Origin of the sequence: Streptantibioticus ferralitis (assembly GCF_029223525.1) — a bacterium.
In the GTDB taxonomy this organism is placed as follows: domain Bacteria; phylum Actinomycetota; class Actinomycetes; order Streptomycetales; family Streptomycetaceae; genus Streptantibioticus_A; species Streptantibioticus_A ferralitis.
In genome coordinates, this window is record NZ_JARHTQ010000023.1 from 1 (window position 1) to 114,128 (window position 114,128).

Genomic DNA, 114,128 nt, shown 5'->3' on the forward strand with positions numbered 1-114,128 from the left:
GGGGGGAACACCACCCGGTCCATCGGCGGGTGGGTCTGGGGGGGGGGGGGGGGGGGTGGGGGGCGTGGGGCCGCGGGGGGGGGGTGGCGCGGGGGGGGGGCGGTTTGTCGGGGGGGATTGCCCCCACTCCGCCCACTCTTTTCTGTAAGGGCCCCGGGGGGGGTGGGGTGTGGGGGGGATGGCCCCCGGCGCCCCCGGGGGGGCGCGACGGCGAGTAGCCACACACAGTGGTGGACACCGGCGGTGTGCCGAACCGGCCGCAACCCGCCTGGGGCCCTGCCGGGCCCCAGGCCTGTCAGGGCGCGGGCGGGCGCCCGGCCTCCAGCATCTCCACCGCCCGTTCGACATCGAACGGCAGGACCGTCACCGCGACGTTCGGCAGGTCCTCGACCGCCTTGGCGATCGCGTCGCCGGTGCCGCGGTGCAGGATCTTGCCGATCACCGGCGCGTACGTACGCCGTGGCAGCAGCAGCGTCAGCGCGGTCTGGCCGTCGCTGGTGGTGCGGGCGGCCAACTCCACCACCGCGCGGCGCAGTCGCCGGTCCGGGCATTCGACGACTTCCAGCGGCACCGTGGTCCCCGCGGTGTCCTCCCAGTTGTCCATCAGCTGCCGGGCGTGCTTGTCGTCGACCATGAAGTGCACGGCCCGGACCTCGTCCGGGCGCAGCCGGTGCGCGTACCGCAGCGCCTTGAGCGTGGCCAGGTCGAGGCTGTCCACCAGTACGTAGACGATGTGCCGCCGCCAGGTGGGCCGGTCGGCGCCGGGCACCGGCATGGTCTCCATGGCCGCGGCCTCGGCGCGGTACTGCCGGTTGATGCGGATCAGCGCCCACACACCGAGCGGGAAGAGCACCACCACCAGCCAGGCGCCCTCGGTGAACTTGGTGATCGCGAAGATCACCACCACCAGTGCCGAGGCGATGGCCGCCGCGAGGTTGACCGCCAACTTCCAGGTGCGGCCTGACTCCTGGCGCCTGAGGTGGTAGGCGAACAGGCCGGACGCCGCCATGGTGAAGCCGGTGAACACACCGATCGCGTACAGCGCCACCAGCCGGTCGACGTTGCCACCGGTGACGATCAGCAGCGCCAGCGCCAGTGCGGTGAGCACCACGATCCCGTTGGAGAACGCCAGCCGGTGCCCGCGCCGCATGAACTGGCGGGGCAGGAAGCTGTCTTCGGCCACGAAGCTGGCCAGGAAGGGGAAGCCGGTGTACGGGGTGTTGGCGCCGGTGTAGAGGATCAGCGCGGTGGCCAACTGCACGTAGACCAGGCCGACGGTGCCGATCCAGCCGTTGCCGAACAGCAGATTTGCTTCCTGGGCGATGACGGTCGGGTTGCCGTCGGTGTAGGGAATCGCATGGGTGTAGTAGGCGAGCGTGGAGACCCCGAAGACCATGATGGCCAGCGCGATGCTCATCGCGACCAGCGTGCGGCGGGCGTTGACACCCTGCGGCTCCCTGAAGGCCGACACACCGTTGGAGATCGCCTCAAGACCGGTCAGCGAGGAACCGCCGTTGGCGAACGCCCGCAGCACGATGAACAACGTCGCGCCGTACAGCAGACCGTGGCCCGCGCTGCCGAGGTGCAGGGCGCCCGAGGCGTGCAGGTTGGCGTGCGGCAGGTGGCCGTACACCATGAACCGGATCAGTCCCACCACCAGCATGATGGCGACCGCGAACATGAACATGTAGGCGGGCGCGGCGAACGCCCGGCCCGCCTCCCGGATGCCGCGCAGGTTCCCGAACATCAGGATGAGGACCACGATCACGCTGATCGGCGTCTTGTAGTTGTCAAGGCCGGTGTAGCCCTTGCCGACGAGATGGGCCAGCGAGATGATCGCGTCGGTTCCGGCCGCGGTCTGCACGGCGACCGTGACGATGTAGTCGATCAGCAGGGCGACGGCGGCGATCTGCGCGACGTTCGGCCCGAAGTTCTCCCGGGCGACGACGTAGGAGCCGCCCGCCCGGGTGTAGACCGTGACGACATCGCGGTAGGAGAGGGTCAGCAACAGCAGGACGAAGATGATGACGCCGGTGAGCGGCATCAGCAGGGAGAACGCGGCGACTCCGATCACCGGGACCAGGATGCGCAGCATCTCCTCGGAACCGTAGGCGGTGGAGGACATGCAGTCCGAGGCGAGCACCCCGAGCGCGATCGGGTTGGAGAGCTTCTCCTCTGACAACTGCTCAGTGATCAGCGGCGGCCCGAGAAGTAGCCGTTTGATGCGATAGCTGACCTTGTCACGGGGTGCGGTGGTCTCGGTAGTGGTGGCCATAGACATAGACATACGGCTGCCCGGCCGCCGTGTCTTGTAGACGCGGCGACCGGGCACTCGTGCGGCGCGTGATCCCGGTCTCAGCCGACGACGGTCCAGGTGTCGTTGCCGGCGAGGAGCGCGGCGAGGTCGCCCTTGCCCTTCTGCTCCACGGCGGCGTCGAGCTGGTCGGCCATCGCGTTGTCGTAGACCGGGCGCTCCACGCTGCGCAGCACACCGATCGGGGTGTGGTGCAGGGTCTGCGGATCGGCCAGCCGGGACAGCGCGAAGGCGGTGGTCGGGGAGGCGGCGTGCGCGTCGTGGACCAGGACGTCGGCCTCGTTGGCCGCGGTGACCCCGACGACCTTCAGATCGCCGGTCGCCGGGTCACGCACCACGCCCTTGGCTCCGTCGACGCCGAAGCGGATGGGCTGGCCGTGCTCCAGGCGGATCAGGGTCTCCTGCGCGCTGTCCTTGTCCTTGAGGTCGTCGAAGGCTCCGTCGTTGAAGATGTTGCAGTTCTGGTAGATCTCCACCAGGGCGGTGCCGGGGTGGGCCGCGGCCTCCCGGAGCACCGAGGTGAGGTGCTTGCGGTCGGAGTCGATGGTGCGGGCGACGAAGGACGCCTCGGCGCCGAGCGCCAGCGACACCGGGTTGAAGGGGGCGTCCAGCGAGCCCATCGGCGTCGACTTGGTGATCTTGCCGACCTCGCTGGTGGGGGAGTACTGGCCCTTGGTGAGTCCGTAGATCCGGTTGTTGAACAGCAGGATCTTCAGGTTCACGTTGCGGCGCAGCGCGTGGATGAGGTGGTTGCCGCCGATGGACAGCGCGTCGCCGTCTCCGGTGACCACCCATACCGACAGGTCGCGGCGGGTGGTGGCCAGCCCGGTGGCGATGGCCGGGGCGCGGCCGTGGATGGAGTGCATCCCGTAGGTGTTCATGTAGTACGGGAAGCGGGAGGAGCAGCCGATGCCGGAGATGAACACGATGTTCTCCCGGGCCAGGCCGAGCTCGGGCAGGAAGCCCTGCACGGCGGCGAGGATCGCGTAGTCCCCGCAGCCGGGGCACCAGCGCACCTCCTGGTCGGACTTGAAGTCCTTCATCGACTGCTTGGCGTCGGCCTTCGGAATCAACGACAGTGCCTCAGCGGACATCGGCGGCCTCCTTCGTAAGGCCCTGTGCCACGGCCTCCTGGAGGCGGGCGGCGAGCTGTTCGGCCTTGAACGGAAGGCCGGTGACCTGCGTGTGGGAGGCGGCGTCGACCAGGTACCTGGCGCGCAGCAGCTGCGCGAGCTGGCCGAGGTTCATCTCCGGGACGATGACGTTGCGGTAGGCGGCCAGGACCTCGCCGAGGTTGGCGGGGAACGGGTTGAGATGGCGCAGATGGGCCTGGGCGATCTCGCCGCCGGCCTGCCGGGTGCGGCGCACGGCCGCGGTGATCGGGCCGTAGGTCGAGCCCCAGCCGATGACCAGGGTCCTGGCGGCGCCGGTCGGGTCGTCCACGGTGACGTCGGGTACCTCGATGCCGTCCACCTTCGCCTGGCGGGTGCGGACCATCAGATCGTGGTTGCCCGGGTCGTACGAGATGTTGCCGGTGCCGTCCTGTTTCTCGATGCCGCCGATGCGGTGCTCCAGGCCGGGGGTGCCGGGCAGCGCCCATGGCCGGGCCAGCGTCTGCGGATCGCGCAGGTACGGCCAGAAGTGCTCTTGGCCGTCCGCGTCCGTGTGGTTCCGTGTGGTGGCGAACTGCACGCGCAGATCGGGCAGTTCACCGGTGTCCGGGATGCGCCATGGCTCGGACCCGTTGGCCAGATAGCCGTCGGAGAGCAGGAAGACCGGGGTCCGGTAGGTGAGCGCGATCCGCGCGGCCTCCAGCGCGGCGTTGAAGCAGTCACCGGGAGTGGCGGGCGCGATGATCGGCACTGGGGCCTCGCCGTTGCGCCCGTACATGGCCTGCAGCAGGTCGGCCTGCTCGGTCTTGGTCGGCAGACCGGTGGACGGGCCGCCGCGCTGGATGTCGATGACCAGCAGCGGCAGCTCAAGGGAGACGGCAAGCCCGATGGTCTCGGACTTCAGCGCCACACCGGGGCCCGAGGTGGTGGTGACCGCCAGTGATCCGCCGAAGGCGGCGCCGAGGGCCGCGCCGATGCCCGCGATCTCGTCTTCCGCCTGGAAGGTGCGCACGCCGAAGTTCTTGTGCTTGGACAGCTCGTGCAGGATGTCGCTGGCCGGGGTGATCGGGTACGAGCCGAGGAACAGCGGCAGGTCCGCCTGGGCCGAGGCGGCGACCAGGCCGTAGGCCAGCGCCAGGTTGCCGGAGATGTTGCGGTACGTACCCGGCGGGAACGCGGCCTGGGCGGGCGCCACCTCGTAGGTGACCGCGAAGTCCTCGGTGGTTTCGCCGAAGTTCCAGCCCGCGCGGAACGCGGTGATGTTCGCCTCGGCCAGCTCCGGCTTTTTGGCGAATTTCGATCGCAGGAACGTCTCGGTTCCGGCCGTCGGCCGGTGGTACATCCACGACAGCAGCCCGAGGGCGAACATGTTCTTGCTGCGCTCGGCCTCCTTGCGGGAGAGCCCGAAGTCCTTCAGCGCCTCCACCGTCATGCTGGTCAGCGGCACCGGATGGACGTTGTAGGCCTCCAGCGCGCCGTCCTCCAGCGGAGAGGTGGCATAGCCGACCTTCGCCATCGCGCGCTTGGTGAACTCGTCGGTGTTGACGATGATCTCCGCGCCGCGCGGCAGGTCCCCGACGTTGGCCTTCAACGCCGCGGGGTTCATCGCGACCAGCACGTCGGGACGGTCGCCGGGGGTCAGGATGTCGTGGTCGGCGAAGTGCACCTGGAACGAGGAGACGCCGGGCAGGGTCCCGGCGGGCGCCCGGATCTCGGCCGGGAAGTTGGGCAGCGTGGACAGGTCGTTGCCGAATGAAGCGGTCTCGGAGGTAAACCGGTCTCCGGTCAGCTGCATGCCGTCTCCGGAGTCGCCCGCGAACCGGACGATCACCCGGTCCAGGCGCCTGATCTCCTTGCCTGGCTTGCGCTGCTCACCGAGCACAGGCGGCTCGGCCGGGCTACTGACCTGGCTGGTCACTGAACTGGACCTCCTTCGAGGCGGCGGCTCGCGGACGACGCATCACTGCCTTACCGCCGGTACCGCGGCCAATGGTACGTCGGTAAGGGTGACCTTCCTGGCGCATTTCGCATCCTGGACGCCATGTCAGTAGAACGCTGTCGCGCCATCCTTTAGTCCCGGTTTCCGGATCTCCATCGAATCGAAATCCGGCCATATCCGGTGGCTGTCGAGCCCGGTGCCCACAGTCCGTGTGACACCGTGTCAGGCCTCAGGAGTTCAGATAGGTGAGAACGGCCAGAACGCGACGGTGATCCCCGTCACTAGGTGCCAGTCCCAGCTTCAGGAAGATGTTGCTCACGTGCTTCTCCACGGCGCCGTCGGAGACCACCAGCTGCTTGGCGATCGCCGAGTTCGTCCGCCCTTCCGCCATCAGCCCCAGCACCTCGCGCTCGCGCGGCGTCAGCCCGGCCAGTACGTCCTGCTTGCGGCTGCGGCCCAGCAGCTGGGCGACCACCTCGGGGTCGAGCGCGGTGCCGCCCTCGGCCACCCGTACCACCGCGTCCACGAACTCGCGGACCTCGGCCACCCGGTCCTTGAGCAGGTAGCCCACCCCACGGCTCGATCCGGCCAGCAACTCGGTCGCGTACTGCTCCTCCACGTACTGCGACAGCACCAGCACGCCCACCGACGGATGGTCGCGGCGCAGCCGCACGGCCGCCCTGACCCCCTCGTCGGTGTGGGTGGGCGGCATCCGTACGTCCGCCACCACCACGTCCGGCAGGGCGCCCTCGTCCGCCAGCTCGCCGATCACCTTGATCAGCGCCTCCGCGTCACCGACGCCCGCGACCACATCGTGCCCCCGGTCGGTCAGCAGCCGGGTCAGGCCCTCCCGAAGCAGTACCGAATCCTCGGCGATGACCACCCGTACTCTGTCCACCACGACTCGCTTCCCCCACGTCCTGTGTTGCTGCCGGTCGGCCTTCGCCGTCCAGCATCCCAGGGTCCGCGGGGAAGCGCGTCCCCAAGGCGCCCCGGGCCTTGGGGAGTGGGCGGGCTCCTTCGCTGGTTGCGGTCCTTCGATATCGCCGGTCCGCGCCGCCGCGACGGCGAGTGGTCCGCCGGCGCGGTCCGGCGGCGTCGAACCAGCCGCAACCCGGGCGAAACACCGCCGGGAGGGCCTACGCGCGCCAGGGCAGCTCGGCGGTGATCCGGGTCGGGCCGCCGGCCGGGGAGTCGACCACCAGCAGGCCGTCGACCGCGTCCAACCGCTCGGCCAGGCCCGCCAGGCCGCTACCCGCCTCGGCGGAGGCGCCGCCGCGCCCGTCGTCGGACACCTGGAGCAGCATCCGGTCCTCGGTCTGCCAGATGTCGACGGTCGCCCGGCTCGCGCCGCTGTGCTTGCTGATGTTGGTGAGCAGTTCGGAGACGGTGAAGTAGGCGATGCCCTCGATCGCCGGCACCGGGCGGGCCGGAAGGTCCACCGCGACGGCAACCGGCACCGTGCAGCGGGCCGCCACCGCGGACAGCGCCGGGCCGAGGCCGCGGTCGGTGAGGATCGCCGGGTGGATGCCGCGGGCCAGGTCCCGTAGCTCCTGGAGCGCGGTCTTCACCTCGCCGTGCGCCTCGTCCACCATCTTGGCGGCGGCCTCCGGGTCCTCCGCCAGCTTCTCCTTGGCCAGGCCGAGGTCCATGGCGAGGGCGACCAGCCGGGCCTGGGCGCCGTCGTGCAGGTCGCGCTCGATGCGGCGCAGATCGGCGGCGGCGGTGTCGACGACCGTGCCGCGGTCCGTCTCCAGCTCATGGACCCGGGTGGCGAGCCGGGACGGGCCGAGCAGGCCGCCGACCATCAGCCGGTCGACGCCGGCCAGACCGCGGATGACCCACGGAGTGGCGAGGACGAGCAGCAGTCCGACGAGCACGGTGAGCGTGATCTTGAACGGCCCGTCGAGGTAGAGCGAGTAGTCGCCGTTGCTGAACACCTGCAGCCCGGGCCGGTGGACGTACGCCGGGAAGACCCACTGCCACAGCGGGTAGGTCAGCGCCGCCCAGCCGTACGTCCAGAGCACCACGGCGACCACGAAGGTGAACACGCCCCAGGGGAACAGCAGGAACGCGTACAGCACGTGCCGCCAGGAGGTGCCCGACCTGAACAGGCCGCCCACCCAGGCCATCAGCCCGCTGCCCCGCTGCCGGATCGGCTCGGGCTCCGCGACGTCCATCCGCAGCAGCGCCCGGGCCCGCCCCCGCTCGATGCGGCCGAGGCCGCGGCAGCCCGCCAGCATCGCGGCGAGCACCGGCACCCCGAGGAAGGTGATCAGCAGCCCGGCTCCGCAGGACAGCATCGTCACGGCGTAGACGAAGCCGATGATGCCCATCGGCAGGTTCAGTATCAGGTAGAGGAACTCGCGCCAGGTGCGGCCCGCCACCGGGGCACGCAGCGCGGCGGGCACCCGGTGGCGGGTGTCGTCGGGGTAGCGCGTTTCGGGATAGCCGGTCGCCATGGTCGTGTCCGTCCTAGTCACTGTCGTTCGGGGTGCTTCCAGCGTCGTGGAACGCGCGGCTCGCGCCCATGGTGCGGATCGGCGTGTTCGAGCGGGGGATATCCCTACCTTGGCGCCCGCGCTACCGCGCGGCCCTGGCGTCCTCGCGGTCCCGCCAGGGCAGTTCGGCCGTGATGGTCGTCGGGCCGCCGGCCGGGGAGTGGACCACCAGCAGGCCGTCGACCGCGCCCAGCCGCTCGGCCAGGCCCGCCAGGCCGCTGCCCGCCTCGGCGGAGGCGCCGCCCCGGCCGTCGTCCCGTACCTGGATCAGCAGCCGGTCGTCGGAGCGCCACACATCCACGGAACCGCTCCTTGCGCCGCTGTGCTTGCTGATGTTGGTGAGCAGTTCGGAGACGGTGAAGTACGCGATGCCTTCGATCGCGGCGGCGGGCCGGGCGGGGAGGTCCGCGCTGACCCGCACCGGGACCGTGCAGCGGGCCGCCACCGAGGACAGCGCCGCGTCCAGGCCGCGGTCGGTGAGCACCGCCGGGTGGATGCCGCGGGCCAGGTCACGCAGCTCCTGCAGGGCCAGCTTCACTTCTCCGTGCGCCTCGCCGACCATCTTCGCCGCCGCGTCCGGGTCCTCCAGCAGCTTCTCCTTGGCCAGGCCTAGGTCCATGGCGAGGGCGACCAGCCGGGCCTGGGCGCCGTCGTGCAGGTCGCGCTCGATGCGGCGCAGATCGGCGGCGGCGGTGTCCACCACCGTCCCGCGGTCCGACTCCAACTCCGCGATCCGCCGCTCCAGTTCGTCCGACGGCGACAGCAGCGCGCGGGCCATCGCCCGGTCGGCGTTGGCCAGACCGCGGGCGGCCCACGGCAGTACCGGCCAGCCGAGGAACAGCATCACGACCGTCAACGTGAACGTCAGCACGCCCCAGGGCAGCCTGATGAAGAAGTACAGCGCGTGCCGCCAGGCCACCGGGTCCTTGATCGTGGTCCACAGCCGGCCCAGGACGCCGGTCTCGCGGGCCCGCAGCCGCCGCGGCTCCTCGATCGACACCCCCAGCAGTCCGCGCACCCGCGCCCGCTCCATCCGGCCCAGCAGACGGCAGCCCAGCAGCCCGCCCGCGAGCAGCGGCAGACCGATGACCGTCACCGAAAGACCGAGGCCGAGGGTGAGCATGATCACTACGAAGGCGAAGGCGAGCAGGTCGACCGGCAGGTTCAGCAGGAGATGGGAGATCTCCTTCCACGTCGCCGCTCCGAACGCCAGCCGCGCCGGCGGCAACGACCGGGACTCGCCGTCCTCGGCGCTCTCGTGGGCCGTCTCGTTCCGGGCACGGGTGTTCATGATGTAAGACTGCCCGGCTCCGCGGGCAGCGCGCCATGGGGTGCGTAGGGGGGACAAGGTGGGGTTTTCCCTACCAGTGGGTGTACCAGTGAGGTACGTATCCGCGTCCCTCGTCGGCCCACCGACCGGGGCAGGCCATAGACTCGCGTGCGTAAAGACGTCTAGAGAATTTAAAGAAACGTCCCGGGCATCGTCCCAGACGCTGGACGGCGTGCTGGACGGAAAGCCGGGACGGAAAAGGAACGAGGGGCGGACGTGCCGGAGGCGACCGTGGCCACCGTGGCGAGCGCCGACGCCGTGGGCGGTGTCAGGGGCACGACTGACGTGCACCTGGCAGCGGGGTACTTCCACGCCTACACGGTCGTCGGCCTGGTAGCCGTCGTCGGCGTACTCTTCGTCGCCGTGGCCTTCGCGGCCGGACATCTGCTCCGGCCGGTGGTGCCGACGCGCGAGAAGATGCTGACGTACGAGTGCGGTGTCGACCCGGTCGGCGAGGGCTGGGCGCAGACCCAGATCCGCTACTACGTCTACTCCTTCCTGTACGTGATCTTCGCCGTGGACGCGATCTACCTGTTCCCGTGGGCGACGGTCTTCGCCGCGCCCGGGTTCGGCGGCACCACGCTGGTGGAGATGTTCATCTTCATCGGCTTCCTCGCCGTCGGCCTGCTGTACGCATGGAAGAAGGGCGTCCTGGAATGGACGTGACGCCGCAGCCCCAGCTGCTCCCCGAGCCGAGGCGGCTCGGCACCTTGGCGCGCCTGGCCCCGGAACCGATGAAGGTGGTCCTCAACTGGGGCCGCCGATACAGCCTGTGGGTCTTCAACTTCGGCCTGGCCTGCTGTGCGATCGAGTTCATCGCCGCGTCGATGGCCCGGCACGACTTCATCCGGCTCGGTGTCATCCCGTTCGCGCCGGGGCCCCGGCAGGCGGACCTGATGATCGTCTCCGGCACCGTGACGGACAAGATGGCCCCGGCGGTCAAGCGGCTCTACGAGCAGATGCCGGAGCCGAAGTACGTCATCTCCTTCGGCGCGTGCTCCAACTGCGGCGGCCCTTACTGGGACTCGTACTCCGTCACCAAGGGCGTCGACCAGATCATCCCGGTCGATGTCTACGTACCCGGCTGCCCGCCCCGCCCGGAAGCGCTGCTCCAGGGCATCCTCAAGCTGCAGGAGAAGATCGCCCGCGAGTCGCTCGGCGAGCGGTACGCGGACGGCTCCGGCGCGGCGGGCGGCAACGGTGCGGGACCGCATCCGTCGCCCGCCGCACTGACCAGCGCACTGGTGACCCCGCCGCCCGCGCCCGCGGCCGACGCGGGTCCGGCGGACGCCTCGGCGCCAGGGGAGGGCGGCAGATGACCGAGTTCGACCGGCTGCCGGAGGCCGCCGCCGAGATCTTCGGCGCGGAGGCGACGGCGGAGCAGGCGTACGACCTGCTCACCGTCGACGTCCCCGCCGCCGCGTGGATCTCCGCGCTGGAGACCGCCCGTGACCGGCTGGGCTGCGGCTACTTCGACTGGCTGAGCGCGGTCGACGAGCCCGGCATCGGCTTCCGCGTCTGTGCGCATGTGGCCGACCCCGGGCCGGGCAGCGTGCGGCACCTCGTGCTGCGCACCACCGTTCCGCACGATGCGCCCGAACTCCCCACCGCCACCGGCGTTTACGCCGGTGCGGCCTGGCACGAGCGGGAGACGCACGAGATGTTCGGCGTCGACTTCACCGGTCACCCGCACCTGGTTCCGCTGCTGCTCCCGGAGGGCTTCGAAGGACATCCGCTGCGCAAGGACTTCGTCCTGGCCGCGCGGGTCGCCAAGTCCTGGCCGGGCGCCAAGGAGCCGGGGGAATCCGATCACGGCGGGCCGAAGCGCCGCCAGATGCTGCCGCCGGGTGTGCCCGACCCCAACGAATGGGGCCCGCTCAAGGGACAACTGCCGCCCGCTCCGGCCCGCGCCGCCCGTACTCCGCGCGCCGCGGGTGCGGGTGCGGCGGCAGGCGAACGCCCGGTCCGGCGTGCCCGCAGCGTCACCGAGGGCTCCGCGAGCCAGCAGGCCGAAGCCGCGGCAACGCCCGCCCCGCGCCGTACCCGCAGCGTGAGCCAGGGCTCGGCCAGCCAGCGCGCCGCCGCGGAAGCGCGGCCGGAGGCCACCGAGCCCGGCGCCGAGCGCCCGGCCCCGCGCAGGCGCACCTCCGACGCCCCCTGGAACCAGCCCCGACAGACGGCACCCGCGGGTGAGGACGAAGCGGCGAAGCCGGATGCGGCCGAGCCGGAGGCGGCTCAGCAGCCGTCGGAGGCGGAGGCGGAGGCGGCTCAGGCGAAGCCGGATGCGGCTCAGGCGCGGCCGGAGCCGGATGCCGCTCAGCCGGAGCCGGGCGCGGCCGAAAACCCGGACACGGCCGACGACAAGGGGACCGAAGGAGGCGAGGCGCAGTGAACGGCACTCTTGATGTCATCCTGCGGCTGGTCGCCGTCCTGGTGGTCTTCCTGGTGCTGCCGCTGGTCGTCGGTCAGACCGAGCACAAGGTCATGGCCCATATGCAGGGCCGACTCGGCCCGATGTACGCCGGTGGCTTCCACGGCTGGGCGCAACTGGTAGCGGACGGTGTGAAGTTCGCGCAGAAGGAAGACGTGGTTCCGGAAGGCGCAGACCGGCGTATCTTCCAACTGGCACCGGTCGTCTCCCTGTTGCCGTACCTCCTGGTGATGATCGCCATCCCGGTCGGTCCGCACGGCTTCGTCGGGCAGTCCATAGACGCCGGGTTGTTCTTCGTGCTCGCCGTGATGGGCGTCGGTGTGCTCGGCTCGCTCATGGCGGGCTGGGCCTCGGCCAACAAGTTCTCCCTCCTGGGCGGTTTGCGTACCGCCGCCCAACTCATGGCGTACGAGCTGCCGATGCTGCTCGCCGGAGCCTCGGTCGCCATGGCCGCGGGGACCCTCTCGCTGCCCGGGATCGTCCAGGCGTTCCACTGGTGGTGGATCCCGTGGCAGATCGTGGGCGGGGTGGTGTTCTTCACCGCGGGCCTCGCGGAACTCCAGCGTCCGCCGTTCGACATGCCGGTCGCCGACTCCGAGATCATCTTCGGCGCGTACACCGAGTACACGGGGCTGCGCTTCGCGATGTTCCTGCTCGCCGAGTTCGCGGGCATCGTCGTGCTGTGCGCGCTGACCAGCGTGCTGTTCCTCGGCGGCTGGCACGGGCCGTGGTCCGGCAGCCTCGGCTGGCTGTGGACCCTGGTGAAGACCGGGCTGCTCGCCTTCGTCGTCATCTGGCTGCGGGTCACCTACCCGCGGCTGCGCGAGGACCAGTTGCAGAAGCTCGCCTGGACCGTGCTGATCCCGCTCGCCCTTGCCCAGATCGCGCTCACCGGCATCGTGAAGGTGGTGACCTCATGAGCGAGCGAAGCTGGGGGGCAGCCCCGGCCGAAGGCTGGGGGAGAACCATGGGAACGTGCGTCCTGGGCGGATGCCGCATCGAGCGAAGCGAGGTGCTCGCATGAGCCCTGTCCCCGGCCATGGCCTGGCCAAGGGGCTTGCCGTCACCCTCCGGACGATGACCCGTCGCTCGGTCACCCACCAGTACCCGGACGCGGCTCCGCACCTGCCGCCGCGCAGCCGTGGGGTCATCGCGCTGTTCGAGGAGAACTGCACGGTCTGCATGCTGTGCGCCCGCGAGTGCCCCGACTGGTGCATCTACATCGACTCCCACAAGGAGACGGTGCCGCCCGCCGCGCCCGGCGGACGTGAGCGCAGCCGCAACGTGCTGGACCGCTTCGCCATCGACTTCGCACTGTGCATGTACTGCGGTATCTGCATCGAGGTGTGTCCTTTCGACGCGCTGTTCTGGTCGCCGGAGTTCGAGTACGCCGAGACCGACATCCGGGAGCTGACCCACGAGCGGGACAAGCTCCGCGAGTGGATGTGGACGGTGCCGACTCCGCCCGCCCTCGACCCGGGTGCCGAGGAGCCGAAGGAGATCGCCGCCGCCCGTAAGACGGCGGAGAAGCTGGCCGCCGCCCAGGAGACGGCAGCGCAGCAGACGGAGACGCCGGAGGGCGGCGCATGACCCTCGCCGCAGGCCACCCCGGCTTCATGTCGCCGACCGGCGTCGAGATCGCCTTTGTGCTCGTCGGCATCGCCACGCTCGGCGCGGCCCTGGTCACCGTGACCACCAAGCAACTGGTGCACGCGGCGCTGTGGTTGGTGGTCGCGCTGGGCGGGTTTGCCGTCGAGTACCTCCTGCTGACCGCGGAGTTCATCGCCTGGGTGCAGGTGCTGATCTACGTCGGTTCCGTGGTGGTCCTCCTTCTGTTCGGGCTGATGCTCACCAAGGCCCCCATCGGCCGTTCCCCGGACGCCGATTCCGGCAACGGCTGGGTGGCGCTCGTCGTGGCCGTGGCCGCGGCGGCCACGCTGGTGTGGGTGGTCGTGGACGCGTTCCGCTCGACCTGGGTCGACCTGGGTGGCGCCGCCCAGGGGTCGGCCAAGGTGACCGGCGCGATCCTCTTCCGGCACTGGGTGCTGCCGTTCGAAGCGCTGTCCGTGCTGCTGCTCGCCGCACTGGTCGGCGCCATCGTGCTGTCCAAGCGCGGCGCTCCGGCCAGGCGCAGCCTGCTGTCCAAGAGCGAAGCGCTGCCCATGCGCGGTGTGCCGTCCGAGCGGAAGGCCAGGGAGAGCTGATGCACCTCGCCTACCCGGCGGTCCTCGCCGTCCTCCTCTTCTGCGTCGGCCTGTACGGAGTCCTCGCCCGGCGCAACGCGATCCTCGTCCTGATGTCCGTCGAGCTGATGCTCAACGCCGTCAACCTCAACCTCGTCGCCTTCGACGTCTGGCTCCGCGACACCCTGCACGCGGGCCAGGCGCTCACACTGTTCACCATCACCGTCGCCGCTGCCGAGATCGGCATCGGCCTGGCGATCGTGCTGCTCGTCTACCGCAACCGGGGCACCTCGGACGTGGACAAGCTCACCGATCTGGCCGACACCGGGACCCTCCCCGACTCTGGCTCGGCCAGCATCGCACCCGCCACTGACAATCCCGCCGACACCGCCGCTGAGCAGGCACTTCGCGCCAGGGAGCAGACCGCGTGACCCTGACGAACCTCGCCGTCCTCGTCCCCCTCCTGCCCTTCCTGGGCGCCGTCGCCGGCCTGCTGCTGGGGCGGCGCGCGCCCGGCTTCGTACGGCCGCTGGCGGTGCTGCCGACCTTCGCCGCGTTCGTGCTGGCCGTCCTCGTGGCCGCCCGCCAGGGCACCGGCGCGCCGACCGACGCGGGCACCCGGCTCACCCCGACCGGCTCGGTGCCCATCGACCTCGCCCTGCACCTCGACGGCTTCGCGGTCCTGATCGCCGTCCTCGTCGGGCTGGTCGCCACCTGCGTACAGCTCTACTCCACCGGCTACCTGCGCGACGACCCGCGCTACCCGTCGTACGCGGCGCTGGTCTCGCTGTTCACGGCGGCGATGCTGCTGGTCGTCTACTCGGGCGACCTGATGGTGCTGCTGGTCGGCTGGGAGGTCATGGGCATCTGCTCGTACTTCCTGGTCGGGCACTACTGGGAGACACCGCAGGCCCGGTCGGCGTCGATCAAGGCGTTCCTGGTCACCAAGCTCGGCGATGTACCGTTCCTGATCGGCATCTTCGCGCTGGCCGCGGACGCCGGAACCTTCCGGATCAACGGCATCCTGACCGCTGCCGCCAGCGGGGGGCTGCACCACCCCACGCTGATCGCGCTGCTGCTGCTGGGCGGCGTGGCGGGCAAGTCCGCGCAGTTCCCGCTGCACACCTGGCTGCCGGACGCCATGGCGGGCCCCACCCCGGTCTCCGCGCTCATCCACGCGGCCACCATGGTCGCGGCCGGTGTCTACTTCGTCGCCCGCCTGCTGCCGGTCTTCGCGCTCTCCGCCGCCGCGCTGGCAGTGCTGGCCGTGATGGCCGCGATCACCATGATCGGCTCGGCGCTCGCCGCGCTCGCCCAGGACGACATCAAGCGCGTCCTGGCGTACTCCACCATCGGCCAACTCGGCTATATGACCGGCGCGCTGGCCGTCGGCGACCGCAGCGCCGCCGTCTTCCACCTGCTCAGCCACGGTGCCTTCAAGGCCCTGCTGTTCCTCGGCGCGGGCGTGGTCATCCACGCCGCGGGCACCAACTCACTCGCCGCCATGTCCCGGATGGGCGATCTGCGCAGCCGGGTGCCGGACGCGATGTGGACGTTCACCATCGCGCTGGCAGCGCTGGCCGCGCTGCCGCCGTTCTCCGGGTTCTTCTCCAAGGAGTCCGTGCTCCGCGCGGCCGAACACGCCGCGGGCGGCCACCAGCCGCACGTACCGACGGCGGTCGGGTGGACCGTGCTCGCCGCGGGCCTGCTCACCGCGCTGCTCACCGCCGCGTACGCCACCCGGCTGTACCTGCTGGTGTTCCGCGGCAGCGGTGGGCAGGCCCCGGAGGCGCACCGGCAGCCCGTGGTGATGAACGCCGTGCTCTGGGTCCTGGCCATCCCCGCGCTCGCCCTCGGGGTGAGCGCGGGCGTGCTGCCGAAGTGGTTCGACGGCACGCCGCTCACCCCGACCCTGACCACGTCGATCGTCGGCGTCGGCCTGGCCCTGGTCGGCGTGGCCGTCACCAGCGCGGCATGGCGGGTCACCGCCGCGCGCCGGGTTCCGCTCGGCGCCGTGGTGACCGATGTGGAGGCCGAACCCGGCGCCACCGAGGCCGCCGCCATCGCCACCCACGAGCAGGCCTACGGTGACATCGCCGCCGCCCCCGACCCCGCCGACCCGGGCCGTCTGCTCCTCGGTCCGCTGCACCGGCACGCGGCGCACGGCTTCCACCTCGACGCCGTGTACTCGGCGCTGTTCGTCCGCCCTGTGCTCGCCGCGGCGAGCCTCGTACGCTTCCTCGACCGTGAGGTCGTCGAGACGTACGTACAGGGCGCCGGAGCCACCCCCCGGCTGCTGGGCGCGGTGGTCCGCCGCGTGCAGACCGGCAATGTGCAGACCTACCTCAGCGCACTGCTCGCCGGCGCCGTCGTCCTCGCCGTCCTCGTCGCCACCGGAGCCTGAGCCGTGAACGACACCGTCCTGCAGTACGCCCTCGCGGCACTGGTCGTCCTGCCCCTGCTGGGCGCGATCGGTGCCCTGCTGCCCGCGCCTCCCGGGCTCAAGGGCCGCGACCCCGACCAGGCCGTGCTCCGGCACGGCGTGACCGTCACCGGCGCGGTGCTGCTGCTGTCGATCGTCCTGGCCGCGGGCTTCGACTACCGGCACTCGGCCCGTATGCAGGGCACCACCGACCTCAGCTGGATCCCAGCGCTGCACATCCGTATCCACCTCGGGGTGGACGGCGTCTCGCTTCCGCTGATCGTCCTCACCGCGCTGCTCACCTTCCTGTGCGCCCTCCACGCGTACTTCAAGATGCCCGAGGGGCCGTCCCCCAAGGCCTTCGTCGCACTCCTCCTGGTCCTCGAAGCGGGCACAATCGGCACCTTCGCCGTGCTCGACCTGATGCTGTTCTTCCTGGCGTTCGAGATGGTGCTCATCCCGATGTACTTCCTCATCGCCCGATGGGGCGGTGAAGGCAGGGACCGCGCCGCCTTCCGGTTCATCCTCTACACGCTGCTCGGCTCCGTCGTCATGCTGCTCGGCCTGCTCCTGATCGGGCTCAAGGCGGGCACCTTCGACATGGTGGCACTCGCCACTGACAACGGCTCGAAGCTCAGCCACAGCACCCAGATCATCGCGGTGCTCGCCATCGGCATCGGCCTCGCCGTCAAGGCCCCGATGTGGCCGCTGCACACCTGGCTCCCGGACGCCCACACCGCCGCGCCCACCACCGGCTCGGTGCTGCTCGCCGGTGTGCTGCTGAAGATGGGCACCTACGGCCTGGTGCGGATCGTGCTGCCGATCGCCCCGCAGGGCGCGCACTTCTTCGCCCCGTATCTGGCCGCGTTCGCGGTCGTCGGCATCCTCTACGGTTCGCTGGCCTGCCTCGCGCTCGGCCGCCAGGGGAACAAGGGCGACCTCAAGCGTCTGATCGCCTACTCCTCCGTCGGCCACATGGGCTTCGTCCTGCTCGGCATCGCGACCCTCACGCCGACCGGAGTCAACGGCGCGCTGTTCGCCAACATCGCCCACGGTCTGATCACCGGCCTGCTGTTCTTCCTGGTCGGCGCGGTCAAGGACCGCTACGGCAGCACCGACCTCGACCGCCTGGCCGGGACGAGCGGCGCCGCGCTCTACGGCACCGCGCCGCGGCTGGGCGGCCTGCTCGCGTTCGGCGCGGTCGCCTCGCTCGGACTGCCGGGGCTGGCCGGATTCTGGGGCGAGATGCTGGCGATGTTCGGCGCCTTCCACCCGGCCGCGGGACTCAGCCGCCCGGCGTACCTCACGTTCATGGGGCTCGCCGCCTTCGGCACCCTGCTGACCGCCGCCTACCTGCTGGTCGTCGTGCGCCGGGTGTGCATGGGTGACCGGAGCGCGGAAGAGGTGCGGCTCGTCGACGTCCAGGGCTTCGAGTTCGCCGCGTGGAGTCCGCTGGTCGTGCTCACCGTTCTCGCGGGTCTGTGGCCCGCCGCACTTCTCGGCCTCACCGACCCGGCCGTACACACCCTCCTCGGAGGCCACTGATGACCGACCTCGCCGGAGGGCTGGTCCAGTCCATCGACTGGCTTGCTGTCGCCCCTCCCACGATTCTCGCGGTCGTCGCGCTGGCCGTACTCGTCGCCGACCTGTTCGTCGACGAGGCGCGCAGGCCCCTGCTCGGCTGGGCCGCCGTGGGCGGTCTCGTGCTCGCCGGTCTGTCCCTGCTGCCGTTGCTGAACGGCGCCCGGACCACCTTCTGCCTCACCACCGGTGCGCACAACTGCAGTTACGTGGCAGACCACTTCACGCTCGCCATCCAACTCCTGGTGATCGGCGGCGCACTTCTGACCGCGCTGCTCTCGCTGCACAACCAGGACCGGCTGCCGACCGGGGAGTTCTGGTTCCTGCTGCTCTCCTCGGCGGCGGGCGCCGCGCTGCTGCCCGCCTCCCGTGACCTGGCGACCCTGGTCGTGGCCCTCGAAGTCGTCTCGCTGCCGTCGTTCGCGCTGGTGGGACTGCGCCGCTCGGACCGCCTGTCCAGCGAGGCCGCGCTGAAGTTCTTCCTGTCGTCGGTCACCGCGACGGCCGTGATGCTGCTCGGCGTGAGCTTCGTCTACGCGGCCACCGGCACCCTGCACCTGGGTGCGCTGTCCGACGGGCTCACCCACGCTCCCGCACAACTGGTCACCCTGGCCAAGACCGGTGCGGTGCTCACTCTTGTCGGCTTCGCCTTCAAACTCGGTGTGGCGCCTTTTCACTTCTGGGTGCCGGACACCTACGCGGGAGCGCCGCTGCCGGTCGCGGCGTACCTGTCGGTGGTGGGGAAGGCCGCGGGCTTCTCCGGTCTGATCCTGGTGACGGTGATCGCCTTCAAGCCGTACGGGGACGTGTGGGGTCCGGCGCTGGCCGTGCTCGCCGCGCTCACCATGACCGTCGGGAACGTCGCCGCACTCCGGCAGCGCCCCGAACACCCGCGCAGCGCGGTGCGGCTGCTGGCCTGGTCCTCCATCGGCCAGGCGGGCTATCTGCTGGTCCCGCTGGCCGCGGCGGGCTACGTCGCCGATCCGCGCCACCAGATCGGTGCGACGGTCTCGTACGCGCTGATGTACACGGTGGTGAACCTCGGCGCGTTCGGCGTCGCCGCGCTGGTGCTGCGCTCCGACGCGCTGAACCGGATCACCGACTACCGCGGCCTGTACGCCAGGCGACCGCTCGCCGCCCTCGCGCTGGCGTTCTTCCTGCTGTGCCTGGCCGGTCTGCCGCCGGGGATCATCGGGCTGTTCGCGAAGGTCGTGGTCTTCTCCTCCGCGGTCGACGCCGGTCTCGGCTGGCTGGCGGTCATCATGGCGGTGAACGTGGTGATCGCGCTCTACTACTACCTGCGGTGGACGGCGCTGCTGTTCGTACGGCCCGAGCCGGTTCCCGGGGAGGCGGCGGCGGTGCGGACCCCGGCCTCCCTCACGGCCGCGATCGCCGCGGCGGCCGTGGTGGGCATCGCCCTGTCCGGCGCTCCCCAGCTTGTGCTGCGCTTCGCCTCGGGCTCGCTCTTCTGAGCGGTTCGCCTGCTGAGTGCTTCGGCTGCCCAGCGGCCTGTCTTCCCAGCGGCCTGTCTTCTGAGCGGTTCGCGCGGTTCACTCCCACGAGCGGCGCGGGCGGGCACTGGCGGGGAACCGGCGGCTCCCGCGTGGCGTTGACCAGTACGGGAGGGTCCACTGGAGGGTGGAAGGAGAGTTCCCCACCGCACGTCTTGGAGGGCTGACCGTGCACCGCCGGCACAACGGGCTGAAGACCGCCGTACTCCTCGGGGGACTGTCCGCGCTCATCATCATCGTGGGCAGCTTCTTCGGGCGAGGGGGCCTGATCATCGCGGTACTCGTCGCGCTGGGCACCAACGCGTACGCGTACTGGAACAGCGACAAGCTCGCCCTGCGCTCGATGCGGGCCCGCCCGGTCAGTGAGTTCGAGGCCCCTGCCCTGTACCGCATCGTCCGCGAGCTGTCGACGGCCGCGCGGCAGCCCATGCCCCGGCTCTACATCTCCCCGACCGAGGCCCCCAACGCCTTCGCCACCGGCCGCAATCCGCGCCACGCCGCCGTCTGCTGCACCGAGGGCATCCTGCGGATCCTGGACGAGCGCGAGCTGCGCGGCGTCATCGGACATGAGCTCAGCCATGTCTACAACCGCGACATCCTCATCTCGTCGGTCGCCGGTGCCCTCGCCTCGGTGGTGATGTTCCTGGTGAACTTCGCCTGGCTGATTCCGATCGGCCGTTCCGAGGACGACGAGGGACCCGGCATCATCGGCATGATCCTGATGCTGATCCTGGGTCCGCTCGCGGCCTCGCTGATCCAGCTCGCCGTCAGCCGCTCCCGTGAGTATGAGGCGGACGCGTCGGGCGCCCGCATCACCGGCGACCCGCTCGCCCTCGCCTCCGCGTTGCGCAAGCTGGAGATCGGTACGCAGCAGCTGCCGCTGCCGCCGGAACCGCGGCTGGAGACGACCAGCCACATGATGATCGCCAACCCGTTCCGTGCCGGGGACGCGTCCAAACTCTTCTCCACCCACCCGCCGATGGCGGAGCGCATCGCCCGCCTGGAGGAAATGGCCGGAGGCCGCCGATGAAGACCATCCTGAACGTCATCTGGCTGCTGCTGTGCGGCATCTGGATGGCCATCGGCTACGCGGTGGCGGGAATCGTGATGTTCGTCCTGATCATCACGATCCCCTGGGGCATCGCCGCGTTCCGCATCGCGGGATTCGCGCTGTGGCCCTTCGGCCGAACGACGGTGGTACGGCGTGACGCGGGCGTCGGCTCGTTCCTCGGCAACCTGGTGTGGCTGATCCTCGCCGGAATCTGGCTGGCCATCGGCCATATCGTCACCGGCATCGCGCTCTGCCTCACCATCATCGGAATCCCGCTGGGCATCGCCAACTTCAAACTGATCCCGATCTCCCTGACACCGCTCGGCCGGGAGATCGTGCCCACCGACCGCCCGTTCGCCGCGCGGTGAGGCCCCACCGCGAACGCGGTGAGGCCTCTTCGGGTTCGGATCAGCGGTCGTCGACTCAGCGGTCGTCGACTCAGCGGTCGTCGACTCAGCGGTCGTCGACTCAGCGGTAGTTGACGAACTGCAGCGCGAAGTCCAGGTCCTTGCCCTTGAGTAGCGCGATGACGGTCTGCAGGTCATCGCGGCTCTTGGAGCTGACGCGCAGTTCGTCGCCCTGGACCTGCGCCTTGACGCCCTTCGGGCCCTCATCGCGGATGATCTTCGCGACCTTCTTGGCGTTGTCCTGCGAGATCCCCTCCTCCAGGGAGGCGGTGATCTTGTACACCTTGCCGGAGGCCTGCGGCTCGCCCGCGTCCAGCGCCTTCAGCGAGATTCCGCGCTTGACCAGCTTGGACTGGAAGATGTCGAGGACCGCCTTGACCCGCTCCTCGCCGTTGGCGCGCATCTCGATCTTGTCGCCCGACCATGCGATCGAGGCGTCTACGCCCTTGAAGTCGTAGCGTTGCGAGATCTCCTTGGCGGCCTGGTTGAGGGCGTTGTCGACCTCCTGCCGCTCGACCTTCGAGACGATGTCGAAACTGGAGTCGGCCATGTTCAGTTGGCTCCTTGCGTCGGATGCTCGGGGGAGCGGACCGGGGACGAGCGGGCGCACACCACTGGTGCGGACCTCACGCCGCGAGCCCGGGCCGTACCCGCAAGCGTAGCCACCGCCACCCCCTGCGGCGCTGATCAACCAGGTGGCGGACCACCCCCCGTCATCAGGTATCGTTTACGTCGTTGCCACGGAGCTCAGCGAGAGCGGGCCCGAGCAGCACTTTTCCTGGCGGTGTGCCCGAGCGGCCAAAGGGAGCAGACTGTAAATCTGTCGGCTTACGCCTACGCAGGTTCGAACCCTGCCGCCGCCACATGGAAGAATCGGCCCCTGGCCTGCGGAAACGCGGGCTGGGGGCCGTTGCGTTGCTGATCCGTGGGTGACCGCTGGTGGCCATGATCATCCGTCCTGGCTGGCGCATTCCTGGCACGGTGAACTCCGAGCTTCCTGCCTCTCTCGATCTTGGCGAGGCAGGCGTGTGATGTGGGGAAGCCCCGGGTGCCGTCACGGGGGAGGCGGACGGCCCGGGCGGCTCTCGGACAGCCAGCCGAACGGCAGCGCCTTCGTCTAACTGGCCTGCATCCTTTCGAGGCCCGAAATCGCCCGGCGGGCGACAGCCCTCGCCCTAGACTCTGTGGCTTCCCGTTCCACCAGACCCGGCGAATGGATTGCTCCCGCATGGCTCAGGTCACTCGGCAAGGCGGCAGGGTCGCACGCATCAAGATCCCCACTGCTCCGAAGCTGCTGCCCTCTCTGCGGTCCGCTGAGACGCCGAGGGATGATCTTGAAGACGACGCGATCATTAAGGGAGTCAGGTACAGCGGTACCGTCTTCGCGGGGGTAGCCGCCGAAGCTGTCGAGATCGAGGGGTGCCAGTTCGATGGCACGCGCCTCACCGGCATCGAACTGCGAGGAAGCCAGATCAGCGACTCGGTATTCGACACCTGCGACTTCGCTCAGGCGAGCATGCACGATGTGTCCCTGATCCGGTGCAAGGTAAACGGCAGTCGCATCACCGGCTCTTCCTGGAAATCAGCGATGTTCCGCGACGTGCGCTTCCAGGCATGCCCCAGCGGCCCCGCAATGTACCGAGACTCGAAGCTGTACTCCGTCGTCTTCACCGACTGCAAGATGCATGGGGCGGACTTCCAGCGAGCCTCTATGCACAACGTGCGCTTCGAGAACTGCGACCTCACAGGGGCCCAATTCGCCAACGCCGACATGGGCGTCGTCCGATTCGATGGCTGCACGCTCATTGACGTGGGTGGAGCCGCGAGCCTCAGGGGCGCAACAGTGCAAGGCCCAGGGTCGATGGAGCTGGCCCTGAGCCTGGCACGTGAAGCGGGAATCCTGTTCGAGTAGTCAGCCGCGTCAGACGGCGACGGCTGGCTTGTAGCCCGCGTACTCCGGACTGGAGATCGTCTGGGCGAGGTGATCAAAGTCGATGCTCTCGGCGAAACAGCACAGCTCGTCCAAGAGCATCTGACCGTAGTCGGTGAAGAGCGGGAGCTGCTTCTTGAGGTCTGCGCAGGCGTCCCGCAGCGACTCGGCGTAGAGGTCCACCAGGGTCTTCACGCCTCGGAAGTGCTGCATGTACATCAGCGGAACCGTGACGATCGCGGCGTGGAATGCCTTGTCGAGCGGCCTCTTCTGGCCGATCTTGACGGCGGACAGTGCCCGGTACTCGTCCCTCTCCAGTTCGCGGGACGGCAGGGTGAACGTGCCGTACACCATATCGGCGACGAATAGGTTGAGGTGCATGGCCTCATGGACCAGGCACTCAGCGAGGTGGGGCACCTGCCAGTCCTCGCCGGGGCTCGTGACCACCAAGCCGGGGATCTGCGATGCGGAGCCGCCCCCGTCTGCTCCACTGTTGCGGAACACGATGTCGGTGACCAGTAGATCGACCATGCGGCGCAGGTCGGGGCTGAGGCTGTGGATGTGATCCAGGGCTTCGATGGCCTGCCGGTCCCAGCCCGTTCGCGTCGGCTCGTCAGAGTGACAGGCGCCCGCGAAGATGTGCTCGAAGATGCCCTTGTCCATGCAGTGCTTGGCCCACGCTCCGTCTTCGTACGAGATGGAAATCCCGTCTCCCTCAACCGGCATGGGGCGGAGCTTCGAGGCGGTCTCCCGGTAGGCCGTGCGCAGGCCGTCAGCATCCGGGTATGTGCCGGTCACTGCGCGGACCAGCCTCGCGGTGGTCTCGTAGGTGTGGCCGATGTTCATGAGGTGCACGAGGGATCGCTCCTTCGGTGACGTATCGGCGTGCGCCCGGAACGGAAGCCCGCTCCGGGCGCACTCAGGACATCAGCGCGTCATGCCGCTGGTCAGGCGGTCCAGCCGCCCATCATGCAGACGTTGTCGGCCTCCTGGGACCGCTGCACCCGTGCCTGGACGATGGTCGGCAGTCCTTGCGGGTCCTCCTGGACGGCCGCGACGAGGGTGCTGAGGACGTCGCGGGGCATGGCCGCCGTCGCGGCTGGCGGGTTCATCGTCGGGTTCATCGTGCTCCTCCTTGAGTGGATGAGACGTTCACTGCACTTGCGACCGGTCCCGGCCGATCGACCTGCCCTTCTTCACGGGGTTGGCAGCTTGGCCGGGACGGGGGCTTGGACCTGCCTCCGGGAGGGTGACCCTTCCGCACGGGGGGAGCCGCGATGAGATCCGCTCTGGGAGGCAGGGGACTAGGCACGGTCTTTAGCCGTGACGTACCGCCAGACCATGTGATCAAGTTCGGCAATGCACTGCGCGCAGCCGAACAGGGGCGCTGCCATGCCGGAGGAGTGGACTGGACCTAACCAGATGACCGGGATGCCGTTTCGTCGGCAGTACAACCAGCACATGCCAGTCACCCACTGGCGTCCGTCCCCAGGCTGGGTAGGCAGGGGGCGAGCAGTCGCGGGGTAATGCGTCGCCCCGTTGGTCATTCGTTCAGTCACGAGACGTTTGCGTGTCGTGAGCGGCGGCACCGCTTGCACTCGCAAAGCGGGTAGCTTATGGGGTTGGCTGCGACTTCGGCATCTAGGCACCCGTCCGTGGATACAAGGGCCTTGATCTTGCTTACCGTCCCCGCACGATTCACCGAGTAGACGCGCATCGACATGCGACCGTCGGACACGTCGGGGACCGCGGCACTCATGCCCGCTCCTGAAGCCACTCCGCGAGGCGGGTCACCAGGTCGGCTGGCGCGTTGCCCATACTGACCATCGCCTTGCCCAGGACGGGGTACGCACCCCTTACCGTGGGCAGGGTGAAGCCCGCATCCCGCAACGCGGCGTTGAGCTTGTCGGCCGCAACCTGACCGTGGCTCAGGCCCGTCTCCGTGTTGTCTGATGCCTTTCGCAACACTGGCCCTCCTTGGGGTGGTTCGCTGTCTGTAATCAGTCAACTGCGGAAGACCAAGATCAGTTAACACAGCACTTGCACAACTGAGGTCACTCAAAGCTTGGTTGACGGGTAGTGAGGCCCTTCCCATGGAAGAGTGATGTCATGGAGAGCACACCCGCCGCAGGCGAGAACATCGCCGTCCTGCGCAAGGCCCGGGGGATGGGCCAGGCCAAGCTTGCTCGGGAAGCAGGGATCTCGCTGTCCTACCTGAGCAAGATTGAGGTGGGGACCAGGCCCGCCACCCCACCGGTAGTAGCGGCCATCGCCAAGGCGCTGCACGTGACTACGGCCCGGATCTACGGACAGCCGTTCATGGGTCCGTCCGAGCAGGCCGACTTGCTCAACGAGCTGCGGAGCGCGGTGCGGCGTAACACTCTGCCTCGAGAGAACCAGCCTGCCCCGGATGCGCTGGCAGCCTCTCTTCGTAAGGCGGCCGAGCTGCGGGCAGAGACCCGGTACCTGGAGCTGCTGAGGGTGCTGCCGAAGCTCCTGGGCGAGGTCATCGCAGACGCCATGGCCTCTGATGGGGACGCAACCGCTTGGGGGCAGGTGGCGGACGTATACGGGTGCGCCTATGCCGTTGCTCACCGGCTTGGACAGCCTGATCTTGCGGACATGATCGTGTCCCGGCAAGTCTGGGCTGCACAACAGACCTGGAACCCGCAGGCCGAGGCTGCGGCAGCGTGGAACGAGGCCGGGACCTATCAGAGCGCAGGGCAGTACGAAGACGGCTTGGCGATCGTTGAGCGGGCCATCGTGAAGTTCGAGCAAGCGCCGACTGAGGGCCTAGCCAAGCTCGTCCCTCTGGGTTCTCTCCACCTCCGGGGCGTGGTCCTGGCCTCTCGGAACAAGGACGCGCGTGCCACCGAAGACCACCTCCGGCGTGCCCGGATCCTGGCGGACCAAATGACCAGAGACGTACTTCAGCACAACCTGACTTTCGGGGCCGGAAACACGGCCCTGTACGAGCTGGCGGCCCACGTCGAGCTGGGCAAGCCGGACAAAGCTGCCCAGATGTCCGCCCCTCTGATCACTGAAGCGCCAGCGGGACTCAAGCCGAACCGTATCGGTCGGCTTTACATCGACGTTGCCCGAGCCCGCCTGGCCGTCAAGGACTTGACCGGGGCCGAGGAGGCGCTGAAAGCGGCTTTCGCCGTAGCTCCACAGATGACAGAGATCCACCCGATGAGCCGGGAAGTGCTCAGGGTCCTATTCGTGCTCCACCAGAGGACCCGACCTGATCTCATGTGGATGGCCAAGCGTTCCGGACTGGTCTCCTAGGTACAGGCGGGCGGCTCCCGGGTACGTGTGAGGTAGATCGGGCTCGACCCGGGCCCGGCTCCCGGCCATTACGGTGGGACGGAGGCTCTTGGCTATGTCCAAACGCACACGTAAGCGGCACATGCGGCGCAAGCACAAGGCGAACCACCGTCATCACCCCGCGTGAGACGGTGACAGCCGCCGGGTGGCCCGAGGCCGGGGCCGGTCCCGGGGCCCTCGCCGTGGCGGAGGACGGCCGCATCGTCTGCAACGAGGCGGCGTCCGACGGCGGTTTCCGCGGTCGGCAGGAGCGCGGCGTCGGATTCGAGTGAGCCGGCCATCCTGCCGCCACCACACCGAAAACGGCCCTTGAGCCGTGGAAACGCAGGCCTGGGCCGTTCCGCTCGGCGGCAGGTCATCAGCACATCTGAAGGACACCTGCTGGGGGCGGTGTGGCGGCCGAGGACGGCGGAGCGCCATGGCGAAGCGGTACGAAGTGATCGCTGACGCCCTGCGCGATGAGATCCGCGCGGGGCGGCTCGGGCCGGGAGAACGCCTGCCCGCGAAGACGGCGCTGGCGGAGCGGTACCGGGTGAGTCCGCCGACGGTCCGGCAGGCACTCGGTGTGCTGCGGGCCGAGGGGCTGGTCGAGGAGCGGCACGGCCGAGGCGACTTCGTCCGTGCGCCGCGCCGGAAGGTGCTGCGCTCCAATGACCGGCACCAATGGGAGAAGGACCGGGCCCGTGCCCCGCGCGAGGAGCGCGAGGCAACCGGAGCGACGGAGTACGACACCGGGCTGACCGTCTCCGACCTGGTCTTCGGCGTGGAATACCGGGAGGCGAAGGCGGACGGGGAGCTCGCCGCCGCGCTGGGGGTGCCCACCGGGACCCGGGTGCTCAAGCGGATCTACCGCACCCGCTGCCGCGAGGAGCACGCGCCGTTCGGCGTCGCCCGCTCATACCTCGTGTACGACCTGGTGGCGGCCAACCCGGACCTGCTCGATGCGGCGAACGAGCCGTGGCCGGGCGGTACGCACAGCCAGCTGTGCACCGTCGGCATCGAGGTCGACCGTGTCGTCGAGCAGGTGACCGCGCGCCCGCCGACGGCCGAGGAGGCGGCGGAGCTCGGCCTCACGGCCGGCGTCTCGGTCATGGTGCTGCGAAAGCTGTCCATCGACACCATGGGCCGGGTGGTGGACGTGACCGAGGTGACGCTGCCCGGCGACCGTACGGAACTCGTCTTCACCACGGCCCTGGCCGGCTGGTGACCGTGACCAGGCAGAACTGCGTGATCGCGGGCGCGGGCGTGGTGCGCGCCCGCTCGTCGTACTGCCGCAACGGGCCTGCGACCCTTCCAATCTGACGGTTCGTCAGGTAAGTGATGGGGGCTCGATGGGACATCGTATTTGCCGGTTGGAGGGCGAACTCATGGAAGCAGCACCACGAATGCCAGCACCTCCCGAAGGGAAACCGCGGTTCATCGCGGCCTTCCACCGGCCGGCATCCGGATGGACGGTCGCCGCGGAGTCGACCACACGGGAACCGGTGGACCACGCGGTCGCCGCGATGATCCAGACCGTACGGGCGCGCGGCCAGGCTCCACACGTGGAGATCTGGGGCCCCTCCGAGGACGGCCGTGCCTGGCGGCAGCTGGAAACCATCCGTGCCCGGTCGGGGAGCTCCGCGCCGCGCGTCGCGCCCGCGCAGCCGCAGGCCCAGCGCAGCGCCCGTGAGGAACGGCTGCGGGACCGTCGGCACCAGGTGGTTACCGCCGCGCTGGCCGCGGCCGGTCTGACCGAGCTGGATCCCGCCGATGACTCGGCGATCATTCGGCTCGTCGACGCCCTCGACGAGGAGTCCGTACGGCGAATCGCGCACTGGCTTTCCGTCGCCAACCGGTAGGGGCGACAGGCAGCAGAGGACCGGTAGCGAAGGACGCTCACTGGCCGCATGGCGGCTCGTACTGCAGATTGGGCAGGTACTGGTGCCATACCTCCGGCGTCAGGACGCCCCCGGTGACCGAGCAGATGTGACTGGTCGCCTGGTCGATGTCCAGGTTCCACAGCCGCACGGTGTCGGCACCGCTCGACACCCCGAGCAGATTGCCCTTGGGGCTGAACGACAGGAAATGGCCGATCTTGGCGTTGGGGCTGATCGACTGGCCGATGGCCCCGGCCTCGGACGGATGCGAGACGTTCCAGAGCTGGACCGTGTCATCGTTGCCTCCGCTGGCCAGCGTGCGGCCGTCCGGACTGTACGTCAGCGACGCCACCGATTCGGTGCGGCCGGTGAGCGGGCTGCCCAGCGGGGTCGCCCGTTGCGGCTGGGTGACGTCCCACAGCCGGATGGTGTCGTCGGAACTGCCGCTGGCCAGCGTGTGGCCGTCCGGGCTGTACGCGAGCGTGTCGACCGAGCCCGTGTGACCGGTGAGCGGTGCGCCGAGCGGGGTGGCCCGTTGCGGCTGGGTGACGTTCCACAGCCGGATGGTGTCGTCGGAGCTGCCGCTGGCCAGGGTGCGGCCGTCCGGGCTGAAGACCAGGACGTCGATGTACCCCGTGTGACCGGTGAGCGGTGCGCCGAGTGGTGCCGGGTGGGCCGGGTCGGCGATGTTCCACAACTGGATCGTGCGGTCGTCGTGCCCGGTCGCCAGAACGCGCCCGTCGGGGCTGAAGGCCATCGCGTACGAGCCCGCGTAGCGGGTTTGCAGCGTGAGTGGCGGCCCGTAGGGGGCGGGGCGGGTCGGGTCGGTGACGTTCCACAGCCGGATCGTGTTGCTTCCGGTCCGTATCGCGAGCGTGCGGCCGTCGGGTGAGAACAGCAACGGCCACTCCCGCGGGCCGGGCACCCCGGCCGGGAACGGCCTGCCGAGCGGTGCGGGTACGGACGGCCGGGTCACGTCCCACAGCTGGACGGTGTTGTCCCTCGCGGTCGTCGCCAGAACGCGCCCGTCGGGGCGGAACGCGCCGAGCTCACCGAGCACGTCGGACGTCGGTATCGACCACAGCCGGACCTTGCTGTCACCGCTTCCGGTGGCGAGCGTGTGCCCGTCGGGGCGGAAGCCCACGGCATAGACCTCACCGCTGCTGCCCGCGAGCGGCTGGCCGACCTCTGCCGCGTCGGCCGGATGGCTGACGTTCCAAAGGCTGGCCGTGCTGTCCGCGCTCCCGGCGGCGAGCATCGCTCCGTCGGGGCTGAAGGCCACCGACCACACGGGACCGGTGTGGCCGATGAGCGGTGCGCCGATCGGCGTCGCGTGACTCGGGGTGGCCACGTTCCACAGCCGGATGGTGTCGTCCGCGCTGCCGCTGGCGAGGGTCTGGCCACTGGGGCTGAAGGCCACGGAGTGCACCGTGTGGGTGTGGCCGGCCAGTGGTTCGCCCAGCGGCTCCGGGTGAGCCGGGTCCGCGACGTTCCACAGCATGATCGTGTTGTCGTCACCACCCGCCGCGAGGGTTCGCCCGTCCGGGCTGAACGCAACGGAGCGGACGGCCGCGGTGTGCCCGGTCAGCGCGCCGAGCGACTGCGGTCGCCGTGGATCGCGGACGTCCCACAGGCGGACGGTGTGGTCTTCCTGGGCGGCCGCCAGGGTGTGGCCGTCCGGGCTGAACGCGACGAGGTAGATGGTGCCGCCGTGTGCGGTCAGCGGCGCCCCCGGTGACAGCGGGTGGCCGGGGTCCGTCACGTCCCACAGCCGGATGGTCCCGTCGTCCGAAGCGCTGGCCAGGGTGCGGCCGTTCGGGCTGAAGACCGAGGAGCTCACCCAACTGCTGTGCCCGGTGAGCGGCTTGCCCAGCGGTATGGGTCGGCCGGGGTCCGTCACGTCCCACAGCCGGACGGTCCGGTCGTAGCTGGCGGTGGCCAGGGTGCGTCCGTCGGGGCTGAACGAGGTGAGGTACACGGCGCCGGTGTGGCCGACGAGTGGCGTCGCCAGGGGCGCGCTCTCGGTTGATATCAGGCGGTTGTTGACGCTCTCGTCGTCGGGCCTCAGCCGGTGCGCCACCATGTCGAGTTGGGCCGACAGCGATGGATCCGTGTACTGCACACGATCGGCTTCGGCGACGACCTGCCCGAACACGGCCTCGTCCCGCTGCTGGCCCGCGATCACCGCCGACACGACGGCGAGCACCGCGAAGACCACCAGCGCTGACACCGCGGCCCGGGCGAGCCACACGGTCCGCCTGCGCAGTCGGGCGGAAGCGGCCAGGAACTCCGCCACCCCGCGGGTCAGGAAGGAGCCCCCGACGGATTCCGCCCAGTTGTGGGCCGCGTCCAGACGGCTGCCCCGGTACAGCAACGACGCGTCGCGGCCGGAGCCGTCCCAGGCCCTGCTGTCCTCTTCCAACTGCTGCCGCAGCAGATTGCCGTTGCGGTCCTCGTCGAGCCAGTCGCGCAGCCGCGGCCAGGCGTGCAGCAGCGCCTCATGGGTGATCTCCACCGATTCCGCGTCCAACGTGACCAACCGGGCGCGGACCAGAGCTTCGAGGGATTCGTCCGTCTTGCCGGGATCGCTTGACTCGGCGGCCAGTTGGCGCCGGGTGCCCCGCCGGCGGGTGGCCTGGGTGTCCTCGCCCAGCCGGACCAGCCTGAGCAGCAGCAGCCTCGCCGCGGTGCGTCCGGCCGGATCGAGCCCGGACCAGGCCCGCTCGGCGGTCGCCGCCACGGCTCCCTGGATCCCGCCGGCGGCGCGGTAACCGGACAGCGTCAGCCTGCCTGCCTTGCGCCGCTGCCAGGTGGCGAGCAGGGCGTGCGAGAGAAGCGGCAGCACCCCGGCGTCGTGCGCGCCTCGGGGCCCTTCGAACCGCACCCGTCCGTCAGCGCTCACCTCCCTGACGATCAGCTCGGCCAGCCCGGGCTCCAACTCCAGTCCGACGGCCTTGGCCGGGCCGGTCACCGCTTCCCGTAGCTCCGCGGTGGTCAGCGGCCCGAGCACCATGTGCCGGTGCTGCAACGCGTCGGCCAGCTCCGGATAGCCGAGACACCGTTCGTAGAAGTCGGCGCGTATCCCCAGGACGACCAGCACGGGGGCGATCTCGTCGGGATGTTCCGGCGAACACGCCGCATGGAGCAGTTGGATGAACGTCTGCCTGCTCGGCTCGTCACGGCAGAGAGTGAACGTTTCCTCGAACTGATCCACGATGAGGACCGGTCGGGACCCCGAAGACGTCTCGCGCCGCGCCCACGCCGTGACCGACTCCTTCACCCGGTGTGCGAACCGCGCGGTGTCCGGCTCCGCCGCCTGCGATTGCCGCAGGGTCGCCACGGCGTCGGCCAGGTCCGGGATCCGGCCGGTCAACTCCGCCACGGGGTCGCCGCCCGGCACCATCAGCAGCACCGGACCCGTCGCGTGACCCTCGTCGTTCAGCGCTCCGTTGTGCAACGCCGGGATCAGCCCGGCCTTCAGCAGGGAGGACTTTCCGGCTCCGGACGCGCCCACGAGCATCACCAGGCCGCCGGTTTCCCGGGACGCGCGCAACTGCGTCACGAAGGAGTCCGTGCTGCGTTCCCGGCCGAAGAACCACCTCGCGTCCTCCTCGCGGAACGAGGCGAGTCCCCGGTACGGGCAAACGCTCACGTCGGGCGGCAGTTGGGCGGGGGTGCGGTCTTCCTCGGCGGTGACCGTCGCGGCGCGGTCGCCGACCGGGTTGGCAACCGCCAGCTCCCACAGGCTCTGCCACTGGGCCAGGTCGTACAGGCCCGCGCTGACGGACGTGGGCCGCTCGCGCCGGGCCATCGGTATGAGGACCTGCAGCACGGCCGCCAGGGCGGCGAACTGGGCGGGCACGTTCCTGGCCCGCCGCCAGTCGCTGATCCGCTGGGCGGACACCTGGACGGGCCGCCCTCGTTCGTCGATCCGCTGAAGCCGGCCGACCGCCTCCGCCACCCGCTTCAACGGTGGGTTTCCGGCCTCCTTGTACAGCAGCGCGAGCTGTTCCGCGAAGGCCGTGCGTGGTTCCGAACCGGGACCAAAGCTTTCCACCCGTCACCTTCCGCGCTGCCGGACGTCCGGACCGGAAAACCGACTCTACTCCAGTGACCTGCGGCTATGCCGTCCGGCGGATGGCGAGGCCTCTGCGGCACGGGACTTTGCTGGCAGGATCACGGCGCAACGGCGTAACGGGGCGCGGCCGGGCCGAACGGCCCATGGCGCGCGGCGAGAACCCGACTACGTCGTTCGGCCCCGGTCCCCGCGAGGGGAGGGACCGGTGTCGAACGGCGTGTGACCGGTCGGGGAGATGTGGAGATGCCGCCCACTGCGATTCATGGGTTCCGCGGTGGGCGGCCCCGTGCGGGCGACGGCGCTCTGGCGGACTGGCAACCGGCGGAGTTGATCCGGCGTGGCACGGGAGCGGGTTCAGCCACGTACGGGTGAACGTGGTCGGTTCCTGATGTGCCGGCGGCGGGTGGCGGGGAGATCTCGACGGCAGAGACTCTGAGCACGGACACGGCCTTTCACCGGATGTGTGGCGTTATGCGCGCACCGGTCCTGGTCGGCGTCGTTGTCAGGCCCACCCCCCATCTGGAGGTCCTGAGTTGAAGAACCGTCGGATGCCCGTGCGGCGCGCAGCCCTGTTCGGCGCGGCCGCCACCGCCCTGATGGCCGCGACGCTCGCTCCGCAGCCCGCCAGCGCCTCACCCACCCGGGCCCCCAACCCCGTCTCCGCAGCCGAGGCCGCCCATCTGGCCTCGGCGCTCTCCGCGAAGCTGAAGGGCGCCGCCGCCGGTTCGTACTACGACGCCCAGACGAGGCGGCTCGTGGTCAACGTCCTCGACAACGGCTCCGCGAACACCGTGCGCGGCGCCGGTGCCGAACCGAAACTGGTACACAATTCTCAAGCCCGCCTGGACGCGGACCGCAAGGCGCTGAGCACCCGGGCCGCCATCCCCGGCACCGCGTGGGTCGAGGATCCGAGAGTCAACCAGCTGGTGGTGACCGCCGACCGCACGGTCTCGGACGAGAACCTGGTGAAGCTCACCGAGATCGCCAGATCACTCGGCGACGGGGTGACGGTGCGCAGAACCGCGGCGGAGTTCAGACCGCTGATCGCGGGTGGCGACGCCATCTGGGGCAGCTCCGCGCGCTGCTCGCTCGGGTTCAACGTCCTCAAGGGCGGCCAACCGTACTTCCTGACCGCCGGACACTGCGGCAACGCCGTCACCAGTTGGTCCGACGTCCAGGGCGGCGAGCAGATCGCGACCACCGCGGCAGCGACCTTCCCCGCCCACGACTACGCGTTGGTGCAGTACACCGCCAACGTGCCCCACCCCAGCGCGGTGGACCTCTACGGGGCCGGGACGCGGCCCATCACCGCGGCCGCCGACGCGATCACCGGAGAGGCGGTCCAGCGCAGCGGCTCCACCACCGGTGTGCACTCCGGCCATGTCACCGGCCTGAACGCCACGGTCAACTACTCGGAGGGCAGTGTCGACGGCATGATCCAGACCGACGTGTGCGCCGAGCCCGGTGACTCCGGCGGTCCGCTCTTCGACGGAGCCACCGCACTGGGCCTTACTTCGGGCGGCAGCGGCGACTGCTTCATGGGCGGCCAGACCTTCTTCCAGCCGGTGCCGCAGGCCCTTCAGGCCTACGGGGCGCAGATCGGCGGCTGACGCCGCGTGCGGGCCTGGTGAGCCACGGCTGCGGCCCGCCGGCCCGCGCGGCGCGATCGAAGGCGGCCGGGTGCGCCCGGCTACCCGCCGGCCGGTGTCCGGTGCGGTAGGCGAGCCGCCGGATCGGGTGGCGCGGTGCGCCAACCGCCGTCCGCACGCCGGTCCGCCGTGCGGCGGCGGTACCAACCGGTGAGTTCCTGGACGCCCGCGGCGCTGGTCACCGCCGCCAGCAGCAGGTAGAAGACGGCCAGTTTGTGCAGGTCGTCGAGGAAGTACCAGGTGGCCGCGGTAGCGCTGAACCAGAAGGCGACCACCGCGAAGGGGCCGCCGTCGCGGTTGCGGGCCGCGCTGACGAAGCAGACGGCGGCGGCCATCGCGAGCATCAGGGCGATGCTGACGTACGAACTGTCCCACCCGGTGTTCGCACGCCGTAGTTCGGAGTTGACCGAGACCGCCTCCGCCACCGGTCCCCAGGCGACGACGCAGGAGAGCCGGGGAGACACCGGCAGCGTGACCAGGCCCAACAGCCCGGCGAAGATGGCGACTTGACCGAAATGGTCGGTTTGCACAGCCGCGCCGCGGGCGCACAGGAAGGACAGCACACACCCCGCCAGCGCCAACGCCGCCGCGGTGGAGGGGCGTAGAGCCGCCCTGAGGCGGTGTCCGGCAGCGGCGGCCCGGGGTCGCACCTCGGCCGAGGCAGCCGGGACGGCCTCAGCGGCCGGGGGAGCCTGGACTGCCGAGGCGGCCGGGGCGTCCGAGGCGTCCAAGGCGTCCGAGGCGGCCGGGGCGGGCTGCGGCGGCGCGGCCGTTGCAGGTACGGGTGCCGCGGTGAGGGTGTCGGCCAGCGCGGCGCGCATGGCCGCCGCATCGGCGAAACGGTCCGCCGGGTCCTTGCACAGCGCGCGGGTGATCACCGCTTCCACCGCGGGAGGTATTTCGGCGCGCACCTGCGAAACGGGTACCGGCTCGGCGAACACATGCTGGTGCATCACGGCGAACGGCGAGTCCGCCCGGAACGGCGGTGCCCCGGTGAGCAGTTCGTACAGCAGGCACCCCATGGCGTACAGATCCGCCCGGTGATCGATCTCCGTCCCGCTGATCTGCTCGGGCGAGAGGTAGGCGGGTGTGCCGGGAGCGGCTCCACTGCCGGTGAGCCGGGTGGCGGCTTCGGTGAGCGCCTTGGCGATGCCGAAGTCGAGGACCTTCACCGCCGTCGGACCGGTGAGCATGATGTTCGACGGCTTGATGTCCCGGTGCACGATCCCGTGCTGATGGCTGTGCTGCAAGGCGTCCAGCACCTCGCACGCCAGGGTGATCGCCCGGGTGACCGGGAGCGGGCCGTCGCGCAGCGCCTCGGCCAGCGTGCTGCCCGCCACGTACTCCATGACCAGGAACGGCCGTGGGCCCTCCGCGTCCGGTTCCTCTCCGACGTCGTGGATGGTGGCCACCGCCGGATGGTTCAGCGCCGCCACCGCGTGCGCCTCGCGCTGGAACCGGGCGCGCGACTCGGCATGGTGCGCCAGCTCCGCGGACATCAGCTTGATGGCCACCGTGCGTCGCAGCCGGTGGTCCACCGCACGGTGGACCGAGCCCATGCCCCCGTGCCCCAGCCGCTCGACGAGCTCGTAGCGATCGCCGAGCATCGCGTCCCGCCCCACTTCGCCCCTCCTCGAACCGGCCGCTTTGCACGAAGCTTACGTTGCGCCTCGAACAGCACCCGCGGCTCGGGCACCGGTCCGGTGCGGACCGGACGCGATCGGGGCGGCGGCAGTCCGGTGGACGGTACGAAGACGGCACCGCCCCCGACCGGCGAAGCCGCGGTCGGGGGCGGTGGGTGGCCGCGGACGGCCGAGTCAACGGCGCGGGGTGCACTGGTAGAGCGTCTGCGCCGCGCCGGCCCCCTCCGCGCCGGGGCCGGGGAAGCCGGTGGTCGCGGACGCGGAGGACTGCGTGCCGCCGTAGGCCGAGGCCGGTACGGAGGTGCAGGCGGACTTGACCCAGTTGGTTATCCGGGTGGTGCTTGTCGCTGCGGCGTCGCCGTTGCCGAACATGGCGCCGATGCCCCGGCCGCCGCCCAGCAGCACGTACCGCAGCTTGCCGGAGTTCACCAGCTGCTGGAACTGGGTCGTGGTGGGGAACGGGACCTGCCCGGTGAAGCCGCCCAGCGGGAGTACGTCAACGCCCTTGGCGAGGATGTACGGCGACGCGTTGTTCCAGCTGGTGGTGGCGAACACGTACTGCGCCGAGCCCTGGTGCGCGGTCGTGTAGGCCAGCAACTTCTGCTGGTCCGAGGTCAGTTGGCCGTCTCCGAAGCCGCCCATGCCGCCGCCGCGCGTGCCGCCCTTGCCATGTGCGCCGCCCGCCGCGCCCCCGCCCGGCAGTTGACCCGTCCGGCCGGCCGTCAGCTTCGGCTGGCCGTGGCCGCCGCCGCGGTTCGTACCGGACGGACCGACCGCGCCCATACCGGAGCTGCCGTACGACGGGTTGAAGACCTGCATCGCCCAGGCACTCGGCGCGATCAGCACCGCGGCCAGCGACGCGGCCAGCCCCGCGAGGGCGAGCCGTCCGCCGGACCGGGCGCGGCCGGGGTGGGCCAGCGCCAGCACTACGACGGCGGCCACCCCGAGCACCCCCACCGCGGGCGCCAGCCAGGGCAGGAAGGTCGGGAACTGACTGGCGATGTACGCACCCCACGCGGCCGTCGCCGCGACCGCGCCGGGCAGCACCCACGCCCGACGGCCACCGGCGCGGTACGCGCGCCACAACAGGGTGATCCCGCCCCCGGCCAGCGCCGCGAGCGGCACCGCGATGACGCCCATGTAGTAGGTGTGGCCGCCGACACTGCCCGCGCTGAACACCAGGAAGTACGTGGTCAGCCAGGTGCCCCACAGGACGAACCCGATCCGGATCCTGTCCGTACGCGGCTTGCCCCGGCGCCACAGCAGGCCGCAGACGATGGCGATGGCGGCAAGCGGGTAGAGCCAGCCGGTCTGCGAGGCCAGCGACGAGCCGAACATCTTCGACCAGCCGTTCTGGTCGCCGCCGCCCCAGCCGCCGCCTGCGCGGGCCTGCTGGCTCCCGTGCCCGGCGGCCGACTGCTGCCCGGCGGCCTGCTGCGCGGAGCCGTAGGCACCGCCGTAGCCGCTCTGCGCGCCGTCCGTGCCGCCCTGGCGGTGGTGGGCTCCGGAGCCGTAGTGGCCCGCGCCCGCGTGCTTGCCGGTGTCCGTGTGCTGGCCGGTGCCGGATGCGCCCGGACCGGCCAGGCCGGGCGCGGTCGCACCGGACCCGCCGCCCGCGTTCTGGCCCGCGCCGGGGGCGTCGGACGCGGAGTGCTGGCCGCCGCCATGGCCTCCGCCGCCCTGTGTGGCGCTGATGCTTCCGGTGGCGGCGGCGCTGATGCCCAGCGACGAGAAGCGGTTCAGGAAGTTGTAGCCGACGACCATGCTGAACGCGGAGTTGTTCGTGGTGCCGTCCACGTAGGGCCGGTCCTTGGCCGGGGTGAGCGTGACGGCGAGCATCCAGGAGGCGGAGACGGCGGCCATCACCACCGCGGAGAGCCCGATGTGCGCCAGCCGCTTGCGCAGCGTGATCGGCGCCGAGATCAGATAGACCAGCGCGAGGGCGGGCAGCACCGCCCACGCCTCCAGCATCTTGGACTGGAAGCCGATGCCGACCCAGACCCCCGCCATCACCAGCGGGCGCAACCGGCCCGACTCCGCGGCGCGCTGGGTGGCCTCCGCCGCGAGCAGCACGCAGAGCGTGAACAGCGGGTCCTCCACCGCGGTACGGAACAGGCCCACCGCGACCGGCGTCAGCAGGAACGCCGCGCCGGCGATCAGCGCCGCGTTGACCCCCGCCCAGCGGCGGACCACCCGGTAAAGGACCAGGAGGCTCGCCACTCCCTCAATTACCTGAGGAAGAGTCAGCGCCCAGGGGTGAAATCCGAAGATGCGGGCCGAAATCGCTTGCGGCCACAGGAAGCCCGGCAATTTATCCAGTGTGATGGAATTCGCTGGGTCGAAGGAACCGTAGAAGAACGCCTTCCAGCTCTCGGTCATGCTGCGTGCGGCGTTCGCGTAGAACGTGTGGTACTGGCTGTGATCGATCCCCCACGCGTAGAGCACGGCGGCGAGCACGGTGATGACCAGCAGGGCCGGCCGCGCGTACGCGGGTTGGTCCACCGGCGATCTCCAGGGCGCGCGCCGGGCCGCGGCGGTGGGGACGGTCGGGTCGAGGACTGTTGTAGCCATGCGCCGCAGTCTTCGTCACCCGCGAGGGCCCCCCATACCAAAGCGGGCTCGTTCAAGGAACTTCTCATCAGCCCCAGGGCAAGCCTTTAACGGACCCGGTCCTTTCTTTAATCGGCGCGGTGCCGTTCATTACCCGCGCCGGGCGTTTGGGCGCGCCAAGGATATGCACAGCTCACACACAGGGAATTCATGGAACGGGTCAGCGTGCGGCCGCCGCCTTCACGGCCTCGTCGATCGGCACCGGGCCCTCTATCAGCTCCAGGGTCCGGCCCGCGGTGCCCGGTTCGTTGAGCAGGGCGGCCAGCACCGCCGCCACGTCGTCCCTCGGCACCGAGCCGTGTCCGGTCCGCTCGGCGAGCGTGACATGGCCGGTCCCCGGCTGGTCGGTGAGCGTTCCCGGGCGCAGCACCGTCCAGTCCAGGCCGGGCCGGGACCGTATGTCGTCGTCCGCGGCCGCCTTGGCCCGCAGGTACTCGGCGAAGACCGGGTCGGTGCCCGGTGGCGGCTCGCCGGTGGCGCCCATCGAGGAGACGATCAGGAAGCGGTGTACCCCGGCCCGCTCCGCCGCGTCGGCGAACAGCACGGCCGCCGCGCGGTCCACGGTCCGCTTGCGGGCCGCGCCGCTGCCCGGCCCGGCGCCCGCGGCGAAGACCGCGGCGTCGGCCCCGCGCAGATGGTTGGCCACCTCGTCGACCGTGGCCTTCTCCAGGTCGCAGACGATCGTATCGGCGCCGTTCGCGCGCAGGTCCTCGGCCTGGTCGGGATTGCGGATGATCCCGGCCGCGCTGTCCCCACGCGCGGCCAGCAGCCGCTCCAACCGCTGCGCGATCTTTCCGTGTCCACCCGCGATCACAATGCGCATACTGCCGACCGTACGCCGGGCCACTGACACTCGCCGCCGGAGCGGAAAACCGTACGCGGCGGCCCAGTTCAGGCCGGGGCGCCGCCGCTGCGCGACTGCCTGGGCAGGTCGAGCGCCGCGGTGGCCGCGCAGTCCGCGTACTCGCGAACGGCGCTGGTGCGCGAGACCACCCGGCCCCGGTGGATGACGATCCTGCTGTACCCGAGCGACAGCACCGCGTCGATCCGCTGCCCGCGCACCGCCAGCAACTCCGCCGGGAACCCCGCCTCCACCCGTACCTCGGGCAGCCCCAGTACCTCACGCGCCCGCCCGCTCACCGCGTCGTACCCCGCCTGCGCCGCGCACTCGCCGTACGAGGCGAGCAGGAACGCGGACTCCAGCGGATCGCCGCGGCCGACCGGATTGGCCGCGTCCCGCAACGCCCCGCTGCCCGCCGTGACCCGCACGCCCGCCGTACGCAACAGGTGCGCGACCCCCGGCGCGTAGCCGCCGGGCGCGCTGCCGCCGAGCGCCCCGCAACCGCCCTGCGGCAGGCAGGCCACCGCGACCCCGGCGGCGGCGAGCCGGGCCGCGGCCCGCTCGGCCGCCTCGCGGGGCAGTCCGGCGAGCCCGGTGCACGGTCCGATGGTCACCCCGGGCCGCAGCCCGCCCGCCATCGCCGCCAGTCGGGCCAGCCGGGCCGGATCGCCGCCCTCGGTGTGCAGATCGACCGGACAGCCGAACTCGGCGGCGACCCCGAGCACCGCCTCCACGTATCCGGTCGGATCCGGGTCCAGGTCCGGGCAGCCGCCGACCACGGCCGCGCCGGTCTTCACCGCGTCCCGCAGCACCGCGAGCCCGTCCGCGCCCGCCGCGCCGGTCAGCACCCGGGGCATCGCCACCGCGGTGAGCTCCACCAGGCCGCGCAGCGAGCGCCGGGCCGCCAGGACCGCCTCCAGGGCGCCCAGCCCGCGCAGATCGCCGATCCGTACATGGGTGCGCAGCGCGGTGGCGCCATGGCCGAGTTGCAGCAGCGCGGCCTCGGTGACCCGGCGCTGTACGTCCTCGAGTGCCTCGCTCGGCGGCCCCGGGCAGTCGGCGGTGAGGGCCGAGTCCAGATGTGCGTGCGGTTCGGCCGGGGCGGGGAGCAGCAGATAGCCGGCGAGGTCGACCCTGGCCCCGCCGGAGGTGTCGGGCGCGGCCAGGCTGCCCGCGGTACCGACGGCCTCGATCCGGCCGCCGCTCAGCCGTACGTCCACCACCCGCCCGTCGCCCAGCCGGGCGCCGCTCAGCAGCAGTGCGGGGGCGACGTCCACCGGAGCGTCGCCGAGGTCCGGCCTTCCCTGGTGCTGGGGTTGGTGTGGCTGCGACGGCACGCTTTCGGTCATCGCGCTCCTCGGTCCGGGGCGGCGGCGGGTCGGTACGCAAGATCACGCGGAGTAACTGCGCAAGATCGCGCAGCATGAGCCTATGGTCCGGGGCGCGACCGATCGCGCAGGAGAGGAATAGTCGTACCGGCGCTGTCGTACACATACGAGGTGCGTACGGGTACGGCGCTGGTGAGCGGGGTGCGGACGCCGTTCACCCGTGGGGCGTCCGTGTGCTCGCGGGACGTCGGTGACGGGGCGGGGACGGGCAGGCGGACGGCGGGTTGTGCGGGCTCGATACGGATTTCACGTATGGCGGCGGAGCGTGTAATGTCTTCCTCGCTCGCCCCAATAGCTCAGTCGGCAGAGCGTCTCCATGGTAAGGAGAAGGTCTACGGTTCGATTCCGTATTGGGGCTCTGATGTGATGGTTTTCCTCGCCTTCGGGCGAGGGGAACCGATCATCACAGCGGCGTAGCTCAGTCGGTAGAGCAAGCGGCTCATAATCGCTGTGTCACCGGTTCAAGTCCGGTCGCCGCTACTCCGTGTAGCCGATTGTGGGATCGGTCCTTCAATCGGCTACTCTTGCTGCGTTCATCCGTCTGTCCGTCAAGGAGCACTCACGTGGCTGCCACCGACGTCCGCCCGAAGATCACGCTGGCCTGCGTGGAGTGCAAGGAGCGGAACTACATCACCAAGAAGAACCGGCGTAACGACCCGGACCGTCTTGAGATGAAGAAGCACTGCCCGCGCTGCAACGCGCACACCGCGCACCGCGAGACGCGCTGATCAAGACACCACCGTAAGGCCGCCCCCATCCCAGGGGGGCGGCCTTACGGCGTTGGGCCGGTCCCGTATATTTCGCGCCGCCGGCCACGCCGGACCGCACACCGGAGCACTGGAGGTGCCGATGCCGCTCGACCCGTCCTTCGTCGGGCGTACGTACCCGCCCACCGAGTCCTACGAGGTGGGCCGGGAGAAGATCCGCGAGTTCGCCGACGCGGTGGGCGACGCCAACCCGGCGTACCACGACCCCGAGGCGGCCAAGGCGCTCGGGCACCCCGATGTGATCGCGCCGCCGACCTTCCCGTTCGCGCTCACTTACCGGGCCGCCGCCCAGGTGGTCAAGGACCCCGATCTCGGGTTGGACTTCAGCCGGGTCGTGCACGGCGACCAGAAGTTCGCCTACACCCGCCCGGTCCGGGCCGGCGACCGGCTCTCGGTGACCGTGACCATCGAAGCGATCAAGTCGATGGCGGGCAACGACTTCCTGACGGTGCGCGGCGAGGTGTACGCCGCGGACGGCGAGCACGTGGTGACGTCGCTGATGATGCTGGTCGTGCGGGCGGTCGAGGCGGAGTCCGATGCGGCGAAGGTGGGAGGCTGACGTGGTCGCGAGGGTGAACTACGACGAGGTCGAGGCCGGAACCGAACTGCCGCCGCTGACCATCCCGGTGACGCGCGGGACGCTGGTGCAGTACGCGGGCGCGTCCGGCGACTTCAACCCGATCCACTGGAACGAGAAGTTCGCCAAGGAGGTCGGGCTGCCGGACGTGATCGCGCACGGCATGTTCACCATGGCGTCGGCGGTCCGGGTGGTCACCGACTGGGTGGGCGACCCGGGTGCGCTGGTCGAGTACGGCGTGCGGTTCACCAAGCCGGTCGTGGTGCCGAACGATGACAAGGGCGCGCTGATCGAGGTCTCCGGCAAGGTCGCGGCCAAGCTGGACGACGCGGCGCGTACCGTGCGCGTCGATCTGACGGTGACCTCGGCGGGGCAGAAGGTGCTGGGGCAGTCGCGGGCCGTGGTGCGGCTCGCCTGAGCGGCGGGCCTGGTGCGGGGAGGGGCTGGGCCCTCCCCCGTGTCCGCTTGACGCGGTAGTTATTGATTACTAACTTAGTGGGTATGGTGGGCTCAGGAATCAGGATGTCGGCGCAGGAGCGGCGTGAGAGCGTCATCCGTGCTGCCGTCGTCGAGTTCGGGCGCACCGGCTACCACGGCACTTCGACCGAGGCGATCGCCCGCCGGGTGGGCGTCTCGCAGCCGTATCTGTTCCGTCTCTTCCCGGGAAAGCAGGCGCTGTTCCGGGCCGCGGCGGAGCGGTGCTTCGAGCGCATCGAGGCCGCCTTCGAGCGGGCGGCGGAGGGGCTCGAAGGGGAAGCCGTACTGGATGCGACGGGCAAGGTGTACGCCGAGCTCATCCGCGACCGCGATGTGCTGCTGCTGCAGATGCAGTTGTACGTGGTCGCGGCATCCGGCGAGGACCCGGAGCTGACCGCGTTCATCCAGCAGCGCTGGGTCGCGCTGTGGGACCTGGTCCGCGCCCGCGCCGGAGCGACCGGCGCGCAGATGGCGCACTGCTTCGGCCACGGCATGCTCATCAACACGCTCGTGTCGCTCGGCCTGCCCGCCGATCATCGCTGTTGGGACGGGCAGCTCGACGAGTGCAAGGTCGCTGCCGCTGAGCCCGTTGTGCGGGCCGGCTGACGGCGAACCGCGCCCTCCCTGCGGGGAGGGCTTTCTTGTAGGGCACAAACTTAGTGACCAATTACTAAACATCAGGGGGAACCCATGGAACAAACCGAACGCCCGACCAGAGCAACCGCCATCTGGGCGCTGATCGTCACCAGCGTCGCCGGATTCATGGCCGCGCTCGACAATCTCGTGGTCACCACGGCGCTGCCGTCCATCCGCAAGGATCTCGGCGGTGGGCTCAGCGACCTGGAGTGGACGGTGAGCGCCTACACGCTCACCTTCGCCGTGCTGCTGATGTTCGGCGCGGCGCTCGGCGACCGCTTCGGCCGCCGGCGAATGTTCGCCATCGGCCTCGGGGTGTTCACGGCCGCCTCCGCCGGGGCCGCGCTCGCGCCCGGCATGGCGGAGCTGATCGCGGCCCGGGCCGTGCAGGGCGTCGGCGCGGCGATGCTTCTGCCGCTCACCCTCACCCTGCTCTCGGCGGCCGTTCCGGCCGAGCGGCGCGGTACCGCCTTCGGCATCTGGGGCGCGGTCAACGGCCTCGCCGTGGCGACCGGCCCGCTGATCGGCGGCACCCTCACCGAGCACTTCTCCTGGCAGTGGATCTTCTGGCTGAATGTTCCGATCGGTCTGCTGTTGCTGCCGCTGGCCCTGCTGCGGCTGAACGAGAGCCGGGGGCCCAACCCGCGCCTCGACCTCCCCGGTACGGCGCTCGCCAGCGCGGGGCTGTTCGGCATCGTCTACGGGCTGGTGCGGAGTCAGCCTGACGGCTGGACCAGTGCGCCGGTTCTGACCGGTCTGATCGCCGGGCCGCTCGTGCTGGCCGCGTTCGTCTGGTACGAACTGCGGGCCGCGAACCCCATGCTGCCGATGCGGCTGTTCCGCAGCCGCGCTTTCAGCACCATCAACGTGGCGAGCCTGCTGATGTTCGTCGGGATGTTCGGATCGATCTTCCTGCTCAGCCAGTTCCTGCAGGGTGTGCAGGGGTACTCGCCGGTCGAGGCGGGCGTACGGATGCTGCCGTGGACCGGTATGCCGATGATCGTGGCGCCGCTTGCGGGGTTCGTCTCCGACCGGATCGGCGGACGGCCCGTCGTCGCCGTCGGACTGGCCCTGCAGGCCATCGGGTTGGCGCTGTTCGCGCTGGCCGCCGCCACGCATGTGTCGTACGCCACGTTGATACCGGCGCTTGTGGTGAGCGGTACGGGGATGGCGTTGTACTTCGCGCCGAGTTCCAACCTGGTGATGAGTAGTGTCCGGCCGGAGGAGCAGGGGATTGCCTCTGGGGCGAACAACGCGATGCGGGAGGTCGGCGGGTCGCTCGGGGTGGCGGTGCTGTCGTCGGTGTTCTCGGGGTGGGGTGGGTACGGGTCGGCGCAGGCGTTTGTGGACGGCCTGACGCCGGCGCTCTGGGTTGGGGCGGGGGCGGTTGCGGTGGCGGCGGTAGTCGTCGGGCTTCCGGCGCGCTTCGGGGGGCGTTCGGGGCGCTTGCCTTCCCGCCTGCCCGTTGCGGAGTTCGCTCGCGCTGGCGGTTCCGAGTAAGGCCTCGCCCCCGCTGCGGGCCGGTGGCCATCACGATTCGCAGGGGGTGCGATTCCTTTGGCCCTCTTCCCCCTCGGGTTCGTATCCCCACCCACTCAGCCGCAAGCGCAGTCGACGGCGGAAGGGGGCGGGCCGGGGTGTCCCCGCAGCGACCCCGCGACGCACCGCAACTGTGCAGTGATAGCCGGAGTGAGGAGACACCCCGGACCGCCCCCGCCCCCATGGCCGCCGCGCGCAACGGCAAGATGCGGGCACCGGCAATGGGGGGTGGGTGGGAAATCTCCGTGCCCGGAACCGCAACCGGGCCGGAGGCCGCCTCGCGCAGCGGCGAGATTGCGGGCACCGGCAATGGGGGGAAGGCCAGGAAGACCGACCCCCTAGTGTGGGGGGGTGCAGGAAACCCATGACGCCCCCCTGGCCCCCCTCACCACGTTCCGGCTCGGCGGCCCCGCCGCCCGCCTGGTGACGGCAACCACCGACGAAGAGGTCATCGAGACGGTCCGCGCAGCGGACGACTCCGGGACGCCGTTGCTGCTGATCGGCGGCGGCAGCAACCTCGTCATCGGCGACGGCGGCTTCGACGGCGTCGCCCTGCGCATCGCCACCCGGGGCCTGGCCCTGAGCGGCGTGGAGCTCGAACTCGCCGCGGGCGAGAACTGGTCCGACGCGGTGGCCCGCACCGTCGAGGCGGGCCTCGCCGGTGTCGAGTGTCTGACCGGGATCCCCGGCTCCGCGGGTGCCACGCCCATCCAGAACGTCGGCGCGTACGGCCAGGAGGTCTCCTCGACGATCACCGAGGTGATCGCGTATGACCGGACCGCTCGGGAGACCGTGACCCTGGCCAACGAGGACTGCGGCTTCGGCTACCGGTACAGCCGTTTCAAGGCCGACCCGCAGCGCTACGTCGTGCTGCGGGTGCGCTACCGGCTGGAGGACGCGGGCGGCCTGTCCGCGCCGATCCGGTACGCCGAGGTGGCCGGCGACCTCGGGGTCGCCCAGGGCGAGCGGGCCGCCGTGGAGGCGGCCCGCGACGTGGTGCTGAAGCTGCGCACGGGCAAGGGCATGGTGCTGGACCCGGAGGACCACGACACATGGTCGGCCGGGTCGTTCTTCACCAATCCGATCCTTGACCAGGCACAGTACGAGGAGTTCGTCGACCGGGTCCGCGCCCGCCTCGGTGACGGTGTGCAGGCGCCCGCCTACCGTGACGGCGACGGCAGAACGAAGACCTCGGCCGCCTGGCTGATCGACAAGGCCGGGTTCACCAAGGGATACGGCACCGGACCGGCCCGTATCTCCAGCAAGCACACGCTCGCGCTCACCAACCGCGGAACCGCCAGCACCGAGGACCTGATGGCGCTGGCTCGTGAGGTCAGGGACGGGGTGCACACCGCGTTCGGTGTGACGCTCGTCAATGAACCCGTTATGGTCGGCGTCCGTCTTTAGATGTCGGGCGGCTATCGGCAGCCCGCCGGAGAATGCCCCGGTAACCGTAAGCGGAACGCTCATGAGATTCTCATCGCAACGCCAGCAGGCGGGCAGATGGGGAGGACGAGACACGTGCGGAACGCGGGTACGGCCGCCAGCGCGGCCCAGGACGCGGCACATATCGGCCGGATCGGCCTCGGGCCGGTGCGGTGGCACCACATACTGTTGACGCTGTGGACGGCGTGTTGGTTCTTCGTGGCCAGCCGCCATGGCGGAGTTTCCTGGCACTACCTGAAGACCGGTGAGGAACTGCTCTTCGGCCAGATCGGCGGTGGCGGCCTCGCGCTGTACGCCAACCATCCGGATCTGCAGATCGGTCCGGTCAGCTTCCTGGTCGCCGGGCTGTTCTCACCGTTCCCGCCCGGAGTGGGCGAGAAGCTCGCCGAGGCCGCCATGTCCGGGCTCGGCCTGTGGATGCTGGTTCTCATAGGTCGCGCCGCCGCCGACCACTACCTGGGTACCGGAACCAACCACAAGCGCCTGCAGCAGCGCGTGCTGATCGCCGGGGCCGCGTTCATCCCGATGTGGGTCGAGGTCTCGGTGCGCTTCGCCCATCTCGACGACGTGATGGCGCTGTTCTTCACCACGCTCGCGGTGCGTGCCCTGGTGCGTGGCCAGGCCACCATGACGGGTGTCTTCCTCGCCCTCGCCTGTGACTCCAAGCCCTGGGCGGTGGCGTTCCTGCCGCTGCTGCTGGCGCTGCCGAAGAACGCCCGGCTGCGCTCGGCCCTCTGGACGGTCGGGCTGGTGGCGGTCGCCTGGCTGCCGTTCTACCTCGGCAACATGCACACGTTGGCCGCCGCGCACTTCACCATCCCCAACCAGCCCGCCTCGTCGCTGCGCTGGTTCGGCGCCAACGATCCGGTCACCCCGTGGTGGGACCGGCCCGCGCAGATGGCGCTGGGCCTCGGGCTGGGCGCGCTGGCGGTGCGCAGGGGGCGCTGGACCGCCGTGGTGCTGCTGGCGGCCGACGCGCGGATCGTGCTCGACCCGAGCGTGTACACGTACTACAACGCCTCGGTGCTGCTCGGCACGCTCATCTGGGACGCCATCGGCCAGCGCCGCCTGGTGCCGTGGGTGAGCTGGATCGCGCTGATCTCGCTGTACGGCAGCGTGCTGATCGTGCCGTCGGACTCCACACGGGGGCTGATCAGGCTCGCCTTCGCGGTCGGCTCGGCGGCGTACGTGCTGTTCTGGCCGATGCGCGGCCCCCGGAACCGGCGCGGCGCCAGAGTCCGGGAGGCCACCGTGCCGCAGCAGCGCGGCCCCGTCGACGACCCGTTGTACGCCAACCCGGCGGGCTAGGACGCCAGCCACTCCTTGATCCCGGCCAGCAGCCGTTCCTGTGTCTGCCGCGGCGCCCGCGAGCCGCGTACCGACTGGCTCGCCAGGTCTGCCAGTTCCTCGTCGGTGAAGCCGTGTACGTCGCGGGCGAGTTGGTACTGGGCGGCCAGCCGGGAGCCGAACAGCAGTGGGTCGTCCGCGCCCAGCGCCAGCGGCACTCCGGCCTCGTACAGCGTCCGCAGCGGTACGTCCTGCGGCTTCTCGTAGACGCCCAGGGCCACGTTGGACGAAGGGCACACCTCGCAGGTGACCTGCCGTTCGGCCAGTTTCGCCAGCAGCCGGGGATCCTCGGCCGCCCGCACACCGTGGCCGATCCGCTCGGCGCGCAGGTCGTCCAGGCAGTCCCGCACGCTGTGCGGCCCGGACAACTCGCCGCCGTGCGGCGCCGCCAGCAGCCCGCCGTCCCGTGCGATGGCGAAGGCGCGGTCGAAGTCCCTTGCCAGGCCGCGCCGTTCGTCGTTGGACAACCCGAAGCCCACCACTCCGCGGTCCGCGTACCGCACGGCGAGACGGGCCAGCGTGCGGGCGTCCAGCGGGTGCTTCGTACGGTTGGCGGCGACCAGTACCGCGATGCCCAGCCCGGTCTCGCGCGAGGCGGTCTCCACCGCGTCCAAGATGACCTCCAGCGCGGGGATCAGACCGCCGAGGCGGGGGGCGTACGAGGTGGGGTCGACCTGGATCTCCAGCCAACCGGAGCCGTCCCGTACGTCCTCTTCCGCGGTCTCGCGGACCAGCCGCTGGATGTCCTCGGGGCTGCGCAGCACCGACCGCGCGATGTCGTACAGCCGCTGGAAGCGGAACCAGCCGCGCTCGTCGGTGGCGTGCAGCCGGGGCGGCTCCGCCGAGGTCAGCGCCTCCGGGAGGTGGACTCCGTACTTGTCGGCGAGCTCCAGCAGGGTGCTCGGCCGCATCGAGCCGGTGAAGTGCAGGTGCAGGTGTGCTTTGGGGAGCTGTTTTACGTCGCGCGCCATCCCAAGATCCTGCCGTAACGGCTCCCCCCAGGGGAACGGTTTCAGCGATTTCGGGGGCTTCGCCCCTGCCCCCCTTGGGCTTCGCTCCTGACTCTCATGGGCTTGGCCTGGACCGCTTTGGCGGTTCGCCCCGGGGCCGTGACGTGCGAAACGGGCCCCCGGGTCTTCCCGGGGGCCCGCTCGTCGGGGGGGTCAGTCGCGGGCTTCGCCCAGCAGCTTCTGCATGCGGGAGACGCCCTCGGCCAGGTCCTCGTCGCCCAGGGCGTAGGACAGCCGCAGGTAGCCGGGGGTGCCGAAGGCCTCGCCGGGGACCACGGCGACCTCGGCCTCGTCCAGGATCAGCGCGGCCAGCTCCACCGAGGTCTGCGGGCGCTTGCCGCGGATCTCCTTGCCGAGCAGCGCCTTGACCGACGGGTACGCGTAGAAGGCGCCCTCCGGCTCGGGGCAGACGACGCCGTTGATCTCGTTGAGCATCCGCACCATGGTGCGGCGGCGGCGGTCGAACGCCTCGCGCATCATCGCGACCGCTTCCAGGTCGCCGGAGACCGCGGCCAGCGCCGCGACCTGTGCGACGTTGGACACGTTCGAGGTGGCGTGCGACTGCAGGTTGGTCGCCGCCTTGACGACGTCCTTCGGGCCGACGAGCCAGCCGACCCGCCAGCCGGTCATCGCGTAGGTCTTGGCGACACCGTTGACCACGATGCACTTGTCCCGCAGCTCGGGGACGACCACCGGGAGCGACGAGAACTGCGCGTCCCCGTACACCAGGTGCTCGTAGATCTCGTCGGTCAGGACCCACAGGCCCTTCTCCGCGGCCCAGCGGCCGATCTCCTCGACCTGCTCGCGGGGGTAGACCGCGCCGGTCGGGTTCGACGGCGAGACGAAGAGCAGCACCTTGGTGTTGGGCGTCAGGGCCGCTTCGAGCTGCTCGACGGAGACGCGGTAGCCGGTGGTCTCGTCGGCCACGACCTCCACCGGCACGCCACCGGCCAGCCGGATCGACTCGGGGTAGGTGGTCCAGTACGGCGCCGGGACGATCACCTCGTCGCCCGGGTCGAGGATCGCGGCGAAGGCCTCGTAGATCGCCTGCTTGCCGCCGTTGGTCACCAGCACCTGGGAGGCGTCGACCTCGTAGCCGGAGTCGCGCAGGGTCTTGGCGGCGATGGCCTGCTTGAGCTCGGGGAGCCCGCCGGCCGGGCTGTAGCGGTGGTACTTGGGGTCGTGGCAGGCCTTGGCCGCCGCCTCGACGATGTAGTCGGGCGTCGGAAAGTCCGGCTCGCCCGCGCCGAAGCCGATGACCGGGCGTCCGGCGGCCTTGAGCGCCTTCGCCTTGGCGTCCACGGCGAGGGTCGCGGACTCGGAGATCGCGCCGATGCGGGCCGAGACCCGTCGGTCGGTGGGAGACGTTTCGGGGGAGGTAGCTGCGGTCATGACTGCCATCGTCGCAGACCGGCCCACGGGGTGGCACGGTGGTTTCGGATGGCCTCGTCAACTCGAGTGCCACTGGTGCCGCCGGCGGCCGGAACGACCCGCTCGGCCTTGCTCGTTCGACGGCTGGGCCTTGAACACGTACACTCATGCCTCGTGGCCTTCGGCGACAGCCCCGGACTGCGCACTCTGTGCGGCGGTTCGGGTGCGGTACGTTGGGGGAACCAAAGGGTCGTAGCTCAATTGGTAGAGCACTGGTCTCCAAAACCAGCGGTTGGGGGTTCAAGTCCCTCCGGCCCTGCTACACGCATCACCACCAGGGTGCGTGCACACGTACGTACGTAATAACGCACCTGGCCGGGCCGGACGCGGCACCGGCCATGACCCGGATTCAGGTGAGGACGAGTGACGGAAGCCATTGGCTCCACCGCGACGCCTGAAAGTGGTCGCCCTGCGGACGCCACAGAAGGCGCTCTGGACTCGCAGACCAAGAAGAAGCGTGGCGGCAAGCGCGGCAAGAAGGGTCCCTTCGCGCGCATGGGCCTGTTCTACCGCCAGGTGATCGCCGAACTACGCAAGGTCGTCTGGCCCAATCGCAGTGACCTGATGTCGTACACCACCGTGGTGATCGTCTTCGTTGCTGTGATGATCGGCATCGTGACTGTGATTGACTGGGGATTTACCGAGCTCGTGAAGTACGTCTTCGGTTAACAACCCCCGCGGAGGGCGCCCGAGCGGGGCGCCCGTTCGCATGTTCAACCCCTTGAAGTCAGGAAGAAGCAGCCATCGTGTCTGACCCGAACCTGTACGACGCCGATGAGACCGCAGCGGCGGCGAAGGCCGACGTTGACGCTGCCGTTTCGGCCGAGGTCGAGGGCGACGACACCGAACGCGAGATCGTCGAGGCGGTCGACGAGACCGACGAGCTCGACGCCGAGGACGCGGAAGCCGGTGTGCCCGCCGAAGAGGCCGCGCTGCGCGAGGTAGCTGACGAGGAGCTCTCCGAAGCGGCGTCCGAGACCGCCGAGGAGCCGGTCGACCCGGTCGCCGCGTTCCGTGAGGAGCTCCGCAGCCAGCCCGGCGAGTGGTACGTGATCCACACCTACGCCGGCTACGAGAACCGCGTGAAGTCCAACCTGGAGCAGCGCGCAGTCTCGCTGAACGTTGAGGACTACATCTACCAGGCCGAGGTGCCGCAGGAAGAGGTCGTCCAGATCAAGAACGGCGACCGCCGTACCGTGAAGCAGAACAAGCTCCCCGGTTACGTGCTGGTCCGCATGGATCTGACCAACGAGTCCTGGGGCGTCGTCCGCAACACTCCCGGTGTCACCGGCTTCGTCGGCAACGCCTACGACCCGTACCCGCTGACCCTGGACGAGGTCGTCAAGATGCTCGCGCCGGAGGTCGAGGAGCAGGCGGCCGCGACCGCCGAGGGCGGCGAGGCCGTGCCGAGGAAGAAGGTCGAGGTCCAGGTGCTGGACTTCGAGGTCGGCGACTCGGTGACGGTGACCGACGGTCCGTTCGCGACCCTGCAGGCGACGATCAACGAGATCAACGCCGACTCGAAGAAGGTCAAGGGCCTGGTCGAGATCTTCGGGCGGGAGACCCCGGTCGAGCTGTCCTTCGACCAGATCCAGAAGAACTGAGGGAAGGTGTGCCGGGGGTTCGGCCCCCACACTCCTTGGGGCCCGGGGCTTAGCCCAGGGCCCCAATTTTCTGTTTTGCCGCGCTACCCGTTATCGTGGGTCGGTATGCCTGCCAGCAGGCAGAAATACTCTCGACTCAGGACCCGGAGAGAGCAATGCCTCCCAAGAAGAAGAAGGTCACGGGCCTTATCAAGCTCCAGATCCAGGCTGGTGCCGCCAACCCGGCTCCGCCGGTCGGCCCGGCGCTGGGTCAGCACGGCGTCAACATCATGGAGTTCTGCAAGGCCTACAACGCCGCGACCGAGTCGCAGCGTGGCATGGTCGTGCCGGTGGAGATCACGGTCTACGAGGACCGTTCCTTCACCTTCGTCACCAAGACCCCGCCGGCCGCCAAGCTGATCCTGAAGGCCGCGGGCGTGGAGAAGGGCTCCGGCGAGCCGCACAAGACCAAGGTCGCGAAGATCACCCGCGCCCAGGTCCGCGACATCGCCACCACCAAGATGCCCGACCTGAACGCCAACGACCTGGACGCCGCCGAGAAGATCATCGCCGGCACCGCCCGTTCGATGGGCGTGACGGTCGAGGGCTGACCTCGGTCTTCGTAGCACCACGTGGGAGGGCCACGCGCTGGCCCATGACCACGACTCCAAATCTTTCACGTAGGAGCAGCAGTGAAGCGCAGCAAGAACCTCCGCGCTGCGGACGCCAAGATCGACCGGGAGCGGCTGTACGCCCCGCTTGAGGCCGTCCGTCTCGCCAAGGAGACCTCCGCCACCAAGTTCGACTCGACCGTCGAGGTCGCCATGCGTCTGGGCGTTGACCCGCGCAAGGCCGACCAGATGGTCCGCGGCACCGTGAACCTTCCGCACGGCACCGGTAAGACCGCCCGGGTCCTGGTCTTCGCGACCGGTGACCGTGCTGCGGCCGCGGAAGCCGCTGGCGCCGACATCGTCGGCTCCGACGAACTGATCGACGAGGTCGCCAAGGGTCGCCTGGACTTCGACGCCGTCGTCGCCACTCCGGACCTGATGGGCAAGGTCGGCCGCCTGGGCCGGGTGCTCGGTCCGCGTGGTCTGATGCCGAACCCGAAGACCGGCACCGTGACGCCGGACGTGGCCAAGGCCGTGACCGACATCAAGGGCGGAAAGATCGAGTTCCGCGTCGACAAGCACTCGAACCTGCACTTCATCATCGGCAAGTCGTCGTTCGGTGAGCAGCAGCTGGTCGAGAACTACGCGGCGGCGCTGGAGGAGATCCTCCGTCTGAAGCCGTCGGCCGCCAAGGGTCGTTACATCAAGAAGGCCGCCATCAGCACCACGATGGGCCCCGGTGTTCCGGTCGACCCGAACCGCACCCGTAACCTCCTCGTCGAGGAGGACCCGGCCGCCGTCTGATCAACGGCTGGCCGTTCCGGGCCCCCGGTCTCCCGCTTCGCCGCGGGAGACCGGGGGCCCGGCCGCGTTGTCAGGTGCATGCGTTGGCGTTCTTCCCTCACATCGATCATGGGGGAGCACCGGCATGACGAACACCCGATTCCGTAGGGCCGCGGCGGCAGTTGCCGTCATCGCGGCGCTGGGAGCGGTCTCCGCGTGCGGCGGCGGCAAGTCCGCGAACGCGCAGCAGTCCGGCGCACCGTCGGGCGGCCGGCAGCCGGTGGTGGCCTCGGCCATCAGCGAACTGCTGAAGGTCAGGAGCAGCACCGACCAGGCGAAGTCCGCCAAGGTGGAAGAGGACGGCACCATGGGCGCCATGGGCGCGTCCCACGAGTCGGGGGCGCTGGACTGGTCGAACGGCCTCCAGGGCGATCTGACGGTCACCTCCTCCGGCAAGTCGCTGACCGGCGCCATGGGCATCTCCGAGTTCCGGTACACCAAGGACGCGATGTACTCGCACTTCGGTGACCAGATGGCGCAGAGCCTCGGCGGCAAGCACTGGATGAAGTACAGCTACGACCAGCTGGACAAGCAGGGCCCCGCCGGCAGGGCGATGCACCAGCAGATCCAGAACGGCAACCCCAACCAGTCGGTGCTGATGCTGATCGCCAGCGGCGACGTGAAGGTCGTCGGCAAGGAGAACGTGCGCGGGGTCGACGCCACGCACTACTCGGGCACCGTGGACGTCGCCAAGCTCACCGAGCAGCAGACCCCCGGGATGACCAAGGCCGACCAGGAGCAGATCAAGCAGCAGCTGAGCCAGGCCGGGATCACCACCGACAAGATCGACATCTGGGTCAACAGCGGCAACCTGATGGTGAAGAAGACCGAGCTGATGCACGCCGCCAAGGGCGACATCAACCAGACGTGCTACTACTCGGACTACGGGACCCCGGTGTCCGTCACCGCGCCCGCGGCCTCGGACACCGTCGACTCCGCCGCGATGGCGGGCGGGCTCCCGAAGCAGGCGTAGGACACGGCGGAGCGACGCGGGCGCCCTCGCCGGGATGCGCCGTACAGGCGATTTGCCTCCCGGCGAGGCGCTCGCGTAATCTCATGCGGAAGCCAGAGACCGCTGGTTGCTGCTGTGCCCATATCCGGGTGTGGCGGCCGAAGGATCCGCATGATGCGGACGGCCCGCGCAGGTGTGTTGAGGACAAGCTCCCGGATTCCGTCCGGTTGAGCTACGCCCCGTGCGCCTGCGCCGGGGCGTTTCGTACGTTCGCAGCCCCTTCCGTGCGGTCCGCAATTACCCGGAAGGAGGCCGAGGCTCATGGCGAGGCCCGACAAGTCCGCCGCGGTTACCGAGCTGACGGACAAGTTCCGCAGCTCGAACGCCGCTGTGGTCACGGCGTACACCGGTCTGAGCGTGGCGCAGCTCAAGCAGCTGCGTCGTTCTCTCGGGGAGAACGCCCAGTACCGCGTGGCGAAGAACACGCTGACCAAGATCGCGGCCAACGAGGCCGGGATCAACACGATCGACGACCTGTTCACCGGGTCGACGGCGATCACCTTCGTCACCGGCGACCCGGTGACGTCGGCGAAGGCGCTGCGCGACTTCGCCAAGGACAACCCCGCTCTCGTCATCAAGGGCGGTGTCCTTGAGGGCAAGGCGCTGTCCGCCGATGAGATCAAGAAGCTCGCGGACCTCGAGTCCCGCGAGGTGCTGCTCGCCAAGCTGGCCGGTGCGATGAAGGGCAAGCAGTCCCAGGCTGCCGCGCTCTTCCAGGCCCTGCCGTCGAAGTTCGTCCGCACCGCGGAGGCGCTTCGGGTCAAGGTCGAGCAGGGCGGTGCCGGTACGCCGGCTCCCGCCGCCGAGGACGCTCCGGCCGCCGAGTAATCGGTTCTCGGAACCCTCGCAGCGGGCCCGTACGCCCGCCGACATGTACATCCCGGCACCAGCCGAATTAGTGGAAGGACCGCCATCATGGCGAAGCTCAGCCAGGAAGACCTGCTCGCGCAGTTCGAGGAGATGACCCTCATCGAGCTCTCCGAGTTCGTGAAGGCGTTCGAGGAGAAGTTCGACGTCACCGCCGCCGCCCCGGCCGCGGTCGTCGCCGCCGGCGCCCCGGGTGCCCCGGCCGCCGAGGCCGTCGAGGAGAAGGACGAGTTCGACGTCATCCTCACCGGCGCCGGCGAGAAGAAGATCCAGGTCATCAAGGTCGTGCGTGAGCTGACCTCGCTCGGCCTGAAGGAGGCCAAGGACCTGGTCGACGGCACCCCGAAGCCGGTCCTGGAGAAGGCCAACAAGGAGGCCGCGGAGAAGGCTGCCGAGGCCCTCAAGGCCGCTGGCGCCTCCGTCGAGGTCAAGTAAGGCCCCGACACGGCCACAGCCGTGTGTGCCCCTTTCGAGGGGCTGATCAGCCGCAGGGCGGCCACCCTTTCGGGTGGCCGCCCTGCGGTGTTCCGGTCCACGGGCACCCGGTTCCGCGCCGTTGTCGGTGGACCCGGGTATGGTGATCTTCGCCGGTTCGCCGAGTCCCGCCGCGAGGGTCCGTCGTGAGGTCCGATGTGAGGATCTCCGAGGGGCGGGGGCCTTGACGAACCGGACGCAGCGCGCAATTCTCAGGACGCGTCGTGATGTCGGTCCGGGTGTCGAGGCATGGATCGCGGGCGATGCGGGAATGACTGAGGTCGAGCGAGCGCAGCACCCAGTAGGACCCAAGCAGGATCCAAGCGAGCGGGATCCAAAGGCGTAGAGCCCGGCCGAGGCCGGGCCTACCGGATGACGAGGGGGAGAAGATTCGGTCTCCGAATCTCTGCTCTGGACATCAGTGTGCCGAGTGGCTACACTGACCCTTTGCGCTGCCTGTTAGCTGCCGCCTGGCCCGTCACCAGCGGCAAGCCCACGTCTGAGCACCGAAAAATGGAGATGTCCACGACCAGGATGTCACCTGCGTGCCCAGGGGCGGACCGGTACGCGCGTAGTGAGTCCGAGCCCTCGGAAGGACCCCCTCTTGGCCGCCTCGCGCAACGCCTCGACTGCCAATACGAACAACGGCGCAAGCACCGCCCCGCTGCGCATCTCCTTCGCGAAGATCAAGGAGCCGCTTGAGGTTCCGAACCTTCTAGCGTTGCAAACCGAGAGCTTCGATTGGCTGCTCGGCAATGCCGCATGGAAGGCTCGTGTCGAGGCGGCTCTCGACAACGGGCAGGATGTGCCCACGAAGTCCGGTCTGGAAGAGATCTTCGAGGAGATCTCCCCGATCGAGGACTTCTCCGGGTCGATGTCGCTGACTTTCCGCGACCACCGTTTCGAGCCTCCGAAGAACTCGATCGACGAGTGCAAGGAGCGCGACTTCACGTACGCGGCTCCGCTCTTCGTCACCGCCGAGTTCACCAACAACGAGACCGGTGAGATCAAGTCCCAGACGGTCTTCATGGGCGACTTCCCGCTCATGACCAACAAGGGCACCTTCTGCATCAACGGCACCGAGCGTGTCGTGGTCTCCCAGCTGGTCCGCTCGCCCGGTGTGTACTTCGACAGCAGCATCGACAAGACCTCCGACAAGGACATCTTCTCCGCCAAGATCATCCCGTCCCGGGGTGCCTGGCTGGAGATGGAGATCGACAAGCGCGACATGGTCGGTGTCCGTATCGACCGCAAGCGCAAGCAGTCCGTGACCGTCCTGCTCAAGGCGCTCGGTTGGACCACCGAGCAGATCCTCGAGGAGTTCGGCGAGTACGAGTCGATGCGCGCCACCCTGGAGAAGGACCACACCCAGGGCCAGGACGACGCGCTGCTCGACATCTACCGCAAGCTGCGTCCGGGCGAGCCGCCGACGCGTGAGGCCGCCCAGACCCTGCTGGAGAACCTCTACTTCAACCCGAAGCGCTACGACCTGGCGAAGGTCGGCCGCTACAAGGTGAACAAGAAGCTCGGGGCCGACCAGCCGCTGGACGCCGGTGTGCTGACCACCGACGACGTCATCGCGACCATCAAGTACCTGGTCAAGCTGCACGCCGGGGAGACCGAGACGGTCACCGAGAGCGGCGGGACCGTGGTCGTCGAGGTCGACGACATCGACCACTTCGGCAACCGCCGCCTGCGCAACGTCGGCGAGCTCATCCAGAACCAGGTCCGTACCGGCCTGGCCCGTATGGAGCGCGTCGTCCGCGAGCGGATGACCACCCAGGACGTCGAGGCGATCACGCCGCAGACCCTGATCAACATCCGGCCGGTCGTCGCCTCCATCAAGGAGTTCTTCGGCACCAGCCAGCTGTCCCAGTTCATGGACCAGACCAACCCGCTGTCCGGTCTGACCCACAAGCGCCGCCTGTCGGCGCTGGGCCCGGGTGGTCTGTCCCGTGAGCGGGCCGGTCTGGACGTCCGTGACGTGCACCCGTCGCACTACGGCCGCATGTGCCCGATCGAGACGCCGGAAGGCCCGAACATCGGTCTGATCGGCTCGCTCGCCTCGTACGGCCGGGTCAACGCGTTCGGCTTCATCGAGACCCCGTACCGCAAGGTCGTCGACGGCTCGGTCACCGAAGAGGTGCACTACCTGACCGCCGACGAGGAGGACCGCTACCTCATCGCGCAGGCGAACGCCGCGCTGAGCGAGGAGGGCACCTTCACAGAGGGCCGTGTGCTGGTCCGCCGCCGTGGCGGCGAGGTCGACCTCGTCCCCGGCTCCGACGTGGACTACATGGACGTCTCGCCGCGCCAGATGGTGTCGGTCGCGACCGCCATGATCCCGTTCCTCGAGCACGACGACGCCAACCGCGCGCTCATGGGTTCGAACATGATGCGCCAGGCGGTGCCGCTGCTGAAGGCGGAGTCGCCGCTGGTCGGTACCGGTATCGAGTACCGCGCCGCGGTCGACGCCGGTGACGTGATCACCGCCGAGAAGGACGGTGTGGTCCAGGAGGTCTCCGCGGACTACGTCACCGTCGCCAACGACGACGGCACCTACACCACGTACCGGGTCGCCAAGTTCAGCCGCTCCAACCAGGGCACGTCCTTCAACCAGAAGGTCGTCGTGGACGAGGGCGCCCGGGTGATCGCGGGCCAGGTGCTCGCCGACGGTCCGTCCACCGACAAGGGTGAGATGGCGCTCGGCAAGAACCTGCTGGTCGCGTTCATGCCGTGGGAGGGCCACAACTACGAGGACGCGATCATCCTGTCGCAGCGCCTCGTACAGGACGACGTCCTCTCCTCGATCCACATCGAGGAGCACGAGGTCGACGCCCGTGACACCAAGCTCGGCCCCGAGGAGATCACCCGGGACATCCCGAACGTCTCCGAGGAGGTCCTGGCCGACCTCGACGAGCGCGGCATCATCCGCATCGGTGCCGAGGTCGTGGCCGGCGACATCCTGGTCGGCAAGGTCACCCCGAAGGGTGAGACCGAGCTGACCCCGGAGGAGCGCCTGCTGCGCGCGATCTTCGGTGAGAAGGCCCGTGAGGTCCGTGACACCTCGCTGAAGGTGCCGCACGGTGAGACCGGCAAGGTCATCGGCGTGCGCGTCTTCGACCGCGAGGAGGGCGACGAGCTGCCGCCGGGCGTGAACCAGCTGGTCCGCGTCTACGTGGCACAGAAGCGCAAGATCACCGACGGTGACAAGCTCGCCGGCCGACACGGCAACAAGGGCGTCATCTCGAAGATCCTGCCGGTCGAGGACATGCCGTTCCTGGAGGACGGCACGCCGGTCGACATCATCCTGAACCCGCTGGGTGTGCCGTCCCGAATGAACCCGGGACAGGTCCTGGAGATCCACCTGGGCTGGCTCGCGAAGCAGGGCTGGGACGTCTCCGGGATCGCCGAGGAGTGGGCGCGCCGCCTGCAGGTCATCGAGGCCGACAAGGTCGAGCCCGGCACCAACGTCGCGACCCCGGTCTTCGACGGTGCCCGTGAGGACGAGATCGCCGGTCTGTTCGAGTCGACGATCCCGAACCGCGACGGCGACCGGATGGTGCTGCCCTCGGGTAAGGCCCGGCTGTTCGACGGCCGCTCCGGCGAGCCGTTCCCGGCGCCGATCTCCGTCGGCTACATGTACATCCTGAAGCTGCACCACCTGGTGGACGACAAGCTGCACGCCCGGTCCACCGGTCCGTACTCGATGATCACCCAGCAGCCGCTGGGTGGTAAGGCCCAGTTCGGTGGCCAGCGCTTCGGTGAGATGGAGGTGTGGGCGCTGGAGGCTTACGGCGCCGCGTACGCCCTCCAGGAGCTGCTGACCATCAAGTCCGACGACGTCCTCGGCCGTGTGAAGGTCTACGAGGCCATCGTCAAGGGCGAGAACATTCCCGAGCCCGGCATTCCCGAGTCCTTCAAGGTCCTCATCAAGGAAATGCAGTCGCTCTGCCTGAACGTGGAGGTGCTGTCCAGCGACGGTATGTCCATCGAAATGCGTGACACGGACGAGGATGTCTTCCGCGCTGCGGAGGAACTCGGTATCGACCTGTCCCGGCGCGAGCCGAGCAGCGTCGAAGAGGTCTGACGGGTTGGCCGGGGGCCTCACCACAAGGCCCCCGGCTCTCCCCGGACCCGTTCAGACCATGTTTGACACTCGACCCCGAAAGAGGGATTGACGACCAGTGCTCGACGTCAACTTCTTCGACGAGCTGCGGATCGGCCTGGCCACCGCGGACGACATCCGTCAGTGGTCGCACGGCGAGGTAAAGAAGCCGGAGACCATTAACTACCGCACCCTGAAGCCCGAAAAGGACGGACTCTTCTGCGAGAAGATCTTCGGTCCGACCCGGGACTGGGAGTGCTACTGCGGCAAGTACAAGCGTGTCCGCTTCAAGGGCATCATCTGTGAGCGCTGCGGTGTCGAGGTGACTCGCGCCAAGGTGCGTCGTGAGCGGATGGGCCACATCGAGCTGGCCGCTCCCGTGACCCACATCTGGTACTTCAAGGGCGTTCCGTCGCGCCTTGGCTACCTGCTGGACCTTGCCCCCAAGGACCTTGAGAAGGTCATCTACTTCGCCGCCTACATGATCACGTGGGTGGACGAGGAGCGCCGCACCCGCGACCTGCCGTCGCTGGAGGCCCAGGTCTCCGTCGAGCGCCAGCAGGTCGAGCAGCGCCGTGACGCCGATGTCGAGGCCCGGCAGAAGAAGCTGGAGGCCGACCTCGGCGAGCTGGAGGCCGAGGGTGCCAAGGCCGACGTGCGCCGCAAGGTGCGCGAGGGCGCCGAGCGTGAGATGAAGCAGCTGCGCGACCGCGCGCAGCGCGAGATCGACCGTCTCGACGAGGTGTGGAGCCGCTTCAAGTCCCTCAAGGTCCAGGACCTGGAGGGCGACGAGCTGCTCTACCGCGAGCTGCGCGACCGCTTCGGCACCTACTTCATGGGCGGCATGGGCGCCGCGGCGCTGCAGAAGCGCCTGGAGTCCTTCGACCTGGAGGAGGAGGCCGAGAAGCTCCGCGAGATCATCCGGACCGGCAAGGGCCAGAAGAAGACCCGTGCGCTCAAGCGCCTCAAGGTCGTCTCGGCGTTCCTGCAGACCCGCAACAGCCCCAACGGCATGGTGCTGGACTGCGTCCCGGTGATCCCGCCGGACCTGCGCCCGATGGTGCAGCTGGACGGTGGCCGCTTCGCGACCTCCGACCTGAACGACCTGTACCGCCGTGTGATCAACCGGAACAACCGCCTCAAGCGTCTCCTTGACCTCGGTGCCCCCGAGATCATCGTGAACAACGAGAAGCGGATGCTGCAGGAGGCCGTCGACGCGCTGTTCGACAACGGCCGCCGCGGCCGTCCGGTCACCGGCCCGGGCAACCGCCCGCTGAAGTCCCTCAGCGACATGCTGAAGGGCAAGCAGGGTCGGTTCCGTCAGAACCTGCTCGGTAAGCGTGTCGACTACTCGGCCCGTTCGGTCATCGTCGTCGGCCCGCAGCTCAAGCTGCACCAGTGCGGTCTGCCCAAGGCCATGGCGCTGGAGCTCTTCAAGCCGTTCGTGATGAAGCGCCTGGTGGACCTCAACCACGCGCAGAACATCAAGTCGGCCAAGCGCATGGTCGAGCGCGGCCGCACGGTCGTGTACGACGTGCTGGAAGAGGTCATCGCCGAGCACCCGGTGCTGCTGAACCGTGCGCCGACCCTGCACCGCCTCGGTATCCAGGCATTCGAGCCGCAGCTGGTCGAGGGCAAGGCCATCCAGATCCACCCGCTCGTGTGCACCGCGTTCAACGCGGACTTCGACGGTGACCAGATGGCCGTGCACCTGCCGCTGTCCGCGGAGGCGCAGGCCGAGGCCCGCATCCTGATGCTGTCCTCGAACAACATCCTCAAGCCCGCCGACGGCCGTCCGGTGACGATGCCGACGCAGGACATGGTCCTGGGTCTGTTCTTCCTCACCACGGACTCCGAGGAGCGCGAGGTCAGGGGCGAGGGCCGGGCGTTCGGTTCGGTCGCCGAGGCCATCATGGCGCTCGACGCCCGCGAGCTGTCCCTGCAGGCCAAGGTGGACATCCGCTTCCCGGTCGGCACCGTCCCGCCGCGTGGCTGGACCCCGCCGCCCGCGGAGGAGGGTGAGCCCGAGTGGCAGCAGGGCGACCCGTTCCGGCTGCGCACCACCCTGGGCCGGGCACTGTTCAACGAGCTGCTGCCCGAGGACTACCCGTTCGTCGACTACTCGGTGGGCAAGAAGCAGCTCTCCGAGATCGTCAACGACCTGGCCGAGCGCTACCCGAAGGTCATCGTCGCGGCGACGCTCGACAACCTGAAGTCGGCCGGTTTCTACTGGGCGACCCGCTCCGGTGTCACCGTCGCGATCTCCGACGTCGTCGTCCCCGAGGCCAAGAAGACCATCCTCGAGGGCTACGAGGCGCAGGACGAGAAGGTCCAGAAGCAGTACGAGCGCGGCCTGATCACGAAGGAAGAGCGGTCCCAGGAGCTCATCGCGATCTGGACCAAGGCGACCAACGAGGTTGCCGAGGCCATGAACGAGAACTTCCCGAAGACCAACCCGATCTTCATGATGGTCGACTCGGGTGCTCGCGGAAACATGATGCAGATGCGTCAGATCGCGGGTATGCGTGGTCTGGTGTCCAACGCGAAGAACGAGACCATCCCGCGGCCCATCAAGGCGTCGTTCCGTGAGGGTCTCACCGTGCTGGAGTACTTCATCTCCACCCACGGTGCCCGTAAGGGTCTCGCGGACACCGCGCTGCGTACCGCCGACTCGGGTTACCTGACCCGTCGTCTGGTGGACGTCTCGCAGGACGTGATCATCCGCGAGGAGGACTGCGGCACCGAGCGCGGCCTCAAGCTGTCCATCGCCGAGCGCGGCGAGGACGGTGTGCTGCGCAAGGCGACCGGCGTCGAGACCAGCGTGTACGCGCGCAGCCTGGCCGAGGACATCGTGGTCGACGGAAAGGTGCTGGCCCCGGCCGGTACCGACCTCGGCGACGTGCTCATCGACCAGCTGATCCTGCACGGTGTCGAGACGGTCAAGACCCGCTCGATCCTCACCTGCGAGTCCGCCGTCGGCACCTGCGCGATGTGCTACGGCCGCTCGCTGGCCACCGGCAAGCTGGTGGACATCGGCGAGGCGGTCGGCATCATCGCCGCCCAGTCGATCGGTGAGCCCGGCACCCAGCTGACGATGCGTACCTTCCACACCGGTGGTGTGGCCGGTGACGACATCACCAAGGGTCTGCCGCGTGTGGTCGAGCTCTTCGAGGCCCGTACCCCGAAGGGTCTGGCCCCGATCAGCGAGGCCGAGGGCCGGGTCCGGATCGAGGAGACCGAGAAGACCCGCAAGATCGTCATCACCCCGGACGACGGCAGCGACGAGATCGCCTACGCGGTCTCGAAGCGTGGCCGCCTGCTGGTGGACGAGGGCGACCCCGTCACGGTCGGTCAGAAGCTGATGGCCGGTACCGAGAACCCGCACGACGTGCTGCGGATCCTCGGCCAGCGGGCCGTCCAGATCCACCTGCTGGGCGAGGTCCAGAAGGTCTTCACCTCGCAGGGTGTGTCGATCCACGACAAGCACATCGAGATCATCATCCGGCAGATGCTGCGCCGGGTGACGATCATCGAGTCGGGCGACGCGGAGCTGCTGCCCGGCGAGCTGGTCGAGCGCGGTCGCTTCGAGCAGGAGAACCGCCGTGTGGTCGCCGAGGGTGGTCACCCCGCCTCCGGCCGCCCGCAGCTGATGGGTATCACCAAGGCCTCGCTGGCCACCGAGTCCTGGCTGTCGGCCGCCTCCTTCCAGGAGACGACCCGGGTGCTCACCGACGCGGCGATCCACGCCAAGTCGGACTCCCTGCTGGGCCTCAAGGAGAACGTCATCCTCGGCAAGCTCATCCCGGCCGGTACGGGTCTGTCCCGCTACCGCAACATCCGGGTCGAGCCGACCGAGGAGGCCAAGGCCGCGATGTACTCGGCCGTCGGCTACGACGACATCGACTACTCGCCGTTCGGCACCGGCTCCGGCCAGGCCGTTCCGCTGGAGGACTACGACTACGGGCCGTACAACGCCTGACGTCGCCTCCCGGCGAGCGCACCGTAAGGGCGGCTGCCCCCTCTTCGGAGGGGGCAGCCGCCCTGCTTGTTGCCGTGGGTGCGAAGTGGCCGGCGCCGGGGTGACCGCGCTGCGGGCGCGGCGGGTTGCTCAGCCCTTGCGGCGCAGCCAGCGCCGACCGCGTTCGGGCCGGATCGGATCTCCGGCGGCGGTGGCGGTGCCGTTGGGGTGGATGATCAACGGCCAGACGGTGCCGTCGGGGTCGGTCGCGTTGGCGCGAACCGGACGGGCGAGGCCGAGCTTGCCGATATGGCCGGCCGCGGCGGCAACGGCTGCCGCGCGGGGGTCGGTCCCTGGCGCCTGTGGGACGGGCGCCTCGTTGATCAAGGCCGTCCCCTCCGCGGTGAGGGTGATGTTGATCAGGGGCCAGGCGGGCACGTTGTCGGGATCAACATCCTGCGGCGGTATCGGTTCCTCGCCGGATGTGTGGACCGGCTGCACACCGGCATGGGCGGTGTGCGGCGGTGCTTGTCCACCGGTCGGGGCCGGTGCGGCAGGGGGCTCTGCGGCGGCGTACGACGTCGGCTCGGGCGCCTGGTCGGCGGGAACCGATGGCGATGCCGGCACGGGGGGCTCTGAGCCTGGCGCGGACGCCGACTCCACCGGGTCGGAAGGGATGTCCGGAGCGTCACGTCGACTCAGTGGCCGCTCCCCTTGGAAGACTCCGCCCTCCGGCGTGATGATCATCGGCCAGCGCTGGCCGTCCGCTTCGCGCAGCACGGCGCTCACGACATGGCCGAGCTGTTGGGCGCGGGCGGCTGCAGCCTTGCAGACGGCTACCCGGGGGTCGGTGCCGTCGGGTACCTCGACGGGGGTGCCGTCGAGGTACGCCTGATGGTCCGCCGTGACGATCAGGGACAGGCGGGGGTGGCGAGGTACGTCCTCGAAGCGGGGTCTAGTCATGGTGGCGTCGCGGGCTCGGGTCAGGAGGAGACGTTGACCGCGGAGACAAGCCAAGGGGATTTGGCGCCGACGCGGCTCATGGTTACGAACACGGTCGCAGTCGTCGGACGTCCGGTCCAGCCGTCGCGACCGTGCGGGGTAACGATAATGCCCCACTGGCGACGCGCGAGAGTGGCTGAGTCGGCGGGTTGGTCGTCGTGCTCCGCGCGCGCGGTCACGGTGGTGTAGGCGCGGTGGCGGGCCCACTCGCTCCATTGCGTGCCGGGAGCGGCAAGGGGCGGGGTGGACTTGAGGGCGGAGAGGTAGTCAGCGGTGAGGAACGGGGCGGAGCGCAACTCGGCTTGGTACTGCGAGGAGTCGATGGTCGAGTCGACCGTCCACTGCACGGCGATCACGGCCTTGCTCACCGCGTCCGGGTCCTGGCCGTTCACGGTGGACGGCGCTGGGAGCGGGACCGGGGGGCTCCCCGCCTTACCGGAAGGCAGCGGCTGGGAGCTGGGCAGCGCCGTCGTGGGGCCGGGCGGCGTGGGCGCGGTGGCATGACCGCTGCTGCAGCCGACCGCGGCCATCAGCGCCGCCGTCGCAAAGGCCATCGCTGTCAAGCGTCGAAGGGCGGTGGTCACCCGAACCTCCTGACGGTCTGAACCATCCCGTTGTACTCGCTGAGCGGTGCGGTGCGCACGAAAGCTCCGGTGTGGGGCGCCTCTACGATCTGGCCGCCGCCGATGTAGAGCACGACGTGGGAGTAGTCGCCGGGCTGCTCCGTTTGGATAACGACCGCGTCGCCGGGCTGCATCTGGTCCCTGGGGATCTCGGTTCCCATGGTGGCCATGTCCTCGGAGGAGTGCGGCAGATCGATCTTTCCGCCTGACGCCTGGTACACGGCGTACAGCACGAGTCCGGAGCAGTCGAAGCCGCCTCCCGTCGGGCCGGAGGGCGCGCCGCCACCCCAGACGTAGGGGAGGCCGAGGTACTTCTCGGCTGCCGCGATCTCGGCCTGGCCGAATGCCGATCCGCCGCCGACGGGGCCCGAGCTGAGCGGTGCCTCGTACTTCTTCATCGCGGCTTCGATCGAGGTGACGTACCCCTGGGTCTCCGCGTAGGGCGGAACGCCGTTGTACTGGAGGACGGCACCGGGGCCCGCGTTGTAGCCGGCGAGGATGTTGGCCACCGCGTCCCCGGGCACGCCGGCGACCTGTTTGGCGATGGCGCAGTCGTAGCGGCCCATCGCCATGATGGCGTCGGCCGGGTTGAGCGGGGAGACGTTGTGCGTGCCGTCGTCGTCCCGGCCCCAGTTGGGCCAGGTGCCCGGCATGAACTGGGCGATGCCCTCAGCGCCGACGGGGCTGCGTGCGTTGGGGTTCCAGCCGCTCTCCTGCTCTATCTGAGCGGCTATCAGCGGCGCTGAGACGGCCGGGCATTCGGCTCCGGCGGCTTTGACCCACTGCAGGTAGGCCGTTGGCACGCTGCCGGCGGCCAGGCCGAGGCCTCCGGCGGTGGCCGAACTGCCTCCGCCGCCCGCCATCATGAACAGCATCAGCAGGGAGAAGATGAAGAAAAAGACGCCGCCGGCGGCGATGAATCCGCATCCCTTCACGCCGCCCACGGAGCACGCTCCGTTCTGGAGCGGGATATCCCAAACGGTTCAATCTGGGCGCAACGGTGACAGGTATCCAATTCCCTGTGCAGCCGGGTTGTCTCGCCGATTCTGGCCATCATCCCCCCAATTGACGTCGGATCATCTCGAGACCGTCCGCCGATGCTGGTCAATGCGTAGACGATAGCCGTAACGGCAAGGTTCAGGCCAAATACTTGGAACCGGTTGTCTGCGCCGTCCCTTACACTCACCACTGCATGAACGGGGGAGGAGTCGCAGTGCAGGAAACCAATCCGTGGGTGACCAAACCGCTACATACTGCGCAGCTTATTCAGGGACAGATGCCTCAGCCCGCCGACAGCCACATGGGGCCAACGCGGCAGCAGCCCGGTGCGGTTGAGTCACCGTCAACCGGTCTGCCCGCGTTTCCGCTGACGGCGCCCCAGCAGGGCCCGCCGGCTCCGTGGTGGTGGGTCGGCTGCCACGGAGGCGCCGGCGCCAGTATGCTCACGGCGGCTCTCGCGCACACCAACGCCGCTGACGCGCACGGTCGGTGGCCGGCGCCGCAACGGCCCGATCTGGCCCGCGCCGTGGTGGTCGCCCGCACTCACTACCACGGCCTGCAAATGGCCCAGCTGGCCGCACGCCAGTGGGCCTCCGGCGGTACGCCGGAAGGCGTCGAAGTCCTGGGACTGGTGCTCGTCACCGATGCGCCGGGCAAACTGCCGCGTCCGCTACGCGAGTTCGCGCACCTCGTCTCCGGCGGGTTCCCGCGGGTCTGGGAGATCCCCTGGTTCGAGGAGATCCGCTGCGGGGCTCCCCCCGCACCCCAACACCCGGCCTACCGCCGGATTGAAAAAGATCTGTCCCGTGTCGTCTCTGGAGGTATCCCCCATGCGTGACCTCGTCCTGGCCGCGGCGGTCCGCGGTGACAAGTTCCTGGCCGTCGTCAACCCCGGCCAGGGGTCCCAGCCGCCCGGCGGCGACAAGCTGACGACGGTGCTCGGATGGGTCGCGTGGATCGTCTGCGGTGTCTGCGTCGCCGGCGTCCTGATGGTCGCGGGCCGGATGGCCGTGATGCACAACCGCGGTGAGGGCGGCCAGCACATGGTCGGCATCGCCTATGTCCTGGGTGCGTGCGTGCTCGTCGGAGCAGCCTCGGCACTCGTCGGCGCTCTGGTCTGACCGGGCAGGAAGAGGAGGAGAACTCCGTGGGCATCAACGACCTTCCTACCGGAGACGACCAGCGCAGCCAGTTCCGTCGCCCGGGATTCCTCGCGGCGATCGCCTTCCTGGCCCTTGTGGTGGTTCTGGCCGTCGTCGTTGTCGTCTCGAGCGGCGGCGGCAAGAGCACCAAGCCGGTCGCCGGTCCTTCGAAGGCCGACGGGCAGCAGACGAGTGGTGGACAGTCGACGGCCACCAGCAGCCCGGGGTCCACGGGTAACGCGTGCGGTCTGACCGACACCAGCCAGACCGTGCCGTCGGCCACCCCGCCCAACATCAAGTGGGAGCTGTTCGCCGGCGCCGCCGTCCCCTCCGCTCCGGCCGCGGGGCCGGGCAAGGTCAACGGCTATGTCGCCAGTTGCTATGCCCACACGCCCTTGGGCGCGCTCCTCGCCGTCTCCCAGATCGGCCAGCGGCTGGGGGTCGCGAACAATGCGCAATCCGCCGAGATACTCAAGCAGCAGGCGGTTCCAGGGCCGGGGCTGGACCATGACCTCGGCGTTCTCTCATCGGGAGCCCAAGTAAACGACGGCACCCCGGAAGCGCAATTGGCGGGCTTTCAGTTCGCCAGCTACTCCGGCGACACCGCGGTTATCAACCTCGTGGACAAGGCGACCGACGGCTCGTACAGCACGGCGACCTTCACGGCCCGTTGGCTTGGCGGGGATTGGAAGATCCAGCTCCAGGACAACGGGGCCGACAGTTCAACGGTGGCACAGGTCAACGGTCTTTCCGGATACGCGGCGTGGAGCGGTGTCTCGTGACAGGCATATGGATGGGAGGGGGCGTCCGGCATGTGTAACTGGTTGTTGCATCCCTTCGGCTGCGCAACTCACGCGGTCAGCACGGGAATCATCAACGAGATCGCTTCGGCCGTCCAGACCGCCGAAGCGGACATGATCGGCGCCCTCGCATCGCTGTGGGTCCGGGCGCCAACGCCCACGCTGGGCTCGACGGCCACCGGCGAACCCACAGGAGCCGTGGCGTTCCTGTGGACCGACACGAGTTGGCTGGTGGGCGCGTTCGCGGTGCTGGGACTGCTGATAGCGGCCGGAAAACTGGCATGGCAACGAAGAGCCGAGCCGGCGAAGGCGGCCTTCAGGGGGTTGTTCAACCTCACGGTCGTCTGCGGTTGTTCAGTAGCAGTCATCGAACTCCTCTCGGAAGCCGGTGACTCCTACTCGACCTGGCTGCTGGACCAGTCCTTGCAAATGAGCGCCAACAAGGACTTCGGTTCGGCGATGAAGAACCTCACGATCTTCGCCACCGGCGGCATGTCCCAGATGCTCATCATCGTGATGGGCTTGATCGCCATTCTCTCGTGCATCGTTCAGCTGATGCTGATGCTGGTGCGCTTTGCGATGCTCGGATTGCTGACCGGGGTGCTGCCGGTGACGGCGTCCATTTCGAGCACGGAGGGCGGGCAGGCGACTTTCAAGAAGGCTTGCGGTTGGCTGCTGGCGTTCCTCCTCTACAAACCGGTCGCCGCGACGATCTACGCCTACGCGATCGTCAGCATGAAGGGGGCCGGCCTCACGGATGTGCTGTCCGGACTGGCGATGATCATCATGTCCGTGGTGGCGCTTCCGGCCCTGATGCGCTTCATCGTCCCGGCCGTCAGCGCGGTGAGCGGTGGCGGGGGCGGCGCGGGGGCTGCCATGGCCGGTGCGGGCATCGCGACCGGTGCCCGGATGCTCGGCGAAAGCGCCAAGAGCAGTGGCGCTGGCGGTGGTGGCGGTGGCGGTGGCGGTGGTGGCGGCGGGGACGACGACGGTCCCTCCGGCTCGAACCCCACCCCGACCACCGGAGGCAGCCAGGGCCAAGGCGGCGGCGGTGCTCCGATGGGCGCCGGGGGCGGCGCTGAGGCTGGAGCCGGCGCCGAAGCCGGTGCTGGAGCTGCGGGCGCTGGTGGCGGCGCGGCAGCCGGTGGTGCCGCCGGGGCCGGCGCTGCCGCTGCGGGCCCCGTGGGTCTCGCCGTCGCCGCGGGCGCGCAGGCGATCGGCAAGGTGAAGGGAGCCGCTCAAGGCGCCGTACAGCACACCACAGGGGAGGGTTCGTAAGTGGCCGCCGTCGAAGAAAGCGGTCCGCGCACCTACGGGAACTGGCGCAAGCCGACGTCGCCAGGGCTGGGGAACCTGGGCCTCGCCGGGACCATCGTCCTGCTCGGCGGCCTGGTCCTCACCGTCATCGCGATGATGCTCTCCCTGATCGCGGGCGTGATCATGCTCGGTCTGGTCGGCATCATGCTCGCTCCGCTCTTCTTTCGTGACCGCCATGGGAGGACCATGTTGCAGCGCGCCATCGCGCGGATCGGCTTCAGCCGGGGCCGTTCGGCCGGGCAGCACATCTACCGTTCCGGTCCGCTCGGTCTGACCGCTTTCGGAAGCTTCCGGCTGCCGGGGCTCGCGGCGGCGTCCACCGTGCACGAGGCCCAGGACTCCTACGGTCGGCCGTTCGGACTGATCGAGGTGCCGTCCACCGGCCACTACTCGGCGGTCTTCGCCTGCGGCGCGGACGGCGCCGCCCTGGTGGACGCCGACCAGGTGGACACATGGGTCGCCTACTGGGGTTCGTGGCTCGCCTCACTGGCCCACGAGCCGTCGCTTGTGGCGGCCTCGGTCTCCGTCGAGACCGCCCCCGACCCGGGCACCCGGCTCGCGCGGGAAGTGGAGTCCAACCTCAAGCCCGGTGCTCCGCTCCTGGCGCAGTCGATGCTCCACGAGGTCGTCCAGACCTACCCGGCGGGATCGGCTCAGGTCAGTGCGCGGGTCTCGGTGACGTACTCGGCGTCGCCCCGTCCCGGTGCCAAGCGCCGGGACCAGGCCGAGATGGCGCGCGAGGTCGGCACCCGGCTTCCGGGTCTGTCGGCTCACCTTGGGATGACCGGGGCGGGCGAGGCGCGCCCCATGACGGCCCAGCAACTGGCCGAGATGGTGCGGGTCGCCTACGACCCTTCCGTGCAGGTGCTGATCGAGCAGGCGCAGGACGCCGGCGGCTCAGGTCTCACCTGGGCGGACGCCGGCCCGGTCGCGGCACAGGAGTCCTGGGGCCACTACATCCACGACTCGGCGGCCTCCATCACCTGGGGGATGTCCGAGGCTCCTCGCGGTGAGGTGTTGTCGACGGTGCTCAGCGGCCTGCTCGCGCCGCACCGCGACATCGCCCGCAAGCGCGTCACATTGCTGTACCGGCCGCATGATCCGGCGCAGGCCGCTCAGCTCGTGGAGCGTGACCGGCGCGACGCCCGCTTCCGGATGGGCGGCAACAAGCCGGCCGCCCGTGACGCGGTGGCAGTCGCCGCGGCCGAGCAGTCCGCTCAGGAGGAGGCCAAGGGCGCGGGAGTCGTCAGGTTCTCGATGCTGGTGACCGCGACCGTCAACTCGCCCGAGGAACTGGCGAACGCATCGGCGGCGATCGACGTCCTGGCGCCGCCGGCGCGTGTGCAACTGCGGCGGATGTACGGCTCGCAGGCGTCCGCGTTCGCGGCGGCCCTGCCGATCGGGATCGTGCTCCCGGATCACCTGCTGGTTCCGCAGGCGATCCGTGAGGCGACGTAGGAGGGGGGACGACCTGTGGCGAAGGAGAAGGCGCCGAGGCCGTTCGTCGGACGGCCGGGGACGCGTGGCTTTCTCGGCCGCGGTGGCGGCAAGGCCTCCCTGGTCGAGGCGCCGCCGGAGTGGCGCGGGACGACCGTGCAGGTGTGCGGTCTGTGGCCGTTCGCGGCCGGATCGGGTACCCCCATGTCCGGCGTGCCGGTCGGCCGGGTCCTGGACAACGGGGCGACGCTGTGCATGGACCCCATCTCGTGGTTCTCGCGCGCGGGGCTGATCAACAACCCCTCGATGCTCGTGCTCGGCAAGCCGGGACTCGGCAAGTCAACCCTGGTACGGCGGTTGGTGCTTGGCCTGACCGGCTACGGCGTCTATCCGATGGTCCTGGGAGACCTCAAGCCGGACTACGCGGACCTGGTTCGGGCGATGGGCGGACAGATCGTCAAGCTCGGCCGCGGGCTGGGGAGTCTGAACGTCCTGGACCCGGGGGAGACCGCGTCCGCCGCGGCGAAGCTGTCCGGCGCGGACAGGGAACGGCTGCTGTCCCAAGGGCGGGGCCGACGACTGAACATGATCACGGCACTGGTGACCATCCTGCGCAACCGCCCGGTGGTCGACCAGGAACGCACGATCATCAACACCGCGCTGCGTATCCTCGAGGATCGCCACAAGGGGGTGCCGATCCTCCCGGACCTGATCCGGGTGATCGACGAGGGGCCGGACGAGCTGCGGGCGGTGACTCTCTCGCGAGGTAGTGAAGACCGCTACCGTGACGGGGTCGACGGCCTGCACGCCTCCCTGCTGGGCCTGCTCGACGGGCCGATGGGCGAGGCGTTCGCCCGTCCGACCACGACCCCGATCCAGCTGGACTCACCCGGTGGGGTCTGCATCGACATCAGCGGCATCGACGAGGCGGACGCCGAACTCCAGGCCGCGGTGCTGCTGGCTTGCTGGAGCGACGGCTTCGGCGCTGTCGAGGCGGCGCACGCCCTCGCCGACGCCGGACTGGGGCCGCAGCGCCACTTCTTCGTGGTCCTCGACGAGCTGTGGCGCGTACTGCGCGCGGGCAAGGGCCTCGTCGACCGGGTGGACGCGCTGACCCGCCTCAACCGCCAACAGGGCCTCGGACAGGCGATGATCACGCACACCATGGCGGACCTGCTGGCACTGCCGGACGAGGCGGACCGACTCAAGGCCCGTGGTTTCGCCGAGCGTTCCGGCATGGTCGTCTGCGGTGGGCTGCCGGAGGCCGAGATGCCGTCGTTGACGCAGGTGGTGCGGATGTCCCGACGCGAACAGCGCATGATCGTCGACTGGTCCACTCCGCCGTCCTGGGACTCCCTGCTCGGCCGGGAAGGCGATCCGCCGGGGCGCGGGAAGTTCCTGGTCAAGGTCGGCGGGCGGCCGGGCATCCCGTTCCACGTCGAGCTGACCAATGCGGAACTGGACGTCAACAACACCAACAAGCGATGGGTGATGGGAACGGGGACTGGACGATGAGTGTCACCAACAAGAGCCGTGGCCCGTCCGACCTCATGCCGATCGTGGTCGTCGCGGGCCTGGGCACGCTGATCGTGGCGGTGCTGGGAACGTGGGGCGCGATGCTCGGCGGCGCCGCCATCGCCAACCAGCCGAAGCCCGCGGGCAATCCGGTCGCGGCGGTCATCAACCTGGTTGCGGGCAAGCAGCGTTGGCCGGGCACGGCAGCGACCGTCATCGTGGTCGCCGAGCTGGCGGTCGTGGTGCTCCTGGTCGTCCTCGTATGGGCAGCGGTGCGGCGCACAGGCAACCCCCGTGTCCGGGTCGACGCCGCCGCCCGCCACCTGGCCAACCGCAACGAGCAGGCCATGCTCTCGCGCGAGGGTGTGGCTGCCACCGCCGCCCGGCTCGGGGCCCCGCAGACGCACCCCGGAGTGCGCGTCGGCCGGGCCCGGGGCACCGGGCAGCCGCTGTACGGCTCGTGGGAGGACGAGCAGATCGACATCTGGGGACCGCGGACCGGCAAGACGACGTCGCGTGCCATCCCCGCCATCCTGGACGCGCCCGGATCGGTCCTCGTGACCTCGAACAAGCGGGACATCGTGGACGCCACCCGCCTGATCCGGGAGGGATTCGGCGAGGTGTGGGTCTTCGACCCGCAGAAGGTGGTCGGCGAGGAGCCCACCTGGTGGTGGAACCCGCTGTCGTACGTCACGGACATCGAGAAGGCCACCCGGCTCGCGTCCATCTTCGTGGCCTACGGCAAGGACGCGGACGCCAAGACGGACGCCTACTTCGACCCCGAAGGCGAGTCGCTGCTGTCGTTCCTGCTGCTCGCGGCCGCTGAGGCGAACGAACCCATCACCACGGTCTTCAGCTGGGCCGCGGACCCCACCGAGACCAAACCGGTGGAGATCCTGCGGGCGGCCGGACACCATCTGCCCGCGGACGGCGTGCAGGGAGTGATCAACTCGCCGGACAAGCAGCGGGCGGGCATCTACGGCACCTGCAAGAAGTCCGTGAACTTCCTCGTCAACCCGTCGGTGACGCGATGGGTGACCCCGGATCCCCGCAACTCCCACCGCCTGCGGTTCGACCCGCACGCCTTCGCGGCGGGCAGGGGCACCCTGTACTCGCTCTCCCGTGAGGGCCAGGGCACGGCCGGGCCGCTGGTGACCGCACTGACCGTCGCCACCATCGAGGCGGCCGAGGAACTGGCCACCCGCAGCCCCGGCGGCCGTCTGACCCTGCCGCTGCTGGGTGTCCTGGACGAGGCGGCCAACGTGTGCCGCTGGAAGGACCTGCCGGACCTGTACAGCCACTACGGTTCCCGCGGCATCGTGCTGATGACGATCCTGCAGTCCTGGGCGCAGGGCGTGGTGGTCTGGGGCGAGAACGGCATGAAGAAGCTGTGGAGCGCGGCGAACATCCGGGTCTACGGCGGCGGTGTCTCCGAGACCCAGTTCCTCAGCGACCTCAGCCAACTGCTGGGCGACTTCGAGCCGGAGACCACCAGCGTCAGCACATCGCGTGGCGAGGGCCGTTCCCACTCCACGCAGGTCTCCACCCGGGTGGAGAAGATCCTGGAGGTATCCGACCTCGCGGCGCTGCCGCGCGGCCGGGCGGTGCTGTTCGCCTCCGGCACCCGGCCGGTCCTCATCGAGACCGAGCCATGGCAACATGGACCGCACGCGGCACAGGTACGCGCCTCGCTGGCGAGGTACGCACCACCGGAGCAGGCCGACGCGCACAGGCTGACCGGCGGCCCGGGGGGCGGGGCGTGATGGAACCGACGGAGACCGTCGAGACCGTCTATTCGGACCTGGCGACCTGGGTTGAGGAACACCTGTCGAAGCTCATCCAGCGCCGCCTCGGCGGCAGCCTGACCTGGTGCACCGAGTGGTACCGGCACGCGGAGGCGGTCAGCCGCCTGAACGCCATGTGGCAGGAGTGGGAGGCGGCCGTCGTGGAGGCCACCATGTCGGGCTGGTGGCTCTACCACTGCGACCCGCACCTGCACGTCCTGATGTCCAAGGACGCGGGACCCTTCATGGCCTGCAAACCGGGCGACCACCGGACACTGGAGCCACTGCCGGTGGCTGACTCCGACGCACGACTCTGGCTGGGGTCGGCGTTCAGCAACCCGACCGGTGACTGACCGGTCGGCGCCGCGGTGAGCGCGGCGCCGACCGACCCGCCGTCCTCAGTACTCGACGCCGCCCTCGCGCCCCAACCGCCGCGGCCGGGTGGGGGCAGGACCGTCCTTCTGGGGCGTCGCCCCCCGTCGGCCCGCGGCCCCCCTCATCTCGGCCTGGGTGGTCTTCAGCGTGTTGACCACATCCTCGGCGAACGCCTGGCGGTCCTCGACGGTCGGCAGGCTGGCCAGGCGTCCCCATAGCTGCTCCGCCGCCTTGGGGGGAATCCGCGCGTTGACCATGGCCTTGTCCAGTGCCTTGTTGATGCGTGAATCCGCACGCAGCCGTACGAACCCGTCGAGCAGTCTTCCCAATCGCGGGTCGACTCCGGGGCGCTGGTCGACCCATGCCCGTATCTGCCCCGCGAGCCGGTCCCGTGCCTCGGCCAGGCCCGGTGGCGTACCGCCCCGCTGAGCCACCGCGGCGGCCGTGTGGTGCGTTGCGAGCAGGCCCGCGGTCTTCACCGCCTCCCGCACGACCGGATCCCGGTACTGCTCGGGAACCCTGGCCGGGTTGAGACCGGCCAGCGGCTGGCTTTCGTTCCGCAACGGCTGCTGCTGGGGACCGCTTGAGGTGATGGCGGTCGGTGAGTCGTAAGGCCCGTTCAGGGTGTTCTCGATCACCGAGATTCCGTCGTTGGCCCCGAAGGTCAGCTCCACCTCGTCCGGTATCTGGGAGAGCGGGATTCCCTGCCAGCGGTCGTCGACTTCCCGGTGGAAGGCGTAACCGCGCTTCGTCCCGGGATGCGGATCATCCGGAGAAGCCCCGAAGAAGGCGTAGCGGCCGTTGAACTCGGTCTGCGGGTACGCCGCCGCGAGCATTTCCTGCACGGTGCCCTTGAAGCTCGTGTCCACGAGGGTGACGGAGCTGTCCGGCAACCCCACCGGGACCCCGGAGGCACGCAGGTAGTCCGTGAGGTCAAGGTGGGAGTGGTCGATCTCGTCCGCGTTCACCTTGTCGCGCACTCGGAACGATTCCACTTGCGGGAAGCTCATCCCCGCGTTGCGCTCCAGATCCTGGAGCGCCGCGTCCACCACCGCACGGGAGAGCACGACCTCATGGCAGTGCCGCTCGGCGAATTCCGGGTCCAGGCCCCGTACGGCCGCGGCCAGGCTGTGCCCGTCGCGGCCGAGGAACACTATGCGGCGCCCGGGGTCGTTCGCCACGTCCTGGCGTAGGTCCTTCAGCATGTCCGCGGCCACGGCGGTGATGAACGGTGACAGGTGCTCGCTGTAGGCGCCGTACGCGTCTTCCACCGCCCGGTGCTGCTCCGGCGTGAGGCCGTAGGCGCGGGAGATGTCCGTGACCGTCGAGTAACGGCCCTCAACCACGTCCACCGGCTACGCCTCTTGCGCGTGCTCTGTTGACACGGTGGGGTCCAGCGCCTGTGTGAACCACCGCATGAACGCTTCATAGTTGGCTTCACGGCTGAGCATCACCGGTACTCCGCCGTTGGTGGGGGAAGTCATCCGCCCGATCTCGTCCAGGACGACCGGCGTCAGGATCGAGTCCACGAAGGGAAGGCGCAGCGCGGCCGAGAGGGTCAGCGCGTCATGCTGCAGTGTGTCGGGGTAGAAACGCTCGAACCAGCGGTCCAGATGAGCCCGCAGGATGGCGGCCCACTGAGGTGCGCCGGGGGCGGCCAGCGCCCGGTACACCGCGCTGTCGGGGCCGACGGCGATCGCGGGGGTGAACGTGATGTCGGACGTGACGAACCCAGGCTTGGGCAGCACCCCTTTGGCCACCGCGTCCAGTACCTGGTGTGCTGCGGGAACGTTCAGGCGGATGTTGTGCTCGGCCCGGTCAGGGTGCCGGTAGTTGAGAGCTCCGCCCATTTGCGTCACCCGCAGGCGTGAGGCCAGCTCGGGTGCTTCCTGGAGCACCGTCGCGAGGTTGCCGAGCGGCCCCATCCCCACCCAGCGCACTGGTCCCGCAGTGCTGGCGCAGACGTGGCGGACCGCGGCCACCACGTCCACGGACTGGGCTGGCACCGTCTCGGGCACCAAGCCGTCAACGCACCAGTACTCCGTGTCGCCGACCGACTTGCCCGACACGACCGGGACCTCCGGCCGGCCGATGGCGTCAAGGAGCCAGCGTGCGAAGCGGGCCCGCTGGCCCGGACCGGCGGCAGGGCCGGTCTCGTCGGCGGTGATCACCAGGGAGAGCAGTGGTACCTTGCGGGCGGCCACTGCGACGGCCAGTGCGTCGTCGGCGTCCCCGCCGATGTCCGTGTCGATGATCAGCGGTGCGTTGCGCAGGTCCTCGGGCCAGGGAGCTTTGCGCAGTTGCTCACTCGCGGCCTGGAACTCCGGGAACATCTCCCCGAGTTCCACTCTCCTGCGCCACTCTTCGCGCAGTTCGCTCACTGTACGGTCGTCGTCGTTGCTCTCGCCCATGTTCTTCCTTTCATTCGGCAGGCTTTGCGATGGCTCAGCGTCCAACTCCCACACTGGTGCCGTGCATCCGTGACCGCAGGGCGTCACGGGCGGACGACTGCGACCGAGTCGCCGGCCGACGGGCGGCGAGCCGTGCCGATGGCGTGCCGGAGAACCCTTCGGAGGCGACCGCGACGGCTTCCGCGGCCTCCACGTCCTCCATGGTGGCCAAGGCCGCTGCGGCGTCGCGGTCCTGGTTCGCGGCGGTCCGCATGTCGTCCGCGTGGTCCGCTTCGGCGTGGACGTCTTCGGCGGGGGCGTGGGTCTCGGCCAAACCCATCGCCGTCTCATCCGACCCGAGGGCTGCGGCGTCCTCGCCGTGGGCCTTGTCCCGCAGCCGGTCCTCGTCGCGGTCTCCGGGGAGATTCCGGTCGCGGGCGTCCCGCGTGGCGTCGACGTCCTGGCCGTTGCCCGGCGCCTTGGTGGGGGTGCGGTCGCCGCGCCCGTCGCGGTTGTGGGGTACTTCGACGCCGTGCCGCTCCTTGAGCTGCCGACTCATATGCTCCAACGTCGACTGGGCGTACGGATCGCCAGCCCTGGCCCACCCCTGTGTGACCTCCCAGGTCCGGGCGATCTCCTCTGGACGGGCCTGCTGCCACCATGCCTCGTCCCACGGTTGACGCATCGTGGGCAGCGCCCCGTCACGTTCGGCACTCAGCCGGGACATGAACTCGTTCCGCTCGGCGTCGGACCTTGCCTGTGCCTCACGCAGGTGTTCCATGCGGCGCATCGCGGTCATCTCCGCGACCTCCGTGGCCACCTTGATGGCGCTGTGCAGGGCCGCGCTCATCGCCTCGTGGACTTCGTTCGTCGAGTCCTCACTCACCGCGGGTCCCCCTCCTCGTCTTCGGCTGATCCTAGCGGCCGGAATCTTGCGTTCCAGGGGTGCGCAGGGCACGGCCGCACTGGAATGTGAGCGACTCGACCAGGGGCGTTTCCCGCCAACTGGTCGTCAATCAGGGCGATTTCTCAACGCTGAATGCCCTGTGCCTGCGGAACGCCGCGCGGCCCAAGCGCCCTGGCGGCGTCCGGCCCGGCCGCCTGGGGCCGGGCCCGGCGTGCGGCCTGAAGGCTCTCGCGTACCCCGTCCTCGGCCGCTCGCTGTCCGGGGGAGAGCTGTTGGCGGCGTTGCATCTCGGCGTGGGCCAACTGCCCCTGCTGCCAAGACTGCGGCAGTCCGGCCTGCCCGGCCGCCTGGTACGCGCGGGCGAGGCGTGCGTGGCGTTGGGCGAGGGCGTCGTCGGGCAGAAGCTGCAGCGGCAGGGTGCCGTTCGCCCCGACCGGGGGCGCGGTGGCCAGCGTCCGCAGCAGGGGCTGGGCGGCCTCGTGAGCGATGCGGGGTGCGCTGTGCGGATCCGGGTAGGCCCTGGCGGCCACGAGGTCCGCCTGCTCGGTGAGGCGCCGCATCGCATCCCGAGCGGACTCGTCGCCGCGGCCGGTCACGGCGTGGTTGATCACGGCATCCCGGTATTGGGACAGCCACTGCGCGTCGGCTGACACGCTGTTCGAGCGGTCCGGGGCGACGGACGCGTCGGGCGATGCCGTCTGCGGGCCGGGCGTGACCGCCGCCTGGACGACGTGCGCTGCCTGTCCATGACGTGGCTGGGCGCTCGCCGACTGCGCGCGGCGGCTGATCTCCGTGTCGATCCCTTGTATCTGGGCCAGGTTGGCGTCCACGAACTGTCGGGCCTGGGCCAGTGCCTGCTCGTCGGGCGCATGCCGGACCATGGCCTCGGCCTGTCGCAGGGTCTGCGTGGTCTGTTCGCGCCAGGTGGTCAGCTGCTGGTCGGACAGCGCGGCCATCTGCCGGGCCGCGTCGTCGGAGAGGGACTGGTCGTGTGGGCGTGGCTGCTGGCTCGCGCTGATGGACTGGTCGGGCTGCTGCTGCGCGCGGGCTGACACGGGGGTGAGCCGGTCCGCCAGGGCGTTCACGGACTCGCGTACCCGAGAGGACTGCTCGGCCGCCAGCCCGTAGGCGGCGAAGGCTTCGTCAGGCAACTGCTGGATCTGCCCGAGTCGGCCGCGCAGTTCCTCGGCGAACTGCTCGGGCGCCATGCGCCGGACCTTCGTGCCGTAGCCGTTCACATACTGCGCGAGGTAACCGTCGCTGCGGTCCCCCATCCGGGCCTGCAGGGCGGCGAGGTCGATGAAGTCCTTGGCCGCGACCCGGTTGTCGAGAGCCTGCAGCTTGCTGTACAGCAGCTCCGGCACCGCCCTGACAGGCATCCCGTCAAGCTGCGTGGCGGGCATGTAGCGCGGTGCGCGGACCATGTCGATGACAACCGAGCCCTGCTCCGGGTGGCTGACGCGCAACTTCGCGTTCTGCGGGCCGACGCCGTCGGGATGCTCGCTCCAGGCGACGAGCTGCTCGGTCTGGTAGCCGGCTGCCTCCAGAGCGGCTCTGACGCCCCCGCGCACCGCCTCGCCGTCCACCAACTTGTTGGTGAACAGGTCGATGTCGTCGGGTTCGCGGGAGTCCTCGACCTGGTGAAGCCGTAGCGCGAGGCTTCCGGCCACGGCGTAGCCGTGCTCGGCGCAGGCGGCCAGAGCAGTGCGGGCGATGGCCGCCTTGTGTGCTGTCTCCACGGTCTACCCGTCGGCAGGCGCGGTGCGCAGTTCGGGGAAGCGTTGCTCCCAGACCTTCAGGATCTGCGGCGGGCCGAGACGGGACGGCCACAGGCGGCGCAGCCAGGCGCGGTTGAGCAACCGTTCCTGCTCAACGCTGGTTCCCTCCAGCAGCAGCTTTCGGTACAACACGGTGCGCTGCCACGAGGTGGGTTCGTCGATGCGCACCGGCAACTCCGCGTCCGCGAGATGGGCGGGGACGTCGAGCGGGCCGTCGTCGGGGCCATGCAGCGTTGCCAGGTCCTCGACGACGTCGAAGCCGTTGAACAGCAACCACTCGCCGGCGTCCGGTGCGGTACGGGCTGCCGCGATGTCGGCGGGGAGAACGCCTTGGCGGGCCGCGGTCTCGATGGCCCCGCGCTGGTGTTCGTGGTCGTCGGCGACGGCGTCGAAGTCCGGGAGGTCGTCGGTGTCTGGCATTGCTCGCGTTTCCGTCTGGGCCGCGTCGGTGTCGCGGCGAGGGCGCGTTGATCGCCTGTGGCGGCGAGTTCGCGTCTCTGGCGCTTGTGCCCTGGCATAAGCAGTGTGCCAGCAGCGCAGGTCGGTTCCACAGCTGGCTACCGATGGCGGGCGGTCACGTCCCGGGCCCGACCGTGCGTGGACCGCGCCGATTCGGGCCGGGCGACCGCCGAGTTCGACGCGGTCGCCGCCCCTGGGCGGTACGACCGCGACGAACATCCGGGTCGCCCCATACCAGGGGACGATCCGCGGGTGCGGCCCGGCAGTGAAGCTGCTCGAAGATCGAATCGCCAACTCATCCGCAGCCTCGGGGGACTTGATGCCAAGCCATGTCGAACCACTGGACCTGACGGTCGTCGCCGCGCCCGGTGGCCTCGCCTTCCGGTCGGCGCACGGTACGCACGGCAGAGCCGCCCTCGAACTGCTCAGTGGCGGTGAGGTGTTGGCCGTCTATGTCGACACCGCGTTCAGCGGGATCCTGGTCGGCGCGCTGCGCGGTCGCCATCAGGGGGAGCCGTGGGCGTTGGCCTGGGGGCGGCGTTCGCCGGACGGGGAGCTGCCCGCGGTGGTCTTCGAAGGCGGCGGTCCGCTGCGCCGTCGCAGCCTGCCGGTGCCGGTGACGGCGGTGGGGGAGCGCTTCTGGGTGGCGTGCGCACAGGCCGACGCGGTGGCGCGTAGCGCCTCTCTTGAGGGTGGTGGTGGGCGACGGGTGGGTGGCGCAGTGGCGCGTAGCGCCTCTGTTGAGGGTGGTGGTGGGCGACGGGTGGGTGGCGCAGTGGCGCGTAGCGCCTCTGTTGAGGGTGGTGGTGGGCGACGGGTGGGGGAGTTCCGTACCGTGACGGCTGCTTCTCCGGGGCGGGTGGAGAGTTGGCGGTTGGCGCACCGCGGGGACCACTGATTCGCCCGGGGGGCTGGGGCCGGCCCCCCAGAAGGACCCCCAACCCCGCGGGAGGCGATTCGGGGGAACTCCACGCGCCTCCGCAGCGTCAAGCAGTATGGGGAGCACGATCCCTAGTGGGGGAGAATGGTCCCTAACAGTGGGGGAGGTCGCGGGCGGATGGCGCACTACGGAGGGCTGCAGCCCTGGGGCAACGGCCCGGTTTCGGGCATGCGCGCCTCGCACGCCGACCGGGAGCGTGCGGTGGACGTGCTCAAGGCGGCGTTCGCCGAAGGGCGGCTCGGCCAGCCCGAGTACGAGCAGCGTGTGGGGGCGGCCTACAACGCGCGTACGTACGGCGAGTTGAGTGGGCTGGTCGCCGATCTGCCGCAGGGGCCGGTGCCGATGACGATGCCCGCAGCCGGGCTGCAGGGGGTGCCCGCGGTTCCGCCGACCTTCCTTCCGGTGCCGCCGCGGCCGACGAACGGTCTTGCGGCGGCCTCGCTGGTCTGCGGTATCGCCGGGACGATCCTGGGCGTGCCGGCGATTCCGGCGATCGTGCTGGGGCACCGGGCGCGGGTGCAGATCCGGGCCACCCGGGAGGGCGGCGAAGGGATGGCGACCACCGGTCTGGTGCTGGGCTGGCTCGTGGTCTCGTTCTGGGCGCTGATCATCCTGCTGGGTATGGGGCTGGCCTGAGCGTAGGGATACGGCGGCGGCCGAGGCCGGTTCCGCCGTCTTCCCTGATCGGGGATATGGCCACTACCGTGGCATCAGCGTCCACGCGGCCCGGCGTGTCCTTCGCGTGTGCATTTGTTTTGACCGGAGCCCATGCGCTAGGTACGCTCTGACCTTGTGCCTGGGGTGTCCCCGGGTTCTTGTGCGTGCTCTCAGTCCGCACGGAATTCCGAGACTGCGACATCCAAAAGATGTGAGCCTGCGCCCGCCTAGCGGGCATGTGCAGAGCCTCCGACACACCCGACCGCGTGGGTCGGTAAAAGTGCCGGTGGCCAGCGCTGATGGCCCAGCAGAACGCCTCAGGTTAGCGTTAACGAGACTGGCACACAGAAACCGGAGAAACGGTGCCTACGATCCAGCAGCTGGTCCGCAAGGGCCGGCAGGACAAGGTCGACAAGAACAAGACGCCCGCGCTGCAGGGTTCGCCGCAGCGCCGTGGCGTCTGCACGCGTGTCTACACGACCACCCCGAAGAAGCCGAACTCGGCCCTGCGTAAGGTCGCGCGTGTGCGTCTGACCAGCGGGATCGAGGTCACCGCCTACATTCCGGGTGAGGGCCACAACCTGCAGGAGCACTCCATCGTGCTCGTGCGCGGCGGTCGTGTGAAGGACCTGCCGGGCGTTCGCTACAAGATCATCCGCGGCTCCCTCGACACCCAGGGTGTCAAGAACCGCAAGCAGGCCCGCAGCCGCTACGGCGCCAAGAAGGAGAAGTAAGACATGCCTCGTAAGGGCCCTGCCCCGAAGCGGCCGGTCATCATCGACCCGGTCTACGGTTCTCCTCTTGTCACGTCGCTGGTGAACAAGGTTCTGCTGAACGGCAAGCGCTCCACCGCCGAGCGGATCGTCTACGGCGCCCTTGAGGGCCTGCGCGAGAAGACCGGCAACGACCCGGTCATCACGCTCAAGCGCGCTCTGGAGAACGTCAAGCCGACCCTCGAGGTCCGCAGCCGCCGTGTCGGTGGCGCGACCTACCAGGTGCCGGTCGAGGTCCGCCCCGCGCGTTCCTCCACGCTGGCGCTGCGCTGGCTGGTCGGCTACTCCCGCGCCCGCCGCGAGAAGACCATGACCGAGCGCCTCATGAACGAGCTGCTCGACGCCTCGAACGGTCTTGGCGCCTCCGTCAAGCGCCGCGAGGACACCCACAAGATGGCCGAGTCCAACAAGGCCTTCGCGCACTACCGCTGGTAGTCGCTACCCCATCGAGAACCGAGAGAAGACTGAGCCAGATGGCCACCACTTCACTTGACCTGGCCAGGGTCCGCAACATCGGGATCATGGCCCACATCGACGCGGGCAAGACGACGACCACCGAGCGGATCCTGTTCTACACCGGTGTGAGCTACAAGATCGGTGAGGTCCACGACGGCGCTGCCACGATGGACTGGATGGAGCAGGAGCAGGAGCGCGGCATCACCATCACGTCGGCCGCGACGACCTGCCACTGGAAGGTCGATGGGGTCGACCACACCATCAACATCATCGACACCCCGGGTCACGTCGACTTCACCGTTGAGGTGGAGCGTTCGCTGCGTGTCCTCGACGGTGCCGTCACGGTGTTCGACGGTGTGGCCGGTGTCGAGCCGCAGTCCGAGACCGTGTGGCGTCAGGCGGACCGCTACGGCGTGCCGCGTATCTGCTTCGTCAACAAGCTGGACCGTGTCGGTGCCGAGTTCCACCGCTGCGTCGACATGATCGTCGACCGGCTGGGCGCGGTGCCGCTGGTCATGCAGCTGCCGATCGGTGCCGAGGCGGACTTCAAGGGCGTTGTCGACCTGGTCCGCATGAAGGCCCTGGTCTGGTCCGCCGAGGCCGCCAAGGGCGAGATGTACGACGTCGTCGACATCCCGGACACCCACCTTGAGGCTGCCAACGAGTACCGCGGCAAGCTGCTGGAGACGGCCGCCGAGGCCGACGACGAGCTGATGGAGCTGTACCTCGAGGGCGAGGAGCCCACCGAGGAGCAGCTGATCGCCGGTATCCGCCGCGCGACCATCGCCTCCAAGCTGACCCCGGTGTTCTGTGGCACCGCGTTCAAGAACAAGGGCGTTCAGCCCCTGCTCGACGCGGTCGTCAAGTACCTGCCGTCCCCGACCGACGTCGAGGGCGTCACCGGCCACAAGGTCGGCGACGAGGAGACCGAGATCTTCCGCAAGGCCTCCGAGGACGAGCCGTTCTCCGGTCTGGCGTTCAAGATCATGAGCGACCCGCACCTCGGCAAGCTCACCTTCGTCCGGGTGTACTCCGGCCGCATGGACTCCGGCACCCAGGTGCTGAACTCCGTGAAGGGCAAGAAGGAGCGCATCGGCAAGATCTACCGGATGCACGCCAACAAGCGTGAGGAGATCCCCAGCGTCGGTGCCGGCGACATCGTCGCCGTCATGGGCCTGAAGGACACCACCACCGGTGAGACGCTCTGCGACGCGCAGAACCCCGTCATCCTCGAGTCCATGAACTTCCCGGCCCCGGTCATCCAGGTGGCCATCGAGCCGAAGTCCAAGGGCGACCAGGAGAAGCTGGGCATCGCGATCCAGCGGCTCGCCGAGGAGGACCCGTCCTTCCAGGTGCACACCGACGAGGAGACCGGCCAGACGATCATCGCGGGTATGGGCGAGCTGCACCTCGACGTGCTGGTCGACCGTATGAAGCGCGAGTTCAAGGTCGAGGCCAACGTCGGCAAGCCGCAGGTCGCGTACCGCGAGACGATCCGCAAGGCCGTCGAGCGGATCGACTACACGCACAAGAAGCAGACTGGTGGTTCCGGCCAGTTCGCGAAGGTGCAGATCGCGATCGAGCCGCTTGAGGGCGACGGGTACGAGTTCGAGAACAAGGTCACCGGTGGCCGTATCCCGCGGGAGTACATCCCGTCCGTGGACGCGGGTTGCCAGGAGGCCATGGAGTTCGGTGTGCTGGCCGGCTACCCGCTGACCGGTGTCAAGGTGGTGCTGCTCGACGGCGCCTACCACGACGTCGACTCCTCCGAGCTCGCCTTCAAGATCGCCGGTTCCATGGCGTTCAAGGAGGGTGCGCGCAAGGCCAGCCCGGCTCTGCTGGAGCCGATGATGGCCGTTGAGGTCACCACGCCCGAGGACTACATGGGCGATGTCATCGGTGACATCAACTCGCGCCGTGGCCAGATCCAGGCCATGGAGGACCGCAGCGGGGCCAAGGTCGTCAAGGCCCTCGTTCCGCTGTCGGAGATGTTCGGTTACGTCGGCGACCTGCGCAGCAAGACGTCCGGCCGGGCCAGCTACTCCATGCAGTTCGACTCCTACGCCGAGGTTCCGCGGAACGTCGCCGAGGAGATCATCGCGAAGGCCAAGGGCGAGTAACCGACGTTCTCGCAACGTCGCACAAGCCTTAGGCTTGACGGCAGGCAGTACGGGGCATTCCGCCACGAACCGTGAGGAACGTGGCGGGTGCCCCGGCAGCCGGCACTTAATCCGCGGGTTGGCATACGTAAGCAGGCCCTTCGGGGTCCTCACCAACCCGGCAAAGATCACCTGGCGCCGATGAAGTAAGGCGTACAGAACCACTCCACAGGAGGACCCCAGTGGCGAAGGCGAAGTTCGAGCGGACTAAGCCGCACGTCAACATCGGCACCATCGGTCACATCGACCACGGTAAGACGACCCTTACCGCGGCGATCACCAAGGTGCTGCACGACAAGTACCCGGACCTGAACGAGGCCTCGGCCTTCGACCAGATCGACAAGGCTCCTGAGGAGCGCCAGCGCGGTATCACCATCTCCATCGCGCACGTCGAGTACCAGACCGAGTCGCGTCACTACGCGCACGTGGACTGCCCGGGTCACGCGGACTACATCAAGAACATGATCACCGGTGCGGCGCAGATGGACGGCGCCATCCTGGTGGTCGCCGCCACCGACGGCCCGATGCCGCAGACCAAGGAGCACGTGCTCCTGGCCCGCCAGGTCGGCGTTCCGTACATCGTCGTTGCCCTGAACAAGGCCGACATGGTGGACGACGAGGAGATCCTGGAGCTCGTCGAGCTCGAGGTCCGTGAGCTCCTCTCCGAGTACGAGTTCCCGGGCGACGACGTTCCGGTCGTCAAGGTCTCGGCGCTCAAGGCGCTCGAGGGCGACGCCGAGTGGGGCCAGTCGGTGCTGGAGCTCATGAACGCTGTCGACAGCGCGATTCCGGAGCCGGAGCGCGACGTTGACAAGCCGTTCCTGATGCCGATCGAGGACGTCTTCACCATCACCGGTCGCGGTACGGTCGTCACCGGCCGTATCGAGCGTGGTGTCCTGAAGGTCAACGAGACCGTCGACATCATCGGCATCAAGCCGGAGAAGACCACCACCACGGTCACCGGCATCGAGATGTTCCGCAAGCTGCTCGACGAGGGCCAGGCCGGTGAGAACGTCGGTCTGCTGCTCCGCGGCATCAAGCGCGAGGACGTCGAGCGCGGCCAGGTCATCATCAAGCCGGGCTCGGTCACCCCGCACACCGAGTTCGAGGCCCAGGCCTACATCCTGTCGAAGGACGAGGGTGGCCGCCACACCCCGTTCTTCAACAACTACCGCCCGCAGTTCTACTTCCGTACCACGGACGTGACCGGCGTTGTGACCCTCCCCGAGGGCACCGAGATGGTCATGCCGGGCGACAACACCACCATGTCGGTTCAGCTGATCCAGCCGATCGCCATGGAGGAGGGCCTGAAGTTCGCCATCCGTGAGGGTGGTCGGACCGTCGGCGCCGGCCAGGTCACCAAGATCACCAAGTGACCCAGCGCGCCTAGGCGCATCTAGCGGGAAGGGCCCGTACGACTCCGGTCGTACGGGCCCTTTCGCCTTTGGTCGGCGGCGCGAAAGCCGCCGCTACGGGAGGAACGCGCCGAGGTCGCCCGGCAGCGTCTCGACAAGTAGGGCTCGGTCGAGATAGTGGTTGCCGCGTTCGCAGGACGTCTCAGCGGCGAAGAGGCAGGCGTGGCAGGCCGCCCCGTGCAGGTGGCCGTGGACACGTGGGTCATGCTCCGCGCACATCGGGTCGGAGCTGCACAGCCGGGCTTCCTCGAGGGCTTGGCCGATGACGGGATCGAGCCGGTTATGGTGGCCTAGCGAGACCAAGCCACCCAGGGTGCCTTCGCTGTCCGGCGCCGCCGTGTAGAGCAGGACCCCGGCCATGGGGCGTTTCCCGGAACGGGCGTAGACGCGTTCGGCGATGCCGGACGCCCCGTACCCGCACTCGAGTGCGAACTGGCGGATCAGTGCGTGGGCAAATGTGTGGAGCAGCACATAGCGGATGCCGGGCCACCGCGGTTCGATCCCTCGGGCCAGGCACCATGTGTGGTGGGCCGCTCTCAGGGTCCGTTCCCGAGCGGCGACATCGGTCCGCTTCTCCCACTCTGCCAGCCGGTCTTCACGGAAGGCGAGGAAAACTCCTTCACCGCGCAACTCCGCGCAGGGCACCCAGGTTGGCTGCTCCTTGCTCAGCGGTGCGGCCGGTTCGATGAGCTCGTCCTCCGGGGAGAGCCACTCGGGTGGATCTATGCGGGTGAATCCGGTGAGGGCGGAGACCTCCCGCAGCCGGTGGACCAGCACGACCCGCTCCAGCCATGCCGAGGCGGAGGCTGGGACCGGTTCAGGCTCAGTGGTGAAGTCGGGCAGCGAGTACCGGTTGAGTGCGGTGAACGCCTGCCACTCCGGCGTGGCGAGGTCGAACTCCTCGTCGTCGCTCGCTTGCTGTGCGGGAGCTGCGGTTTTTGCGGTTGCCTCGGCCCTGACCGCGTTCCAGACCTGTTCGACGCCGTACTGCTCCAGCTCCGGCCAGCATGCCAGGGTGGGCAGCAGCATCTTGGCGGCCTCGGGAGGAACAGCGGCAAGCAGCTCCAGTGAATGCCAGTGCTCGCGTACGGCCTGGGCGAGGGGTTCCTCGGCACGTGGCAGGCTGAACACTCTCAGTTGCGAGGCGAACCAGCTGTTGGTCGCTCCGAGCGCGATGGTACGGACCTTCTCGTCGCATGTCTCGAAGGTGCCCAGGTGGGGGTGGTGACCCCGGCAGGCGGGAAGTTCCTGCTCGCCGCGGGTGCCCATCGCCTCGGCCATGGAGCGGGCCTTCACGTCATTGCAACTGCATGTGACGAACAGGTTGGCGGCTTCACCGGTGGTGCCGCGCTCCACGAGGCTGAGGGTGCACTCGGCCGGGGCGTCGGCGCCGCGGTGGACGAAGTACTGCCAGGGGAAGTCGTCCATGTGTCCCGCCGGGCACGCGACAAGGAAGCGGGCGGGGACCGCGGTGGGACGGCGGCGGCCTGTGCTGTAGCAGTTGTGGGCGTAACGGGTGTTTTCCGGGCGGAGGATGTGCTCCTCCAGCTCGAAAAGGCCGGAGGAAGCGGGGGAGAGGATGCCGCATTGCTCGCGGGAGCAGCGCAACCAGCGGGGGAAGAGCGCCACTGGGACGCCGACCCTGGTCCAGTCCCCGAACGGATCCGAGGTCTCCTGGAGATACGGCGGAGTGCGCAGGGTGGTGACCTGGGGGCCCAACCGCCTGCGCACCGCGGCGAGCAGCCGGTCCTCGGTCAGCGGCGCGGCCTGTTGCAGCTCCCAGTGATCGAGGCCCAGCACCATGGTGGAGAGGTTGGGAAGATCGGTGACCGCTCCGACGCCGTAGGTGTGGAGGAGTTGGCTGGGACGGAGTTCGCCTACGCGAAGGGGACCGTTGGCGGGTGCGGTCATGGCTTCTCCTGCGGATCATCAGTGGCCGCTGAAGGGCACGGGCGAGGCGTGAACGGCGGTTCTCCGGTGGCGTCTTGGGCGATGTCGCCCACGAACATCAGGTTCACCGGTGGCTCGACCTCGCGAAGTGAGGTGGGACAGGTCATCGGCTGCCAGTGAGAGCCGTCGGGCTCCTTCAGCAGTCCGGTGACGTCGCCTTGGCGCCGCGTGCTGCGGTAGCCGAGCACCGCGCCGGGAGCCTTGCGGCGGCGCTCCCATTCCTTCAGGCGCAGCCCGAGCCGCCTGCCGAGCTCGGCGCCTACCCGATCGTCCTCGGTGACGGCCTCGGCGCGCCGCTGGAGGTAGCGCACCACGTGGTCGGCGAGTTCGCCGTGGGTGTCGAAGAACTGGGCGCCGCGGTTGGCGTTGTACTCCTGCTTCAGATCGCGGACGAGTGCGACGAGAACGCCGGTGAGCCCTCGGTCAACGGCACGGTCGGCGAAAGGAGTTACCGAGAGGGCTTCCACGTGCTGGTAGACGGTCGCGTGGAAGGATTCGAAGGTCTCATAGTGCGAAAGATCACGCGGACGCGCCCAGTTGAGCACGTTGAAGACCAATCCTGGGGCCCGGCGGCCCACTCGGCTGGTGGCCTGGATGTACTCGGCGGTGGACTTCGGCTGGTTGTTGACGATCATCACGCCGAGCCGGGAGACGTCCACGCCGACGGCGATCATGTTGGTGGCCAGCAGGACGTCGAGCGGTCGGGGGGATCCCTTCTTCGGTCCGGTGAAGGACAGTTCGAGTTTTTCCAGGATGTCCGGAATGGCGTCCGAGGACATCCGGGAGGTGAGTTCCGCGGGTTCGCCGAGGAAGCGGACGGCCAGGCCCCGCCCATCGGCCCTGGTGAGACGGGTGGAGATGTCGTCCTCGACGAGTCGCCGCATGCCGCCCAGATCGCGGAGGCTGTTGAAGTAGCCGACCAGCGTCATGTACGGGTCGGTGAGCTCGCCGTGCCCGTATCGGTCGTGGAGAAGCCTGGCGGCGGCGAGTTGGGCGACGTAGACGCGGATCGCCACCGACTTGGTGCGTACGCCCTGGGCGCAGATGCCCACATAGCGGCGGCCCGGTGTGGCATCGGTGGACCTGCGGCGGGCGAAGAAGTTGTCCTCGGCGGTCAGACCGGGCGGTGGGAAGACGGCGGTCTTCCGCGCGAACAGGTCGTTGATCTGCCGTTCCGCGCGGCGGACGGTGGCCGTCGAGGCGATGACCTTCGGCCGCGCCGCACGCCCCGGCTCGATCTCCCAGGTGGCGAGCTTGTCGACGGCGGCCTCGTAGAGCCCGGTCAGTGAGCCGAGCGGACCGGAGATCAGATGGAGCTCGTCCTGGATGATCAGGTCCGGGGGCCGGACCCGCGGTGCGTCGACGGTACGGGCCGGTGAGTGGTCGCCGTGGGCCGGGTGGCTGGCGCGTTCCCATTCGCTGTCTACGGCGTCGGCGGTGACATAGCCGTGTCGGGAGCACCGCCGGGCGACCTGGCCGAAGAGGGTCTGGGTCTCGCCCTTCCAGGGGAGTTGGGCGAACTTGTCGACCGTCGCGATCAACAGGGTGGGCACCAGCCGGTAGATCTCCTCGTCGACCACGAGCACCGGCAGTCCCCGCTCGTCCGCAGGGAGATCGAAGGCGGCTGCCCCGAAGGGGCAGGAGAAGACATCGGGGCAGATGATGAAGGTGCGGCGCAGGGTCATGTCGACCGCGATGTCGCGTCCGGCGTCCAGCTTGGTGCCGCACCATGGGCAACTGGTCAGCTGATGGGGCGAGCCGGTACCACTGCGGCGCCGGCGGCCCTTGTCCTGTCGGCGGTCCTTGAGCCAGCCGTTCGCCTGGTCCGTCGAGTTGGGGGTGACAGCGCCTCCCACCCACAGGCCGATCCGGAACGGGGTCCTTCCCCAGGTGTCCGGGTCGCAGCGGCGGATGGTCTCGCAGGCGCAGATGAGCGCCGCGGCCCGTTGGAACTGCTGGATGGTCAGCAGCCGCAGGGTGTAGCGCATCAGAGCGGTCACCCCGTCCTCGGAGTTGAGCCCGCCCAGGGTTGGCCCGCACCGCCGGATCGCCATGGCGAACGCGGCGAGGCCCAGATAGGCCTCGGTCTTGCCACCACCGGTGGGGAACCAGAGCAGGTCCGCCAGTGCTTCGTCGGCGGAGCGTTCAGGGTGTCCCGGATCGGCGAGCGCGGGGAGGTTGAGCAGGAGGAACGCCAGCTGGAACGGGCGCCAGCTGCGGTTCTCCGGGATGTCCACGGTGTCGACCGCGCTCTGGAGCGCGAGCTCCGGATCGTGTCTGCGGTCGGCGGCGGCCAGGGTGTGCACCCGCTGCCGCCACATGGCCTGGTTGGCGAACCGGAACGCCTTGAACGCCGCCTCCTCGGCGAGCAGTCCGATTCCCGCCTCGATGCGGTCGGCGGCCTCGGCTGCGCGCTGGAGATTGGTGCGCGCCTCCTCCTCGTACCCCGCCAGGCGCGCATCCGGGTCGTCGATGGTTCGCCCGGTCCGTTCGATCCAGGCGCGGTAGCCGTCGACCAGTGGCATCAGAGCGGTGCGCAGCTCCTCCTGCTCGCATTCGGCGAGGCGCTTCATGTCGAGAACGAGGCCGCGCAGTTCGACGAGGTCCGCGTCCGGTTCGCTGAGCGGATCGGGTACGTCGGTGTGCGGGATCTCGTACGAGGGTGCGGCCTTGGTGGTGATCTCCACTGCCCGCAGCGGGTCCTCGGGGCTGGGCTCGGCGCGCACGCCCGTGCCGTGCCCGACCGCGAACTCGGGGTGGAAGCGGTAGGTCATCGCCAGGGACTTCCGCTCGGCGCGGTCGGCCGGGTCACCGCCGGTCTGGAGCTGGGGTCGCCGGGGCAGGAAAGGGGCCGTGTCCGGCAGACCGCTTACTGCCAGCTCGACCTGGAAGAGCCAACTGCGCGCGTCTCGGCTTGACTTGGCCTCCTGGCCGTTGACGAGGAAGAGCGAGACCAGCCAGTCGCCTTGATGGCGCCGGGCCCGGCCACGCACCACCACGCCGGGGAACTCCTCGGCGAGGACCGCCCGCGGCTCGATGACCCCGTCTTCCAGCAGCTTGACGGTCACCCACCCGGAGAATGCGGTCCGATGCCAGACCTGGCCGCCGGTGTGCTCCGGGTCCTTGGAGTGCCCCAGCTCGTACCGCGCCCAGGAGCACCGCACCCGTAACTCGTCCATCGCGCCGTCAATCCGGGCGGTCAGCCCGAGCGAGGAGGGCTGAAGACTGGGAACGTTGGGCGCGTCCGGGTCGGGATCGCCCTCCTCGGCGTCCGGAACCGCGGCGACCACCGCCTCGTCGAGCGTCCCCGGCTCGACGTGTAGTCCGGCGAGTTTGATGCGACCGTCGTAGGCGACGCCGCCCGGGGCGAGGCGGCCGATGATGTAGTGGTCGGTCGGATTGCCGACCAGCTCTTCCTCGGCGCCGCCGATCGGCCCGAGCAGGTCCGTGACGACGAGGTCCGCGAGTTCGTCTCGGAGCTGCTGGGGGGTGGGTGTATAGAGCACCGGCTGGGTGTGCGGGCGCTGGGCGTCGTCCGGCGGTGCGGGGGTGCTTTCTTGGCTCTCCTGCGTCACGTCGCTCACCTTAGAGGCGGCGACTGACAACGGACGAGGCATCAGCGGACGAGGTGCAGCGGCACTGCGGTTCGGGGTTCCCGGCACGACAGCCGACCGTTACGCTGTGCCACGCACCGAGCGCGAGCCCATGCGGGGGGACCATGACAGAGGGGCTGACCGAGGGGATCCCACGTCAAGGTCCTTCCCGATTAGAGACGTTGACCATGGGGGGCGCCGGCCACAAAGGCGACTTCGGCGAGCAGTTCGTACAGGCCTTGGCCATCACCGCGAACCTTGATGTATCCCCCAAACCGTGGCGCGACCGACGGGGGATCGACTGGGAGTTGACGTACCCAGGGCGACTGGGCGCCCGGCGGCACCCCCGGATCGTCGCCCAGGTGAAGTGCTGGACGCCGAACGAGCCGCAGAACGAAGACAGTTGGCGTTACCCCCTCAGAGTGCACAACTTCAACCTGCTTTCCGGCCGCGACTGGTACGAGCCGCGCTTCCTCTTTCTGGTCGTCGTCCCCAAGGACGAGGCGGAGTGGGTCGATGTCACCCCGGAGAGACTGCTGCTGCGCCAGGCCGCGTACTGGGCTTGCTTCCATGACGACCCGCCGCTGACCCACCTCAAAGCGGACACCCAGCGCAAGGTCCCCGTGCCCAAGGCGAACCTGCTGACCGTCCCGGCCCTGCACCGCCTGTTCGGCCAGGAGTTCCGCCACAAACTGGGGATGTCATGACCCTCATCTCCGAAGCCGAGTTCGACCAGGCCGCCGAACTCCACCCGCGCCACCTCCAGCGCTATCTGCGCTCCCGGGGCTGGACCTTCGTCGACGACTACGGGCGAGGTCAGCTGTGGGAGCTTGCTGCCGCTAGTGTGCGGGGCGAGCCGTACGAGGTGATGGTCCCGTTGGACCGTCGGCCTCGCGACTACCCCGACCGCGTCTGCGATCTGCTGGAAGCCCTGGCCGCCGTAGAGTCCCGCCGACCTGGCGAGGTACTGCGTGAGATGGCCCTGCCGCCCGCCGACTGGCAGTATCTGCGGCTCCTCCCACCCGGACCGTCCGGCACTGCGCCCCTCGTCGACCTGGTGCCCGCCCTCACCGGCCTGAAGGACCTGATGACAGCCGCCGCAGCGGCGGCCTGTGCGCCCGAGCCACAGCCCGTCCAACCCGCACAGAAGCCACAGCGGGTAAAGGACTTCGTCGCGTCGGTTCGGCTTGACCAGACACGGGTGGGCAGCTACGTCCTCGCCGCCCACACCCCCCTGCCCGAGCCGTCGACGCAAGGGGTCCTTCCCTTCGACGACTCCGCCGAGGGCGCCGCCCGGGAACCCTTCGAGCGGCTGGTCTCCCGCCGCCTGTACGCGGCCACCTGGTGCGCCTACCAGGCCGCGGAGCGCACGATCCGTGAAGACACCCTGGACGACTTCGCCCAGTACGCCGCCGTGGGCCTCTCCGCCAATCTGTGCGAGGCACTGGTTCGGATCGCTGGCGACGAAGCACGCGGCTACGAGCTGAGCTTCGCCTGGGCCGCCGAACTGCCGGTAGGGCACGAGACCCCGTCGGTAGCCGTCACCCGCCCGCTGCTGCGTGCCTTGGAGGCGGGCGCCCAGGATCTGCGGGCGCGCTTGAGCCAGCGGGGCGTCGCCGTCCGCGGCAACGTGGTGCGCCTCGACCGCACCCCCACCGCCGGCCCCGGCGAGGTCACCGTCCTGGGCAGCGCCGAGGGAGAGGAGGACCGCCGCCCCCGCCGCTACCGCGTGGTGCTGCAACAGCGCGATTACGCGCAGGCGGCCAGCGCCCATCAGCGGGGACTTGAGGTCACGGTCCGTGGCGACCTGGTCGTTCGCGGCGGACACGCCCGGCTGGACCCGGTCACGGGGTTCGAGACGCGGCAGGCAGCGGACTGATCCCGCCACATGCCTATGGCTGTTCGGTGGGCTTGAGCTGGTCCTCGGCGAACAGGTTTTCGGCGTTGGTGGTGGTGATCGCGCGGTCGAACCAGCGGTTGAGGGTGTCGAGGTCGGTGCAGCTGGTGATCAGCAGCCGCGCGCTGGCGGAAACGGAGATACCACGTCGTTCCAGCAGATGGAGGATCGACTCGGTGAGGGCTTTTGCCTTGCCCGCGGCTTCACCTTCGGCTTTCCCTTCGGCTTTCCCTTCAAGGTAGTACTCTTCGACGATCGTGCCTTGGCCGGGGAAGTAGTTGCGCATCAGTTGCCTCCACGTGTGTCGCGCCAGGGTGTCGCCCAGGCCGATGTCCAGCATCTGGATGAAGTACGTGCGGTCGTCCTGGTCGAGGGAGCCCATAGCGTGCGCCAGCGCTTCCAGTATGGGGTCCTCGTCACCGTTCGGACCGTGTAGCAGGGCGCAGAAGGCGGCCAGCGTCGGGTTCTGGGCAGCCTCGTCCCAATCGACGATCACCGGGACATTGCCGGGACCGATGACCAGCGGATGTGTGCTGAGCGCGGTCCAGTCGTTCACGCCGCATCTGAAAGGTCCTGCGGCCCACTCCGCGGTGGCCTGGTCCCGGCACACGACCAGGAGCAGAGCGGGCCTTCTGTACTTGGCTTGCAGATGGGCCAGGTAGTACGTCCAGCTCGCTGCCTTGGCCGGATCGCGCCGCCCCTGTGCCTCGATGGCGAGCACAAAGTCGTCTTCGGGCGACTGGATCCGGAGCACGGTGTCCACGCGTCGCTCCAGCGGCCGGATTTCTGTGACGTCGGGCGTCACCACCTCAACGGCTGCCTTCTCGGCCACCGGCACGTTCAGGATACGGAAGACCGAAGCCAGCAGTTCCGGCCTGTCTTGGAAGACCCGGTGAGTGACTTCATGTGGTGAAGTGACCATGTGACGGACGCTATGGAACGAGTGTGGCGCTTGGACTGATTTCCGTGGAGCGTTCACTCGTTCTAGGTGGCGGTTGAAGCCTGAAGTTGACCTGCATGCCTGGGTGTTCAGAACGTGAGGGGGAGTTCGGCCCAGATCGTTTTGCAGGGGGCTGGGCCTGGGATGACGCCCCAACGGGTGGCAAAGGCGGCGACGAGGAGAAGGCCGCGGCCGGACTCCTCCTCCGGACCGGGGCTGTGGTGCGGTGCGGGGAGGCGTTCGGGGCGGGCGTCGATCACCTCGATACGCAGGGTTTCCGCGGTGGCGGTGAGCGTCAGACGAAAGTCGCGGCCCGGTACGCGGGCGTGCAGCGCGGCGTTGGCGGCGAGTTCGGCGACCACCAGAGCGGCACCCTCCAACGGCAGGCCCCAGCAGCGGAGTTGCTCGGTGGCGACGAGGCGCGCGAGGCGGGCGCCTTTGCGGGTGGCGGAGAGCTGAACGCTGAACGTGCGGGCGGGGGGTGCTTCGGCGGCCCCAGGGTGGGTGATTTCTCGGTTCACGTCACTCAGCGTGGCCGGGCGTGTCTACGCTGACCAGTGACAGCGCTTGTACGGAAGGTGATCTGTGCGGCGGCTGTTCCGGCCTGTCCGGCTGGTACGCCGTGCCCTTCCGGACGCGGGTGGCGTTGCACACGGACACGTCGGGAGGTGGGTGTCGCCATGGGGACGAACGGCGGCGGCGCGGGCGCTGGCACAGGGAGCGGTGGCTACACGACGGACGGTGCGGACGGGCCGGGGTGGGACCCGGGAGAGGAGGACGACTCCGGCCCCATGGTGAAGGCCCTCGGCCGCCAGCTCAAGATGTGGCGGGAGTCGGCGGGGCTACGGCAGGCCGAGTTCGGGGCGCAGATCGGGTACGGTGCGGACATGGTCGCGGCGGTGGAGGGCGGGCGGCGCATCCCCAAGCCGGAGTACCTGGAGGCGGCGGACCGGGTGCTGGGGGCGGGCGGCCGGATCGAGGCGATGCAGCGGGACCTGGAGGAGGCGCGGTACCCGAAGAAGGTTCGGGATCTGAAGAAGTTGGAGGCGGAGGCGGTCGAGCTGTGTGTCTACAGCAACCACACGATCCATGCGCTGCTACAAACCGAGGAGTACACGCGTGCACTGTTCGGTATGCGGCGCCCGCTGCACCCCGAGGAAGTCATCGAACGGAACGTCGCGGGCCGGATGGCGAGGCAGGAGATCCTCGACAGGTCGAAGCATGTGCCGGTCTTCAGCTTCGTGCAAGAAGAGGTGACGCTGAGCCGCCCGCTCGGGGGCAGAATGGTGAAGCGGCAGCAGCTCGAACGGCTGTTGGAAGTAGGCCAGTTCCGGAACGTTGAGATTCAGGTGATGCCTACGGACCGGGAGGATCATGCGGGACTGGCTGGCGGGTTCCGCTTGTTCAAGCTCCATGGAGGCAAGACCTTTGGGTACAGCGAGGGACAGCACATCACCCGCCTGATCACCGAGCACAGAGAGGTGCAGTCCCTGGAGATGCAGTATGGGATCATCCGGGCGCAGGCTCTCACGCCTCAGGAGTCGCTGGCCTTCATCGAGAAACTGCTGGGAGAGACATGACCCGCATACCCTCTGCCGGAGACGGCTCCGCGCGGTGGTTCAAGAGCAGCTACAGCACTAACGAGCACGGGTCCGATTGTGTCGAGGTCGCACTCGTGCCAGGCGCCATCCATGTTCGGGACTCGAAGGACCCCCACGGGCCGCAGCTCATGTTCACACCGGAGGCTTGGGCTCGCTTCGTGGCCTTCGCGTCCGAGCGCTGACCTCTAACCATCCGCGCCCCGCACCCGGTTGGCTCGGGGGCGGGGCGCGATGCCGTTAGAAGAGGGCACCTGGCGGGCTGAACAGCCCGTCTTGGAAGGCCCCTTGCTCCTCCCTGGGCTTCGGTACCTTCGGCTTTGCCTTCGTGGCGGTCCTCTTCTTGGCCTTTGAGGAATGCAGCCCGGCTTCCTGTTCCTGCTTGTAGCGAGCGTGGTTCAACTCCAGCAGCCGATCTAGGACTTCGGTCTGGGCGGTGGGGTCGATGGTGAACCGCTTGCCCTGCCGGGTCTCCTGGAAGCCGTGCTTCAGGGTGAGGTCGCTCCACTCGTACGCCTCGGCGACGGCCTCGTCCACCTCGATGTGCGCCTCGCGGAGGGCTTGGATGTCGGCGGCTTGCTCGGACTCGTTGTGCACGAGGTTGTAGAGCTTGGTCAGACCGATGTTTCGGGCGGCCATCAGCTCCCGCTGGGCGCTCTCCAGATCGGAACCCGCGGCGGCGAGGCGGCTGGTTTCCTCGGGGAGCGCGAAGGTGTCGAACACATCTGAGGGCGAGTAGCGTAGGTCCCCCTTCAGGCTAGACCCCCATTGAACAGCCCAAAGGTAGTGAAAAGAACTGGTCAAGAAGGCCAAGCGTGCCAGTGAATCAGTTGCAAATATCACTGTTGCTTCGCTGATGACCTGATCCGCCCTGCAGCGGACGTGCATGGCAGTACTGCTGACGCGAGCAATCACGATCACCTGCTCAAGGTCGGCGATTGCCTCGTACAACTGCGGCGCCCTCTCCGCGTATTGCCACCAACGTTGCCGTCTGGCTGCGCGCTTGTTGAGCGCCCGCACCGGTTTGACCTCCCGCTCCACGATCGCGAACACGTCCTCATACGTGGCCGCCTTCTCCTCCGACCAGTCGTGGAAGTTGATGACCCACCGGCTCGCCGAGCAGTCCGGGCGGGAATTCAGGTCCTCACCGTTGAGATACGGGAACAGCACGTCCTTGTTGCGCGGGTCCTTCGCGATCAGGGCCCGCGCCTCCTCCGGCTGGACGATGAAGCCCTTCCCCAGTACATACGACCCGATGTAGGACTGTCCCGCATTGGCCGCCAACCGAAACGGCTTCCCCGTAACCCGTGACTGCGGGTCCAGCCCCGGCGTTATGCCGCGCACCTCGTCCCCGTCCAGCACCGGTGTCTCCGCCTTGCCCGGACGGCCCCCGAGCCACAGCAGTGAGACCTCCAACGCGGCTGAGCCCGGCCACGGTTGGGACTTGATCGCGCGGTAGACCTTCCACCCGGCTGCCGTCGCCCGGTCGAGGCCGACCTCCCGGGTATCCCCTTGCGCGATGGTGTTGGTTGCGATGATGCCCGTCCGCCGCCCCGGCGCCAGCATGAGGTTCCGTAGCAGGAAGTACGCGCACAGGTCGGCGCTGCCGCGCGTTCCGCCTCCTATCCGGTTGACCAGGTACTCGCGGTAGTCCGTCCCCAGGTTCCCCGTGAGCTTCTGGCCCCCGCTGAACGGCGGATTCCCCACGACCGCGTCGAACCCCGCCGCACCGCCCACGCCCATGATCTCCGGGAACTCCAGCGGCCAGTGCAGTGGCCTTATGGCTTCCGTCCGCGAAGGGCCCCGTAACCAGCCGTCCACGATCTCCCGGGCCCCAACGTCAGCGGTAGAGCCTTCGCCTTCCTCCATGGCGGTGGCGACCAGCCCGGCGACCGCCGCCAACCGGTTCTCGTACGCCGCGGTCTTCGCGTCCTCCTTCGCCGTGCGGAAGGAGGCGCGCCTGCCGCCCACGTTCCGCTCGCCGGTCAGGTCCTCCGCCTCCGCGTCGGAGATGCCCTCGGCCGCGAGCGCCGCGCCCACGACCGCGTCGGCCGCCAGGCGGAGCCGTTCGGTCAGGGACTCGGCCTCGCGTAGCTTCGCCGCCTTGGCGCGGACCTCGCGGATGTCGTTGACCGGGGTGGCCTCGATCTGCCGCCGCAGGTCGGCCGCCTGCGACAGCAGCGATTCGGTCGCCTCCAGTGCCCGTGACACCTCGTCGCTCAACTGCCGTGCGCCGGAGTCGAAGTGGAACGCCCGGATCTGCTCGACGTCCAGGACTCCGACCAGCGAGTCACCGCAGCGCAGGGCGTGGTCAAGGAAGGAGAACGGCCGCCCCTTCGCCAGCGTCACCAACCACAGGGAGAGTTTGGCCAGCTCCACGGCCATCGGATCCCGGTCCACCCCGTACAGGCAGCGGTCGGCGACCAGCCGCCGGGCCACCCGCAGCAGCTCGTCCCGGTCGTCCTCGGCCACGTCGCGCCGGATGGTGTCCGGCAGGCCGTCGCGTACCCATGCCTCGACGACCCGGTCGGCGAGGTAGCGGCAGGCGGAGACGAGGAAGGCGCCGGATCCCATCGCGGGGTCCAGGACGCGCAGGCGCAGCAGCTCATCCGCTGACTTCGCCTTCCACACGCCTTGTTCGGCGCCTTCTTGCGGACCGGGGGAGTAGCAGAGCGGCGCGAGGGTGTGCTCGACGACCTCCTCCGCCAGTTCCTTCGGCGTGTAGTGGGTACCGGTGTTGCGGCGGTCGCCGGAGCGGACCATGACCACGGAACCGGCCGGGAAGACCATCGGCTGGCCGCGCAGGTCGTCGCGGACCAGACCGGCGAACGGGGCGACGCGGGCGGCCAGGGCCTCGTCGTTGTCGCAGGCGGCGTCGAGATCGGCGGTGACCGCGCCCGCGCCGGAGGCTTCCAGGGCGCGGCGGATCTGGAGCGGGGTGGCGCCGGTGGCCTCTTTCAACTCCCTTTCCAGCGTGCCTGCGTGGCTCCACTCCTCCAGGTGGGGAAGTTCCAGTACGGCCTCGTACTTGCCCACCAGCCCCAGGTACGGCTCCCCGGCCCGGACGCAGCTGTACTCCAGCAGGCCTTCGTAGACGTGGCCGATCTGTTCGACGTCGAGGCCCTTGTACGAGAGTGCCTCGCGGCCCTTGCCCTTGCGGCGCAGGGTCAGCAGTGCGTCCAGGATCTCGTAGACGACCCGGTCGGTGACCTTCGCCTCGGCGAGCCAGGGGAAGCGGGTCGGGTCGAAGAGTGAGCCGCCGTAGGCCGGGATCCACAGCTCGTCGTGGAGGCAGCCGCCGTGGATCGCGGCGAAGAGGGCGAGCAGACGCGGCCATGCAGCGGCTCGGCGGTCGCCCAACTCGCCGCCGTGCAAGGCACGTTCGGCCTCCAGAGCGGCGTGGAGCGGGCCGACGGCGTAGGAGTCGGCGTAGAGGGGGTCGTCGGCGGGTAGGAGTCGCTGCTCTTCCGCGTAGAGGAGGAAGACCAGGCGCATCATCACGGTCAGCGCGCTCTCGTAGAGGCGCTTGCCCTCGACGTCGGCCAGCAGTGTGCGGCCCGCCTCGCGGTCGAGGCGGGAGAGTTCGGCGACCAGCAGGGCGACCGCCTCGCGGACCTGCCTGCCGAGGGTGTCGGTGACCTCGGACTGCTGCTCGACGGTGCGGGCGAAGAGCGCGGCGAGCGAGGTGGTGTGGGCGCCCTGCGCGTCGCGGGGCGGGAGCGCGGCCCGGCGGGCGTGGAGGAGGGTGGCGAACGACCGTAACAGCAGGGGTTCTTCGAGCCACAGGTCCGCGTCGAAGACGGCGAGGGTGGTGGCCTCCTTGGGGCGGGCGTGCACCAGGGCCCATTCGCGGCCGTTGCTGAGCAGGGCGAGCGGGACGCCGCGCCAGCGCGCGAGGTCCGCCGCCCGGTCGACCAGCGAGGCGGTCTCGCCCTTGGCGCGGGTCAGCGACTCGTCCCACTTGGCCCGGAAGTACAGGACGCGTGTCACCGGCCCGTCCTGGCTGGGGCCGATGAGTACGGCGTCCGGGGTGTCGGCCGCGCCGCGCAGCGAGACGGGGAGGGCGGCGCCCTCTCGCAGACCCGGGGTCCAGCCCAGCAGTTCGCCGAGGACCAGCCGCTCCCAGCTGTGGGCGAGGAGGGCCGGGTCCTCCTGGACCTCCGCCCAGGCCTGTCGGACGCGGGACCTGGTCTGGTCGGGCACGGTGTCGAGGCCCTGCGGGAAGACCTCGGTGAGCAGCGGCAGCGCGACGAACGGGCCGTCGGGGCGGAGCAGCCGCAGCCACTCCTCGTGCTGTTCGGCGGGGGTGGGGATGTGGCCCTTGCCGGGTAGACGACGGGACAGGGCGCCGGGGCCGGGGCGGCGGTCGGGCGACGGGCGGGCCATCAGGGGTGGTCTCCTCGGGCGAGAGCGGACGGGACGAGGAAGGTGACGGCGACCGGGAACCAGCGCGGGGTGGGGTCGGCCCAGCGGCGGCGCAACGCTGCGGTTTCCGACTCGACGAGGGCGGGGACGGCACGCACCCGTTCGTGAAGCGCCTCGCGGTCGGCGCGCAGCTGGCGGCGCTCGTCGTCAATCTCGAAGAGCGAGGCCTGCTCCCAGTAGCCGTGGTCGTCGAGGCGGGCGCGGATGGAGCGCTCCAGCTCGGCGAGGACGTTCGTCACGCCCTCGACCTCCTCTTCGCACCGTTTGGCGAGCAGGGTCTGGAGGCTGCGGAACCGGGTGTTGGCACGGGTGCGCAGCGCACGCGAGAGACGGTCCTCCAACTCCGGCCAGCGTTCGGCGAGTCGGTGCCGTATCTCCTCGGCGGGCGGCTCGTCGGTGGCGGCGGCCAGCCAGGCGTCCACCTCGTCCTGACGGGCGGTCGACAAGGTTCCGGCGGTGATGGCGCCGCCTGCGGTGATGATCTCCTCGTGGAGCCGGGCCCCGCCCCTGCCGGAGATCACCACCCGACCGTGGGCGACCACGGCGGGAGTACGGAGCAGGTCGCCGGGGACCACCCGGGCGGTGACCCGGCTCAGCCGCGCCTCCCTGCCGCCGGACCACAGCTCGGCGCGGAGCAGCCGCAGGCACATCTGGACCAGTCGGTGGCCGAGGTGGAGCAGGACGACGTCGGTACGGCCGCGCGCCGCCAACTCGTCGAACACCACGGGGCGTTCGTCTCCGGTGAGCGGATGGCGTAACCCCTCGTTGCGGGCGTGGGCCCAGGCACCGGGGAGCTCGGGGAGGCGGAAGCAGCGGGCGGCGCCGTTCGACCCCGGGTCGGGGACCGGTAGCAGATCCTTGCGGTGGGCCAGCTGTAGCGCGGCGCGGACGACCTGTTCGACGGTCTCGGGGGTGAGGTGGAGGGCGTCGCGGCTGCCCGCCAGTTCGGCGACGAGTTTCTCCAGTTCGCGGGCGAGGTCGCGGTCGACCTTCAGGACCGCCTTGCCGGAGCGCTTGCGTATCTCCGTGTCGGCGGTGGTCCAGTCGGAGCGGCGGCCCAGCATCTTCTGCTCGACCTGCGCGGCGATCACCTCGCCTGCACTGCCCAGGTCCTCGCGGATCTGCTCGGTCTTGCGGGCGGCAACGGCGAGGAAGTGGAGTTCGTCCTCAAGGGTGCCGTCGGCGTGGTCGGAGTCGGTACCGGAAGCGTCGAAGCCCTGCCAGCCTTCGGGCACGAAGTGGTAGACGTCCACCTGGTCGGCGCGCTGTCCGTGACGGTCGACACGGCCGTTGCGCTGCTCCAGCCGGTTGGGGTTCCACGGGATCTCCCAGTGGAGGAGGCGGTGGCAGTGGGCCTGCAGGTTGATGCCCTCGCTGGCGGCGTCAGTGGCGAGCAGGATACGGACGGGGGAGAGGGCAGGATCCTCCTGGAAGACCGTCTTGACGTGCTCGCGTTCATCCTGCCGCTGGCCGCCGTAGAGTTCCGCGATCCGCTCCCTCGGGTACCCCGCGGCGATGAGCCGTTCCAGCAGCCAGCGCTGGGTGTCGCGGTACTCGGTGAAGACGATGACCCGGTCCGGATTCCACTCGCCCTTCGGACCTTCCGGGCAGGCGATCCCGTCGAGCCATTCGCGGAAGGCGGTGAACTTCGCGTCCGGGCGATGGGACGCCTTGCGGGCCCAGACGGACAGCTCCCTGAGCCGAGTGTGTTCTTCGGCGTCGAGCGGGCGCGACGCCTCTCGTACGGCGGTGAGGGCGCGCTCGGCAGCCTCTGCGTGCTCGTCGTCGCTCTCGGCGGTCTCCTCGACCTGGTCGATCAGCGGGCGGAGCACCTTCTCGCTGGCAGCGGGTTGCCGGGTGGCGGGCTGCTGCCGGGTCATCGTCTCCAGGTGGACATCGACGGTTTCGGCAAAGGCCTTCGGCGAGGACAGGAACCGCTTCTTCAACAGCGTGGTCACGAACTCGCCGGCAGCGCGCTCGGCGCGGCTGGCGGCGCCGTCGCGACGGGAGCGGGCATAGGCGGTCAGACTCTCGTAGGCCGCCCGCGCCTCATCGGTGTACCGCACCTCAAGCGCGTGCGGGACGCGCTTGGGGAAGCGCGGCTTGCCGTCCCAGCCAGGGGGCAGCTCGGACTTCAGGCGGCGCACCATCACCCGTCGCAGCTGCTCGTCCGAGGGCTTCACACCGCGGGCGAAGCGGTGGTCGTCGAGGAGCTCCAGCAGCGCGGTGAAGGATTCCAGGAAGCCGTTGTGGGGAGTGGCGGAGAGGAAGAGGCGGTGCTCGCAGTGCGGAGCGAGGGCCCGGATCGCCTTGGTGCGCTGCGAGTCGACGGCGTACCTGCCGGTGCCCGAGGGGGCGCAGGTGTGGACTTCGTCCACGACCAGTAGGTCGAAGGCCCGGGGGTACTCCGGTACGTGGGGAAGTACCTCGCGGAGCATCCGCAGTGGGCGCTCCCGTTTCAGCCAGTCCACCGAGACGATCAGCCGTGGAAAGTGCGTCCAGGGATTGGCGTACAGGCCCCTGGAGCGTCGCAGTTCGCGCAGGAGCGCGCTGTCGACGATACGGAAGTCCAGGCCGAACTTGTCCCGCATCTCGTCGCGCCACTGGAGGGTGAGTCCGGCGGGGCAGACGATCAGCATGCTGCGGGCCCGGTGGCGGAGCATGAGTTCCTGCATGACCAGGCCCGCCTCGACCGTCTTGCCGAGGCCGACGTCGTCGGCGATGAGCAGGTTGGTGCGGGGCATGGACAACGCGCGGACCACCGGGTCGAGCTGGTATTCCTGGATCTCCACGCCGGAACGGAAGGGGGCCTGGAGGGCGGTCCGGTCGGCCGAGGCGATGGCACCCCAGCGGACCGCGTCGAGGAAGGCGTCGAGCCGGTCCGGAGCATCGAACCCGGCGGCGGGGGTGGGCAGCGCGTACTGGTCGTGGACGAAAGGCGACTGTTCGAGCTCCCACACCACACGCAGTTCCTCATCGCGTGCGTCGTCTTCGACGGAGACCAAGGTCACCAGATGAGACGGTACGCCCTGCGCGGCGCGTGCAGGATCTTCTGCGGCGACGGAGGAGCGGGTCACCTCCGTGACCACCCACTGGCGGTTCCTTACTGTGACGAGTTGCCCGGGGGTGGGGCTCGTAGACTCGGCTTCGGCCTGTCCGGTGTCCTCTGCTAAGTGGATGGTCACGCTCGCCCCCATGTTCGGTCACACGCTGCCGCAGCTTGGTGCCGCAGTGTCACGCTGTCCGCGTAGCTTACGGCGCTGGGCGCCCGCGGATCGGGGCTTGACCGAGAAAAGAATTTCTTATGCCAACCCCAGGTGGGAGCGTCAACCCGCCCCGCCCCGATTGGCCATAGCGCCTAGCGGTATGGCACACTTGCCAGGTTGCTCGGTTGAGTGCCGATGCTGCGCGCCTCCCGTCGGGAGGACTGGAAGCGAGTCCCGCAGTACTCGTCGCCCCTTGTCAGGGGCGGAAGTACGGGAATCTTCCGGGAAGCGTCAGCGCGGGGCTCGCCAGGCGCCCGGTGGATGTCTTTCCCCCAACTCCCTCGAATCGGGGATCCCCCATGGGGATTTCTATGAGAGGGAGTGCGACACGCCCGACCGCGTGGGTCGGGGAAGTCGCAGGGAAAGCGCCAGACATCGGGTCCCAGAGCGTTACGAGAGACAGGACTACGGAGTAGCCATGGCGGGACAGAAGATCCGCATCCGGCTCAAGGCCTACGACCACGAGGTCATCGACTCCTCGGCGAAGAAGATCGTCGAGACGGTGACCCGTACTGGTGCGCAGGTCGCAGGCCCGGTGCCGCTGCCCACTGAGAAGAACGTGTACTGCGTCATCAAGTCGCCGCACAAGTACAAGGACTCGCGCGAGCACTTCGAGATGCGTACGCACAAGCGCCTCATCGACATCCTCGACCCCACGCCGAAGACGGTTGACTCGCTGATGCGTCTCGACCTGCCGGCCGGCGTCGACATCGAGATCAAGCTCTGAGGTGACGCGCGAGATGGCTAAGCAGATTAAGGGCGTCCTGGGCGAGAAGCTCGGCATGACCCAGGTCTGGGACGAGAACAACCGTGTCGTCCCGGTGACCGTGGTCAAGGCCGGGCCCTGTGTCGTTACCCAGGTCCGCACCGCTGACACCGACGGCTACGAGGCCGTGCAGATCGCCTTCGGCGAGATCGACCCGCGCAAGGTGAACAAGCCCCTCAAGGGCCACTTCGCCAAGGCCGAGGTGACCCCGCGCCGCCACCTGGTGGAGCTGCGTACCGCTGACGCCAGCGAGTACGCGCTCGGCCAGGAGATCACCGCCGAGGTGTTCGAGGCCGGCGTCAAGGTCGACGTCACCGGCAAGAGCAAGGGCAAGGGCTTCGCCGGTGTCATGAAGCGCCACAACTTCCGTGGCCTCGGCGCCGGGCACGGCACCCAGCGCAAGCACCGCTCGCCCGGTTCCATCGGTGGCTGCGCCACCCCGGGCCGTGTGTTCAAGGGTCTGCGCATGGCAGGCCGTATGGGCAACGAGCGGGTCACCACCCAGAACCTGACCGTCCACGCCGTTGACGCGGAGAAGGGCCTGCTGCTCATCAAGGGCGCGGTTCCTGGTCCGAACGGCGGCCTCGTCCTGGTCCGTACCGCGGCCAAGGGGGCCTGAGGTAACCGATGAGCACCATTGACATCCTTTCGCCGGCAGGCGACAAGGCCGGGACCGTCGAGCTCCCCGCGGAGATCTTCGACGCCAAGGTCAGCATTCCGCTGATCCACCAGGTCGTTGTCGCGCAGCTGGCCGCTGCCCGTCAGGGCACGCACAAGACCAAGACCCGCGGCGAGGTCCGCGGCGGTGGCAAGAAGCCGTACCGCCAGAAGGGCACCGGCCGCGCCCGTCAGGGTTCGACCCGCGCTCCGCAGTTCGCCGGCGGTGGCGTCGTGCACGGCCCCGTGCCGCGCGACTACTCGCAGCGGACCCCGAAGAAGATGGTCAAGGCCGCCCTGCGTGGCGCCCTGACCGACCGCGCGCGTCACAACCGCATCCACGTCGTGTCCGGCGTCGTCGAGGGCTCCGCCCCGTCGACCAAGTCGGCCAAGACGCTGCTGGGCAAGATCAGCGACCGTAAGAATGTCCTGCTGGTCGTCGAGCGCGCTGACGAGGCCGCCTGGCTGTCCGCCCGCAACCTGCCCCAGGTCCACATCCTGGAGGCCGGCCAGCTGAACACGTACGACGTGCTCGTCTCGGACGACGTGGTCTTCACGAAGGACGCCTTCGACCGCTTCATCGGTAACGGCGCCGCTGAGACTGAAGGGAGCGCCGCCTGATGAGCGAGAGCACCGCCGTCCAGGCAAACGCGGCCACCAGCAAGACCTTCACGGACCTCCGTGACGTGCTGCTCAAGCCGGTGGTTTCGGAGAAGAGCTACGCGCTGCTCGACGAGAACAAGTACACGTTCATCGTCGCGCCCGGCGCCAACAAGACCCAGATCAAGCAGGCCGTCGAGTCGGTCTTCTCGGTCAAGGTCACCGGGGTCAACACGATCAACCGGCAGGGTAAGCGCAAGCGCACCAAGACCGGTTTCGGCAAGCGCAAGGACACCAAGCGCGCCATCGTGACCCTCGCTGAGGGCGACCGTATCGACATCTTCGGCGGCCCGGTCTCCTAACGGAGTCTGAGTCGTCCAGAAGTCCGGAATTTTCCGAGGACTGAGAGACAATGGGTATCCGCAAGTACAAGCCGACGACCCCGGGCCGTCGTGGCTCCAGCGTCGCCGACTTCGTCGAGATCACGCGGTCCACGCCGGAGAAGTCGCTGGTCCGCCCGCTGCACAGCAAGGGCGGCCGTAACAACGCCGGTCGTGTGACCGTCCGCCACCAGGGCGGTGGCCACAAGCGCGCCTTCCGTGTGATCGACTTCCGTCGTCACGACAAGGACGGCGTGCCGGCCAAGGTCGCGCACATCGAGTACGACCCCAACCGCACCGCGCGCATCGCACTGCTGCACTACGCGGACGGCGAGAAGCGCTACATCCTCGCCCCGGCCAAGCTGGCCCAGGGCGACCGGGTTGAGGCCGGCCCCAACGCCGACATCAAGCCGGGCAACAACCTCCCGCTGCGCAACATCCCGGTGGGTACGACGATCCACGCGATCGAGCTGCGTCCCGGCGGCGGCGCGAAGATCTCCCGCTCCGCGGGCGCTTCGGTCCAGCTGCTGGCGAAGGAGGGCTCCATGGCCACCCTTCGTATGCCGTCCGGCGAGGTTCGCATGGTCGACGTCCGCTGCCGCGCCACCGTCGGCGAGGTCGGCAACGCCGAGCAGTCGAACATCAACTGGGGCAAGGCCGGCCGCATGCGCTGGAAGGGCGTCCGCCCGACCGTTCGTGGTGTCGCGATGAACCCGGTCGACCACCCGCACGGTGGTGGTGAGGGCAAGACCTCCGGTGGTCGCCACCCGGTCAGCCCCTGGGGCCAGAAGGAAGGACGTACTCGCCGGCCGAAGAAGGCCAGCGACAAGCTCATCGTCCGCCGCCGCAAGACGAACAAGAAGCGCTAGGAGCGGGTTTAGATGCCGCGCAGTCTCAAGAAGGGGCCCTTCGTCGACGACCACCTGATCAAGAAGGTGGACGTACAGAACGAGGCAGGCACCAAGAACGTCATCAAGACCTGGTCCCGCCGCTCGATGATCATCCCGGCGATGCTGGGCCACACGATCGCGGTGCACGACGGCCGTAAGCACGTCCCGGTGTTCGTCACCGAGTCGATGGTCGGCCACAAGCTCGGCGAGTTTGCGCCGACCCGCACCTTCCGCGGCCACGAGAAGGACGACCGCAAGTCGCGTCGTCGCTGATCGGCGGAGTGCGAAGACTATGACTGACACCGAAGGGACAACCATGGAAGCCAGGGCCCAGGCGCGGTACATCCGCGTCACGCCCATGAAGGCCCGCCGCGTGGTGGACCTCATCCGTGGCATGGACGCCACGGAGGCTCAGGCGGTCCTGCGATTCGCTCCGCAGGCCGCGAGCGTGCCGGTGGGCAAGGTGCTGGACAGCGCCATTGCCAACGCCGCGCACAACTACGACCACACGGACGCCAACTCGCTGTACATCAGCGAGGCGTTCGTGGACGAGGGCCCGACCCTGAAGCGGTTCCGGCCGCGCGCCCAGGGCCGTGCCTACCGGATCCGTAAGCGGACCAGCCACATCACCGTGGTCGTCTCCAGCAAGGAAGGGACCCGGTAATGGGCCAGAAGGTTAACCCGCACGGGTTCCGGCTCGGCATCACCACGGACTTCAAGTCCCGGTGGTACGCCGACAAGCTGTACAAGGACTACGTCAAGGAAGACGTCGCCATCCGCCGGATGATGACGCAGGGCATGGAGCGTGCCGGTATCTCCAAGGTGGAGATCGAGCGCACCCGTGACCGCGTCCGCGTCGACATCCACACCGCCCGGCCGGGCATCGTCATCGGCCGTCGCGGCGCGGAGGCCGACCGTATCCGCGGCGACCTGGAGAAGCTCACCGGCAAGCAGGTGCAGCTGAACATCCTTGAGGTCAAGAACCCGGAGACCGACGCTCAGCTGGTGGCCCAGGCCGTCGCCGAGCAGCTCGCCTCCCGTGTCTCCTTCCGTCGCGCCATGCGTAAGAGCATGCAGGGCACGATGAAGGCCGGCGCCAAGGGCATCAAGATCCAGTGTGGTGGCCGTCTCGGCGGCGCCGAGATGTCCCGCTCCGAGTTCTACCGCGAGGGCCGGGTTCCGCTGCACACCCTGCGCGCCAACGTGGACTACGGCTTCTTCGAGGCCAAGACCACCTTCGGCCGCATCGGTGTGAAGGTGTGGATCTACAAGGGCGACGTGAAGAACATCGCCGAGGTCCGCGCCGAAGGCGCCGCCGCCCGTGCGGGCAACCGCCCGTCGCGTGGTCCCGGTGGCGGCAGTGACCGTCCGCAGCGCCGCGGTGGCGAGCGCGGCGGCCGTGGCCGTCGGCCGCAGCAGGGCGGAGAGGCCCAGGCCCCCAAGGCCGAGGCTCCCGCCGCTGAGGCTCCGGCAGCGGAGACCACCGGAACGGAGGCCTGACCCCCATGCTGATCCCCCGTAGGGTCAAGCACCGCAAGCAGCACCACCCCAAGCGCTCCGGCATGGCCAAGGGCGGCACCGAGCTGGCGTTCGGTGAGTACGGCATCCAGGCCGTGACCCCGGCCTACGTGACGAACCGGCAGATCGAGTCCGCTCGTATCGCCATCACCCGTCACATCCGCCGTGGCGGCAAGGTGTGGATCAACATCTACCCGGACCGTCCGCTGACCAAGAAGCCGGCCGAAACCCGCATGGGTTCCGGTAAGGGCTCGCCCGAGTGGTGGGTCGCGAACGTCAAGCCCGGTCGGGTGATGTTCGAGCTGTCTTTCCCGAACGAGAAGGTTGCCAAGGAGGCGCTGACCCGCGCCGCCCACAAGCTTCCGATGAAGTGCCGGATCGTCCGGCGCGAGGCAGGTGAGTCGTGATGGCGGCCGGTACCAAGGCGACCGAGCTGCGCGAGCTGAACAACGAGGAACTCGTTGCCAAGCTTCGTGAGGCCAAGGAGGAGCTGTTCAACCTCCGCTTCCAGGCGGCCACCGGACAGCTTGAGAACAACTCCCGGCTCAAGGTTGTCCGCAAGGACATCGCCCGGATCTACACCCTCATGCGTGAGCGTGAGCTCGGCATCGAGACGGTGGAGAGCGCCTGATGAGCGAGAAGAATGTGACTGAGACGAACGAGCGCGGATTCCGCAAGACCCGTGAGGGTCTGGTCGTCAGCGACAAGATGGACAAGACCGTCGTCGTCGCCGTCGAGGACCGCGTCAAGCACGCGCTGTACGGCAAGGTCATCCGCCGTACCAACAAGCTCAAGGCGCACGACGAGCAGAACGCCGCGGGTGTCGGCGACCGCGTCCTCCTGATGGAGACCCGGCCGCTGTCCGCGACCAAGCGCTGGCGCGTCGTCGAGATCCTCGAGAAGGCCAAGTAATTCCCGAAGGCATTCGCCTTCTGGACAGTTCCGCCAGGCTCGGCAGGGGCTTCGTTGAAGCCCCTGCCGGGAACCGGCAGACGATCAGGAGATAGACGTGATCCAGCAGGAGTCGCGACTGCGTGTCGCCGACAACACTGGTGCCAAGGAGATCCTTTGCATCCGTGTTCTCGGTGGCTCGGGTCGCCGCTACGCGGGAATCGGTGACGTCATCGTCGCCACCGTCAAGGACGCGATCCCCGGTGGCAACGTGAAGAAGGGCGAGGTCGTCAAGGCGGTCATCGTCCGGACCGTCAAGGAGCGGCGCCGTCCGGACGGCTCGTACATCCGCTTCGACGAGAACGCCGCCGTCATCCTCAAGAACGACGGCGACCCCCGCGGTACCCGCATCTTCGGCCCGGTGGGCCGCGAGCTGCGCGAGAAGAAGTTCATGAAGATCGTTTCTCTCGCGCCGGAGGTGCTGTAACCGATGAAGATCAAGAAGGGCGACCTGGTCCAGGTCATCACCGGTAAGGACAAGGGCAAGCAGGGCAAGGTCATCCAGGCCTTCCCGCGCGAGGACCGTGTCCTGGTCGAGGGTGTCAACCGGGTCAAGAAGCACACCAAGGTCGGCCAGACCGCGCGTGGGTCGAAGACCGGCGGCATCGTGACCGTCGAGGCCCCCATCCACGTCAGCAACGTGCAGCTGGTCGTGGAGAAGGACGGCAAGAAGGTCGTCACCCGCGTCGGCTACCGCTTTGACGAGGACGGCAACAAGATCCGCGTTGCCAAGCGGACCGGTGAGGACATCTGATGACTACCACCACCTCTCCGCGCCTCAAGCAGCGCTACCGCGAGGAGATCTCGGGCAAGCTGCGTGACGAGTTCAAGTACGAGAACGTCATGCAGGTCCCGGGTCTGACCAAGATCGTGGTCAACATGGGTGTGGGCGACGCCGCCCGCGACTCCAAGCTGATCGAGGGCGCCATCCGCGACCTCGCCACGATCACCGGCCAGAAGCCGGCCGTGACCAAGGCCCGCAAGTCCATCGCGCAGTTCAAGCTGCGTGAGGGCCAGCCGATCGGTGCCCACGTCACCCTCCGCGGTGACCGCATGTGGGAGTTCCTGGACCGCCTGCTGTCGCTCGCGCTGCCGCGCATCCGCGACTTCCGCGGTCTGTCGCCGAAGCAGTTCGACGGCCGGGGCAACTACACCTTCGGTCTCACGGAGCAGGTCATGTTCCACGAGATCGACCAGGACAAGATCGACCGCGTCCGGGGTATGGACATCACCGTGGTGACCACGGCGACCAACGACGACGAGGGCCGCGCCCTCCTTCGTCACCTCGGCTTCCCGTTCAAGGAGGCGTGAGCCGTGGCGAAGAAGGCTCTCATTGCCAAGGCCGCCCGCAAGCCCAAGTTCGCGGTGCGTGCGTACACGCGCTGCCAGCGCTGCGGCCGTCCGCACTCCGTGTACCGCAAGTTCGGCCTGTGCCGCGTGTGCCTTCGTGAGATGGCTCACCGCGGCGAGCTGCCGGGCGTGACCAAGAGCTCCTGGTAACAACCCACTTGGGTTGTGCCGGGCTCTCGGTAAGCAAGTGGGTGTCGGGAGCCCAATCCCAACTGCCGTAAGGTAGAGGGGTTGGGCGCCCGCCGCCCAGGACCGCGCGCGGGCCTTGCCCGCTAGAAGTCGCTTACTACGCCGTAGGTCCCCGTGCCGCACCCGTCCCCAGTCCGCTGGGGGAGAGGGATGGCGCATATAGGAAACCCCGGCGAGAGAGGCCACAGGCCATCATGACCATGACCGACCCCATCGCAGACATGCTCACGCGTCTGCGGAACGCGAACTCGGCCTACCACGACGACGTCGTGATGCCGTTCAGCAAGATCAAGTCGCACATCGCGGAGATCCTCCAGCAGGAGGGTTACATCGCAGGTTGGAAGGTGGAGGACGCCGAGGTCGGCAAGAACCTCCACATCGACCTGAAGTTCGGCCCCAACCGCGAGCGCTCGATCGCCGGCATCAAGCGGATCAGCAAGCCGGGTCTGCGGGTCTACGCAAAGTCCACCAACCTGCCGAAGGTGCTCGGCGGCCTGGGCGTGGCGATCATCTCCACGTCGCAGGGTCTGCTCACCGGCCAGCAGGCCGCCAAGAAGGGCGTAGGCGGGGAAGTCCTCGCCTACGTCTGGTAACTCGGGAAACGGAGGTTTAGCCATGTCGCGTATTGGACGGCTGCCCATCCAGGTTCCCGCCGGCGTGGACGTCACCATCGATGGCCGTACGGTCCAGGTGAAGGGTCCCAAGGGATCCCTCTCCCACACCGTTGCCGCGCCCATCGAGATCGCCAAGGGCGACGACAACTCCCTGGTTGTCTCCCGCCCGAATGATGAGCGTGAGTCGAAGGCCCTGCACGGCCTGTCCCGCACGCTGGTGGCGAACATGATCACCGGCGTGACCCAGGGCTACAGCAAGGCGCTGGAGATCAGCGGTGTTGGTTACCGCGTCCAGGCGAAGGGCTCCAACCTGGAGTTCTCTCTGGGCTACAGCCACCCGATCCTCGTCGAGGCCCCGGAGGGGATCACCTTCAAGGTGGACTCCCCGACCAAGTTCAGCGTCGAGGGCATCGACAAGCAGAAGGTCGGCGAGGTCGCCGCGAACATCCGCAAGCTGCGCAAGCCCGACCCGTACAAGGCCAAGGGCGTGAAGTACGCGGGCGAGGTCATCCGCCGCAAGGTCGGAAAGGCTGGTAAGTAAGCCATGGCATACGGTGTGAAGATCGCCAAGGGCGACGCCTACAAGGGCACCGCTCGCAAGCGCCGCGCCATCCGTGGTCGTAAGCGCATCAGCGGTACGCCGGAGACTCCGCGTCTGGTCGTGACCCGGTCCAACCGGGGCATCTCGGCGCAGGTCATCGACGACGTCGCGGGCCACACGCTCGCGTCCGCGTCGACCCTCGACACCTCGATCCGGGGCACCGAGGGCGACAAGTCGGCCCACGCCAAGAAGGTCGGCGCGCTGGTCGCCGAGCGGGCGAAGGCCGCGGGCGTCGAGAGCGTCGTGTTCGACCGCGCGGGTAACCGGTACGCCGGGCGCATCGCCGCCCTGGCGGACGCCGCCCGCGAGGCCGGGCTCAAGTTCTGAGCCGGTTCCGTAGCAGCGGAAGTCAACGAGAGAGGTAATTCCAATGGCTGGACCCCAGCGCCGCGGTGGCGGCGCCGGTGGCGGCGAGCGGCGGGACCGGAAGGACCGGCGCGACGGCGGCGCCGCGGCTGAGAAGACCGCGTACGTCGAGCGCGTCGTCGCGATCAACCGCGTCGCCAAGGTAGTCAAGGGTGGTCGTCGTTTCAGCTTCACCGCGCTGGTCGTGGTGGGCGATGGCGATGGCCAGGTGGGTGTTGGTTACGGCAAGGCCAAGGAGGTGCCGGCCGCCATCGCCAAGGGTGTTGAGGAGGCCAAGAAGCACTTCTTCCGGGTCCCCCGTATCCAGGGCACCATCCCGCACCCGATCCAGGGCGAGAAGGCCGCTGGTGTCGTGCTGCTCAAGCCGGCGTCCCCCGGTACCGGTGTTATCGCCGGTGGCCCGGTGCGTGCCGTGCTGGAGTGCGCGGGCATCCACGACGTGCTGAGCAAGTCGCTCGGCTCGTCCAACCCGATCAACATCGTGCACGCCACGGTGGAGGCTCTCCAGGGGCTGCAGCGTCCCGAGGAGATCGCCGCCCGTCGTGGTCTGCCGCTTGAGGACGTGGCTCCGGCCGCTCTGCTGCGGGCGCGTGCAGGGGCGGGTGCGTAATCGTGGCCCGTCTGAAGATCACGCAGACCAAGTCCTACATCGGTAGCAAGCAGAACCACCGTGACACCCTGCGTTCGCTCGGGCTCAAGCGCCTGCACGACGTGGTCGTCAAGGAGGACCGCCCGGAGATCCGCGGCATGGCGCACACCGTGCGTCACCTCGTCACGGTCGAGGAGGTTGACTGACATGGCGGAGGCTAAGCCGCTGAAGGTCCACAACCTCCGTCCGGCTCCGGGCGCCAAGACCGCCAAGACCCGTGTGGGTCGTGGTGAGGCGTCCAAGGGCAAGACGGCCGGTCGTGGCACCAAGGGCACCAAGGCCCGTTACCAGGTTCCGGAGCGCTTCGAGGGTGGGCAGATGCCCCTCCACATGCGGCTCCCGAAGCTCAAGGGCTTCAAGAACCCCGCCCACAAGCAGTTCCAGGTGGTGAACCTGGACAAGCTGGCCGAGCTCTACCCGCAGGGTGGCGAGGTCACGGTGGCCGACCTGGTCGCCAAGGGCGCTGTTCGCAAGAACGAGCTCGTCAAGGTGCTCGGTCAGGGCGACCTCTCCGTGGCGCTGCAGGTGACGGTCGACGCCGTCTCCGGCCCCGCCAAGGAGAAGATCGCCGCCGCTGGCGGCACCGTCACCGAGCTCGTCTGAGCCTGAGCTTGTCTGAAGCTTGGTGATTCAACCAGCCGGGGATGCCCAAAGAAGTTGGGGCATCCCCGGTTGGTCATTCCTTGGGTGGCTTCGTCGCCGGTAAGGTGGCGAGGTAACCCGTCGGTACCTTTCGGTGCCCACGTCAGTACCCAGTCGACCTCACGACCGTCACCTTCCGCGTTGCGCGGGAGGCGCAGGAGGCACCGTGCTCACCGCGTTCGCCCGGGCGTTCAGGACGCCCGACCTGCGCAAGAAGCTGCTGTTCACGTTGGGCGTCCTGGTGCTGTTCCGGCTCGGTGCGCACATTCCGGTGCCCGGGGTGGACTACCAGAACGTCAACCAGTGCATCAAGGAGGCCGGCGGCAACGGCGGCCTCTTCGGCATGATCAACATGTTCAGCGGCGGAGCGCTCCTGCAGCTGACCATCTTCGCGCTGGGGATCATGCCGTACATCACGGCGAGCATCATCCTCCAACTGCTGACCGTGGTCATTCCGCGCCTGGAAGCCCTCAAGAAGGAGGGTCAGGCCGGTACCGCGAAGATCACGCAGTACACCCGTTACCTGACGCTGGCGCTGGCCATCCTCCAGGGCACCGGCCTGGTG

General features: G+C 69.2%; 105 protein-coding genes and 4 tRNA genes (1 of these 109 running past the window's edge). 78 read left to right on the top strand and 31 right to left on the bottom strand.

Annotated features, from left to right (window positions below):
* Window positions 1-295: 295 nt before the first annotated feature.
* The 6 genes from P2L57_RS28075 to P2L57_RS28100 form a co-directional block, all read right to left on the bottom strand.
* Window positions 296-2,275, bottom strand: a complete 1,980-nt coding sequence (locus tag P2L57_RS28075) for an APC family permease (protein WP_275819010.1) — start codon at window positions 2,273-2,275, stop codon at window positions 296-298.
* Window positions 2,276-2,355: 80 nt separating this feature from the next.
* Window positions 2,356-3,408 (bottom strand): 2-oxoacid:ferredoxin oxidoreductase subunit beta, encoded by a 1,053-nt coding sequence (locus P2L57_RS28080; RefSeq protein ID WP_275819012.1) that lies wholly within the window; start codon window positions 3,406-3,408, stop codon window positions 2,356-2,358.
* The gene (locus P2L57_RS28085) at window positions 3,398-5,344 is read right to left on the bottom strand and encodes a 2-oxoacid:acceptor oxidoreductase subunit alpha (protein ID WP_275819014.1); all 1,947 of its coding nucleotides are present in this window, start codon (window positions 5,342-5,344) and stop codon (window positions 3,398-3,400) included. Before P2L57_RS28085 ends, P2L57_RS28080 begins: the two co-directional genes overlap by 11 nt.
* 250 nt (window positions 5,345-5,594) lie before the next feature.
* The gene (locus P2L57_RS28090; protein ID WP_275819016.1) at window positions 5,595-6,266 is read right to left on the bottom strand and encodes a LuxR C-terminal-related transcriptional regulator; all 672 of its coding nucleotides are present in this window, start codon (window positions 6,264-6,266) and stop codon (window positions 5,595-5,597) included.
* 238 nt (window positions 6,267-6,504) lie between these two features.
* On the bottom strand, window positions 6,505-7,827 hold the full coding sequence (locus P2L57_RS28095) for a sensor histidine kinase (RefSeq protein WP_275819018.1): 1,323 nt from the start codon (window positions 7,825-7,827) through the stop codon (window positions 6,505-6,507).
* Window positions 7,828-7,948: 121 nt separating this feature from the next.
* Window positions 7,949-9,157 (bottom strand): sensor histidine kinase, encoded by a 1,209-nt coding sequence (locus P2L57_RS28100; RefSeq protein ID WP_275819020.1) that lies wholly within the window; start codon window positions 9,155-9,157, stop codon window positions 7,949-7,951.
* Window positions 9,158-9,454: 297 nt separating this feature from the next.
* Here P2L57_RS28100 and P2L57_RS28105 point away from each other — a divergent pair, with 297 nt between their 5' ends.
* From P2L57_RS28105 to P2L57_RS28160, 12 genes are all read left to right on the top strand, one after another.
* Window positions 9,455-9,862: an NADH-quinone oxidoreductase subunit A gene (locus P2L57_RS28105; protein WP_275819261.1), complete on the top strand. Its 408-nt coding sequence runs from the start codon at window positions 9,455-9,457 to the stop codon at window positions 9,860-9,862.
* The gene (locus P2L57_RS28110; protein ID WP_275819022.1) at window positions 9,853-10,515 is read left to right on the top strand and encodes an NADH-quinone oxidoreductase subunit B; all 663 of its coding nucleotides are present in this window, start codon (window positions 9,853-9,855) and stop codon (window positions 10,513-10,515) included. The genes P2L57_RS28105 and P2L57_RS28110 overlap by 10 nt, the downstream gene beginning before the upstream one ends.
* A complete protein-coding gene (locus P2L57_RS28115; protein WP_275819024.1) occupies window positions 10,512-11,588 on the top strand; it encodes an NADH-quinone oxidoreductase subunit C in 1,077 nt (358 codons plus the stop codon). Before P2L57_RS28110 ends, P2L57_RS28115 begins: the two co-directional genes overlap by 4 nt.
* Window positions 11,585-12,547: a complex I subunit 1/NuoH family protein gene (locus P2L57_RS28120; protein ID WP_275819026.1), complete on the top strand. Its 963-nt coding sequence runs from the start codon at window positions 11,585-11,587 to the stop codon at window positions 12,545-12,547. The genes P2L57_RS28115 and P2L57_RS28120 overlap by 4 nt, the downstream gene beginning before the upstream one ends.
* A 100-nt stretch (window positions 12,548-12,647) precedes the next feature.
* A complete protein-coding gene (locus P2L57_RS28125; RefSeq protein ID WP_275819028.1) occupies window positions 12,648-13,217 on the top strand; it encodes a NuoI/complex I 23 kDa subunit family protein in 570 nt (189 codons plus the stop codon).
* The gene (locus tag P2L57_RS28130; RefSeq protein ID WP_275819030.1) at window positions 13,214-13,831 is read left to right on the top strand and encodes an NADH-quinone oxidoreductase subunit J family protein; all 618 of its coding nucleotides are present in this window, start codon (window positions 13,214-13,216) and stop codon (window positions 13,829-13,831) included. The genes P2L57_RS28125 and P2L57_RS28130 overlap by 4 nt, the downstream gene beginning before the upstream one ends.
* Window positions 13,831-14,241 (top strand): NADH-quinone oxidoreductase subunit NuoK, encoded by a 411-nt coding sequence (gene nuoK / locus P2L57_RS28135; RefSeq protein WP_275819031.1) that lies wholly within the window; start codon window positions 13,831-13,833, stop codon window positions 14,239-14,241. The genes P2L57_RS28130 and nuoK overlap by 1 nt, the downstream gene beginning before the upstream one ends.
* Window positions 14,238-16,214, top strand: coding sequence for an NADH-quinone oxidoreductase subunit 5 family protein (locus P2L57_RS28140; protein WP_275819034.1), 1,977 nt, complete (start codon window positions 14,238-14,240; stop codon window positions 16,212-16,214). Before nuoK ends, P2L57_RS28140 begins: the two co-directional genes overlap by 4 nt.
* A 3-nt stretch (window positions 16,215-16,217) precedes the next feature.
* Entirely contained in the window at window positions 16,218-17,777 is a 1,560-nt protein-coding gene (locus P2L57_RS28145; RefSeq protein ID WP_275819036.1) for a complex I subunit 4 family protein, read from the top strand.
* A complete protein-coding gene (locus P2L57_RS28150; protein WP_275819038.1) occupies window positions 17,777-19,285 on the top strand; it encodes an NADH-quinone oxidoreductase subunit N in 1,509 nt (502 codons plus the stop codon). The genes P2L57_RS28145 and P2L57_RS28150 overlap by 1 nt, the downstream gene beginning before the upstream one ends.
* Window positions 19,286-19,493: 208 nt before the next feature.
* Window positions 19,494-20,354, top strand: coding sequence for a zinc metalloprotease HtpX (htpX, locus tag P2L57_RS28155; RefSeq protein WP_275819040.1), 861 nt, complete (start codon window positions 19,494-19,496; stop codon window positions 20,352-20,354).
* Window positions 20,351-20,743, top strand: a complete 393-nt coding sequence (locus P2L57_RS28160) for a YccF domain-containing protein (protein ID WP_275819042.1) — start codon at window positions 20,351-20,353, stop codon at window positions 20,741-20,743. The genes htpX and P2L57_RS28160 overlap by 4 nt, the downstream gene beginning before the upstream one ends.
* Window positions 20,744-20,843: 100 nt before the next feature.
* On the opposite strand, the gene P2L57_RS28165 is transcribed toward P2L57_RS28160, so the two are convergent.
* Entirely contained in the window at window positions 20,844-21,332 is a 489-nt protein-coding gene (locus tag P2L57_RS28165; protein WP_275819044.1) for a YajQ family cyclic di-GMP-binding protein, read from the bottom strand.
* A 230-nt stretch (window positions 21,333-21,562) separates the two neighbouring features.
* Between P2L57_RS28165 and P2L57_RS28170 the strand changes: the two genes are divergently transcribed.
* A tRNA-Tyr gene (locus P2L57_RS28170) sits at window positions 21,563-21,645 on the top strand.
* 365 nt (window positions 21,646-22,010) lie between these two features.
* On the top strand, window positions 22,011-22,694 hold the full coding sequence (locus P2L57_RS28175; RefSeq protein WP_275819046.1) for a pentapeptide repeat-containing protein: 684 nt from the start codon (window positions 22,011-22,013) through the stop codon (window positions 22,692-22,694).
* A gap of 9 nt (window positions 22,695-22,703) precedes the next feature.
* Here P2L57_RS28175 and P2L57_RS28180 read toward each other — a convergent pair whose 3' ends face one another.
* From P2L57_RS28180 to P2L57_RS28190, 3 genes are all read right to left on the bottom strand, one after another.
* Window positions 22,704-23,558, bottom strand: a complete 855-nt coding sequence (locus P2L57_RS28180; protein WP_275819262.1) for an aKG-HExxH-type peptide beta-hydroxylase — start codon at window positions 23,556-23,558, stop codon at window positions 22,704-22,706.
* 101 nt (window positions 23,559-23,659) lie between these two features.
* Window positions 23,660-23,836 carry a hypothetical protein gene (locus P2L57_RS28185; protein ID WP_275819049.1) on the bottom strand — a complete coding sequence of 59 codons (177 nt, stop codon included), beginning with the start codon at window positions 23,834-23,836 and terminating at the stop codon, window positions 23,660-23,662.
* Window positions 23,837-24,467: 631 nt separating this feature from the next.
* Window positions 24,468-24,677 (bottom strand): hypothetical protein, encoded by a 210-nt coding sequence (locus tag P2L57_RS28190; RefSeq protein WP_275819051.1) that lies wholly within the window; start codon window positions 24,675-24,677, stop codon window positions 24,468-24,470.
* Between the two features lie 144 nt (window positions 24,678-24,821).
* Here P2L57_RS28190 and P2L57_RS28195 point away from each other — a divergent pair, with 144 nt between their 5' ends.
* The 4 genes from P2L57_RS28195 (at window position 24,822) to P2L57_RS28210 (ending at window position 27,880) form a co-directional block, all read left to right on the top strand.
* A complete protein-coding gene (locus P2L57_RS28195; protein WP_275819053.1) occupies window positions 24,822-26,000 on the top strand; it encodes a helix-turn-helix domain-containing protein in 1,179 nt (392 codons plus the stop codon).
* Between the two features lie 170 nt (window positions 26,001-26,170).
* Window positions 26,171-26,311 (top strand): hypothetical protein, encoded by a 141-nt coding sequence (locus P2L57_RS28200; protein ID WP_275819055.1) that lies wholly within the window; start codon window positions 26,171-26,173, stop codon window positions 26,309-26,311.
* Between the two features lie 146 nt (window positions 26,312-26,457).
* Complete coding sequence (locus tag P2L57_RS28205; RefSeq protein WP_275819058.1) at window positions 26,458-27,246, top strand: GntR family transcriptional regulator; 789 nt, start codon at window positions 26,458-26,460, stop codon at window positions 27,244-27,246.
* Between the two features lie 178 nt (window positions 27,247-27,424).
* Complete coding sequence (locus P2L57_RS28210; RefSeq protein WP_275819060.1) at window positions 27,425-27,880, top strand: hypothetical protein; 456 nt, start codon at window positions 27,425-27,427, stop codon at window positions 27,878-27,880.
* Between the two features lie 37 nt (window positions 27,881-27,917).
* Here P2L57_RS28210 and P2L57_RS28215 read toward each other — a convergent pair whose 3' ends face one another.
* Window positions 27,918-31,955, bottom strand: a complete 4,038-nt coding sequence (locus tag P2L57_RS28215; protein ID WP_275819062.1) for an nSTAND1 domain-containing NTPase — start codon at window positions 31,953-31,955, stop codon at window positions 27,918-27,920.
* Window positions 31,956-32,509: 554 nt separating this feature from the next.
* On the opposite strand from P2L57_RS28215, the gene P2L57_RS28220 reads away from it, so the two are divergent.
* On the top strand, window positions 32,510-33,586 hold the full coding sequence (locus P2L57_RS28220) for a S1 family peptidase (RefSeq protein ID WP_443732081.1): 1,077 nt from the start codon (window positions 32,510-32,512) through the stop codon (window positions 33,584-33,586).
* Between the two features lie 80 nt (window positions 33,587-33,666).
* Here the strand turns inward: P2L57_RS28220 and P2L57_RS28225 are convergent, their stop codons facing one another.
* The 4 genes from P2L57_RS28225 to P2L57_RS28240 all read right to left on the bottom strand — a co-directional run bounded on the left by P2L57_RS28225 (window position 33,667) and on the right by P2L57_RS28240 (window position 40,068).
* On the bottom strand, window positions 33,667-35,247 hold the full coding sequence (locus tag P2L57_RS28225) for a protein kinase domain-containing protein (protein WP_275819066.1): 1,581 nt from the start codon (window positions 35,245-35,247) through the stop codon (window positions 33,667-33,669).
* 195 nt (window positions 35,248-35,442) lie between these two features.
* Window positions 35,443-37,839: an ArnT family glycosyltransferase gene (locus P2L57_RS28230; protein ID WP_275819068.1), complete on the bottom strand. Its 2,397-nt coding sequence runs from the start codon at window positions 37,837-37,839 to the stop codon at window positions 35,443-35,445.
* Between the two features lie 199 nt (window positions 37,840-38,038).
* Entirely contained in the window at window positions 38,039-38,701 is a 663-nt protein-coding gene (locus P2L57_RS28235; RefSeq protein WP_275819070.1) for an NAD(P)H-binding protein, read from the bottom strand.
* Between the two features lie 68 nt (window positions 38,702-38,769).
* Window positions 38,770-40,068: an amidohydrolase family protein gene (locus tag P2L57_RS28240; RefSeq protein ID WP_275819072.1), complete on the bottom strand. Its 1,299-nt coding sequence runs from the start codon at window positions 40,066-40,068 to the stop codon at window positions 38,770-38,772.
* Between the two features lie 324 nt (window positions 40,069-40,392).
* On the opposite strand from P2L57_RS28240, the gene P2L57_RS28245 reads away from it, so the two are divergent.
* From P2L57_RS28245 to P2L57_RS28285, 9 genes are all read left to right on the top strand, one after another.
* A tRNA-Thr gene (locus P2L57_RS28245) sits at window positions 40,393-40,465 on the top strand.
* A 49-nt stretch (window positions 40,466-40,514) separates the two neighbouring features.
* Window positions 40,515-40,587 (top strand) — tRNA-Met (locus P2L57_RS28250).
* An 83-nt stretch (window positions 40,588-40,670) separates the two neighbouring features.
* Complete coding sequence (gene rpmG, locus P2L57_RS28255) at window positions 40,671-40,835, top strand: 50S ribosomal protein L33 (protein ID WP_004571794.1); 165 nt, start codon at window positions 40,671-40,673, stop codon at window positions 40,833-40,835.
* 121 nt (window positions 40,836-40,956) lie between these two features.
* Complete coding sequence (locus tag P2L57_RS28260; protein WP_275819074.1) at window positions 40,957-41,433, top strand: MaoC family dehydratase N-terminal domain-containing protein; 477 nt, start codon at window positions 40,957-40,959, stop codon at window positions 41,431-41,433.
* Window positions 41,411-41,869, top strand: a complete 459-nt coding sequence (locus P2L57_RS28265) for a MaoC family dehydratase (RefSeq protein ID WP_303656782.1) — start codon at window positions 41,411-41,413, stop codon at window positions 41,867-41,869. Before P2L57_RS28260 ends, P2L57_RS28265 begins: the two co-directional genes overlap by 23 nt.
* A 104-nt stretch (window positions 41,870-41,973) precedes the next feature.
* Window positions 41,974-42,534 (top strand): TetR/AcrR family transcriptional regulator, encoded by a 561-nt coding sequence (locus P2L57_RS28270; RefSeq protein ID WP_275819078.1) that lies wholly within the window; start codon window positions 41,974-41,976, stop codon window positions 42,532-42,534.
* Between the two features lie 84 nt (window positions 42,535-42,618).
* On the top strand, window positions 42,619-44,064 hold the full coding sequence (locus P2L57_RS28275; protein WP_275819080.1) for an MFS transporter: 1,446 nt from the start codon (window positions 42,619-42,621) through the stop codon (window positions 44,062-44,064).
* A 390-nt stretch (window positions 44,065-44,454) separates the two neighbouring features.
* A complete protein-coding gene (locus P2L57_RS28280; RefSeq protein WP_275819082.1) occupies window positions 44,455-45,510 on the top strand; it encodes a UDP-N-acetylmuramate dehydrogenase in 1,056 nt (351 codons plus the stop codon).
* A gap of 114 nt (window positions 45,511-45,624) precedes the next feature.
* Window positions 45,625-46,857 (top strand): hypothetical protein, encoded by a 1,233-nt coding sequence (locus P2L57_RS28285; RefSeq protein ID WP_275819084.1) that lies wholly within the window; start codon window positions 45,625-45,627, stop codon window positions 46,855-46,857.
* Here the strand turns inward: P2L57_RS28285 and P2L57_RS28290 are convergent.
* Both P2L57_RS28290 and P2L57_RS28295 read right to left on the bottom strand, forming a co-directional pair.
* Window positions 46,854-47,867 carry an adenosine deaminase gene (locus P2L57_RS28290; protein ID WP_275819086.1) on the bottom strand — a complete coding sequence of 338 codons (1,014 nt, stop codon included), beginning with the start codon at window positions 47,865-47,867 and terminating at the stop codon, window positions 46,854-46,856. The genes P2L57_RS28285 and P2L57_RS28290 overlap by 4 nt on opposite strands.
* A 192-nt stretch (window positions 47,868-48,059) precedes the next feature.
* Window positions 48,060-49,298 (bottom strand): pyridoxal phosphate-dependent aminotransferase, encoded by a 1,239-nt coding sequence (locus P2L57_RS28295; protein ID WP_275819089.1) that lies wholly within the window; start codon window positions 49,296-49,298, stop codon window positions 48,060-48,062.
* Window positions 49,299-49,523: 225 nt separating this feature from the next.
* Here P2L57_RS28295 and P2L57_RS28300 point away from each other — a divergent pair.
* From P2L57_RS28300 to P2L57_RS28345, 10 genes are all read left to right on the top strand, one after another.
* Window positions 49,524-49,596 (top strand) — tRNA-Trp (locus tag P2L57_RS28300).
* 104 nt (window positions 49,597-49,700) lie between these two features.
* The gene (gene secE, locus P2L57_RS28305; RefSeq protein WP_275819091.1) at window positions 49,701-50,006 is read left to right on the top strand and encodes a preprotein translocase subunit SecE; all 306 of its coding nucleotides are present in this window, start codon (window positions 49,701-49,703) and stop codon (window positions 50,004-50,006) included.
* 77 nt (window positions 50,007-50,083) lie between these two features.
* On the top strand, window positions 50,084-50,941 hold the full coding sequence (nusG, locus tag P2L57_RS28310) for a transcription termination/antitermination protein NusG (protein ID WP_275819093.1): 858 nt from the start codon (window positions 50,084-50,086) through the stop codon (window positions 50,939-50,941).
* A gap of 155 nt (window positions 50,942-51,096) precedes the next feature.
* A complete protein-coding gene (rplK, locus tag P2L57_RS28315; RefSeq protein ID WP_275819095.1) occupies window positions 51,097-51,531 on the top strand; it encodes a 50S ribosomal protein L11 in 435 nt (144 codons plus the stop codon).
* An 81-nt stretch (window positions 51,532-51,612) separates the two neighbouring features.
* Entirely contained in the window at window positions 51,613-52,335 is a 723-nt protein-coding gene (gene rplA, locus P2L57_RS28320) for a 50S ribosomal protein L1 (protein WP_275819097.1), read from the top strand.
* 124 nt (window positions 52,336-52,459) lie between these two features.
* A complete protein-coding gene (locus tag P2L57_RS28325; protein WP_275819099.1) occupies window positions 52,460-53,347 on the top strand; it encodes an SCO4651 family lipoprotein in 888 nt (295 codons plus the stop codon).
* A 300-nt stretch (window positions 53,348-53,647) separates the two neighbouring features.
* Window positions 53,648-54,214 carry a 50S ribosomal protein L10 gene (gene rplJ, locus P2L57_RS28330; protein ID WP_275819101.1) on the top strand — a complete coding sequence of 189 codons (567 nt, stop codon included), beginning with the start codon at window positions 53,648-53,650 and terminating at the stop codon, window positions 54,212-54,214.
* A gap of 87 nt (window positions 54,215-54,301) precedes the next feature.
* Window positions 54,302-54,688: a 50S ribosomal protein L7/L12 gene (gene rplL, locus P2L57_RS28335; RefSeq protein ID WP_275819103.1), complete on the top strand. Its 387-nt coding sequence runs from the start codon at window positions 54,302-54,304 to the stop codon at window positions 54,686-54,688.
* A gap of 643 nt (window positions 54,689-55,331) precedes the next feature.
* The gene (gene rpoB / locus P2L57_RS28340) at window positions 55,332-58,817 is read left to right on the top strand and encodes a DNA-directed RNA polymerase subunit beta (RefSeq protein ID WP_275819105.1); all 3,486 of its coding nucleotides are present in this window, start codon (window positions 55,332-55,334) and stop codon (window positions 58,815-58,817) included.
* 97 nt (window positions 58,818-58,914) lie between these two features.
* Window positions 58,915-62,814: a DNA-directed RNA polymerase subunit beta' gene (locus P2L57_RS28345; RefSeq protein WP_275819107.1), complete on the top strand. Its 3,900-nt coding sequence runs from the start codon at window positions 58,915-58,917 to the stop codon at window positions 62,812-62,814.
* Between the two features lie 129 nt (window positions 62,815-62,943).
* On the opposite strand, the gene P2L57_RS28350 is transcribed toward P2L57_RS28345, so the two are convergent.
* The 3 genes from P2L57_RS28350 to P2L57_RS28360 are packed head-to-tail and all read right to left on the bottom strand — an operon-like array spanning window position 62,944 to window position 65,362.
* Entirely contained in the window at window positions 62,944-63,756 is an 813-nt protein-coding gene (locus P2L57_RS28350) for a hypothetical protein (RefSeq protein WP_275819109.1), read from the bottom strand.
* A 20-nt stretch (window positions 63,757-63,776) separates the two neighbouring features.
* Window positions 63,777-64,349 carry a hypothetical protein gene (locus P2L57_RS28355; protein WP_275819111.1) on the bottom strand — a complete coding sequence of 191 codons (573 nt, stop codon included), beginning with the start codon at window positions 64,347-64,349 and terminating at the stop codon, window positions 63,777-63,779.
* 26 nt (window positions 64,350-64,375) lie between these two features.
* Window positions 64,376-65,362 (bottom strand): C40 family peptidase, encoded by a 987-nt coding sequence (locus P2L57_RS28360; RefSeq protein WP_275819113.1) that lies wholly within the window; start codon window positions 65,360-65,362, stop codon window positions 64,376-64,378.
* A 356-nt stretch (window positions 65,363-65,718) separates the two neighbouring features.
* Between P2L57_RS28360 and P2L57_RS28365 the strand changes: the two genes are divergently transcribed.
* The 8 genes from P2L57_RS28365 to P2L57_RS28400 all read left to right on the top strand — a co-directional run bounded on the left by P2L57_RS28365 (window position 65,719) and on the right by P2L57_RS28400 (window position 73,765).
* Window positions 65,719-66,255, top strand: a complete 537-nt coding sequence (locus tag P2L57_RS28365) for a DUF6668 family protein (RefSeq protein ID WP_372515969.1) — start codon at window positions 65,719-65,721, stop codon at window positions 66,253-66,255.
* Complete coding sequence (locus P2L57_RS28370) at window positions 66,248-66,538, top strand: hypothetical protein (protein WP_275819117.1); 291 nt, start codon at window positions 66,248-66,250, stop codon at window positions 66,536-66,538. The genes P2L57_RS28365 and P2L57_RS28370 overlap by 8 nt, the downstream gene beginning before the upstream one ends.
* A gap of 26 nt (window positions 66,539-66,564) precedes the next feature.
* Window positions 66,565-67,341 (top strand): DUF8175 domain-containg protein, encoded by a 777-nt coding sequence (locus P2L57_RS28375; protein ID WP_275819119.1) that lies wholly within the window; start codon window positions 66,565-66,567, stop codon window positions 67,339-67,341.
* Between the two features lie 249 nt (window positions 67,342-67,590).
* On the top strand, window positions 67,591-68,637 hold the full coding sequence (locus tag P2L57_RS28380; protein ID WP_275819121.1) for a hypothetical protein: 1,047 nt from the start codon (window positions 67,591-67,593) through the stop codon (window positions 68,635-68,637).
* The gene (locus P2L57_RS28385; RefSeq protein ID WP_275819147.1) at window positions 68,638-70,134 is read left to right on the top strand and encodes an SCO6880 family protein; all 1,497 of its coding nucleotides are present in this window, start codon (window positions 68,638-68,640) and stop codon (window positions 70,132-70,134) included.
* A gap of 15 nt (window positions 70,135-70,149) precedes the next feature.
* On the top strand, window positions 70,150-71,628 hold the full coding sequence (locus tag P2L57_RS28390) for a putative type IV secretion/conjugal transfer ATPase (RefSeq protein ID WP_275819149.1): 1,479 nt from the start codon (window positions 70,150-70,152) through the stop codon (window positions 71,626-71,628).
* Window positions 71,625-73,391 (top strand): type IV secretory system conjugative DNA transfer family protein, encoded by a 1,767-nt coding sequence (locus tag P2L57_RS28395; RefSeq protein ID WP_275819151.1) that lies wholly within the window; start codon window positions 71,625-71,627, stop codon window positions 73,389-73,391. Before P2L57_RS28390 ends, P2L57_RS28395 begins: the two co-directional genes overlap by 4 nt.
* Entirely contained in the window at window positions 73,391-73,765 is a 375-nt protein-coding gene (locus tag P2L57_RS28400; protein ID WP_275819264.1) for a DUF4913 domain-containing protein, read from the top strand. The genes P2L57_RS28395 and P2L57_RS28400 overlap by 1 nt, the downstream gene beginning before the upstream one ends.
* Window positions 73,766-73,810: 45 nt before the next feature.
* On the opposite strand, the gene P2L57_RS28405 is transcribed toward P2L57_RS28400, so the two are convergent.
* From P2L57_RS28405 to P2L57_RS28425, 5 genes are all read right to left on the bottom strand, one after another.
* Window positions 73,811-75,139, bottom strand: coding sequence for an ABC transporter permease (locus P2L57_RS28405; protein ID WP_275819153.1), 1,329 nt, complete (start codon window positions 75,137-75,139; stop codon window positions 73,811-73,813).
* A gap of 3 nt (window positions 75,140-75,142) precedes the next feature.
* Complete coding sequence (locus P2L57_RS28410; protein WP_275819155.1) at window positions 75,143-76,198, bottom strand: nucleoside hydrolase; 1,056 nt, start codon at window positions 76,196-76,198, stop codon at window positions 75,143-75,145.
* Between the two features lie 34 nt (window positions 76,199-76,232).
* On the bottom strand, window positions 76,233-77,063 hold the full coding sequence (locus P2L57_RS28415; RefSeq protein ID WP_275819157.1) for a hypothetical protein: 831 nt from the start codon (window positions 77,061-77,063) through the stop codon (window positions 76,233-76,235).
* Between the two features lie 143 nt (window positions 77,064-77,206).
* Window positions 77,207-78,823, bottom strand: coding sequence for a nucleotidyl transferase AbiEii/AbiGii toxin family protein (locus tag P2L57_RS28420; protein WP_275819159.1), 1,617 nt, complete (start codon window positions 78,821-78,823; stop codon window positions 77,207-77,209).
* Between the two features lie 3 nt (window positions 78,824-78,826).
* Window positions 78,827-79,282 (bottom strand): hypothetical protein, encoded by a 456-nt coding sequence (locus tag P2L57_RS28425; RefSeq protein ID WP_275819161.1) that lies wholly within the window; start codon window positions 79,280-79,282, stop codon window positions 78,827-78,829.
* A 358-nt stretch (window positions 79,283-79,640) separates the two neighbouring features.
* Here P2L57_RS28425 and P2L57_RS28430 point away from each other — a divergent pair, with 358 nt between their 5' ends.
* The 6 genes from P2L57_RS28430 (at window position 79,641) to tuf (ending at window position 85,682) form a co-directional block, all read left to right on the top strand.
* On the top strand, window positions 79,641-80,219 hold the full coding sequence (locus tag P2L57_RS28430; protein WP_275819163.1) for a hypothetical protein: 579 nt from the start codon (window positions 79,641-79,643) through the stop codon (window positions 80,217-80,219).
* 159 nt (window positions 80,220-80,378) lie between these two features.
* On the top strand, window positions 80,379-80,897 hold the full coding sequence (locus tag P2L57_RS28435) for a DUF1707 and DUF4190 domain-containing protein (RefSeq protein ID WP_275819165.1): 519 nt from the start codon (window positions 80,379-80,381) through the stop codon (window positions 80,895-80,897).
* Between the two features lie 383 nt (window positions 80,898-81,280).
* The gene (gene rpsL / locus P2L57_RS28440) at window positions 81,281-81,652 is read left to right on the top strand and encodes a 30S ribosomal protein S12 (RefSeq protein WP_255930050.1); all 372 of its coding nucleotides are present in this window, start codon (window positions 81,281-81,283) and stop codon (window positions 81,650-81,652) included.
* A gap of 3 nt (window positions 81,653-81,655) precedes the next feature.
* A complete protein-coding gene (gene rpsG, locus P2L57_RS28445; protein ID WP_275819167.1) occupies window positions 81,656-82,126 on the top strand; it encodes a 30S ribosomal protein S7 in 471 nt (156 codons plus the stop codon).
* Between the two features lie 38 nt (window positions 82,127-82,164).
* Window positions 82,165-84,267 (top strand): elongation factor G, encoded by a 2,103-nt coding sequence (fusA, locus tag P2L57_RS28450; protein WP_275819169.1) that lies wholly within the window; start codon window positions 82,165-82,167, stop codon window positions 84,265-84,267.
* Window positions 84,268-84,488: 221 nt separating this feature from the next.
* A complete protein-coding gene (tuf, locus tag P2L57_RS28455; protein ID WP_275819171.1) occupies window positions 84,489-85,682 on the top strand; it encodes an elongation factor Tu in 1,194 nt (397 codons plus the stop codon).
* A gap of 93 nt (window positions 85,683-85,775) precedes the next feature.
* On the opposite strand, the gene drmB is transcribed toward tuf, so the two are convergent.
* Entirely contained in the window at window positions 85,776-87,632 is a 1,857-nt protein-coding gene (drmB, locus tag P2L57_RS28460) for an MrfA Zn-binding domain-containing protein (protein ID WP_275819173.1), read from the bottom strand.
* Complete coding sequence (gene drmA, locus P2L57_RS28465; RefSeq protein WP_275819175.1) at window positions 87,629-91,246, bottom strand: DISARM system helicase DrmA; 3,618 nt, start codon at window positions 91,244-91,246, stop codon at window positions 87,629-87,631. The genes drmB and drmA overlap by 4 nt, the downstream gene beginning before the upstream one ends.
* A gap of 206 nt (window positions 91,247-91,452) precedes the next feature.
* Here drmA and P2L57_RS28470 point away from each other — a divergent pair, with 206 nt between their 5' ends.
* Together P2L57_RS28470 and P2L57_RS28475 are read left to right on the top strand one after the other, a co-directional pair.
* Entirely contained in the window at window positions 91,453-91,971 is a 519-nt protein-coding gene (locus tag P2L57_RS28470) for a DUF4365 domain-containing protein (protein WP_275819177.1), read from the top strand.
* Window positions 91,968-93,143: a hypothetical protein gene (locus P2L57_RS28475; RefSeq protein WP_275819179.1), complete on the top strand. Its 1,176-nt coding sequence runs from the start codon at window positions 91,968-91,970 to the stop codon at window positions 93,141-93,143. The genes P2L57_RS28470 and P2L57_RS28475 overlap by 4 nt, the downstream gene beginning before the upstream one ends.
* 13 nt (window positions 93,144-93,156) lie before the next feature.
* On the opposite strand, the gene P2L57_RS28480 is transcribed toward P2L57_RS28475, so the two are convergent.
* Together P2L57_RS28480 and P2L57_RS28485 are read right to left on the bottom strand one after the other, a co-directional pair.
* The gene (locus P2L57_RS28480; protein ID WP_308292523.1) at window positions 93,157-93,999 is read right to left on the bottom strand and encodes an RpnC/YadD family protein; all 843 of its coding nucleotides are present in this window, start codon (window positions 93,997-93,999) and stop codon (window positions 93,157-93,159) included.
* Window positions 94,000-94,190: 191 nt separating this feature from the next.
* Window positions 94,191-94,622: an ATP-binding protein gene (locus P2L57_RS28485; RefSeq protein WP_275819183.1), complete on the bottom strand. Its 432-nt coding sequence runs from the start codon at window positions 94,620-94,622 to the stop codon at window positions 94,191-94,193.
* Between the two features lie 159 nt (window positions 94,623-94,781).
* Between P2L57_RS28485 and P2L57_RS28490 the strand changes: the two genes are divergently transcribed.
* The gene (locus P2L57_RS28490) at window positions 94,782-95,681 is read left to right on the top strand and encodes a helix-turn-helix domain-containing protein (protein ID WP_372515966.1); all 900 of its coding nucleotides are present in this window, start codon (window positions 94,782-94,784) and stop codon (window positions 95,679-95,681) included.
* Complete coding sequence (locus P2L57_RS28495; RefSeq protein WP_275819185.1) at window positions 95,678-95,884, top strand: DUF397 domain-containing protein; 207 nt, start codon at window positions 95,678-95,680, stop codon at window positions 95,882-95,884. Before P2L57_RS28490 ends, P2L57_RS28495 begins: the two co-directional genes overlap by 4 nt.
* A gap of 55 nt (window positions 95,885-95,939) precedes the next feature.
* Here the strand turns inward: P2L57_RS28495 and P2L57_RS28500 are convergent, their stop codons facing one another.
* Both P2L57_RS28500 and drmD read right to left on the bottom strand, forming a co-directional pair.
* Window positions 95,940-100,085, bottom strand: coding sequence for an Eco57I restriction-modification methylase domain-containing protein (locus P2L57_RS28500; RefSeq protein ID WP_275819187.1), 4,146 nt, complete (start codon window positions 100,083-100,085; stop codon window positions 95,940-95,942).
* Window positions 100,085-103,213, bottom strand: a complete 3,129-nt coding sequence (gene drmD / locus P2L57_RS28505) for a DISARM system SNF2-like helicase DrmD (RefSeq protein WP_275819189.1) — start codon at window positions 103,211-103,213, stop codon at window positions 100,085-100,087. The genes P2L57_RS28500 and drmD overlap by 1 nt, the downstream gene beginning before the upstream one ends.
* A gap of 595 nt (window positions 103,214-103,808) precedes the next feature.
* On the opposite strand from drmD, the gene rpsJ reads away from it, so the two are divergent.
* The 22 genes from rpsJ to secY all read left to right on the top strand — a co-directional run.
* Window positions 103,809-104,117: a 30S ribosomal protein S10 gene (rpsJ, locus tag P2L57_RS28510; protein WP_014144312.1), complete on the top strand. Its 309-nt coding sequence runs from the start codon at window positions 103,809-103,811 to the stop codon at window positions 104,115-104,117.
* 13 nt (window positions 104,118-104,130) lie between these two features.
* Window positions 104,131-104,775 (top strand): 50S ribosomal protein L3, encoded by a 645-nt coding sequence (gene rplC, locus P2L57_RS28515; protein ID WP_275819194.1) that lies wholly within the window; start codon window positions 104,131-104,133, stop codon window positions 104,773-104,775.
* Window positions 104,776-104,783: 8 nt separating this feature from the next.
* Window positions 104,784-105,434 (top strand): 50S ribosomal protein L4, encoded by a 651-nt coding sequence (gene rplD / locus P2L57_RS28520; RefSeq protein ID WP_275819196.1) that lies wholly within the window; start codon window positions 104,784-104,786, stop codon window positions 105,432-105,434.
* On the top strand, window positions 105,434-105,775 hold the full coding sequence (gene rplW / locus P2L57_RS28525; RefSeq protein ID WP_275819198.1) for a 50S ribosomal protein L23: 342 nt from the start codon (window positions 105,434-105,436) through the stop codon (window positions 105,773-105,775). The genes rplD and rplW overlap by 1 nt, the downstream gene beginning before the upstream one ends.
* A gap of 50 nt (window positions 105,776-105,825) precedes the next feature.
* Entirely contained in the window at window positions 105,826-106,662 is an 837-nt protein-coding gene (gene rplB / locus P2L57_RS28530) for a 50S ribosomal protein L2 (RefSeq protein WP_275819200.1), read from the top strand.
* Between the two features lie 12 nt (window positions 106,663-106,674).
* The gene (rpsS, locus tag P2L57_RS28535; protein WP_033177798.1) at window positions 106,675-106,956 is read left to right on the top strand and encodes a 30S ribosomal protein S19; all 282 of its coding nucleotides are present in this window, start codon (window positions 106,675-106,677) and stop codon (window positions 106,954-106,956) included.
* 43 nt (window positions 106,957-106,999) lie between these two features.
* Window positions 107,000-107,347, top strand: coding sequence for a 50S ribosomal protein L22 (rplV, locus tag P2L57_RS28540; protein WP_275819268.1), 348 nt, complete (start codon window positions 107,000-107,002; stop codon window positions 107,345-107,347).
* Window positions 107,347-108,183: a 30S ribosomal protein S3 gene (rpsC, locus tag P2L57_RS28545; protein WP_275819204.1), complete on the top strand. Its 837-nt coding sequence runs from the start codon at window positions 107,347-107,349 to the stop codon at window positions 108,181-108,183. The genes rplV and rpsC overlap by 1 nt, the downstream gene beginning before the upstream one ends.
* Window positions 108,184-108,188: 5 nt before the next feature.
* A complete protein-coding gene (gene rplP / locus P2L57_RS28550; RefSeq protein WP_255920270.1) occupies window positions 108,189-108,608 on the top strand; it encodes a 50S ribosomal protein L16 in 420 nt (139 codons plus the stop codon).
* Window positions 108,608-108,832 carry a 50S ribosomal protein L29 gene (rpmC, locus tag P2L57_RS28555; protein ID WP_255930069.1) on the top strand — a complete coding sequence of 75 codons (225 nt, stop codon included), beginning with the start codon at window positions 108,608-108,610 and terminating at the stop codon, window positions 108,830-108,832. The genes rplP and rpmC overlap by 1 nt, the downstream gene beginning before the upstream one ends.
* A complete protein-coding gene (gene rpsQ, locus P2L57_RS28560; protein WP_019888756.1) occupies window positions 108,832-109,113 on the top strand; it encodes a 30S ribosomal protein S17 in 282 nt (93 codons plus the stop codon). Before rpmC ends, rpsQ begins: the two co-directional genes overlap by 1 nt.
* 97 nt (window positions 109,114-109,210) lie before the next feature.
* Complete coding sequence (gene rplN, locus P2L57_RS28565; RefSeq protein ID WP_014178776.1) at window positions 109,211-109,579, top strand: 50S ribosomal protein L14; 369 nt, start codon at window positions 109,211-109,213, stop codon at window positions 109,577-109,579.
* A 3-nt stretch (window positions 109,580-109,582) separates the two neighbouring features.
* Window positions 109,583-109,906 (top strand): 50S ribosomal protein L24, encoded by a 324-nt coding sequence (gene rplX / locus P2L57_RS28570; RefSeq protein ID WP_255930075.1) that lies wholly within the window; start codon window positions 109,583-109,585, stop codon window positions 109,904-109,906.
* Window positions 109,906-110,463: a 50S ribosomal protein L5 gene (gene rplE / locus P2L57_RS28575; protein WP_275819210.1), complete on the top strand. Its 558-nt coding sequence runs from the start codon at window positions 109,906-109,908 to the stop codon at window positions 110,461-110,463. Before rplX ends, rplE begins: the two co-directional genes overlap by 1 nt.
* A 3-nt stretch (window positions 110,464-110,466) precedes the next feature.
* Window positions 110,467-110,652: a type Z 30S ribosomal protein S14 gene (locus tag P2L57_RS28580; protein WP_004571834.1), complete on the top strand. Its 186-nt coding sequence runs from the start codon at window positions 110,467-110,469 to the stop codon at window positions 110,650-110,652.
* Window positions 110,653-110,885: 233 nt separating this feature from the next.
* Window positions 110,886-111,284 carry a 30S ribosomal protein S8 gene (gene rpsH, locus P2L57_RS28585; protein ID WP_275819214.1) on the top strand — a complete coding sequence of 133 codons (399 nt, stop codon included), beginning with the start codon at window positions 110,886-110,888 and terminating at the stop codon, window positions 111,282-111,284.
* Between the two features lie 22 nt (window positions 111,285-111,306).
* Window positions 111,307-111,846 carry a 50S ribosomal protein L6 gene (gene rplF, locus P2L57_RS28590; protein ID WP_275819217.1) on the top strand — a complete coding sequence of 180 codons (540 nt, stop codon included), beginning with the start codon at window positions 111,307-111,309 and terminating at the stop codon, window positions 111,844-111,846.
* A gap of 3 nt (window positions 111,847-111,849) precedes the next feature.
* Complete coding sequence (gene rplR / locus P2L57_RS28595) at window positions 111,850-112,233, top strand: 50S ribosomal protein L18 (protein ID WP_275819219.1); 384 nt, start codon at window positions 111,850-111,852, stop codon at window positions 112,231-112,233.
* 43 nt (window positions 112,234-112,276) lie between these two features.
* The gene (rpsE, locus tag P2L57_RS28600) at window positions 112,277-112,882 is read left to right on the top strand and encodes a 30S ribosomal protein S5 (protein ID WP_275819221.1); all 606 of its coding nucleotides are present in this window, start codon (window positions 112,277-112,279) and stop codon (window positions 112,880-112,882) included.
* A 2-nt stretch (window positions 112,883-112,884) separates the two neighbouring features.
* Entirely contained in the window at window positions 112,885-113,067 is a 183-nt protein-coding gene (gene rpmD, locus P2L57_RS28605) for a 50S ribosomal protein L30 (protein ID WP_109451325.1), read from the top strand.
* Between the two features lies 1 nt (window position 113,068).
* Entirely contained in the window at window positions 113,069-113,524 is a 456-nt protein-coding gene (gene rplO, locus P2L57_RS28610) for a 50S ribosomal protein L15 (protein WP_275819224.1), read from the top strand.
* A 205-nt stretch (window positions 113,525-113,729) separates the two neighbouring features.
* Window positions 113,730-114,128, top strand: the 5' end (the start) of a protein-coding gene (gene secY, locus P2L57_RS28615; protein ID WP_275819226.1) for a preprotein translocase subunit SecY. 921 nt of this gene lie beyond the right edge of the window; only the first 399 of its 1,320 coding nucleotides appear in the window; it begins with the start codon at window positions 113,730-113,732; its stop codon lies beyond the right edge, outside the window.

What these genes read in the sequence shown, in the direction of transcription:
- P2L57_RS28075 (WP_275819010.1), bottom strand. Translation starts at nt 2,275, where the DNA reads ATGGCCACCACTACCGAGACCACCGCACCCCGTGACAAGGTCAGCTAT.
- P2L57_RS28080 (WP_275819012.1), bottom strand. Translation starts at nt 3,408, where the DNA reads ATGTCCGCTGAGGCACTGTCGTTGATTCCGAAGGCCGACGCCAAGCAG.
- P2L57_RS28095 (WP_275819018.1), bottom strand. Translation starts at nt 7,827, where the DNA reads ATGGCGACCGGCTATCCCGAAACGCGCTACCCCGACGACACCCGCCAC.
- P2L57_RS28100 (WP_275819020.1), bottom strand. Translation starts at nt 9,157, where the DNA reads ATGAACACCCGTGCCCGGAACGAGACGGCCCACGAGAGCGCCGAGGAC.
- P2L57_RS28110 (WP_275819022.1), top strand. Translation starts at nt 9,853, where the DNA reads ATGGACGTGACGCCGCAGCCCCAGCTGCTCCCCGAGCCGAGGCGGCTC.
- P2L57_RS28115 (WP_275819024.1), top strand. Translation starts at nt 10,512, where the DNA reads ATGACCGAGTTCGACCGGCTGCCGGAGGCCGCCGCCGAGATCTTCGGC.
- P2L57_RS28125 (WP_275819028.1), top strand. Translation starts at nt 12,648, where the DNA reads ATGAGCCCTGTCCCCGGCCATGGCCTGGCCAAGGGGCTTGCCGTCACC.
- P2L57_RS28130 (WP_275819030.1), top strand. Translation starts at nt 13,214, where the DNA reads ATGACCCTCGCCGCAGGCCACCCCGGCTTCATGTCGCCGACCGGCGTC.
- nuoK (WP_275819031.1), top strand. Translation starts at nt 13,831, where the DNA reads ATGCACCTCGCCTACCCGGCGGTCCTCGCCGTCCTCCTCTTCTGCGTC.
- P2L57_RS28150 (WP_275819038.1), top strand. Translation starts at nt 17,777, where the DNA reads ATGACCGACCTCGCCGGAGGGCTGGTCCAGTCCATCGACTGGCTTGCT.
- P2L57_RS28160 (WP_275819042.1), top strand. Translation starts at nt 20,351, where the DNA reads ATGAAGACCATCCTGAACGTCATCTGGCTGCTGCTGTGCGGCATCTGG.
- P2L57_RS28165 (WP_275819044.1), bottom strand. Translation starts at nt 21,332, where the DNA reads ATGGCCGACTCCAGTTTCGACATCGTCTCGAAGGTCGAGCGGCAGGAG.
- P2L57_RS28175 (WP_275819046.1), top strand. Translation starts at nt 22,011, where the DNA reads ATGGCTCAGGTCACTCGGCAAGGCGGCAGGGTCGCACGCATCAAGATC.
- P2L57_RS28180 (WP_275819262.1), bottom strand. Translation starts at nt 23,558, where the DNA reads ATGAACATCGGCCACACCTACGAGACCACCGCGAGGCTGGTCCGCGCA.
- P2L57_RS28185 (WP_275819049.1), bottom strand. Translation starts at nt 23,836, where the DNA reads ATGAACCCGACGATGAACCCGCCAGCCGCGACGGCGGCCATGCCCCGC.
- P2L57_RS28195 (WP_275819053.1), top strand. Translation starts at nt 24,822, where the DNA reads ATGGAGAGCACACCCGCCGCAGGCGAGAACATCGCCGTCCTGCGCAAG.
- P2L57_RS28205 (WP_275819058.1), top strand. Translation starts at nt 26,458, where the DNA reads ATGGCGAAGCGGTACGAAGTGATCGCTGACGCCCTGCGCGATGAGATC.
- P2L57_RS28210 (WP_275819060.1), top strand. Translation starts at nt 27,425, where the DNA reads ATGCCAGCACCTCCCGAAGGGAAACCGCGGTTCATCGCGGCCTTCCAC.
- P2L57_RS28230 (WP_275819068.1), bottom strand. Translation starts at nt 37,839, where the DNA reads ATGGCTACAACAGTCCTCGACCCGACCGTCCCCACCGCCGCGGCCCGG.
- P2L57_RS28235 (WP_275819070.1), bottom strand. Translation starts at nt 38,701, where the DNA reads ATGCGCATTGTGATCGCGGGTGGACACGGAAAGATCGCGCAGCGGTTG.
- P2L57_RS28240 (WP_275819072.1), bottom strand. Translation starts at nt 40,068, where the DNA reads ATGACCGAAAGCGTGCCGTCGCAGCCACACCAACCCCAGCACCAGGGA.
- P2L57_RS28260 (WP_275819074.1), top strand. Translation starts at nt 40,957, where the DNA reads ATGCCGCTCGACCCGTCCTTCGTCGGGCGTACGTACCCGCCCACCGAG.
- P2L57_RS28265 (WP_303656782.1), top strand. Translation starts at nt 41,411, where the DNA reads ATGCGGCGAAGGTGGGAGGCTGACGTGGTCGCGAGGGTGAACTACGAC.
- P2L57_RS28270 (WP_275819078.1), top strand. Translation starts at nt 41,974, where the DNA reads ATGTCGGCGCAGGAGCGGCGTGAGAGCGTCATCCGTGCTGCCGTCGTC.
- P2L57_RS28275 (WP_275819080.1), top strand. Translation starts at nt 42,619, where the DNA reads ATGGAACAAACCGAACGCCCGACCAGAGCAACCGCCATCTGGGCGCTG.
- P2L57_RS28290 (WP_275819086.1), bottom strand. Translation starts at nt 47,867, where the DNA reads ATGGCGCGCGACGTAAAACAGCTCCCCAAAGCACACCTGCACCTGCAC.
- P2L57_RS28295 (WP_275819089.1), bottom strand. Translation starts at nt 49,298, where the DNA reads ATGACCGCAGCTACCTCCCCCGAAACGTCTCCCACCGACCGACGGGTC.
- rplK (WP_275819095.1), top strand. Translation starts at nt 51,097, where the DNA reads ATGCCTCCCAAGAAGAAGAAGGTCACGGGCCTTATCAAGCTCCAGATC.
- P2L57_RS28325 (WP_275819099.1), top strand. Translation starts at nt 52,460, where the DNA reads ATGACGAACACCCGATTCCGTAGGGCCGCGGCGGCAGTTGCCGTCATC.
- rplJ (WP_275819101.1), top strand. Translation starts at nt 53,648, where the DNA reads ATGGCGAGGCCCGACAAGTCCGCCGCGGTTACCGAGCTGACGGACAAG.
- rplL (WP_275819103.1), top strand. Translation starts at nt 54,302, where the DNA reads ATGGCGAAGCTCAGCCAGGAAGACCTGCTCGCGCAGTTCGAGGAGATG.
- P2L57_RS28350 (WP_275819109.1), bottom strand. Translation starts at nt 63,756, where the DNA reads ATGACTAGACCCCGCTTCGAGGACGTACCTCGCCACCCCCGCCTGTCC.
- P2L57_RS28355 (WP_275819111.1), bottom strand. Translation starts at nt 64,349, where the DNA reads ATGGCCTTTGCGACGGCGGCGCTGATGGCCGCGGTCGGCTGCAGCAGC.
- P2L57_RS28365 (WP_372515969.1), top strand. Translation starts at nt 65,719, where the DNA reads ATGGGGCCAACGCGGCAGCAGCCCGGTGCGGTTGAGTCACCGTCAACC.
- P2L57_RS28370 (WP_275819117.1), top strand. Translation starts at nt 66,248, where the DNA reads ATGCGTGACCTCGTCCTGGCCGCGGCGGTCCGCGGTGACAAGTTCCTG.
- P2L57_RS28395 (WP_275819151.1), top strand. Translation starts at nt 71,625, where the DNA reads ATGAGTGTCACCAACAAGAGCCGTGGCCCGTCCGACCTCATGCCGATC.
- P2L57_RS28400 (WP_275819264.1), top strand. Translation starts at nt 73,391, where the DNA reads ATGGAACCGACGGAGACCGTCGAGACCGTCTATTCGGACCTGGCGACC.
- P2L57_RS28410 (WP_275819155.1), bottom strand. Translation starts at nt 76,198, where the DNA reads ATGGGCGAGAGCAACGACGACGACCGTACAGTGAGCGAACTGCGCGAA.
- P2L57_RS28425 (WP_275819161.1), bottom strand. Translation starts at nt 79,282, where the DNA reads ATGCCAGACACCGACGACCTCCCGGACTTCGACGCCGTCGCCGACGAC.
- P2L57_RS28430 (WP_275819163.1), top strand. Translation starts at nt 79,641, where the DNA reads ATGCCAAGCCATGTCGAACCACTGGACCTGACGGTCGTCGCCGCGCCC.
- P2L57_RS28435 (WP_275819165.1), top strand. Translation starts at nt 80,379, where the DNA reads ATGGCGCACTACGGAGGGCTGCAGCCCTGGGGCAACGGCCCGGTTTCG.
- rpsG (WP_275819167.1), top strand. Translation starts at nt 81,656, where the DNA reads ATGCCTCGTAAGGGCCCTGCCCCGAAGCGGCCGGTCATCATCGACCCG.
- fusA (WP_275819169.1), top strand. Translation starts at nt 82,165, where the DNA reads ATGGCCACCACTTCACTTGACCTGGCCAGGGTCCGCAACATCGGGATC.
- drmB (WP_275819173.1), bottom strand. Translation starts at nt 87,632, where the DNA reads ATGACCGCACCCGCCAACGGTCCCCTTCGCGTAGGCGAACTCCGTCCC.
- P2L57_RS28470 (WP_275819177.1), top strand. Translation starts at nt 91,453, where the DNA reads ATGGGGGGCGCCGGCCACAAAGGCGACTTCGGCGAGCAGTTCGTACAG.
- P2L57_RS28475 (WP_275819179.1), top strand. Translation starts at nt 91,968, where the DNA reads ATGACCCTCATCTCCGAAGCCGAGTTCGACCAGGCCGCCGAACTCCAC.
- P2L57_RS28490 (WP_372515966.1), top strand. Translation starts at nt 94,782, where the DNA reads ATGGGGACGAACGGCGGCGGCGCGGGCGCTGGCACAGGGAGCGGTGGC.
- P2L57_RS28495 (WP_275819185.1), top strand. Translation starts at nt 95,678, where the DNA reads ATGACCCGCATACCCTCTGCCGGAGACGGCTCCGCGCGGTGGTTCAAG.
- P2L57_RS28500 (WP_275819187.1), bottom strand. Translation starts at nt 100,085, where the DNA reads ATGGCCCGCCCGTCGCCCGACCGCCGCCCCGGCCCCGGCGCCCTGTCC.
- rpsJ (WP_014144312.1), top strand. Translation starts at nt 103,809, where the DNA reads ATGGCGGGACAGAAGATCCGCATCCGGCTCAAGGCCTACGACCACGAG.
- rplC (WP_275819194.1), top strand. Translation starts at nt 104,131, where the DNA reads ATGGCTAAGCAGATTAAGGGCGTCCTGGGCGAGAAGCTCGGCATGACC.
- rplD (WP_275819196.1), top strand. Translation starts at nt 104,784, where the DNA reads ATGAGCACCATTGACATCCTTTCGCCGGCAGGCGACAAGGCCGGGACC.
- rplW (WP_275819198.1), top strand. Translation starts at nt 105,434, where the DNA reads ATGAGCGAGAGCACCGCCGTCCAGGCAAACGCGGCCACCAGCAAGACC.
- rplB (WP_275819200.1), top strand. Translation starts at nt 105,826, where the DNA reads ATGGGTATCCGCAAGTACAAGCCGACGACCCCGGGCCGTCGTGGCTCC.
- rpsS (WP_033177798.1), top strand. Translation starts at nt 106,675, where the DNA reads ATGCCGCGCAGTCTCAAGAAGGGGCCCTTCGTCGACGACCACCTGATC.
- rplV (WP_275819268.1), top strand. Translation starts at nt 107,000, where the DNA reads ATGGAAGCCAGGGCCCAGGCGCGGTACATCCGCGTCACGCCCATGAAG.
- rpsC (WP_275819204.1), top strand. Translation starts at nt 107,347, where the DNA reads ATGGGCCAGAAGGTTAACCCGCACGGGTTCCGGCTCGGCATCACCACG.
- rplP (WP_255920270.1), top strand. Translation starts at nt 108,189, where the DNA reads ATGCTGATCCCCCGTAGGGTCAAGCACCGCAAGCAGCACCACCCCAAG.
- rpmC (WP_255930069.1), top strand. Translation starts at nt 108,608, where the DNA reads ATGGCGGCCGGTACCAAGGCGACCGAGCTGCGCGAGCTGAACAACGAG.
- rpsQ (WP_019888756.1), top strand. Translation starts at nt 108,832, where the DNA reads ATGAGCGAGAAGAATGTGACTGAGACGAACGAGCGCGGATTCCGCAAG.
- rplX (WP_255930075.1), top strand. Translation starts at nt 109,583, where the DNA reads ATGAAGATCAAGAAGGGCGACCTGGTCCAGGTCATCACCGGTAAGGAC.
- rplE (WP_275819210.1), top strand. Translation starts at nt 109,906, where the DNA reads ATGACTACCACCACCTCTCCGCGCCTCAAGCAGCGCTACCGCGAGGAG.
- rpsH (WP_275819214.1), top strand. Translation starts at nt 110,886, where the DNA reads ATGACCATGACCGACCCCATCGCAGACATGCTCACGCGTCTGCGGAAC.
- rplF (WP_275819217.1), top strand. Translation starts at nt 111,307, where the DNA reads ATGTCGCGTATTGGACGGCTGCCCATCCAGGTTCCCGCCGGCGTGGAC.
- rplR (WP_275819219.1), top strand. Translation starts at nt 111,850, where the DNA reads ATGGCATACGGTGTGAAGATCGCCAAGGGCGACGCCTACAAGGGCACC.
- rpsE (WP_275819221.1), top strand. Translation starts at nt 112,277, where the DNA reads ATGGCTGGACCCCAGCGCCGCGGTGGCGGCGCCGGTGGCGGCGAGCGG.
- rplO (WP_275819224.1), top strand. Translation starts at nt 113,069, where the DNA reads ATGGCGGAGGCTAAGCCGCTGAAGGTCCACAACCTCCGTCCGGCTCCG.